This window comes from Verrucosispora sp. WMMD1129 (assembly GCF_029581255.1).
Taxonomy (GTDB): domain Bacteria; phylum Actinomycetota; class Actinomycetes; order Mycobacteriales; family Micromonosporaceae; genus Micromonospora; species Micromonospora sediminimaris.
Map to the genome: position 1 here is coordinate 3,317,771 of NZ_CP120741.1, position 114,944 is coordinate 3,432,714.

Sequence of the window (114,944 nt, forward strand, 5' to 3'; positions counted from 1 at the left end):
AAGGATTCGGGGGGCATGCCGCCGACATAGAATCGGTATGCCCACCCCGGCATGTTTCCACCCCGCGCCTCCCGGACCCCGAACATGGGATGGCCATGGTCAACTTGTCCGCGCGGGAGCCACGCCGGTCCCGCATCGCCCACACCTTCGGACTCCTGGCGCTTCTCGGTGCCGTCACCACCCTGGTGGTGCTGGGCCGGGATCCGGCACTGTCGTCCACCCGGCTGGCCGAGCCCGTACCGGCCCCGGAGATCACTGTCGTGGAGAGCGAGCCGGTCGAGCCGGACGTCACCACCGACGACGTCTGGGACGCCTTCGCCCGCGACGGCTTCTTCGACCAGACGGCCGACGACCCGGCGGAGTCCGACGGCGTCTCCGGTCAGCCCTCATACCCGGCTGACCAGAAAGCGCCAGCCAGGGCCACGGGTGGTCACACCCGGGAGGAACTCAGCCGCTCGCTGTTCTGGTCCGGGGTGTTCGGACTGGCGATCTCCCTCGCCGGTCTCGGACTGGTCGGCACCAGACGCCGGATGTGGTGACTCTGGCGGTCACTCCGTGGGGCTCGCCGTGACGGTTGGCTCGGTGGTCGGCTCGCCCGTGCTCGGTTCCGGACTCGGACTGGCCGCGGCGACCACCAGCCGAACCTCATCGCCCACCTCCACCGACTCACCGGCCTGCGGGTCGGTGGCGATGACGGTCCCCTCCGGCTGGTCCGACGGGCGGTACTCCACCCGATAGTCGAGGTCGAGCCCGTCCAGCGCGGCCCGTGCCGCGGCTTCCGGCAGACCCACCAGCGGCGGTACCGGTACCTCGGCCGGCGCGGCGCTCGTGGTCGGTGCCGGTGACGGGGACTCGGTGGTCGGCGACGCCGACGCCGTGGTCGGTGGGGCCTGGGTGGTCGGTGAGGGCGACTCCGGTGCCGGGCCGTCGTCGTTCAGCCCCTGGCCGGCCAGCCAGAACCCACCCCCGATCAGGCCGAGCAGGAGCAGCAGCAGGACGCCCCAGAGGATCGGCAGCCACCACGGTCGGCCCGGCTGCTCGTCGGCGTACCAGTCGCCGCCGGCCAGCTCGCGGTCCACACCCGGCCGAACCGACGGCACCTCCGCGCGCCCCGACCAGGCCACCGACCCGGAACGCTGGTTCGGCGGCAGCGGCGCGGTCGCGTCCGCCGGCTCGGCGACGGCCCGGTCCAGCGGCGCGGTCTCGTCCGGCGTACGCCCCATCGGCGCGGTCTCGTCCGGCGGTCCCGCCGGCTCTACGGTCGCGCGATCCATCGGTGCGGTCTCGTCGGTAGCGCGCCCCATCGGCGCCGTCTCGTCCGGCGCACGCGGCGCGGTCGCGTCCGCCGGCTCGGCGACGGCCCGGTCCAGCGGCGCGGTCTCGTCCGGGTTGTCTCCGGACGGCGGGATCGGACGGGTCCGGTCGTCCGGTTGCCCGTCGGTCAGCTCCTGGCGGTCGTCGCTCACGGCACGTCCTTTCCGCCGACCGGGCGGGCACCAGGCCCCTCGACGGTCAACCTAGCGGTTTCGCCGGTCATCGGTCGGCATCAGCGTGTCGGGTGCGCGTCACGGCGCCGGAGTGTTCGCATCCGCACTCGGCGGCGTGCCGCACCAGATCTGGACCACGTCGTTCCACCTGCCGACCGTGCCGCCCGGCGGTTGCTGCGACGTGACCGTGCCGGAGCGTCCGTTGGGATAGCGGGGAGAGAAGCCGTCGTCGACGAGTTCGTCCCTCGCCTCGTTGCACGTCTCACCGGTCAGGTCGGGCACCTCGTTCGGTGGGGCGGCCCCGGCCACATTGATCTTGACCGTGACACCACGCCGCACCGGTGTCCCCGGAGCCGGGTCGGTGCTTCGTACGCTGGAACTGTCGCCGCTGCCGAAGACGAGTTGCCAGCCCAGGCCCAGGTCCCGCAACTCCTCCCTGGCCTCCTCGAAGTCTGCGCCGACCAGGTCCGGGACGGTGAGTCCGGTTGGCCGCGACGGGCTGGGGCTGTTGCTCGGCGTGGTCGCGGTGTTCGGTGTCGGCCGCTCCCACGGCGGCGAGGTCCGCACCGTTGGGCTGGGGGTGGGAGTGCCGGTGGCGGCGGAGGACACCGGGCCGGGTCTTACCTGATCGCCGGCGAGCACCCAGCCACCGGCGGCACCGATGATCGCGAGCAGGATGGCGGCAGCCCCGCCACCGATGATCATCCTCGTCCGGTCCGGGCCGGTGTCACCGCGCCCCGGCCGCCCGCCCGTGGTCCCGTCCGTCATCCCGCCCACCGCCTCATCACCCACGACCGTAGCGACCGGGGCCAAGCACTGTCCGTAACCGTCGCCGGTAGATGCCACGCACGACTCGCCGCACCGACCACAGGACGTTACGCTGCCCGGCATGGCCAGACAGGGCTGGGGAGGATCGATCGCCACCGCCGCCGGCGTGGCAGCCGGTGCCGGTGCCGCCCAACTGGGCTTCGGATACGGCCTGGGCATTCTCAACTGGGCGCCCCCTGAGGCGACCGCCGGCACGGCGGCCTGGGTGGCGAGCCTGATCTGGGCGACCTGGATCGCGGCTACGTCGACAATCTTCGGTGCGGTCTGCGCCCAACGGCTGCACGACCGTCGCCGGGCCGCATCCCCGTCCGACCCGATGACGGTGGTAGGTGGGCCGCCCGCCGCCGATTCCCCGGCTCCGCCGTCCGGCACCGCAGCGTCGCCCATCTCCGCGACGGCGGGCAGCGGGCCGGCGACGTCCGGCAGCCCGGTTCCGCCCTCCGGTGAACTTCCGGCCGCCACCGTCAAGCAGGACGGTGGCGGACTGTGGGGAATCGCGCTGGCCGTGGCCGCCGGCCTGGGCGCGCTGATCACGGTGTTGCTGGTCGCCGTGCCGGCCCGGGTCGCGGTGGTGCCGGACACGCCGTCCCCCCGCGACATGGCCGCCGGGTACGCGGCGGTCGGCGTACTTATCGGAACGCTCGTGGCGGTCTGGGCGCTGCGTTGTCGCGCCGCCGCCACCAATGTCATCGCCACCGCCGGCTGGCTCTGGCTGCTCGCGGTCATCGCCGTGGTCGACTCGGTGCTCGCCGGTCGCGGGCTCACCACCGCGCAGCTCGGGATCTGGCAACTCAGCTCGGACAACGACCAGTTCTGGATCCGGGACTACTTCTACTGGCCCGGCGCGGTCCTGTCACTCGGTTCAGCACTGGTTATCGGTGCGCTGGCCGCCCGCCGCGGGGTCCGGGCGACCGGGCGGCGGGTCGGTGCCACCGCATCCGGTGCCGCCGGTCCGCTGTTGGTGGCCATCGCCTACTTCCTGGCCGTGCCGAGGCTCACCGCGATCAGCCCGGAACAGGTGTCCGCTCATCTCACCGCCCCGTACGCGGTGATCGTCGGCATCGGCGGGTCGGTCCTGGTGGCGGCGCTGGCCCAGCGATCGGCCCGGCTGGCGGCGCACCGGTCGAGCGGCCCCGACGCGGCCCCGCTGGTGCCCCGGCAGCGAGTCGGTGACTCCGACCGGCACAGGCCCGGGTCCGGGCCGGATGCCGCCACCCAGCCCGCGCCGGACGCCAAGCCGTCCGAGCCGTCCGCGCCGGACGTCGAGCGGTCCGGGGCGGGTGCCCCCCTGTCCCCGGCGGGTGCCACGCGGTCCTCGGCGGCCGCCGACCGGCTCGACCAGCCGGTGGCCGGCGAGGTTCCGGCGACCCGGAAGAAAGCCGCATCGGCGGGAACCCCACCGCGACCGGCAGCGGTCAAGCCAGCGGCGGTCAAGCCGGCAGCACCGCAACCGGCAGCACCGCCCTCGGCAGCGCAGCCGGAAAGGCCGGCGGAGGCGGGTGGGAAATCCGGGTCGTCGCCGTCCGAGGCGTCATTCGGCAGCGAAGAGACACCCGAGAGCGGCAACCGCCGCGGCCGTCCCCGGCAGCGCGGCCGCTAGTCTGGATCTTGGCGCAAAACGGCCCACCGGGAGGGCGATTCCGCACCAAGATCCGGTGAGGTTGCCGCTTCGCTCAGTCGAGCGGCCAGGTGTGCACCGGCTCGTTTGTGTACTGCAACTCCGCGTAGCGCTGGAGCATGTGGTGCAGCGCGGCCCGGCGCTCCAGACCCAGATGCCGCTCGGCGGCCCACACGGTTGCGGTCTGCCAGACCGCTCCGTTGCGTCCGGTACGACAGCGTTGCTCGATGATGCCGAGCAACCGGTCCCGGTCGGCGGCGGCGACGCCGAAGCCGTCGAGGCCGGCGGCGGCGAGCGGCAGCAGTGTGTCGAGCACCAGCGTGGTCACCGGCACATCGCCCAGCCGCGGCCAGTGCAGGACCGCGTCCATGCCGCGGCGGGCAGCCGCGTGGAAGTTCTCCTCGGCCGAGCTGAAGGTGAGCTGGCTCCAGATCGGCCGATCGGCCTCCGCCATGCCCCGGACCAGCCCGAAGTAGAAGGCGGCGTTGGCCAGCATGTCGACCACGGTCGGTCCGGCCGGTAGCACGCGGTTCTCCACCCGCAGGTGCGGACGGCCGTTCATGATGTCGTACACGGGCCGGTTCCACCGGTAGACGGTGCCGTTGTGCAGCCGCAACTCGGCCAGCTCGGGAACGCCGCCGGCATGCAGGACCTCCACCGGGTCCTCGCTCTCGCAGATCGGCAGCAGGGGCGGGAAGTAGCGGACGTTCTCCTCGAACAGGTCGAAGATCGAGGTGATCCACCGCTCGCCGAACCAGACCCGGGGCCGTACGCCCTGGGCCTTCAGCTCGTCCGGCCGGGTGTCGGTGGCCTGCTCGAACAGGGCGATGCGGGTCTCCGCCCAGAGCTGCCGATCGTAGAGGAACGGGGAGTTGGCACCCACCGCCACCTGGGCGGCGGCGATCGCCTGGGAGGCGTTCCAGTAGTCGGCGAAGCTGTCCGGCGCCACCTGGAGGTGGAACTGAAGGCTGGTGCAGGCCGCCTCCGGCGCGATGGAGTCGTTGTGCGTACGCAGTCGCTCGACGCCCCGGATGTCGAGCTCGATGTCCTCGCCCCGGGCTCCGACGATCTGGTCGTTCAGCACCCGGTAACGCTCGTTCGTGGAGAGGTTGTCCGCCACCAGGTGTCGCTCGTTCAACGTGGGCAGGATGCCGACCAGCACGATCCGGGTGTCCGACCGCGAGGCGCGTTCGTTGGCCCGGTCGAGGCTGGCGCAGAGGTCACGCTCGTAGTCGGCGAACCCGGTGCCGGAGATCAGCCTTGGGTTGGCGTTCAGTTCGAGGTTGAACTGTCCGAGCTCGGTCTGGAACAACGGGTCGGCTATCGCGGCGAGGATCTCTTCGTTGCGCATGGCCGGTTCGGCGGCCGGGTCGACCAGGTTGAGCTCGATCTCCAACCCGGTCATCGGCCGGTCGGCGTCGAAGCCGAAGTCGTCCAACATGAGCGCGAACACGTCCAGGCAGCGCCGGACCTTCTGCCGGTACCGGACTCGATCCTCACGGGAGAAGGCGGCTCGATCGACGTCCCTGCCCATGCTTCCTCCCGGCGCGCGACGCCACGGAACGGTGCCGCTCCGCAGCGCACTGTGAACCATACTCGCTGGGAGCGCTGCGCCCAGCCGCCCCGAAGATCGGTCCATTGCCGCAGTCCACCCGTTGTAGCGGCCGATGGCGTCACCCCCCGACCAGGTTGCTAGCTCCCGCTGAAGTAGGTACCCAGTCGCACCGTCGGACCCTTGCTGCACGCGAAGAACAAGTTGTGACAATTCGCACCGGCGTCCGGGTACGAGTGAAGGTCCCCGGACAGCCGACAGGCCCGCGCGGTGCGGGCGCGGGCCTGTCGGAGCGTACGGATCAGGACTGCCGGATGGCCTCGCCCTCGATCTCGATCTTGACCTTCTTGCCGACCAGGACGCCACCGGACTCCAGGGCGACGTTCCAGGTCAGGCCGAAGTCCTCACGGTCGATCTCGGTGGTCGCCGAGAAACCGAAGATGTCCTGGCCGAAGGGGCTGCGGCCGACACCCTCGAACTCGACCTTGAGGTCGACCGGACGGGTCACGTCCTTGATGGTCAACTCGCCGGTCAGGACGAACTCGTTGCCCTCGTGCGACTTCACGCCGGTGCTGCGGTACTCCAGCGTGGCGAACTTCTCCGCGTCGAGGAACTCGGGGCTGCGCAGGTGCGCGTCCCGATCCGCCTGGGCGGTGTTGATGCTGGCGGCCTGGATGGTGGCGGAGACCGTGGACTCCAGCGGATCCTCGGCGATGGTGATGGTGGCGCTCGCGTCAGCGAACTCGCCGCGAACCTTGCTCACCATCATGTGCCGGGCAACGAAGCCGACCCGCTTGTGCGCCACATCCAGCAGGTAGGTGCCGGCCGCCGGGATGGTGAGGCCGTTCCACTCGCGGGTAACCGGCTCGGTGCTGCTGGTCATGAGAGACTGCCCTCCGGGAGATATTGTTTAGTAGCCCAACGTCTGCGTCAGCAACTATAGCCGTGGCAATATTCCTGCTGTCAAGTATTGGTACGATGGTCTGGTGGAAGCGAACACGTTCGACGACCCTCGAATCACGGCCGTCGGCCTGCTCTTCGAGGTGCACGCCGGGCTGGCCGCCCGATTCGCCGCCCAGCTGGAGGAGCACGGCCTGTCATCGGTCGAGTTCGAGGTGCTGACCAGACTCACCCGGTCACCCGCCAACCAGCTGCGGATGACCGATCTCGCCGCCCAGACCTCACTGTCAACCAGCGGCGTGACCCGGGTGGTGGACCGGATGGAACGCGACGGTTTGATCACCCGCCGCGCCTGCCCCTCCGACCGACGAAGCTCGTACGCGGTGGTGACGCCGGCCGGCCTGCGCCGGCTCGACGAGAGCCTGCCCGGGCACCTTCAGCTCATCGAGGACTGGTTCACCGGGCAACTCGACCCGGCTGCGCTGGCCGCCCTGCTCGACGGCCTGCGCCGGGTACGCGACGCCGTACATCCCTGCGCGACCGCCGGCAGCCGTTCCGCCGCACCGGGCGAGCCTCCGGCCGAATGCGACGAGGAGGGCAGGTCACCCGCACCGGGCGGCCACCCGGGCCGCTGAGGGATTCCGCGCGTCGCCTGCGCCGGCGGTTGCCGCCGCCCTCAACCGCCTGGCGGACCCTGGGTGTGCGCGCGAGCAGCCGAGCGTGACGGGACCGGCAGAACCACCGGCAGAACCACCGGTTCAATAGGTGATAGCCCCCCAAACCCGACAGACGGGCCGACTGTGCCTCGCTAGTCTCGCAGCGGCGGGGGCAGCGGGGGGCACCGGCGCGGGCGATGAGCGAGGGGTGGCAACAGGGGGCTTCCTCGCCCGCGCCGACCCCGTCCCCGCCACCGGTGGGCCGGTCGCCGACCGCACCGCCGTCGCCGACCTCACCGCCCCGGTTTCGTCGGGCCGTTCCGGGCCACCGACAGCACGTAGAGCAGTTCCTCCTCGTGCTCCAGCAGCCGGATGCCGCCCTCCCGGCAGGCCACGTCCAGCCGATCGAGCACACTCGCGTCCGAGGTGCTCGCCGCCAAGCCCACCAGAGCCTCCACGACCGTCCGTCGGTCCCGACCGGTCTCGTCCGGCTCCGCTGCGGCCGCGAACCACTCCGCCGCGACCTCCCGGTCCCCACGATGCAGCGCCAGATGCCCCTCGATCAGTGCGCCGGTGCCGTCGAGCGGACGCAGCTCGGCGAGCACCTCGGCGGCCTCGGCCGCCCGACCGTCCTGGGCGAGCGCCAGACCCAGCGTCCCCAGCACCTGTCGCCGACCGCGCGGGGTGCCCAGGTCGCCGAGGGCCGTCAACACCCGGCGAGCCTCGTCGGCCGCGTCGGCGTACCGGCCCGCCAGGCGGAACACCTCCGCGACGGTGCCCCGAGCCAGCACCCGTAGCCGCTGCTCCGCGACCTGGCCACCGAGCCGGTCCACCACCGCCAGCCGGCGGCGAGCCGTGGTCAGGTCACCGAGCCTCATCTCATGCCACGCCAGCTGGTGCTGCGCTACCGCCATCTGGCGGGTCAGGCCGTGCTCGGTGGCCAGGGCCAGCACCGCCTCCGCCTGCTCCCGTGCCTGGCCCGGCCGTCCGGTCGCGGTCAGCAGGACACCGAGGACCGCCCGCGCCTCCAACTCGCCCGGCACGTCACCGAGCCGACGGAACTCCGCCAACGCCGCGCGGGCCGTCGACAGCTCCATTGCGGCGGCGCCGTGCTCGCCGGCGAGCATCGCCACACCGACCGAGGCCCACGCGCGCAGGGCCGGGTCGGCATCGGCGGTACGCGGATCGGCCAGCAGGCGCAGCAGCCACTGCCGGCCGACGACGTCCCGCCCACGTAACCGCCACCACCGGGGCAGGTTCACCGCGAGACGTAACGCGGTCAAGGGGTCGTCGACCGCCGCGTACGCCAACGCGGAGCTGATGTCGCCGGTGACCTCGTCGAGACGGTGCGCAGCGGCACCGGCCCCGGCACCCGTCAGCCCCGACGCGGTCCGCTCCACCAGCCGGGTCACCACCCGAGCGTGCCGACGGCGGATCACCGTCGACTCGCCGGCGCCGGACGCCTGCTCGACGGCGTAGTCCCGGACGGCGTCGACGAACCGGAACCGGAACGAGCCGCCACCTCGTACGCTCAGCAGCCCGAGATCGAGGAAGCGGTTGAGCAGCGGCACCGGATCGACGCCGGTGCCGGCGAGCATCTCCTCGGCCAACTCCACCGACCACCGGTTGCCGAAGGCGGCGAGCTGCCGCAACGCCGCCCGGTCCCCGACGGCGAGCAGCCGGTAACTGGTGGCCACCGCGTCGCGCAGGGTCTCCGCCACCGCCGTGCGGGCATCGTCACCCCGTGGCCGCGTCTCCCAACCGCTGTGCGTGGCGGCAGAGGTGTCCAGATCCAGCACCCGGTCGCCGTACCGGTCGAGCAGTTCGGTGAGATCGAGGAGCCGGCCGCGCGCCGCCATCAGTTCGATCGCCAGCGGCAGCCCGCCCAGCCGGCGTACCAGGGCAGCCAGCGCGGGCAACTCGGCGTCGGCCGGCGGTTCCCGGCGGACCTGAGCCAGTCGCGAGGTGAACAGGGTGACCGCCGGATATCCGACGAGGGTCGCCGGGTCGGTGTCGCCCGGTGGCGGCACCTCCAACGGCGAAACGGGGCGCACCCACTCGCTCGGTAGCCCGACCGGATGTCGGCCGGTGACCAGCACCCGCAGCGACGGCACCGCACCGACGAGCCGCCGCAGCGTGCCGGCCACCGGATCGGGCGCCCGCTCCACCGCGTCCACCAGCAGCAGCGCCCGCCGGTCACCGAGCCGCGCGGCCAACTCGGTGTCCCGGGCCACGCCGAAGACCGTCATGACGGCGGCGTGCACGTCGGCCGCGTCCGACCCGGCGCCGATCAGCACCCCGGCGACACCGCCGGGATGAGTGGGCGCGGCCGCGTGGACCGCCGCCAACGCCAGGGCGGTCTTGCCGACGCCGGCCAACCCCACCAGGCTCACCACCCGGGGACCACGTGGATCGTCCAACAGGGTGGCCAGCTCGGTGATGTCGCGCTCCCGGCCGATCAGTTCCGGTGGCGGCGGCAGGCCCAGCGGCGTACCGACCTCGGGCTGGACGGCCGCCGGGCTGGTGCCCCGGGCGGCGGCCAGAAACGCCGCGCGGGCGGAGCCGGTCAGCCCGAGCGCCCCGGCGAGCAGCTCGACGGTGGTGCGTTGTGGCCGGGTGGAGCGGCCCCGTTCCAGGTCACGGACCGTCCGTACCCCGACGCCGGCACGGGCCGCCAGCTCAGCCTGGGTCGCGCCAGCAGCCTGCCGGTGCGCCCGCAGCAGCTCCGGCAGACCGGCGTGCGGCGGACCGGATTGACGATCATGACCGGGAGCCATGGGCACGGACAATACGGCGCAGGCCCGACATCGGACACGGGATCGTCGGCCACCCGACGATGCCGTGCCGAAACCTGACAACCACCGATCGGCAGCCGACCTGCACCGAACCGGCATCGATGTGCGACGGCCGGCTGGCCGCCCGACGTGTCCGGCCGATCCGGCCGGTTCACATCCCCAGGTCGCGGGCGATGATCATGCGCTGCACCTCGGAGGTACCCTCGCCGATCTCCAGGATCTTGGAGTCCCGCCAAAACCGGGCCACCGGGTACTCGTTCATGAAGCCGTACCCGCCGTGGATCTGCGTCGCCTCCCGGGCGTTGTCCACCGCGATCGTGCTCGCGTGCAGCTTGGCGATCGCCGCCTGCCGCTTGAACGGCTCGCCGGCCAGCATTCGGGCGGCGGCGTCGTAGTAGGCGAGCCGGGCGGTGTACGCCTTCGCCTCCATGTCGGCGATCTTGAACTGGATCGCCTGGTAGTTGCCGATCGGTTGGCCAAAGGCGTGCCGCTCCTTCGCGTACTTGATCGACTCGTCGACACAGCCCTGGGCGAGACCGACGGCCAGCGCGGCAATGGCGATCCGGCCCTCGTCGAGGATGCGCAGGAACTGGGCGAAGCCACGACCCCGCTCGCCGAGCAGGTTCTCCGCCGGCACCCGGCAGTCGTCGAAGTTCAGCTCATGGGTGTCCGAGGCGGTCCAACCGACCTTGGAGTAGCCGGGCGCGACGGTGAAGCCGGGCGTCCCGCTGGGCACGATGATGGAGGACAACTCCTTCGTGCCGTCCGGCCGGGTGCCGGTGACCGCGGTGACGGTGACCAGGGCGGTGATGTCGGTGCCGGAGTTGGTGATGAACGCCTTCGAGCCGTTGATGACCCATTCGCCGGTCGCCTCGTCCAGCACCGCCCGGGTCTCGGTGCCCCCCGCGTCCGAGCCGAAGCCCGGCTCGGTCAGCCCGAACCCGGCCAGCGCCTCGCCGCTGAGCAGCCGGGGCAGCCACCGCGACTTCTGCTCGTCGGTGCCGAACCGGTAGATCGGCATCGCGCCCAACGAGACCGCCGCTTCCAGGGTGATGGCCACGCTGGAGTCGACCCGGGCCAGTTCCTCCAGAGCCAGGCAGAGGGCGAAGTAGTCGCCGCCCATACCACCGTGCTCCTCGGCGAAGGGCAGGCCGAACAGGCCCATCTTGCCCATCTGGCGAATGATCTCGTACGGGAAGGTGTGCTGCTCGTAGTGCTCGGCGATGACCGGCGCGACCACCTCGCGGGCGAAGTCCCGCACGCTGTCGCGAAGCGCCCCGTGCTCCTCGGTGAGCCGGAAGTCCATCGGGTTCCTCCTGTGTGGACGGCCCGCCGGGCGCTCGTGACGCCGGGACGGGATCGTGCTGGTGCCGGACGGCTCAGACCGGGGTGACGCCGTGCCGTCGCCGGGAGAAGTGCCGCTGCTTGCCCCGGGCGGCGGCGAACCGGCGCACCAGTTCGGCACGCAGTTCCTGCGGCTCCACGATCGCGTCGACCACCAGTTCGCTGGCGAGCCGGACGATGTCGATGTCCTGCTCGTACTCCTCGCGGCGGGCGGCGACGAAGGCCGCCCGCTCGGCCTCGTCCTCGATGGCCGCGATCTTGTTGGCGTACACGGCGTTGACCGCGGCCTCCGCACCCATCACCGCGATCTTGGCGGTGGGCAGCGCTATCGTGGCATCCGGCTCGAAGCCCGGCCCGGCCATGGCGTAGAGGCCGGCACCGTACGCCTTGCGCACCACCACACAGATCTTGGGTACGGTCGCCTCGGAGATCGCGGTGATCATCTTTGCGCCGTGCCGGATGATGCCCTGCTTCTCCACCGCACTGCCGACCATGAACCCGGGCACGTCGCTCAGGAACAGCAGCGGCACGTTGAACGCGTCGCAGAGCTGCACGAACCGGGTCGCCTTGTCGGCCGAGTCGACGAAGAGCACCCCGCCCTTGAACATCGAGTTGTTGCCGACCACGCCGACGACCTCGCCGTTCAGTCGGCCGAATCCGATGGTCAACTCCTTGGCCCACAGGGCCTGGATCTCGAAGAAGGAGTCCTCGTCGAGCAGGCCCTTGACGTACCGGCGCATGTCGAACGCCTGCCGCTCGCTCGCCGGCACCAGCGCGGCGAGGTCGGCCTTGGTCGGCGCCTCGACGGCGGGCGCGGTCGGTGGCTGCTGGGTCCAGTTCGCCGGAAGGTACGACAGGTAGCGCTTCACCACGTCGAGCGCATCGGCCTCGGTCTTGCAGAGGAAGTGCCCGACACCGGACTCGGCGCAGTGCACCCGCGCCCCACCCATCGCTTCGAGGGTGGTCTTCTCGCCGGTGACCATCTCGACCATCCGGTCCGATCCCAGGTACATGCTGGCGTTGCCGTCGACCATGGCGACCACGTCGCAGAACGCCGGAATGTACGCTCCGCCGGCCGCGCTGGGCCCGAACAGCGCGCAGACCTGGGGGATCGAGCCGGAGGCGCGGACCTGGTTCCAGAAGATCTTTCCGGCGCCACGACGCCCGGGAAACAGCTCGACCTGGTCGGTGATCCGGGCCCCGGCCGAGTCGACCAGGTAGACCATCGGGACACCGGTGTCGTACGCCCGCTCGATGATCCGGATGATCTTCTCGACGGTGCGGGCACCCCAGCTGCCGGCCTTGACCGTGGAGTCGTTTGCCATCAGGCAGACCTGACGACCGTCGATGGTGGCGGTGCCGGTGACCACGCCGTCGGCGGGCAGTCCCTCGGCGAGCGCGTTGGCGTAGAGGCCGTCCTCGACGAAGCTGCCCTCGTCGACCAGCAGCGCGACCCGCTCCCGGGCGAACAGCTTGCCCTTCGCGGCGTTGGCCGCGTGGTACTTCTCCGCGCCGCCGGCCCGAACCCGCTTGCGCAGCTGCTCCAGCGCCTCACCGTCAACCGTCACCACGGCCCCCAAACCAAGCAACCTGAACGATCGTTAGGCTACCCCACCCACACCCATCCCCGCACCACCCCGAGATCCCCAGCGTTGATCATGAGGTTAGCGGCAGTTCTAGAGATCAACTCTGCCGCTAACCTCATGATCAACCGCCGCTGGGCGGGGGTGGGTGGGTTAGTGCGGGGTCAGGTGGGCAGGGGGGTGAGGCGGGTGCGGGGGCCGGCGCGGAGGACGCCGGAGGGGAGAGTACGAGCGGTCAGGTGCTCGGCCAGCTCGGCGACCTCGATCAGGGCGTCCAGGTCGATCCCGGTGTCGATGCCCATGTCGTGCAGCATGTGCACCGCCTCCTCGGTGGCCAGGTTCCCGCTGGCCCCGGGCGCGTACGGACAGCCACCCAGCCCGCCGACACTGGCGTCGAACTCGGTGACGCCGAGCTCCAGGGCGGTCAGCAGATTGGCCAACGCGGTGCCCCGGGTGTTGTGGAAGTGCAGCAGCACCGGAACGTCGGCGTTGCGATCGCGTACGGCGGTGAGCAGGTCACGGACGCGTCGGGGCGTACCCATGCCGGTGGTGTCGCCGAACGCGACGCGGTCGGCGCCGTCGCGGACCACCCGGTCCACGATGGCGGCCACCCGCGCCGGATCGATGTCGCCCTCGTACGGGCAGCCGAAGCTGGTCGCCACGATCACCTCGGCGCGGGCACCGGCACCGTGCAGCAGGTCGATCAGCTCGGCGATGTCGTCAAGCGACTCGTCGGTGGAACGGTTGACGTTGCGCCGGTTGTGCGTGTCGCTTGCCGAGACGACCACCTCGATCTCGGTGAAGCCGGCGGCGAGGGCGCGCTGCGCGCCGCGCGTGTTCGGCACCAACGCGGAGTAACGCACCCCGTCGACCCGCTGCGCCCGTCGCCACACCTCGTCGGCGTCGGCCATCTGCGGGATCGCCCTGGGGTGCACGAACGAGACCGCCTCGATCCGCCGTACCCCCGTCTGCGAGAGCGCGTCGAGCAGCCGCACCTTGGCGTCGGTGGTGATCGGTGCCTCGTTCTGCAACCCGTCACGTGGCCCGACCTCACGAATGGACACGTAATCCGGCATCTCCACCACCCACCCACCTAGCTGTGACACTCACTGCCTCAACCCTCCCCAGCATGTCACACCCCACCCCGCGTGACCCCGCGTTGATCAAGAAGTTTTGGTCGGCTGCGGGCACGGATCCCGACCAAACTTCTTGATCAACCGGCCAGGGGCGGGGGCGGGGCGGGGCGGGGGGTTAGCGGCAACGCCGCTCAGTTAGGGCGGTGGGTTGGTTGTCAATGCTGCCGCGTCGAGGATGTTGATCTTGAATGTGGCGTGGTAGGTGGTGCGGTCGATGGTGCCTTTGGCGCGGTGTTTGGAGATCGCGCGTTTGACCACGCGGGGGCTGATTCGGGTGCGGCGTGGGGGGAGCAGGTCGGCCAGGACGGCGCGGCCGATGGCTCCGACGAGGTCGATGACGGTGTCGGCGATGACACCGGCGGCGTGGGTGATTTGGTCTCGGGCGGCGTGGACGGCGATGGTGAAGCTGGCCCGGTCGGGGTTGGTCGTGGGCCGGCTGGCGGTGGCGTCAGCCATCGCCAGCCGGACCGCTTGGTAGGTGGTGAGCAGGGCGTGGACCTCTTGACTGATCCCGTTCGGGGTTCGGGCTCGCAGGACCCGTCCGCCCAGCAGGGTGGACTTCAACTCCAGGTATGCCGTTTCGATCTCCCAGCGGTGGTGGTAGAGGGTGACCAGGTCCATGGCCGGGAAACGGCGCTGGTCGGTGAGGGTGGTGATCAGCCGGTACCGGCCGATGTGGCGTTTGCCGTTCATGCTCACGACGATCTCGGCGTCGACGACCCGGACGCTCATCGTGCCGATGACCGACAGCCAGGAACCGTCGTGATGGCGGCGGATGACGGGTAGCCGCCGGTCGTCCTTGTCACGGATGAGTAGGTCAGCGCCGGTGCCGGCGAACTGCTCGATCATCGTGCGGGCAGCGAAGCCCCGATCGGCCAGCAGCAGCATGCCCGGGTGCAGACAGCCCAGCAGACGAGCGGCGCAGCTCAACTCGCCGGTGCTGATGGAAGTGAACACCGCATCGATGAGGGTCCGCGTGCCGCACACGACGACCGCGACCAGCCGCAGCATCGGATAGCCCGAGCCGCCGTGAGTTCCGGCCTGACGAGGATAGACCGCGAGGTTCGCCGTGCTGTCGGGCACGAACATGCTGGTGCCGTCGATTGCACACACCAGCAGACCTCGCCATCGCCCAGCCCCGGCAGGCGGACCTGCCACCAGCCGGAACAACGCTGCCAAAGGTTTGTCCCCAACCCGACGGCGAGCCTGAGACAGGGCTGAGGAAGTCGGCATCGCCACCGGCAACCCGTCCAGACCAGCAACCAGCCGAGCCCACACTTGCCGATAACCCAACTCGGTGAACAACCCCGCCGCGAGCAGCAGATACACCACCACCCGCGACGGCAGATCCCGCACCCGAGCCTGCACCGCCCGCGTCTGCGCCAGGACGGCATCGACCATCTCGAAGGGCACCTGCTGCGTCAACTCACCCAGATGACCTGGCGCGAACCGGCCGGCTGCCACCGTGACGGTCCGAGCAATGGCACACTGTTCCAACGGCGGGGCTCCCGGTCCAGAGGCTGTCTTGGAGTGACAAACCTCTATACCGAGACCCCGCCGCCCTCGTCTATCGACACGCTCCTTGACAGACGCCCCGTCTCCCTAACTGAGCGGCATTGGGGTTAGCGGAGGTGGGAGACGATGCTGGTGTCGTAGTCGCCGGAGAGGAACTCCTGGTTTTCGAGCAGCTCGGCGAAGAAGGGGAGGTTGTGCTTGGGGCCGGACAGGTCGAAGGCGGCCACTGCCGCGCGGGCGCGGGCGATGGCCTCGGTCCGGTCCTGGCCGTGCACGATCAGCTTCGCCATCAGGCTGTCGTAGAACGGGGTGACGGTGTTCCCCTCGGCGTAGCCGGAGTCGACGCGTACGCCCTCGCCGGTCGGCTCGACCCAGGTCTTGATCGTCCCGGGGCCGGGCAGGAACCGCTTCGGATCCTCGGCGTTGACCCGCAGCTCGATGGCGTGCCCGCGCACGGTCAGCGCGTCCGGGTCGAAGGTCGGCGGCAGGCCGGCCGCCACCCGCAGCTGCTCCTCCACCAGGTCGATGCCGTGCACCAGCTCGGTCACCGGGTGCTCCACCTGAAGCCGGGTGTTCATCTCCAGGAAGAAGAACTCCCCGGTCGTCGGATCGAGCAGGCACTCGACGGTGCCGGCGTTGCGGTAGTCAACCGCCTCGCCCGCCCGCACCGCCGCTGCCAGCAGGCGGGACCGTAGCTCCGGCGAGACCGCCGGGGAGGGCGACTCCTCCACCAGCTTCTGGTTGCGCCGCTGCACCGAGCACTCCCGCTCGCCCAGCGCCAGCACCCGGCCGTCGGCCAGGCCGAGGATCTGCACCTCGACGTGCCGCACCCGGGGGAAGTACCGCTCCAGCAGCACCGAGCCGTCGCCGAACATCCGCTCCGCGAAGGCCCGCACCTTGTCGTACTCGGTGCGCAGCGCGGCCTCGTCGACCGCCACCCCCATGCCCATGCCGCCGCCACCGGCAGCGGCCTTCACCATCACCGGGTAGCCGATCTGTGCCGCCGCCGCGACCGCCGCCGCCACGTCGGCCGCCGGTTCGGTGGTCCCGGCCGCCACCGGCACGCCGGCCGCCGCCATCAGGTTCCGCGCATTGATCTTGTCGCCCATCGCGCTTATCGCGTCCGCGCCGGGTCCGACCCAGATCAGGCCGCTGGCCTCGACGGTACGGGCGAAGTCGGCGTTCTCCGACAGGAAGCCGTAGCCGGGGTGAATCGCCTGCGCCCCGGTCGACCGGGCGGCGGCGAGGATCGCCTCGGTGTTGCGGTAGCTCTGGGCCGGGTTGGCCGGCCCGACGCAGACGGCCTCGTCGGCCTCGGCGACGAACGGCAGGTCGGCGTCGGCCTCCGAGTGGACCGCGATCGCCCGCACCCCGAGCCGCCTGGCGGTACGGATGATCCGGCGGGCGATCTCGCCCCGGTTGGCGACCAGCAGCGACTCGATCATGCTTCCTCCGCGTCCAGATGGTGGGATCGCGTGCAAGGGAACCACGCCGCCCCGGGTGCGAGGAAGGGCCCCCTCTCAACGCCTGCGGCAGAGAGGGGCCCTGGTGCGGTGTCCGAGCGACGGCGACGCGGGCGTACCGGGATCGGCTCCTCGGTCGGTGGCGGCCAGCCGTGGATGTGACGAAGCACACCGATCCTGGCCGGTCAGCCCAGCACCGCCGGACGGCAACGGGTCAGGCGGGCTCGGTGGGGGCGAGCAGCGCGGCCAGCGTGGCGGCGCGCAGCAGCTCGGACCGACGCCGGTGGTCGACCTCGCCGCCGAGGAACGGGGTGGAGTTCATCAGGCCGAACGCGGCGTGTGCCAACACCCGCGCCTCACCGTCCGGCAGCCCCGGGTGCAGGGCGGTCAGCACGGTGACCCACTCCTCGACGTAGAGCCGTTGGAGACGGCGGATGTGCCGTCTGGGCTCCTCCGGCAGCCGATCCAGCTCGTGCAGGTGCAGCGCGATGACGGCCGGATTGGCGAGCGCGAAGTCGACGTGGAAGTCGATAAGCGACTCCAGCGAGGCGCGCGGGTCGCCGGGATGGGCGGCGGAGCGCTGCCGTCCGCCGTCGAGCAGCCCTTCGCTGACCGGCGTCAGCGCGGCGACCAGCATCGCCTCCTTGCCGGCGAAGTGGTGGTAGAGCGCCGGGCCGGTCACGCCGGCAGCCGCGCCGATGTCGTCCATCGACACACCGTGGTAGCCCCGCGAGGCGAACAGACCCACCGCGATCTCAAGAATCTCGTCCTTGCGGGATCGGCGTCGTCCCGCCCCCGTGGCCCCGCCGTTCGCCCCCCGGGCCTGCTGCTCCACCGTCACCGGGCCAGCGTAGACCCGACTGTCGACAGCGTGGGGCCGTGGTTACCCGCCAGTCCGATTGCCGGGAACGTCGACTCACGTCGGGCGTTGGTTGAGGCCGGAGAGCCGGAGCGCGATCCGGTGTCGCACCGGCGGCAGCACCGAGATCAGGCGTAGCAGCAGGTCCCGGGCCGGTCGGGCGGCGGGCGGCACGGTGGCGAGGCGGGTCAGTCGGTCGGCGAATCCGGCCACCTCGTGTGCGAGCGGCCGACGTCTGGCCGCGTACTCGTCCAGCCGGGCCTCGGCGGCTCCGGCGAGCACGTCGGCCAGGGTCTCGCCGAGGTCGACGGCATCGCTGATGCCGAGGTTCATGCCCTGCCCGCCGGCCGGGCTGTGCACGTGTCCGGCGTCGCCGGCCAGCAGCACCGGCCCGGAGCGGAACGTCCCGGCGACCCGTCGGTGCAGTCGGAAGCGCGAGGACCAGAGCACCTCGCGTACCTGGTCCGGCCGTTGTCGGAGACCACGCTCGTCGAGCAGGCGTTGCAGATAGGCCGCGTCCGGCTCGGCGGGCGGATCGGTGACGGTGGCGACCAGGCGTACCCGCCCGTCGGGCAGCGGCGCCCAGACCAGTGGCCCGCCCCGGGCAAGGAAGATCGACGCGCCGTCGCGGGGCAGGCCGCTGTCGACGCGCACGTCGGCAAGCACGAACGACTCCTCGGAGCCGGCCGGCCCGGTGAACGTGATGCCGGCCAGCTCACGGACAGTGCTGTTGATGCCGTCGGCCCCGATCACCCATCGGGCGCGCAGGCTCGTGCCGTCGAAGTCGGCAACCGCGCCGTCGCCGTCGCGGCGCAGGCCGGTGAGCCGGTACGGGCGCAGCACCCGTACACCGGCCTCGGCCAGTTGGTCGGTGAGCACCTCCTCGGTCACCGACTGGGACACCATCAGCGCGTACCGGTGCCGGCCGGGCAACCCGCCGAACGGCACGGTGACCAGCACCCGGTCCCGGTCGCGGACGCTGAACCGGGCCGACCGCAGCCCTCGGGCCACAAGCGTCTCGCCGGCGCCGATCCGGTCGAGCACCTCCAGGGTGTACGCGTGCACGACCGCGGCCCGCGAGGTCACCGCCGGCTTCTCCCGCTGGTCTACGACGGTCACCTCGACCCCTCGGCGGGCCAGGGTGAGTGCGGCGGTGAGCCCGGTGGGGCCCGCGCCGACGACCAGGACGTCCGTTCGTTCGGGCAGCATGGCGACCTCCTCGGCCGGATGCCAACAACTGTTGGCCAACACTTGTTGGCAACGTTAGGCCGCCCCGGAATGAGAAGTCAACAGCCGTTGGCATACCGTCGGTCACATGACGGAGGGCGTACCCGGAAGGGCTTCGAAACCTGTCGCGGAGTCGTCAGCCGACGGCGGACGCCGAAGCGCGGCGTGGGGCGGCAGCCGGCGCGACGCGGGGCCGGCGGCGTCGGGCGGCGGACGCCATGGCGGGGAGCCCGCGGCGGACGGCGAAGGCCGCAGCTCGGAAACGCCGTCCGGCGGCGTACGCCGCAGCTCGGAAACGCCGTCGGGCGGCGGACGCCGCAGCTCGGAGGTGACCCGGGCGGCCATCCTGCGGGCCGCCCGCGACCGCTTCGCCGCCGACGGGTACGACCGGGCGACGATCCGAGCCATCGCCGCGGACGCGCGGATCGACCCGTCGATGGTGATGCGGTACTTCGGCAGCAAGGAGAACCTGTTCGCCACGGCGGCCGAGTTCGACCTACGACTGCCCGACCTGAGCGGCGTGCCGGCCGATCGACTCGGCACGGCGCTGGTCAGCTACTTTTTCACCCGGTGGGAGGGCGACTCGACGCTGCCGGCGCTGCTGCGCACGGCGAGCACCAACCCGAGCGGGGCGGAGCGGGTACGCGCCATCTTCGCCACCCAGCTCGGCGTGGCGGTCGGCCGGGTGGTCGCCGACCCCGACGAGGCCCCACGGCGCGCCGGACTGGTCGCCAGCCAACTGCTCGGCGTCGCCCTGACCCGATACGTCCTGCGCCTACCCCCGATGGTCGACATCTCCCCGGCCGAGCTGATCACCTGGCTCGCCCCCACCGTCCAGCGTTACCTACGCGACCCGGATCCGCGCTGACCCCCTGCGCTACCGACCCGCCTCGTTGATCATGAGGTTGGCGGCATGGTTGATCCTGTTTCTGCCACCAACCTCATGATCAACAAGCGAATCACTTCGGGTTGGGGCCCTTGACGACGGGGGCGCGGACGAGGTTGCCCCACTCGGTCCAGGAGCCGTCGTAGTTGCGTACCTTCGGGTAGCCGAGCAGGTGCCGGAGTACGAACCAGGTGTGGCTGGACCGCTCGCCGATCCGGCAGTACGCGATCACGTCGTCATCCGGCGTCAGGCCGAGCTGGTCGGCGTAGATGCCACGCAGCTCGTCGGCCGACTTGAAGGTGCCGTCGTCGTTGGCGGCGGACTTCCATGGCTTGCTCACCGCGCCCGGGATGTGACCGCCGCGCAGTGCGCCCTCCTGCGGGTAGTCCGGCATGTGCAGCATCTCGCCGGTGTACTCGCCCGGCGAGCGCACGTCGACAAGCGGCCGGCCGGCGTCGACGTGCGCCGACACCTCCTCGCGGAACGCCCGCACCGGCGCGTCGTCGCGCTGCGGCACCGGATAGTTCGCCCGGGGCCGGGTCGGCTTGTCGCGGGTCAGCTCCCGTCCCTCGGCGATCCACTTCTGCCGGCCGCCGTCGAGCAGCCGCACGTCCCGGTGGCCGAAGAGAGTGAAGACCCAGAGGGCGTACGCGGCCCACCAGTTGAAGTTGTCGCCGTAGAAGACAACCGTGTCGTCACGGCCGATGCCCTTGGCGGCGCAGAGTTCGGCGAACCGTTCGGCGTCCAGGTAGTCCCGGGTCACCTGGTCGTTCAGCTCCAGATGCCAGTCGACCTTGACGGCACCCGGGATGTGACCGCTGTCATAGAGCAGTACGTCCTCGTCGGACTCGACGACCACGAGACCGTCGTCGCCCAGATGCTCGGCCAGCCAGTCGGTGGTGACCAGTCGCTGCGGGTCCGCGTACGACTGAAGTCGGGGATCGGGATCGTTCGGCACAGACATGGTCCCCAAAGTACGCCGCGCTTCGGCCGGCCAACGGAATTCGGGTGCAGCGGATGTGGTCCGCCAGGCGTGACACTCCTGACTGCCGCCGAACACGAGGACCGCCATGACCGCAGCGCCACCAGGTGCCGACCCACCGCCGGTGGACTTCACCGAGTTCTACCAGGCGCACTTCCAGCGGGTGGCGGTGCAGCTCTACGCGTACCTCGGCGATCACGCCGAGGCGCAGGACCTCACCCAGGAGGCGTTCTGCCGGACCCTTGAGCGTTGGGACCGGATCAGCGCGTACGACGACCCGTCGGCGTTCGTCCGCCGGGTGGCCTGGAACCTGGCCACCAGCCGGCTCCGTCGGGTCCGTACCGCCGTCCGGTACCTGGCTCGGCAGCGGGAGGAGCACGTACCGGGCCCGAACCCGGACCGGGTGGTGCTGTTGGAGGCGCTCACCATCCTGCCCGCCGCCCAACGCCGGGCGATCGTCCTGCACCACCTGGCCCAGCTCACCGTCGCGGAGATTTCCGACCAGCTCGGCGTACCCGAGGGGACCGTCAAGTCCTGGCTGTCGCGAGCCCGCACGGCCCTGGCCCGCCACCTCACCGAACGGCAGGAGGCCGGCCGTGCGTGAGATCAACCTGGACCAGTTGTTCGCCGAGTTCGAGGCGACCGCCGCGCCGACCTTCCGTCCGCCGGGCGTGGACGCCGCCCGACGCCGGGTGAACCGCCGTCGGCGTCGCCGCCGCGGCCTGCTGGCCGGGCTGGTCGCGCTGCTACTCACCGGGCCGGGCGTGTACGCCACCGCCGGTCGGGACGCCGACCGTGACCCACCCGATCCGACCCCGTCACCGGCGACCCCGTCACCGGCCCCGGACGGTCAGGTGATCGAGCGGAAGGTGAACCCGGTGGGGGTCGCCGGCAGGTTGGCCGGTTTACGCTTCGTCGACGCCCGGCACGGCTGGGCCCTCTTCGACACCTGCGGTCCCGACGACAGCGACCGGACCGGCTGCCGGCTCGACCTCGCGCGTACCGCCGATGGGGGCGCGACCTGGCAGCGGACGCCGCTGCCGAACACGGCGAACAACCCCCGGTGGGCCGGACCGTACTACCTGCTACCGCTGGACGGCCGGAACCTGACCGTGGGCGTACCCGACGGCTACCTGGTCACCACCGACGGCGGTGCCTCCTTCACCGAGCATCCTCGGGAGTCGCCGCCCGAGGTCACCCGGCTCGCTGCGGCCACCCGGCGCGGGTACCTGCTCCAATGCCCGGGAAGCGGCGCGCTGATCAAACTGAACTGTGCCGAATTGGAACTCGCCCGGATCGACGCGGCGAAAGTGCGGACCCAGCCCCCGATGTTCCTGAGCGGTGCGGCCAGCAACGATCTGATCGACGGCGGCGACGGTCGGATCTGGGTGACGACCCGAAACGGTGACTGGCTGACCGTCGCGGTAAGCGACGACGACGGCGGGACCTGGCAGGAGCTGCCGGACGTTGCCGGTGCCGCTCGACTGCTGGTCTCACCCGACGGCAGTGACGCGTGGCTGGTCAACATCAATGAGGGTTTCGACGCCCCGACCCATAAGCGGGTGTGGCGGTTGGCTGGCGACCGGTGGCAGGAGCGGACGCAACTGCCGCCCGACACGAACTCGGCCGCCGCGGTGAACGGTGGCCTGCTGGCGGTGACCAACCCGTGGGGCAACGTGGGCTACTGGACGGACGACCGCTATCTCGACGTCCCGGAACTCCGGCGTCGCCTCACCGGCGGCGAGCACCCTCCGACGGTGCAGGTGCTCCCGGACGACACCATCGTCATCACCACCCCGACCGACACCACCCTCGGCACCGGCCCCACCCGGACAAGAACCTGGACCCGCCACCTCCACTGACACCCCACCCCACCCAGCCCACCCACCCACCCACCCACGCCCGGCCGCGTTGATCAAGAAGTTTTGGTCTAGGCAGGCGGAAAACCAGACCAAAACTTCTTGATCAACGCGGTGGTTGGAGGGGGTGGAAGGGGGTGAGGGTGGGGCGCTTGGCGGTGCGGGTGTCGCCGGAGGAGCGGCCGGTCAGGCGGCGCTTGAGCCAGGGGGCCAGGTGTTGACCGGCCCAGCGGAGGTCGGCGGTGCGGGCGGACAGCCAGGGGGTGGGCTCCGGGTTCGGCGGGACCAGCAACCACTCCTCGTCACACCCGACACCGAGCGCCGTCAGCACCTGACCGGCCACGCGGCGGTGCCCGGCCGGAGACAGGTGCAGCCGGTCGGTGCTCCAGAGCATCGGGTTCAGGTACGTGTCGTCGGCGTACAGGTCGACCAGGATGGCGCCGTGCCGCTCGGCGGTCTCCCCGACCGCACGGTTGAGCAGAGCGACCCGGGGTGCGATCAGCCGTTGGCCGGGCAGCCGCGCCATCACGTCGGCGAACCGGAACAGCAGTACGTCGGCGCCGCGGCTGCGCAGCCGGCCGACCACCTCGTCAAAGCGGGAGACCAGGGTGTCCGGGTCGAAGCTGCGCCGCAGCACGTCGTTGCCGCCCGCCGCGAAGCTGATCAGGTCGGGCTTCATCGCCAGCGCCGCCGGCACCTGCTCGGCCACCACGCCCGGGAAGGTCCGCCCCCGGATGGCCAGGTTGGCGTACGCGAAGTCAGGGCCCGCCTCGGCGGCGAGCCGGGTGGCCACCAGATCCGCCCAGCCCCGGAAACTGCCGTCCGGGTAGGCGTCGTCCAGGCCCTCGGTGAAGCTGTCCCCGACCGCGACGTAACTGCGCCAGCGCACCTGCTCACTCCTCCGACGTGCGAGTAGGAAGGAACTCCTGCCTACCACCGGAAGTTTTGCATCGGCCACCCTCGTGGTGGTGCCCCGTGCGGGGGAACGTGGCGGACGTCATCGACACTTCACGGGTGATGGTCTCCATCTCCGCCGGGCGGGTGCAGCTGACCGATCGACGGACCGAGCGCCGGTGGTCGGTTGAGGTCGAGGCGTACCGACTCGCCGCCTTTCCGGTCACCCAGGCCGAGTACGCCCAGGTCACCGGCGAGCGTCCGAGCGCCTCCACCGGTGACCGTCGGCCGGTCGAGAGCGTCTCCTGGTGGGACGCGATCCGGTTCTGCAACGCGCGCTCGGCGCGGGAAGGGTTGCGGCCGGCGTACCGGGTCGACGGCGAGCACGTCGACTGGGACGTCGCCGCCGACGGCTACCGGCTGCCGACCGAGGCCGAGTGGGAGTACGCCTGCCGGGCCGGCACGACCGGCCCCCGGTACGGGCCACTCGACGACATCGCCTGGTACCGCGACAACTCCGGCGGACACGTCCACGAGGTCGGCGGCCGACAACCCAACGCCTGGGGCCTGTACGACATGCTGGGCAACGTGTGGGACTGGTGCTGGGACGTCTACGACGCGCAGGTCTACGGCAGCTACCGGGTGCTCCGTGGCGGCGGATGGTTCGACGAGCACTGGAGCTGTCGCGCCTCGGTACGCCGCCGCAGCCACCCGACCTTCACCGTCGACGACGTGGGCTTCCGGCTGGCGCGCTCGGGCTGAACAGGGTCTGCGGTCACCGGGCCGCCGGCCGGTCCCCGGGCCCGCCGACCTCATTCGGTCGGCCCTGAACCCAGTCGGTGTCAGGCCATGCGGCAGCGGCCGGTGCAGGCCGGGGGCAGGGCGACGGCCGGGCGACGGTACGGGCCCCAGGCGACGAACCGCTGGAACAGCTCGCGCGGGGTCGGGCCACCCTCCGGGTCCAGCCGGAACAGGTCGTGGGTCGCCTCGTAGTAGAGCCCGGACAGGTAGACGGCCAGGTCCAGCCAACGGTTGTCGTACTCGATGCGGAGCAGCAGCCGGGCCTCGGCGCACGGCCAGGACAGCCCGCAGGCGCGGCACAACCAGAGCGGGCGTAGCGGCAGATGCTGCGGTCCGTCCAGCGGGTGCCGCCGGGGATGCTTGGCCGCCGGCCCGCGACGCGGCACCGGCATCCCGGCAGCCCGACCGCGAGACGGTACGACCGGCGGCAGCCTTCCGGCACCGGTGTCGGCCGGGCCCTCGACGTCGTCGGGACGTGGTGGCTGGTTCGCGTCGGGCATCTGCACCTCCTGCTGCGGCGAACGGGAAGGGGCCGCCCCGACACGGGGGATAGCGGGGCGGCCCCGGCGCAGCCCCACCCCGTCCCCGATGGATGGGAGCAGGACCGCCGAGTGACATTCTGGTGACCACGCGACTACTGTCGGAAGGCACCGACGCCAGCCGTGGCGCGACCGGCATCCGGCCGGGAAGCCCGTTTGAGCAGGCCATTGATCGTGGAGGCACTGTGGAATCCGAGCCGACCGCCGAACTGATCCGGGCACAGTTGCGCCGGCTACGGCTGGCCGCCGATCTGACCCAGGAGGATTTCGGCAAGCAGGTGCACTTTTCCGGCTCACAGATCTCCGCGATCGAGCTGGGGCAGCGTCCGTTCGACAGGCTCTTCCTCAAGCGGGCCGACGAGGTGCTGAACAGCGACGGTCTGCTGCTGGGGCTGCTGCGCATCGCCGAGCTGCACGGCCAGCCACACTTTCTGCGCCCCTGGCTGGACGCCGAGCGCGTCGCCCAGCAGTTGCGGTGCTACCACCCCACGCTGATCCCCGGGCTGCTCCAGACCGAGCACTACGCCCGCGCGATGATCCGCGCCGACGACATGTTCAGCGACGACGAGGTGGAGCGGCGGCTGGCAGTGCGGATGGACCGGCAGGCGATCCTCACCCGGCCGGAGCCACCAATCCTGGTCGCGGTGATCGAGGAGGCGACGCTGCGCCGGGCCGATGAAAGCTTCCGGGGCATCATGGCGCAGCAGATCGCCCACCTGGTCGACTGCGTGCAGCGCGGCGGCGTGCTGATCCACATCATCCCGGCCGAACTAAGCGTTCACGTAGGACTGGATGGTCCGCTCACTCTGGCCCGGGGAGCCGAGGGTGACTGGGTCGGCTACCTGGAGAACCAGGTCGGCGGCGCAACCATCGACAGGGCCGAGGAAATCGCTACGCTGCTGGCGAGGTGGGAGGGAATCCGCAGCGTCGCTCTCCCCAAGGGACAGTCCGAGCTGCTGATGAAGGAAGTGATGGAGTCGTGGTCCACGATCTGACCGGCGCGACCTGGCGCAAGTCCACCCGTAGCGGCACCAGCGAGTGCGTCGAGGTGGCCGACAACCTGCCCGGCGTGGTCGGCGTACGCGACAGCAAGGACGCCACCGGCCCGGTCCTCACCTTCGCCCCGACCGCCTGGCGTCGCTTCGTCGCCCACGCCAAGCTCGGCTGACCGCACCACGCCCACCCGCCGAGCGTCGACATAGCCGCCGGTTCAGCGGGAGGCGACCGCCAGCACCGCGTCGGCGAAAGCCTGCGGCGCCTCCTGCGGCAGGTTGTGCCCCACGCCACCGCCGATCGTGCGGTGCTCGTACGGCCCGGTGAACTGCTTCGCATACGCCTCGGGTGGTAGGTGGGGCGCACCGTTGGCGTCCCCTTCGAGGCTGATCGTCGGCACGGTGATCGGCGGTTTGCCGGCCAGCCGTTCCTCCAGGTCTGCGTACTGCGGCTCGCCGTCGGCGAGGCCCAGCCGCCACCTGTAGTTGTGGATGACGACGTCGACGTGGTCCGGGTTGTCGAGCGCCGCCGCGCTGCGGTCGAAGGTGGCGTCGTCAAAGTCCCACCTCGGCGAGGCGGTCTGCCAGATCAGCTTGGCGAAGTCGCGGGTGTTCCGCGCGTACCCCTCCCGGCCGCGTTCGGTGGCGAAGTAGTACTGGTACCACCAGGCGTGCTCGGCCGCCGGGGGCAGCGGCACCCGACCCGACGCCTGACCGTCGATCAGGTAACCGCTCACCGCGACCAGGCCCCGACAGCGCTCCGGCCAGAGCGCGGCCACGATGCCGGCGGTGCGGGCACCCCAGTCGAACCCGGCCAGGGTCGCCCGCTCGATCTCCAGCGCGTCGAGGAAAGCGACGGTGTCGACCGCGAGGGCGGCCGGCTGGCCGCTTCGTACCGCATCGGCGGACCGGAACTGGGTGGTGCCGTGGCCACGCGCGTAGGGCAGGAGCACCCGGTGGCCGGCGCTGGTCAGCAGGGGCACCACCTCGGCGAAGCTGTGGATGTCGTACGGCCAGCCGTGCAGCAGGAGCACCACCGGCCCGTCCGGCGGGCCGGCATCGACGAAACCGACATCGAGTACGCCGGCCTCGACCTTCCGCACGTCAGTGAACAACGCCCCCACCCCCGCCCGCTCAACGGCACCCACCCCGTCACCGAACCTAGGACGTCGCGTCGGTCACCAAGCCCGCTTCCGCAGATCTTGGTCCGGGAACGCCCCTGGAAGGGCGCTGCTGGACCAAGATCCGCCTCAGGGACGCTGGCGGGAGAGGGCCCAGGCGATCACGCCCGCGACGACGCCGACGATGACGCCGGTGAAGAGGCTGCTGATCGCAGCGAAGAACCGCACGATGACGGCCTGCGCTCCCGGCGCGAGATCGGTCAGGTTGCCGCCGAGGGTCGGTTGCTCGTCGAAGGCCACGTGCCAGAGCAACTGATGGGTCAGCGCCAGCAGGACGCCGTACAGCAGACCGACTACGAGCAGGGTCAGGAACGGGTTGGGCACCCGCCGCACCAGCGCCACGGTGATCCACACGATCGGCGGTACGACCACCAGCAGCAGGTTGACGAAGGTGCGCTCGTGCACCAGACCCAGGTCGTGCAACACCACCCGGGGAAGGCCGAGCAGCGCCAACCCGAGCAGGACGGGCAACGGAAGCCCGAGAGCCGGGCGAGGTGACATGGTCATGCCGGCAACGCTAGGAACGATCGGTGGCCGCGCCATCCGCCTGCGGACCCGCCCGGAGTACGTCGGCGGGCGACCCCGGATGTCGCCTTCCGACGACTCCGAGCGCCCCGACCTCGCCGTACGCTGAGATCGTGGCCGGCCAGTCGACGCAGCGGAGGGTACGTCCCTGGGTCGCCGACGTGCTTCTCGGCGCGGGCGTCGCCGTGACCGTGTCGATCGTCATCACCGCGAACGAGGGTGGCCGGCACGGGCCGGACCAGGTCGCGTACCTCTGGGCGGTCGGCCTGGGCGCGCTGATGCTGGTCCGGCGGCGCTACCCGGTGGTGGTGCTGGCCGTCAGCGTGCTCGGCCTGTTCGCCTACTACGCCGCCGGTTACCCGGCCATCGGGCTGGCCGTGCCGGTGGCCGCCGCCCTGTTCTCCGCGGCCGAACACGGCCGGATCGCCGCCTCCGTCGCCGCCGCCGTGCTGGTGATCGTGGTCTCGGTGGTCTTCCGGCTCGCCGAGGGGCAGGATTTCTCCTTCGTCGTCGGCTACGAGCTGGCCGGGCACGTACTGCTGATGGGTGCGGCGATCGCCCTCGGCGACAGCCTGCGGTCCCGGCGCGCCGCGCAGGCGGACGCCCGCCGGATCGCCGAACTGACCGAGGCCCGGTACCGGCATGAGGCGCAGGCCCGCCTGCGGGACGAGCGGATGGCCATCGCCCGCGACCTGCACGACTCCCTCGGCCACACCACCTCGGTGATCGCGCTGCACGCCGACGTCGCCCGGGAGGCGCTGGGCCGGGACGAGACCGCCGCCCGATCGGCGTTGGAGCTGATCCGGTCCACCGCCCGCCGCAGCATGGACGACCTACGACGGACGGTGACGCTGCTGCGGTCACCCGGCGACCCGCCGCGCACGGTCGTCTCGCTGACCAACCTCGACGCGGTCACCCGGGCCGCCTCGGCCGCCGGGTTCGACGTCGACGTGCGGGTGGCCGTCGACACGCCGCTGCCGGCGCCGGTGGAGGCGGCGGCGTTCCGGATCGTGCAGGAGGCGGTCACCAACGTGGTCCGGCACTCCGCCGGCAGCCGCGTCCAGATCCGCGCCGAGCAGCACGACGATCAGCTCACCGTCACCGTCAGCGACACCGGCTCCGATCCGGCCCCCGGTACAGAGCCGACGCGCGACGCAGGGTCAACCAGGCCGCCGACCTACCCCGAAGCCGCGAACGGCCGGGTCGAGCCGCCAGCGGTCGTCCGGTCCGGGCACGGCATCGCCGGGATGCGGGAACGGGCCGAGAGTCTCGGCGGCACACTCACCGCCGGGCACCGGCAGACGGGATTCGAGGTACGCGCGATGCTGCCCCTGCGGGAGCCGACGTGACCAGCGTGCTGGTGGTCGACGACCAGGATCTCGTGCGCGCGGGGATACGCACCCTGCTGGCGGCCGACCCGCAGCTCACCGTGGTCGGGGAGGCCGCCGACGGCCGCTCCGGTCTGCGCCTGGCCCGCCAGTTGCGGCCGGACGTCGTACTCATGGACATCCGGATGCCGGTGATGGACGGCCTGGCCGCCACCGCGGCGATCCGCGCCGACGACACGCTGGCGGCCACCCGGGTGCTGATCCTCACCACCTTCGACGACGACGAGGACATCATCGAGGCGGTCGGCCTCGGTGCCGCCGGCTACCTGCTGAAGGACACGCCCTCGGACGATCTGCGGCGGGCGGTGCACACGGCCGCGGCCGGCGGGAACCTGCTCTCGCCCACGGTCGCCCGCCGGGTCATGGAACGGCTCGCCGCCACGCCGAGACAGCCGCCGCCCGACCCTCGGCTGTCCGTGCTCACCGACCGGGAGCGTGCCGTGCTGGCCCGGGTCGGGCTCGGCGAGACGAACGACGAGATCGGCCGCGCCCTGTTCATCAGCCCGGCGACCGCCCGCACCTACGTCAGCCGCCTGCTGGCCAAGCTGAACGCCCGCGACCGCACCGCCCTCGCCGTAATCGCCCACCGAGCCGGCCTAACCACCCCCAACCCCACCTAACCCCCCACCCACCCCACCCACCCCACCCACCCCCGCCCCCGCCTGGTTGATCAAGAGGTTTTGGTCGCGGATCCACCCGAATCCCCGACGCCTTCTTCTTGGTCAACTCCGCGTGCCGCTGATCAAGAGGTTTTGGTCGCCGATCCGCTGGCGCTGGGGCGAAAACCTCTTGGTCAACTCCGCGGAGGGCGAGGGGCGCGGGGGTGGGGGGAAATGGGTGGGTGGGGTGGGGGGTGGGGTTTTAGGGTGCGGTGGTGATGCTGCGGATGTCGACGTCGCTGATTCGGACCCTGCGGGAAGATCCGGCGGACGCGGAGGTGCCGAGCCATCGGCTGCTGCTGCGGGCCGGATACATCCGGCGGGCGGCACCGGGCGGCTACACCTGGCTGCCGCTGGGCAGGCTGGTGCTGGAGCGGGTCACCGAGATCGTGCGGGCCGAGATGACCGCGATCGGCGACCAGGAGGTGCACTTTCCGGCCCTGCTGCCCGCCGAGCCGTACCGCACCAGCGGGCGGTGGACGGAGTACGGCGACGACATCTTCACCCTGGCCGATCGGCGCGGTGCCGAGCACCTGCTGGCACCGACCCACGAGGAGTTGGCCGCGCTGCTGGTCAAGGAGCTGTTCACCTCGTACCGCGATCTGCCGGTGACGCTGTTCCAGATCCAGACCAAGTATCGCGACGAGGCCCGCCCCCGCGCCGGTCTGCTGCGCGGGCGCGAGTTCCTGATGAAGGACGCGTACTCCTTCGACCTGGACGACGCGGGTCTGCGGGCCGCGTACGGCCGGCACCGCGCGGCGTACCAGCGGATCTTCGACCGGCTCGGCCTCGACTACACGGTGGTGCACGCGATGTCGGGCGCGATGGGTGGCTCCGCGTCCGAGGAGTTCCTCGCCGCCACGCCGGCCGGCGAAGACACCTATGTGGGCTGCACCGACTGTCACTTCGCGGCCAACACCGAGGCGGTGACCACACCCGCCCCGGTGGCCGGCGACCCGCAGGCGCAGCCGGCGATCGAGGTGCACGACACCCCCGAGACGCCGACAATCGCCAGCCTGGTCGCGCTCGCCAACGACCGCAGGCTGGCCGGCCGGGACAACTGGTCGGCCGCCGACACCCTGAAGAACGTGGTGCTGACGGTACGCCCGCCGGGTGCCGAAGCGCCGGAGTTGCTGGTGGTCGGGTTGCCCGGCGACCGCGAGGTCGACCTGAAACGGCTGGCCGCCGCGCTGTCACCCGCCACCGTGGACGTCTTCGACGCCTGGGACGAGCATCCCGAACTGGTGCGGGGGTACCTCGGGCCGCAGGTCTTCGACAAGCTCGGCGTCCGCTACCTGGTCGACCCCCGGGTGGTGCCGGGTACCGCCTGGCTGACCGGGGCCAACGAGCCGGGCCGGCACGCCACAAACGTGGTGTGCGGTCGGGACTTCACCCCCGAGGGCACGGTCGAGGCCGCCGAGGTACGCCCCGGTGACCCCTGTCCGGCCTGTGCCACCGGCCGGTTGACCATGCGCCGGGGCATCGAGGTCGGGCACATCTTCCAACTGGGTCGCCGCTACACCGACGCCTTCGCGGTGGACGTGCTCGGTCCACAGGGCAAGCCGGTCCGGCCCACCATGGGCTGTTACGGCATCGGGGTGTCCCGCGCGGTGGCAGCCATCGCCGAGCAGCACCACGACGATCGGGGACTGGTGTGGCCGACGTCTGTCGCGCCGTGCGACGTACACCTGGTGGCGGCCGGCAAGGGCCCGCAGCTCGACGCGGCGCTCGACCTCGGCGCCCGACTCGCCGACGCGGGCCTGCGGGTGCTTGTCGACGACCGGACCGCCGTCTCCGCCGGGGTGAAGTTCACCGACGCCGAGCTGATCGGCATTCCGCGCACCGTCGTGGTCGGACGCCGCCTGACCGACGGGTACGTCGAGCTGCGCGACCGGGCGACCGGGGAGCGCACCGAGCTACCCGTGGCGGACCTGCTGGAGAAACTGTTGAACGGGTAGACGGAAACCTGGTGTAGCCGTCAGGTGACGGGGTACCGCATCCTGATCGGCTCAACTTGCTCTGGAGGGGCTCTCATGACCGGTTACCGGGTCGCTGACGTGATGACCAAGCAGGTCATCTACCTGCCGGCGGAGACCACCCTCGATGAGGCGGCCAGGGTGATGAAGGAGGCCGACATCGGCGACGTCGTCGTCACCGACGGCGCGAACCTGGCCGGCATCCTGACCGACCGTGACATCGTGGTGCGCGCGGTGGCGGAGAACGCCAACGCCAACACCACCACCATCGGTTCGATAGTCACCCGCGAGGTCGTGATGATCGAGCAGTTCTGCACCGCGGGTGAGGCCGCGTCGCTGATGCGTGAGCGCGGCATCCGGCGCGTTCTCGTCTGCGACAACGAGCGCAAGCTGGTAGGCATCGTCTCCCTCGGCGACCTCGCCATGCAGCTCGACCCCACCTCGGCGCTCAGCGAGATCAGCGAGCAGTCGCCCACGGTGTGAGCGAGGACGGCCGGCCGGCGGCGGTAGCCTGGCGGGATGCCCGAGATGCCGAGCAAGCTGGCCGAGATCGTCGACGAGTTCGCCGGGGCACCGCGTGACCTGGTGCTGGAGATGCTGCTGGAGTACTCCGACGCCGTGCCGCCGCTGCCCGCCGGGCACCCCGGCCACGAGGGCATGGAGCAGGTCGTGGAGTGCCAGACCCCGTTCTTCCTGCGCGCCGAGGTGACGCCCGAGGGCACCGTCGACACCCTGTTCGACTGCCCGCCGGAGTCACCCACCACCCGGGCGTTCGCCGGCATTCTCGCCGAAGGGCTGGCCGGTGCCACCCCGGAACAGGTTCTCGCCGTCCCGGACGACCTTTACCAGCGGATGGGCCTGGCGCAGGCGATCAGCCCGCTGCGGGTACGCGGCGGCACCGCCATCCTCGCCCGGCTCAAGCGGCAGGTCCGCGAACGGACGGCGTGACCTGGGCGCGGTCCCGCTGCCGCCGACACCGGCGGCCGAGCCACCCGGGCTCACCGTGACCTGGGCGGCAGTCGGGAACAGACCTGCCGGCCAGCGAGTTGTCTCCGGTCATGGAGATCGACATCTACGCCGACGTGGTCTGCCCCTGGTGCTGGATCGGCCGCCGCCGACTGGCGCAGGCGCTCGCGTCGTACGACGGCAAGGTGACCGTCCGGCACCGGCCCTTCCAGCTGGACCCGTCACCGGTTCCGTCCCCGCGCCCGATTCTCGACGCGCTGGCTGAGAAGTTCGGTGGCCACGAGCAGGCCCGGCAGATGGTCGCCCGGGTCGTCGAGGTGGGCGCGAGCGTCGGCTTGGAGCTGCGCTACGACCGGGCGATCGCGGCCAACACCTTCGACGCGCACCGGCTGACCAACTGGGCCGGCCGACAGGACCGCGACGGGGAGATGGTCGAGGCCCTGCACCGGGCCCACTTCGTCGACGGCGTCGACCTCGGCTCCCGGGAGGCGCTGGCCGGGGTGGCCGCCACCGTCGGGCTGGACGGCGACGACGCCCGCTACTTCCTCGACTCCGAGGAGGGCGTGGCCGAGCTGAGGGCCGAGCTGGCCGCCGCTCGGCAGCTCGGGGTGACAAGCGTGCCCACCTTCGTGCTCGCCGGCAGGTACGGGGTCACCGGGGCGCAGGAACCAGCCACCCTGCTCGCCGCCCTCGCCGAGGTGGAGCAGCGCGAGGCCGCCGCGCACTGACGGCATCGACGTCGTTGATGTTTCACGTGCAACGACATCGACACCAGTCGACGGTCAGATGGGCCTGGCCAGGTCTTCCACCACCCGCGCACCGGGCAACGCGGCCAGCGCCGCGCCGGGCAGCGCAATCTTGCTGTGCCGTACGCCCGACCCGATCACCACGTACGGCATGGCCACCACCCGCGTGTCGACCAGGATCGGCCACTGCAACGGCAACCCGATCGGCGTGATCCCGCCGTACTCCATCCCGGTCAACTCCACCGCGTCGTCCATCGGCGCGAAACTCGCCTTCCGTACGTCCAGCGCCCGGCGGGCCACCCCGTTCACGTCCGCGCGGGTGGTGGCGAGCACCAGGCAGGCGGCGTACCGGGTCACCCCCTCGCGCTTTCCGGCCACGACCACGCAGTTGGCCGACTCATCGAGCCCGACGTCGTACGCCGCGCAGAACGCCGCGGTGTCGGCGAGCCCGGCATCGATCGGCGCGACCTGCACCGCGTCGACGTCCACCGGCGAGTCGGCCGGCCACTGCGCGAGCGCGGCGGCGACCGGCGCGGCCAACAGGTCGGTACGGTTGCGAGCGGGCTCGGTCTTCAGCGTTCCCATCACGTGTTCGATGGTCGCATCCGGAGCCGGCGACGCGGACCGGGACCAGCTTCCGGACCGGTGCGCGGGCCGACACCACGCTGAAGCCGGGACCGGCGTCCCACGGTCAGCCCTCGTTGGTCAGGAAGCCGTGCCGTTCCAGCATCGCCCGGTCCCGGGAGGCGGCCATCTCCTCTGCCCGCGCGGCCTGTACGCGGCGCACCTCGATGTCCTCCATCGCGTGCCGCACCGCGAGTCGGATCACTCCGTAGAGGAAGACGAACCCGCAGACGTACAGGAGGCTGGTGATGACGAACGTGAGCATGGCTCGACGGTAGGGCGAACGTGAACCCGAGCAGGTGTCATCGCGTCGCTGTTCGCCCGTACGTGTCCGACAGGTAGTCGGCCCAGGTCCGCCGCCCCGTCGGTTGGGCGTCGGTGACCAGGCCACCGCCGCGCAGCTCCCGGCCGAGGCGACCGGGAAAACGGATCGGCAGCAGCGGGCGACGGGAGCCGCGCGCCTGCCGCCAGGCCCGCACCGCCTCGTCGAAGCGCTGCACCTCGGGGCCGCCGTACTCCACGATGCCGCCGCGCGCTCCGGCCCGGAGCAGCTCGACCAGCTTGTCGGCAACCTCGCCCGGGTCGACCGGCTGGGCCAGCACCGCCCGATCGCCGATGACCGGACCGAGCTTGCTCGACAGGCGCAGCAGCTCGTCGATGAACGGGAAGAACTGGGTGGCCCGCAGCACCGTCCACGGCACCTTCCCGTCGGCGATGACCTGCTCGGCAGCCAGCTTGTGCCGGTAGTACGAGTAGGGCACCCGGTCCACGCCCACGATCGAGACGTACACCAGGTGCTGCACCCCGGCACCGGCGGCAGCGTCGACCAGCCGGCGGGTGCCGAGCACGTCGATCTGGTGGGTCTGCCGGGTCGGCGACGACGCCAGGTGCAGCACCGCGTCCACGTCGGTCACCGCTGCGGCGATCCCTTCGCCGGTGGTCAGGTCCGCCACCACCCACCGGACCCCCGATCCGGTACGCGGCCGGCGGCTGGTGGCCCGCACCTCGAACCACGCGTCGACCAGCCGGGGCAGCGCCTCCCGGCCCAGCCTGCCGCCCGCACCAGTGACCAGAACCCGCATGTCAACCTCCCTCGTCGCCTGCCCGCTCGACGGATCGGACCGTCACCGGCGTGACCAGCTGTGAGCGGCCTCACTTCATCAAATCGAGGGCGGTGATCACCACGAAGAGCACGATGACCGCCTCACTGACCAGCCAGGAGTGGCTGTTAGCCCAGTCCCGGATGCGCGGCAGCACCACCGCCGCCCGGCGGCCGAGCAGCAGCAAAGCGAACAGCGGGAGGGCGAGCAGGGTCAGGGTGAGCAGCACGAAGGGCAGCAGATGCCACCACGGCAGGTCGTGCCGTGCCGCGCTGGCCCCGACCGTGGCCATGGTCAGGTCATCGGACGGCATACCCAGGAACAGCAGCAGACCCACCTTCGCCGCGTACCCGGGGCCGGCGTGCTGGAGTTCACCCATCCATCGCGGCGGCCCCGAGTGCCGGCGCAGGAACACGACCACCGCCAGCACCGCGAGCAGCGCCAGCACGAACCAGTCGATCCACCGTTCGACAGTGCCCCGACCCGCACCGGTGAAGTTGATTTTGAACAGGTGAACCACCAGCCAGGCCAGTGTCGTACCACCGAGGACGACGAGCGCCGCACCCGCCAGATAGCCAAGCGAGGCGGCCCGTGGCCGGTCGGACGAGGCGAAGAAGACCGCCGCCACCAGTTGCGTGCCGGCGACCATCACCACGGCCAACGGCAGCAGCGTCAGGAAGGTCATCGCCAGCTCATCCTGCCGGCTGCCACGACCGCACACGGCCGCTTTCGGGCCAATCCACCCGCCACCCGACTCCGCGCAGCGGGCCGCCGGGCCGGTCAGGCCGACGCCACTCGCGGCGAAGCCACGACCCGACCGGCGAGCAGGGCCCCGAGCAGCGCCAGCCCGGCCGCCACGGCGAGGGTGACGCCGTAGTCGAACCGCCCAGGTGCCGCCCCGGCGGCGAGCACCGCACCGGTAAGCGCCAACACCGTCGCCGACGCGAGCGAGTCGCACAGTTGCAGGGACGAGCTGTTGCGGCCCTGCTCGCCGGGGGCCGACAGCTCCAGGGTGAGCGCCGACAGCGACGGATAGAGCAGACCCATGCCGAGCCCGGCGACCGCCCAACCGAGAATCCCCACCCACACCGGCACCGCCGGGACCACGCAGCTGCCCACCACCGCGGTACCGACCGTGATGCAGGTGAGGCCGGCCCTCGGCAGGGTGCCCCGGGACCGGGGCGACCGGATCCGCGCCTGCAACCACGAGCCGAGCGACCAGGAGAGCGCGCCGGTGGTCAGCACCAGCCCCGCCGCCGTCGGCGTGAACCCCCGCTCCCGCGACAGCATCAACGGGATCACCACCTCGGCGCCGACGAACGCGGCCGAGGCCAGCCCCCGCAGGCCCACCACGGTGGGCAGGCCGCGACCGGCCCGCAGGAATCCGGCCGGCAACAGTCGCGGAACGCAACTCAGCAGGCCGGCCAGGGCGATCCCGACCAGCGGCACGGCGGCGGCGCCACGCTGCTGACCCCCGATGTGCAACAGTGCGGCGCTCACCCCCGCCCCGCAGGCCCAACCGATCCGCGCCAGCGCCCCGGCGGAGCGGCGGACCGGACCGGCCACGCCGATCGACCGCAGCCCCGGGTGGATCAAGAGCACCGCCGGCACCGCCACCGCCGGCACCGCCAGGAACACCCACCGCCAGCCGACGTGCTCCACGACCAACCCCGCCACCACGGGCCCGACCAGCGACGGCACCACCCAGGCCGCAGCGAACGCGGCGAAGATGCGCCGGTGCAACTGCTCCGGGTACGCCTGCGCGACGATCACGTACAGCGCCACCGACAGCAGACCCGAGCCGAAGCCCTGCACGATCCGGCCCACCACAAGCGTCGCCATGTTGGTGGCGGCACCGGCGAGCAGCAGCCCGGCGACGAACCCGGCGAGACCGGACCACATCGGCGCACGTGGACCCCGCGCGTCACACCAGATGCCGGAGAGCACCATCGCCACCACGCCGGCCGCGAACGGGCCGCCGAAGGCGATCCCGTACAGCGCCAGCCCGTCCAGGGCCCGGGCGACAGTGGGCATGGCGGTGCCGACCGCCAACGCCTCGAACGCCAGCAACGAGACAAGCGCCACGCTGCCCACCGTCATGGCGCGCAGTCGAGGGGCGAAAAGCGACTCGGCGCGTACCGGAGACGGGGCGATCAGCATGCGGCAAGCCTCGGACCTCAACCTGCCTTCAGGTCAAGGGTGACGCGGCTTACCCTCAGGCAGCCTCCAGCGCCTCACCCTCAGGCGGACTCCAGCGCCTCGCCTAGCCCTTTGGCCAGCCCGGACAGGTGCTGGTCGGCAAGCAGGTGCCCGGCGGTGATCACGAGCGCCAAGGGCCACTCGATCACCTGGAACACGGTCAGCACCCCGATGCCGGCGTAGTAGGTCAGCTTGTCCGGCGGCGGCACCGCCACCTCCCCCAGCCACGGCACGTTCACCCGGCGGGTGAACATCTGCAACGACTCCCGGGTCCCACTGAGCTGTCGTGTCAGCGCACTCATCTCGCCTCCCCGTAGCGATGACGCCCACCTCGGATTCCTCCGCCACGGCCGTCCATGCCCGGCCGAGCAGGAAACTTTTCCCAGCTCGGCTGGGCATAAGGGACGTCCGGCCGGGAAGCCAGGCCGCCGGGCACGAACGGTGGGAGGCAAAATGCGGTTTGGCGCCGTCGGAGTACCTCCGGTGGTGGAAGCCGCCTCCCGTCGCGTCGGTGCCACCGCGACCCGGCTCGCCCGGGCGGCCGGGCTGACCAGCCGACGGGTGTGGTCCCGCCCCGGCCGGCACCACATCGAGGTTCACGGCGTCTGCCAGGACGGCGGCGACACCCTCGCCCGCCAGGTCGAGACGGCGCTGGAACGAATGCCGGGGGTCAACTGGGCACGGGTCAACGCGCCCTCCGGACGGGTGGTCGTCGCGGTCGACACACCGGGACCCAAGGTACGCGAACTTGTCGCCACCATCGCCCGGGTCGAACGCACCTGCCCGCACGAACCGGATCCGGAGATCCCGCCGCCGCACCCACCCGAGGAAGGACCACGCACCCCGCGTACCCTCGGCGCGCTCGCCTCCGACGCGCTCGGCCTGACCATCTCCGCCGCCACCCGGATCCTGCCCGTGACCCCGGTTCCCGGTGAGGTCTCCGGACTGCTCAGCGCCATCGACCTGCACCCGAAGCTGCACGCCCTCGCCGGGCTGGGACTACGCCGCGACCCACGCGCCGAGGTTCTCTTCCCACTCGCCGAGGCGGTGGTGCAGGGCCTCACCGGCGGCTGGACGGGGATAGTGCTCGACGGCGCTCAGCGGATAGTCCAGTGGGGCGAAGGGTTGGCCCAGCTGCGAGCCTGGGAGAAGGCCGAACCCCGGCTCACCGGCGACCCGGATCGCGCCGTCGCCCGTACTCCCGCCTTCGAGCGGCCCTGCCCGAAACCCGACGGCTCCGTCGAGCGGTACCTGAACCGGATGCTCGCCGGTGGCGCTGCGGCCTTCGCCGCGGCGACGCCCGTGGTCGGCCCGAAACGGGCCGCCGCCCTGGGCCTGTCCGCGCTGCCCAAGGCGCCGGGCAGCGGGCGCGAGGGGTACGCGGCCCAACTCGGCCGGATCCTGGCCCGACGCGGCGTCATCGCCATGGACCGCAGCGTGCTCCGCGAACTCGACCGCATCGACACGCTTGTGCTGGATGCCCGGATCCTCGGCTCCGACCGGGGTGTCCTGGCCGACCTGGCCCCGCTGCCCGGCGTCGACACGTCACGGGTGGCCGCCCAGGCGTTCACCCTCTTCGAACCGACCGCACCCAACGACGTACGCCACCTCGACGGATGGCGGCTCGGCCCGCTTGACCGCCTCGACGTGCGGGACCCTGGCGACACCGACGACAGCCGGCGGCTGCGCGAACGCGGCGGCACCCTGCTCGGTCTGGCCCAGGCCAACGCGCTCGCGGCCGTACTGCGGGTCGAACCCGAGCCGGCCCCCGGCGTCGAAGCCCTACCTGCCGTCGCCCGGCAAGCCGGCCTGCGGCTCGTCGTGGCCGGCGGCGACCCGCAGCGGCACGCCTCCGCCGACGCGCTGATGCCCGGCGACGACCAGCTCACCGAGTCGGTACGCACCCTGCAACGGGAGGGTGCGGTGGTGATGCTCGTCTCCGGCGACCGCACCGCCCTCGCCGCCTCGGACTGCGGACTGGGCCTCGCCGACCCCGACGATCCGCCGCCGTGGGGGGCACACCTGCTGGTCGGCACCGATCTGCGGGTCGTCGCCCTGATCATCGAGGCGGCCGGGGTGGCCCGGCGGATGACCGCGCAGAACCTGCGCATCGGACTGGCCGGCACCGGCCTCGGCGCGCTAGGTGCCTTCACCGCCGACCCGGCCCTGCTACCGGGCCGTACGCTCGCCTCGGTCAACGGCGCGGCGGCGCTGGCCTTCGCCCACGGCGTCTGGCGGGCCGGCCGGCTGACCGAAGCGAACACTGCACCCGCGCCCGCGATCACCGCCTGGCATCTGATGCCGGTGCCCACCGTCATCGACCAGCTCGGCACGAACCACAGTGGGCTGACCGAGGTCGAGGCCCAGCGACGACAGGCCAACCGCCCAGGTGAGACAGCCGGCCCGGGCGGGCTGCTCCGCGCCTTCGTCGACGAACTCGCCAACCCGCTCACCCCGGTGCTCGCCGCCGGGGCGGTGCTCTCCGCCAGCTTCGGTTCGCTCGTCGACGCCGCCCTGGTCGGCGGCGTCGTCGGAGCTTCCGCGCTGGTCGGCGCGGTACACCAGCGCAACACCGAGAAGTCGCTGGCCCAGCTGCTGTCCCGCTCGGCGGTGACCGCCCGGGTCCGCCGCGACGGCGTCGAACGGGTGGTACCCGCCGACGACCTCGTCCCCGGAGACGTGATCGTGCTCGAATCCGGCGACGCGGTACCTGCCGACTGCCGGGTCCTGACCTCCGTCGGCCTGGAAGCCGACGAGTCCTCCCTGACCGGCGAGTCGCTGCCGGTCAGCAAGACCGACCAGCCGGTGGTCGCCGCCGCCGTGGCCGAACGCTGCTCCATGGTCTACGAGGGCACCAGCATCGCCGCCGGCCGTGGCGACGCCGTGGTCGTGGCCACCGGCGCCGACACCGAGGCCGGACGCAGTCTCGCCCTTGCCCGGCAGGCACCGCCGGTCAGCGGGGTCGAGGCCCGGCTGGGCAAGCTGACCCGCACCGCGGTCCCGATGGCCGCCGGGTCGGCGGTCGCGGTGGCCGGTGCCGGGCTGCTGCGAGGCGTACCGCTGGCCCAGACGGCCGCGACCGCCGCGAACCTGGCCGTCGCCTCGGTGCCCGAGGGACTGCCGTTCCTGGTCAGCGCCGCCCAACTGGCCGCCGCCCGACGACTCGCCGAGCACGGTGCACTGGTCCGTAACCCGCGCACCATCGAGGCCCTGGGCCGGGTCGACGTGCTCTGCTTCGACAAGACCGGCACCCTCACCGAGGGGCATCTGATGCTGGCCGGGGTCGGCGACGCCGACGCGTACGCCCCCGTGGAGCACCTCGACGACCGACTGCGACGCACCCTGGCGGCGGCGCTGCGGGCCACCCCGGCCGCCGACGACCCCGAGGAACTCTCCATGCAGACCGACCGGGCGGTGCTGCGAGGTGCCCGCGCCGCCGGTGTCACCGAGCCGGACGGCGCGCCCGGCTGGCAGGCCGCAGGTGGTCTGCCGTTCGAGCCGTCGCGCGGGTACCACGCCAGCGTCGGCGAGACCGACAGCGGGTTGCTGCTCAGCGTGAAGGGCGCACCGGAGGCGGTCCTACCCCGCTGCACGGCGAACCGGGTCGCCGGACGCGACGAACCGCTCGACGACGCGGGCCGGGCCGAACTGCACCGGCTGCTCGGCGAACGGGCCGGCGCGGGACACCGCATCCTCGCCGTCGCCGAGTGCACAGTCGCCGACCCAGACATCACCGACGAGGGTGTACGCGGCCTGGTCTTCACCGGCTTCCTGGCGATCGCCGACGGGGTACGCGCCAGCGCCGCGCCGGCCGTCCGCCGGATCCGCCAGGCGGGCGTGCACACCATCATGATCACTGGCGACCATCCGGCGACCGCCGAGGCGATCGCCGCCACCATCAGCGCCGGAGACGCCCAGCGGGTGGTCACCGCCACCGAACTCGACCAACTCGACGACACCGCCCTCGCCGAACGGCTGGCCGTCACCGACGTGGTGGCCCGCTGCACCCCGGCCCACAAGGTCCGCATCATCCAGGCCCTGCAAAAATGCGGGCGTACCGTCGCGATGACCGGTGACGGTGCCAACGACGCCCCCGCCATCCGGCTGGCCGACGTGGGCATCGCCCTCGGTCAACGGGGCACCCCGGCGGCGCGCGCCGCCGCCGACCTGGTGGTCACCGACGACCGGCTGGAAACCATAATCGCCACCCTGGTCGAAGGTCGGGCGATGTGGTCCTCGGTCCGTCACGCGCTGAGCATCCTCGTCGGCGGCAACCTCGGCGAGATCGCCTTCAGCGTGCTTACCGCCGCCGCAACCGGCCGCGCCGCGCTCAACGGACGCCAACTGCTGCTGGTCAACCTGCTCACCGACATGGCACCCGCGCTGGCCATCGCCGTGCGGCCACCCGGCGGCGACCACGCCGACGGGCTGCTCCGCGAGGGCCCGGACAGCTCACTCGGCCAGACCATGACCCGGGAGATCGGCCTGCGCGCCGCCGCCACCACCCTAGGTGCGACCACCGGCTGGACACTTGCCCGCTACACCGGCACCCAGCGGCGCGCCGGCACCGTCGCGCTGGTCTCCCTGGTCGGTACCCAGCTCGGCCAGACCGTGCTGGCCGGCGGCACCAGCCCGACCGTACTCGCCTCCACCGCCGCGTCCTTCGGCGTGCTGGCCGCGGTCGTACAGACCCCCGGGCTCAGTCAGTTCTTCGGCTGCACCCCGCTGGGCCCGGTCGGCTGGACCATCGCCACCGGATCCGCGCTCGGCGCCACCCTCGCCAACGGTGCCCTCACCCGGCTCGTCGCACGATTCCCGCAGGTCGAAGGCGAGCAGGCGACCGAGCAGGCCGACGGTGATCAGGCGACCGGGCAGCGGGTCGACGGCGGCCGAGCGGTCGAACACGCCGACAGCGAGCAGGAACCAACTGGCCTGGGCATACCCGCCCCAGCCGCACCCGGCCGACCGCCGCGGTGAGTGCCATCATCGGCGTCAGGGGGCGGGACGCCAGGTCGCGGCGGCGCGGCGCAGCCGGTCGTTGACCGCCCGCCCCACCCCGGTGTCCGGCACCGGCTCCGCGACGATCTCGGTAACCCCGACGGCGTCAAGTCGATGCAGCGTGTCGAAGAGGCGAGCTGCCGCCTCGGTCAGATCACCGGAGGCGGAGAGCACCTCCACCGCCGCCCAGCCGCCCGCCGGCCGGTCCCGGAACGCCAGATACCCACATCCCGCACCGCCGGCCCCCGCCGACTCCGCGCCGGACACCAACCGCAACGGCGTACGCGGCGCGTAGTGCGCGGCCAACGTCCCCGGCGCGACCGGCTGCCCCGAGCTACCCGGCCGCACCGTCACCGGCCCGGCGATCTTCTCCAACTCCTCGACCGGCAACGCACCGAGCCGCAGCACCACCGGCAGGTCCCCACGGGCGTCCACGATCGTCGACTCGATCCCACACCGGGTCGGCCCGCCGTCGAGCACCACGTCCACAGCTGCCCCCAGCCCGCGCACCACGTGCTCGGCACGGGTCGGACTGAGCTGGCCGAACCGGTTCGCGCTCGGCGCGGCCACCGGAACCCCGGCAGCGGCGATCAACCGCCGAGCGTGCTCGTGGTCCGGCACCCGCACCGCCATGCTGTCCAACCCGGAGGTCACGATCGGTGGGATTTCCTCCGGCCGGTCCACAATCAGCGTCAACGGCCCCGGCCAGAACCGGGCCGCAAGCGCCGCCACGGCCGGCGAAACCGACCCCACAAGCGGTTCCAGGTCCGCCACGTCGGCGAGATGGGTGATCAGCGGATCGAAACTCGGCCGCTGCTTCGCCTCGAAGATCCGGGCCGCCGCCCGCGCGTCCAACGCGTTCGCCCCCAGCCCGTAGACGGTCTCCGTCGGAAAGGCCACCAACCCACCCGTACGCAGCACGGCGGCCGCCTCGCCGAGGTCACCGTCGGCAGGCAGGACGCGGGGAGATCCGTTGCTCACCCCTCCGACGCTAGCCTGCCGCCGACCACCTGCCCTGCGTCACCCCGGACCACCGCTCGCTGATTTCAGCGCTGACAACGTCGGCTCCTCCGGCGGAGAGGTGAAACCCTCATCGCAGCGGTTGTTGGTCATCAGCTCGCGGGATCCGGAAGCAGGAGCAGGTCGAACCACAGTCCCTGACCGTCGAGTTCCAACGGCTGGCTGCTGCCCGAGAGGCTGGGCGGGCCGGCATAGGTGCCGGTGAGGGTGTAGAGGCCCGGGTCGACGGCGACTTGGAAGATGCCGTCCGGGCCGGTGACAACCTCTACCCCAGCCGGCTCCAGTCGGATCGTCGCCCCCTCCACCGGCAACCAGGTGTTCGCGTCAATGGCTCGGCCCTGGAGACTCCAGACGGCGTAGACCGTGAAGGCGCCCTGCGTCATGGAGCTGATCCGACCTCTGCGGTCGACCGACACCGCGTACACCGGACGCTCACCGGTCACGGTGCCTACGTCGATCGTCACAGTGGCCGTTCCGTCCTGCGCAGCCGGCACCTCGCTGCCCAGGGTGGTGTTGCCGACGCTGTACCGAAACCGGGTCACCGTGGTGTCACCGCTCGCGCCGAACCGGATGGCAAGCTGTCCACCTGCAGAAACGCTGTTCCCGTTTGGGAAGTCGATTACTGGCGGACCGGACACCTTCGCCTCAACAGCCGCCGACGCCGGCGACGCCATCAGAGTCGAGCCAGTGGCGAGCAGGAGCAGTGAGGCGGCCATCTCAACGAGCCTGCGGCGAGTTGAACGGGTGCGTGCACCCAACGTTGAATCGACAGACATCCGAGCCCCCGCGTCAGTACGTCATGGAAAGATCAACTTAGCCAAGGGAATGCCATCCGTCAATGCTTTTGGAAGGCGCCGCCGCTCGAACCGCACCTCGCCCGAGCTACTGGCGGCGGAGGGCTCAGCGGCCGAGGCGCGACGGGCGCGAATGGTCTCTGCTACCCAGCGGACACCTCTACACCTCGGGCCAGGTCCTCCACCGAAACCAGGCGGACGGAGGCCGTGGCCGTCACCCGCTCGTGGTCGTGTACCCGCCCCACCAGCTCGGAAAGCCCGATGGTTCACATGAGACCAAATATCGCAACAAACAGCAGGTCAGAAAGATGCGTGGAGCCCAGGGGACTCGAACCCCTAACCCCTGCCTTGCAAAGATCAAGACTCCTGTCGGCCAGCGTCGGTGACCGCCGCTGGCCTGCTTGCCGTGTCGCTAGCCGTCGGCCTCGGGCAGTGTTCGTCGGTCGGCTTGGCTGTACGAATGGCTGTACAGCCAGCGGGAGATCCCTTCCCATGCTCGTTTAGGCTGTCGGCCATTCGACACCTCCGGTCACCGTCGGACATCCACCGCCGGCCGCTCTAGACCTGCATCATCAGCCAATGCGCATCCGACACATCCTTGCCGTAGCAGCCGTGCTGACGCTCGCGCTTACTGGTTGTGGCACTGATAGCACCGGCCCTAGAGACCCGATCGGTACCGTCGCTGCCCCGTCCCCGATCAAAGATCCTGAGCCCAACAAGGCACTCGACGCGAAGACCGTCCTTGCCAAGCTCGTTAGGGCCGACCTTGGCCTGACTCGTGGGGCGGTGCAGGACGAGGACACCGACCCGAACGACCTTCTCGGTCGCCCTAGGGGATACACCTCCCGCGCCTCAGCCGAACTGCCTGGCGGAGACAAAGCCTCCGACCCGTACACGATCAATCGCGGGCTGGTGATTGAGGTGTTCGCAACTGTCGAAGACGCCGACCGACGGGCGGAGTACATCAAGGGCCTTCTAGATGCGGCACCAATCCTCGGTTCTGAATATCAGTATCGAACCGATGAGGGGCGAGTGCTGGTACGGGTGTCGGGAAAAGTGAAGCCGTCGCTGGCTGAGAAGATCGCGGCGACTGTGGCTGAGCTCTAGTTCTGGCTCCGAGTAGCGGCCGATGGCAAGAATCATCCTGAACGTCCTGACCAGGAGTGACCCCGCTGTCATCCCGTCTGCCGCCGACCCACACATCGTGGAGCGGGCCAGGGCCAGGGTGACAAGGTGGAGCGCCCTACCGGACGAACGACCTTGTCACCCTGGCCCTGGTCTGCTCGGCTTGCCTGGGTCGGCGGTGGACGGGATGGCATCCCTCAACCACTACCACCCGCGGCCGGAACCGTTCGGCAACTCCATCCTGGAGTCGTCTGGCCCCCGCCGGAGGCACAATCTCTGACCCCAACCCCCCGCCCCACCCTCTGACCCTTCCTCACCCCTACCCTTCCCCACCTCGGATCGATGAGCGGTCGGCGTGATTCCGTTCGGCAACTCGCCCGGCCCGGCCGTCGACCGGTCCGCGGTTCCCCGTCGTGAGGCTGGATGTGACGTGAGGTAGGACGTTGTCGTCTTGGTCCCGGTCGACCTCCGGGACTCGTCACCCGTTCCCTTCACGGAACCAGTGGGTGACGCGCGGGGCGGGCGTGGCTTTCGGGCCGGCTGACTTTCCGCCCCGCCGCCGAAGGCGGGCGGGGCGGCGGCTCCGTCAGGAGCCGGTTACCGCGCCCGGCCCGCGCCGCGCGGAGCGCGCTTGATCTAGTACAGGCCAATTCGGCAACAGATCACAGAAAGCTCCGAGCAGACCAAGACCCACCACGACACCACCCAACCGACCGGCACCCATACACCCGCAACGACCGAGCAACCCGCGACCCGCAGCGGCGTCCGTCGGGAACAAGGTGCCTGCCTTGATCGCGCACTGCCGTCTCCTGGGATCACCCTCCGCTGAGCTGAGTGCTCCGCCGGCTATCTGCCTGACCGCCCTACCGCCTCTTTCGCCACCCGGTACCCATCCCCGTCTCCTGTCCGGAGTCAGCTTCTGGATATCGCCGGACGCGCGTCGCCCAGGACGTGACGGTGAATGACCTCGGCCGCAGCAGGCGGGGACATCTCGGCCGTATTCAGGAAGAGATCGCGCTCGGCCAAGGGTTCGGTGTCGTCCCATGCCCGCAGACGTGCGGCCGTGTCGCCTGTGTTCCGCGAGACGATCCGCTGCTCGGCAACCTCGCGCGGGCACCAGAGGTAGACGACCAACCAGCAGGCACCGACAACGGCTGCGGTGACCGCAGCAACGGCGGCACGCTGGCCCAGGTGCACGACCGGCACACCGGTCGACAACTGCTGTGCCAGTGACGGACGGTCCACCACGTAACGAGCGTCGTACCGGTGGTTCTCCCAGACGACTTCGCCACGCTCGCGCAGCTGGTCGAGCGTCGCCGCGTCGGTCATCCGGTAGCCGGTGGTACGGCCTGGTCCTACCTTCAGGCGCTGGTACAGCGTGAATCGGGCGTCGAGGTCATGCAGGGCGGTGGTGACGGTGTCCTTGCCTGATGCTGGTGGGCCGTAGAGGATCACGCCGCGCATCAGGGTGCCTCGTCCGCGAGGATTCCCTTCACCAGTTCCTTGGCCTGTTCCTGCAAGGGCCGGCTCGATGCGCAGTTGTCCACCACGAAGTGCTCACCTGGCGGCCGGAAGTCGAGATTGATGACGTCCAGGTATCGGTTCCAGTCGGCCAGTTTGAACGCGTCGCGGGCCGCTCCCCGGCGGCGTACGTAGGTCAGCATCGTGTCGCCGTCGCAGTACACCCAGACCACCACCGGGACCGCTTTCGCGGCTTCGTAGTAGGCGCGGGTCCGAGCCATCCACGCGGGATCGTTGAACTCGCGGATGAACGGCGCGGTCACGATCACGCTGTTGCCGCACTGCACGTTCTCGCTGGCTGCGTCCTGGAGGGCTTCGTACTCCCTCGGACGGATCGTGTTCAGGTATGTCTGCGACTCCCGATCGTGGGGCGACAGACCCAGCGTCTCTAGCGCTGCCTCGACCACCGGCCGAGTGAGGGTGTCCTTGTCGAGCATCGGCCAACCCGTCTCGCGCGCCAGGATGCGCCCCAACTCGGTCTTGCCGCTGCCGGCGTATCCGCCGATCAGGATCACGCGGGGACGCTGGGGACGAACTTCGCTGCGGCGCAGCTGGTCGGGAGCGTTTACCACACGCTTGGACCGGGACTCGTTGATGACCAGTCCTTCGTCAGCCAAGACCTTCATCGCCTCCGAGATGGTGAAGACGCTGACGCCCCACTCCTCGGCGAGCTTTCTGGTCGAGGGCAGGGCAGTGCCGTGGACGAGCCGACCGGCCTCGATCTCGTTGCGGATGTTGCGCGCCACCTGCTGATGCCGGGCCTCCGGCCGCTCGGTACGGCCCTGCGGAGAGGTCATCGCGGTGCTCCCTGCTGGTCGGCGATCGTGCACGCGTTGCGCTGGTTGCAGGTTACCAGCGACCTAACAGATGAAAGGGATTCCGCCTGCTCAGTGACGCAGTGCAAGAACTTCGTACCTAACAGTTGACTGATATGCCTATCAGTTGTTAGGTTGCTTGCATCACAGAGACCGGGTTGCCGGTCAAGTCGCAGCAGCGAAGGAGCAGGACATGGCCCTCAGGGGTGGTACGCGGTTCTCGGTTCCGTTTGAGGCGGTGTTTCCGCACGGTGCGGTGTTCGTGCCGGACTCGATTGCGGAGGCGCAGGACTTCAACGAGGCGACTCGGCAGCGGACGCCGGCCAAGGACAAGGTGACGGGTCAGCGGGTGTGGCAGTGCCGGGTGATGGACATGGACCCGGAGCTTGGTGCCCGGTCGCGTGAGGTGTCGATCAAGGTGTTGGCGGATGTGCAGCCTGTTCCGCCGGTGGGTCCGTTCCAGCCGGTGGAGTTCGAGGGCCTGACCGTGACGCCGTACGTCGGGTCGAACGGCCGGTTGGCGTTCTCGTACCGGGCGACCGCGTTGGTCGCGCCGAAGACCCTGGCCGAGACGCGCGGTAAGGCTGCCTGATGGCCCACGTCTCGGCGGATGTTCACATTCACCCCGACACCGAGCTGTGGTTCCGGTCCCACCCCGACGAGGACCGGGTGGTGCTGAAGCTGGGCGAAATCGGCAACAACGTGGCGGTGTTCCTGCCCCGGGCCGAAATCGACCGGTTGGCCGGGGTGCTGGCCGAAGCTCGTGAGTCCCTGTCGACGCCGGCCGTGAAGGCGGCTGCCTGACTGGTGGTGGCGCGGGGCGGCCCATGCCCTAGGAAAGCCGGCCGCCCCGCTGCCCTGTCCGAAACCTCTGTCGGCCTGGAAGGGCGGTTTCATCATGCCAACTTCTCTGGACTGGACGCGTGGCGCGGGTGCCGGCGAGCCGGTCCCGTGTGTGATCTGCGGTCAGCCGGCGATCTGCCGGAGCCCGAAGGGCACTGCGGTGCACAAGGTCTGCGCCGAGTTGTGGACCGCGCAGCAGGAGCAGAACCGCAAGGCGGTGGCCTGATGCGTGCGCCGTTGGTGAACTTCCGCCGGTTCCAGATCACGGCCCCGTGGCCGATCGTCTGGACGCTCACGGTTCTGTTCCTGCTGTCTCGCCTGGTCCTGGCGGTGGTGCGCCTTGTCGTGTTCGCGGTGCGGCACCGGCGTTCCTGGCCTGCCGTCGCGCTGGTCCTGGTCGCCGTCGCCGTCTACCGGTCGCATGGCTGGTGGCCTCACCTGCTGGTCGTGGGCGTCCTCTCGGCTGGTGCTGGCGTGTGGTGGTGGCGCGGCCGGGACTCGTTTCACCGCCTGGTCGTGCTCCGGCTGGTGACGGTGTGGCGGCGGCTGTGGGTGTACCGGCGTCAGTGGCACGAGGTCATGTCCCTGTGCGGGCTGGTCAAGAAGTACGACGGCGGCGAAGTGCTGCCGCGGCTGCTGTCGGTGCGCTGCTCGTACGCCACCGATGAGCTGGTGGTGCGGATGCCGAAGGGCCAAAACCCGGAGGTCTACCAGAAGGCCGCGCGGGATCTGGCGTACTCGTTCGGCACCCGGCACTGCCGGGTCTTCTCCGGCCGTCGTCAGGCACCCCCGGCCCGGTCGGGTCGCCTCGCCTGGCTGCTCCGACTCGTAGATCGGGTGCGGTTTCGTGACCGGCCTCGGCAGGTGTGGTTGGTGCTGATCCGCCGTGACCCGCTGACCCGCGTTGTTGCGCCGCTGCCCGTGCCGGTCCGTCCGGACTTCACCGCCCTGCCGCTGGGCGTGCGGGAGGACCTCGCGACGTACTGCTTGCGGCTGCTGGCCACGCATGTGCTGATCGGTGGCGCGACGCGGATGGGCAAGGGCTCGGTCATCTGGTCCCTGCTGCGCTCCCTCGCTGCCGGTATCCGCTCCGGCCTCGTCAGGGTGTGGGCGATCGACCCGAAGGGTGGCATGGAGCTGTCCATCGGCCGGGCGCTGTTCTCTCGGTACGTCGATGACGACTGGACCCGCATGGCTGACCTCCTCGACGACGCCGTGGCCCGGATGCGCGCACGGCAGCAGCAGTTGCGGGGCAAGGTGCGGGTGCATACGCCGACGGGGGATGAGCCGCTGATCGTCGTGGTGATTGACGAGATCGCCGCCCTGCTGGCGTTCCTGCCCGACAGCGACATCCGCCAGCGCATCACCCAAGCCCTGGGCCTGCTGCTCACCCAAGGTGCCGGGCTCGGTGTGCTGGTCGTCGCCGCGACCCAGGACCCGCGCAAGGAAGTCGTCTCGGTCCGGGACTTCTTCCCCACCCGCATCGCCCTCGGCCTCACCGAACGCGCCCACGTCGACCTACTGCTCGGGGACGGTGCCCGCGACCGGGGAGCGCTCGCGGACCAGATCCCGCAGTCCGCTAAGGGCGTCGCCTACGTGCTGCTCGACGGTCAGCCGGAACCGGCGCGGGTGCGGTTCTCCTACCTGCCCGATGACGTGATCCGCGAGATGGCCGCGACCTTCCCCGCCCCACCAGAGGTCCAGCCCGAACCCGACCCGGCTCCGGCCCCGGTGGTCGTCAAGCCACGCACCAACGGCAACGGCAATGGGCGGCACACCTACCGGCCGAGCACGCCGAAGCAGGACGCGCCGCTGCTGCCGCCGTCACTGCTCAACGCCCTGGACCTCAACACCACGAACGGGAGTGACCCGCGATGACCTCCGACGAGCTGCCCGAGGGCACCCCCGTCCGGATTCCCTACGCCGACGAACCCGACCAGCAGGAGCCGCGCCGCTTCTACCGGCTGCGCGCCCCGCACGTCGAGAAGGCGTCCGTCCCGGTCACCGTCCGGGTCACCCCCGACGCCGACCTCTACCTCGCGGTCGGCTCCGGTCGCCGCCGCATGTACCTGACCCCCAACGAGGCGTGGGCGCTGTGGCGCTGCCTCTCCGAAGCCGTCGCCAGCACCGGCGAACCGCCGGAGTGGATCCGCGTGCACGTCACCCCCACCCACCGCTGACCTTCCGGGAGTTCTCCGATGCGTACCCGTCGACTCACCCGCCGGCCCATCCGCCGCACCTGCCTCGACCTCACCCACACCGACCCCGACCAGCAGTGCCCCTACTGCACCCCCGACCCGCACGCCGCCGACATCATCGCCGCCGCCCTGCGCCAGCACGCCGAAATCGCCGCCGAAGACGCCGAAGCGTGGGGGTGGGCGGCATGAGCCACCAACTGTGGTCCTGGCTGCTGATGGCGGTCGGTGTCACCGGCCTCTACCTCGCGGGCAAGCGCTCGTGGACGGGCTGGGCTGTCGGCCTCGCCGCCCAAGGGCTGTGGCTGGCGTACTCGATCGCCACCGGGCAGTGGGGCTTCCTCGTCTCCTGCTTCGTCTACGGCGCGATCTACCTGCGCAACCTGCGTGCCTGGCTCCGCCCCACCCCGACCACCCAGACCAACGCGACTGACCGGGAGGTGACCTCGTGCGCCGGTTCCTGAACGCCGAACGCCTCGAAGGCGTCGCCCTGGTCGTCATCCTCCTGGCCGTGGGCGGGATGGCCGGTGCTGCGTCGTTCACCCACGTCAAGGACTGGACCATGGCCCACGCCCCGGCGGGCACCGGTGAGTGGTTCGGCTGGTCCAACGCCGTCATCTCCGAACTGATGCCGGCCGCCGCCCTGCTGGTCATCCGTCGTCGCCGTCGCCGCGACCCGGACGCCTCGGTGGCTTACCCGCTGGTTCTGCTCGTCGCCGCGGTCGCGCTGTCCTTGGCCGCGCAGATCGCGGTAGCCAACGACAGCTTCTCCTCCCGCCTGCTGTCCTCGGTGCCGGCGCTGGCGTTCCTCGCCCTGTCCAAGCTCGTCCTCACCGGCACCACCAAAACGGCACCCGTCCCGGTGCGCAGTGAGGAACCTGTCGACGAGCCGGATGACATGACTCCGGCTGACCTGCCGACCGACCCGGCCCCGGTCGTGATCCCGGAACCCGTCGCCTCGGCCCCGACCGCAGTGCGCTCGGCGCTGGTGTCGTCCGTCGTCCAGACCCCTCGCAACGGCCACGTCTTCACTTCGGAGGTCACCCGATGACACGCACCCAACTCGCCCGCGTGCAGCGTCGGCCCGTCGCACTTGCCCGTCGCGTGGTCGGCACCCCGGCCGAGGTCGCCGCCACCGTTGCCCTGGTCCGGGACTCCGGTCGGCTGCTGTCCATGACCGCCCCGGAGCAGCTTCCCGGCAGCGATCGGGTGACGGTCACGGTGCGGTTCCTCGATACCCCGACTGCCGCCCCGCCGGTGGTGCGTCGACTGCGCCGCGGCCACGTCATCGCCGCCGCCGCCACCGTCCCCGGCATCGCCGCCGTGGCCGGTGTCGGCTACGCCGCCGTCCAGATCACCAACGCTGTTCGTGCGGCGGCACCGCTGATCGCGGGTGTGGTCCTGGTCCTGGTCGTCCTCGCCGTCCTACTCCGCTCCCGCACGTCCAGCTGCGTCGGGCTGCACTGCTCCGGCTGCCGGCACTGATCGCTATGACCGCCCGGTGGCCTACCTACTGCGCCCGCTGCGGCAGGTGGGCCACCGCCCTGATCGAAGCCGGCCGGCCCGGCAGCGGCCACTACCGCGCCGAAGTCGCCTGCCCACGGCACCACGCTGCGGCCACCCGCTGGGCCTCGCACGTCGGCCCGGCACGCCGCACGTCGCTTGCCACGACCCAACCCGCGCTGTTCGAGATCCCGGAGGTGACCTGTTGACCGCCCCGACCCTGCCCGGCCTCACCCCCGACACCCCACCGGCCGACCTGCCCGCCGTCGTGCCGCCGGCGGCTGGATCGCGTGCTGCTCGCCTGGCCATGCCCATGTCCCGCCGGGTGCTCACCGAGATGGCCGCGGAGTACGGCGTGTGCCTGCGCCCGGTGACCCTGCGCCGCACCGACCTGCACTCCGGTCTGACTGAGGTCATCGACCTGCCCTGCGGGTCGACCCGGGAAGACAAGTGCTCGCCGTGCGCGAAGCGTGCCCGGCGGCTGCGGCAGACCCAGATCCGGGAAGGCTGGCACCGCGCCGACGAACCGAACCCGTTCGGCCCCTATCCGGCCAGTGATGCGCAACGGGAGCTGGTCATGCTCCGCGCTCACCTGGAATTCGCCCGCGACGAAGCCCAACGCTCCGCACAGTTCGACCAAATCCCGGCCATCGATCAGGCGATCGCGGAGGTCGAGGAAGCCACTGCCGCCGAAGGGCTGCGCGGGCAGATCGCCCCCGGCCACGACGGAGAGGAACTCGGCCTCGGTGGGCGCCGCAAACGCTCCACCCGCCGCCGACAGGACGCCCCCGACCTGCCACGGAAGAAGGTCGAACCGCGCACGGTCGGCCGGGTCTACGTCGCGCCGGACGGCACGCAACATCGGCCGTCGATGTGGCTGTCGCTGACGCTCGGCTCCTACGGCCGTGTCCTGCCCGACGGCACCCCGTTCGACCCCGACTCGTACGACTACCGGCGGGCGGCGTGGGATGCGGTGCACTTCGCCCGGCTACTGGACCGGTTCTGGCAAAACCTCAGGCGGTGCGTGGGCTGGAACGTCCAGTACGCCGGATGCGTCGAGCCCCAACGCCGACTGGCTCCGCACGCGCACTTTGCCATCCGCGGCACCATCTCCCGGGCGGTGCTAAGGCAGGTCGCCGCCGCCACCTACCACCAAGTCTGGTGGCCCTCAGCCGACGCACCCCGGTACACCCTCGACCGGCCTCCCGTGTGGGATGGCGATCACGGTTGCTGGGTGGACCCCGACAGCGGGGAGGAGTTGCCCCCGTGGGCTGACGCCCTGGACGACATCGACACCGACCCCGACGCCGAACCCGCGCACGTCGTGCGCTTCGGCACCCAGGTTCACGCCGAAGGCGTCACCCCCGGCACCGTCCACGCTGACCGCACGATCGGCTACATCACGAAGTACATCACCAAGAGCGCCGCGGACTGCCACAAGGCCGAGACGGACCGGCAACGGGACCACCTCGACCGGCTCTGGCACGAACTACGGATCACGCCGTGCAACGAGCGGTGCGCGAACTGGCTGCTCTACGGCATCCAACCCAAGAAAGCCCACGGACGGCTGCAACCGGGCCGCTGTAAGGGCAAGGTCCACCAACGGGCCACCCTCGGCATCGGCGGTCGACGCATCCTCGTCTCCCGCGACTGGTCGGGAAAGACACTCGCCGACCACCGCGCTGACGCCCGCGCCTGGGTCCGCAACCTTCTCGGCGTCACCACCGGCGCGGCCGACGCCGACCCCGTCGAACAGGACGCCCCACCCGCCTACGCGTGGGAACTCGCCCGACCCGACGACCCCGACGTCGCCCCCCTGCAACACCGACTCCTACGTGCCCTGTCCCAACGCGCCCAATGGAAGGCCGCACTCCTGACAGCACGCGACAAGGCAGCGCAGGGCACGTCGCCGCTGACCGGTTCCGGCTCCCTCGATCAGGAAGGACGTGCGTGATGACCACCCTCAGCCACTCCCGCGTGGTCGCGCCCAGGAGCGTCCGACCGGCCGAAGCCGCCGCCCTGCTCGGCGTCTGCCGCGACACCGTCTACGTTCTGATGCGCTCCGGCCGGCTCCGCTCGATCAAGGCGGGTCGTGCTCGGCTGATTCCGCTGGCGGCCATCGATGAGTTCCTGTCGGCAGATGAGGAGTTCGCGGCATGACCGGGAAGCGGCGTCGATCTCACGGGGAAGGCTCGGTCTACGAGCAGCGGCCGGGCGTGTGGGCTGCGGTGATCGATCTCGGCTGGATCGATGGCAAGCGGAAGCGGAAGTACGTCTACGCCAAGAGCGAAGCTGAGGCGGTCCGGAAGCGCGACGAGCTGCGGCGGCAACTACAGCTCGGCGTCGACCTCACCGCGCCGCCCCGGACCGTGGAAGCATGGTTGACCGAGTGGCTGCGCGATGTGAAGGCGCACGACGGTACCCGTCCCTCGACCCTGGTCCGCTACCGCCTGGCCGTCACGAAGCACCTTGTTCCGGGGCTGGGTCGGGTGAAGCTCGATCGGCTGACGCCTCGCGAGGTGCAGCGGTTCCTGACCGGACTTCGGGGCAAGCTGGCACCGGCCAGCATCATCAAGGTTCACGCGGTGCTACGCGTCGCCCTGGCCGACGCTGAGCGGATGGATCTAGTGCCGCGCAACGTCGCCAAAGCGGCCAAGCCGCCGGCTCTCGGTCGCATCGAGCGACGTGCACTGACGCCGGAGGAAGCCAAGACGCTGTTGTCGGTGCTGGCTGGTGACCGGTTGGAATCGCTGTTCGTGCTGGCGTTGGTAACCGGACTCCGGCGGGCTGAGCTGCTGGGCCTGCGCTGGTCGGATGTCGACCTTCCGGGTAAGGCGCTGTTCGTGCGGCAGACGCTCCAGCGCACCGACCGTGGCTTGGAGTTCGTCCCGCCGAAGACGCACCGGTCGAGCCGTCCGCTGCCGCTGTCGAAACTGGCGGTGCGGGCGTTGGAGTCGCAGCGGGTACGTCAGGCCAAGGAGCGGCTTGCGGCCGGCGAGGTGTGGTCGGATCACGGCCTAGTCTTCGCGAGCACGATCGGTACGCCGACGGAGCCGCGGAACGTTAACCGGCGCTTCGAGCAGCTCCGCGCGGCGGCCGGACTGAACTGGTTGCACCTGCACGACCTTCGGCACGCCTTCGCCACGTTCCTGCTCGACCAGGGCGAGGAGTTGCGCACGGTGATGGAGCTGCTCGGGCACTCCACAATCCGGATGACGGCTGACACCTACGGCCACGTCCTGCCGGCGCGTGCTCGTCAGGCAACCTCCGCTATCGATCGCATACTCGGTGGGGAAGGCAAGTGAGAAACCGGCCCGCCAACCCCAAGGATCAGCGGACCGGTTTCTTGCTCACGCCACTCTGTCAACGGCGATCACGGGGCGGGTTCGGGTCGTTACCGGGGTGCACGGTATCCGAGTCACGGATCTGCCCCTGGCGATTGTGGATCACAATCTCGCCTCCGCCGGAGTTCCCGACGATCTGGCGGGCGCGGTCGATCGCATCCGCCTGGGTACGTTCGTGACCGCTGCGTCGTGCCGAACCCGGCTTGGTGATGTCCCACCCGCCTTCGGGATTACGCGTTACGTGTCGCTCGTTACGGCTCATCAGTTTCACCCCCTGTCGTGAGCTGGACACAACCAGCCCTGCCCACCGGTGGCAGTCGCCCCGGATGCTCCGGAGCGTGTAGGGTTCCGGTCTGCGCGACCAACGCTGATGGACCCCGGCTGAAGTGTCGACCTCGGTCAACTTCAACCGGGGTTCTTCGTGCTCACTGCATAGCGTAGCCGCGACGTGCGACAAACTCCAGCGATGTAGTTCATCCACAGGTAGTGGTGTGTCGTCCACCGGAACCCCACAGATTGGGGTCGTTCGTACACAAGTTCGTCCACAGGCTAACGCCTAACATCTACTGACGAACACTCAAAGTGACGATCATTCAGATTGCGAAGGGCTGGGTTGCCCACACTCGGAGTACGCCGACCAGCGGAGGGCTAGGCGACTCGTTTCAGGGGGTTTGGCTGTACGCATGGCTGTACTCGGCCCGAGATCAACCAAGGGAAGTGCTGGTGGAGCCCAGGGGACTCGAACCCCTAACCCCTGCCTTGCAAAGGCAGTGCTCTGCCAGTTGAGCTAGGGCCCCGTCACCGCGCTACGGCCGCAGGTCGGAGCGGACGCGTCAACGCAGGTCTGGCGAGGTGGTCGCCTCGTGCCAGAGAGCGCGCTCGTCGTTGGCTTCCTTGACCTTCTTGGCCACCACCGCGGCCACGCCGACGACACCGACCAGGATCAACAGCTTCTTGAACATCGGGGCTGCCCCTCACGCTCGACGTGCCGTCGGACCATGTGCGGTGGGGCTAGCTGGAATCGAACCAGCGACCTCAGAGTTATCAGCTCTGCGCTCTAACCGACTGAGCTATAGCCCCGCGTAGCGACGAGCAAGGTTAACCCATCCGCCCAGCGCCCCCCAAATCGGGGCCAGGCTCGCCAGCCATCCCCACGTCGCCCTCTGAACCTACCCGAGTACCGGAGGCGGGTACACCGGGTTACCGCCCCGACGGACCTCCCGCATGATGCGGCATCCCGGGCCGACCCAGCCGCCGGAGGCCCCCAAATGCGGCATCCCGCGCAGACCTGACCGCCGACCCGTGCGGACCTGGCCGCTCGCCCCCCACGTGCGGCATCCCGGGGTAACTGAGCCGCCGAAAACGCCGGCATGCGGCATCCCGCGCGGGCCTGGCCGCAGAGACGCCAGCATGCGGCATCCCGCGCGGACCGAACCGCCGCCCCGCGCGAAACCGGCCGCTGACCCCGCGCCGGCAGGGCAGGAGCTACGGGTACGGAAACGCCGGCCCGCACCACCGCGAAGGGCGGCACGGACCGGCGTCGAAGAACTGTCAGTCCCGCTCGGCGAGGGTCAGCTCGATGCCGCCGACCAGGTCGGCGCAGACGTTGTAGACGAACGCCCCGAGGGTGGCCAGCGCGGTGAACAGCACGACGTTGACCAGGCCGATCAACGCCGAGCTGAAGATCACCCCGCGTGCGGTGATCTGGAAGCCCTCCGTGCTCTGACCACCACCCGCGTTCACCAGGTCGCCGAGGCTGTCGTTCACGCTGCTGAACACGCCCATCGCGTCCAACGCCAGGTACAGCACCGAGGTCGCCACGACGATGACGATGAACAGCACCACCGACACCGCGAAGGCGAACTTCATCACCGACCACGGGTCGATCCGCTTGAGGTTCAGCCGGGCCCGGCGCGGCCCGCGTGAGGCAGCCGAGCTGACCGAGGTACGCGCGGCGCGTACCGCCTCACCGACCCGTGCGGCACCCACCGCCGTGCTCACCCCCGGGGGCAGGCCACCACCGTTCGCCGGGCGGCCGAGCCCGAACGACCGGGTCGCGTCCGGCTTCGGACCGACCCCGGTCACCCGGGGCTGGGTACCGGTAGTGCTGGTGCTGGCCGCCGGCAGGACCCCGGTCGTCCCCGGAGAGGGCTTGCCCGCTGAGGCGACCGTCGGCTGGACAGGGGACGGCTTGCCGACCGAGGTCGCGGTGGCCTCCGTGGTGCCGCCGCTCTCGGCCGACTTCTCCTCGGCGGCGTCGCCCTCCGGTGCGTCTGTCGGCTTGTCCGGGGGTGGGGCCATACCGGGAGCCCGGGTGAATTTCGGGGCAGGCGCGTCGGCAGGGACGGTGGCCCGGCCCACGGCCGCGCGGCCGGTCGCTGGCGTGCCGCTCTTCGCGGCCTCCTCGTCGACCGGGTTGGCCGAGGTCCCCGCGTTCCCCGACTTCGCCTGTGTCTCCGTCATTCAACTAGTCCTGTTCGTCAGGCTCGTCGGCATTGCGAGCAATCGCCACGATAGTCACGCCGTCCGGAAGGTCCATCAGCTTGACCCCCATTGTGTTCCGGTCACGCGTACGGCGTACAGGCTTCACCGGAGTCCGGATGACGCCACCGTTGCTGGTGATAGCGAACAGCTCATCGTCCGGGTCGATCACGACAGCGCCGACCAGACCACCGCGTCGCTCGGTGATCTTCGCAGTCAGCACACCCTTACCTCCCCGGCCCTGCACCGGGTATTCCTCGATCGGGGTACGTTTCGCGTATCCGCCGTTCGTGGCCACCAGAACGTCCAGACCCTCCCGGACGACCTCCATGGCCAACAGTTCATCTTCCTCGCTGAAGCGCATGCCGATCACACCGGAGGTCGCCCGACCCATCGGGCGCAGTGCCTCGTCCGTGGCGTTGAACCGGATCGCCTGGGCGTTCTTCGAGACCAGCAGCAGGTCGTCGCTGGGAGCGACGAGCGCAGCACCGACCAGCTCGTCCTCATCGCGCAGGTTGATCGCGATGATGCCGCCGGACCGGTTGGAGTCGAACTCCTCAAGCCGCGTCTTCTTCACCAGGCCGTTCTTCGTCGCCAGGACCAGGTAGGGCGCCACCTGGTAATTCGGGATTTCGATGATCTGTGCGATCTGCTCGTCCGGTTGGAAGGCGAGCAGGTTGGCCACGTGCTGGCCCTTGGCCACCCTACTGGCCTCCGGAAGCTCGTACGCCTTGGCCCGGTACACCCGCCCCTTGTTCGTGAAGAACAGCATCCAGTCGTGCGTCGAGCAGACGAAGAAGTGGCTGACGATGTCGTCCTGCCGCAGCGTGGCGCCACTGACGCCCTTGCCGCCCCGCCGCTGCGATCGGTAGAGATCAACCTTGGTCCGCTTGGCGTACCCGGTCCGGGTGATCGTCACGACTACGTCCTCGCGCGCGATGAGGTCCTCCATCGAGACCTCACCGTCGAACGGAATGATTTTGGTGCGTCGGTCGTCGCCCCACTTGGCGACGATCTCCCCCAGCTCCTCCGAGACGATCCGACGCTGCCGCTCCGGCTTGGCCAGGATGTCCTTGAGGTCGGCGATCTCCACCTCCAGCTTGGCCAGGTCGTCGAGGATCCGCTGCCGCTCCAACGCGGCGAGCCGGCGCAGCTGCATGTCCAGGATCGCGGTGGCCTGGATCTCGTCGATCTCCAGCAGCCGGATCAGACCCTGCCGGGCGTCCTCCACCGTCGGCGAGCGCCGGATCAGCGCGATCACCTCGTCGAGCGCGTCCAGCGCCTTGGCCAGACCGCGCAGGATGTGCGCCCGCTCCTCCGCCTTACGCAGCCGGAACGCCGTCCGCCGTCGGATCACCTCGATCTGGTGCTCGACGTAGTAGCGGATGAACTGCGCCAGGTTCAGCGTGCGCGGCACCCCGTCGACAAGCGCCAGCATGTTCGCGCCGAAGGTCTCCTGAAGCTGCGTGTGCTTGTAGAGGTTGTTCAGCACCACCTTCGCGACCGCGTCACGCTTGAGCACCAGCACGATCCGCATACCGGTACGCCCGGAGGACTCGTCGCGGATGTCGGCGATCCCGCCGAGCTTGCCCTCCTTGATCAGCTCGGCGATCCGCTCGGCCAGGTTGTCCGGGTTCACCTGGTACGGCAGCTCACTGACCACCAGCGCCGGCCGGCCCCGCTTGTCCTCCTCCACCTCCACCACGGCCCGCATCCGGATCGAGCCACGACCCGTGCGGTACGCGTCCTGGATGCCGGACTGACCGACGATCAGACCGTGGGTGGGGAAGTCCGGGCCCTTGACGATCTCCAACAGCGCTTCGAGGGTGTCGGCCTCGTCGGCCTCGGGGTGCTCCAGGCACCACTGCACCGCCGCGCCGATCTCGCGCAGGTTGTGCGGCGGGATCTTGGTGGCCATGCCGACCGCGATGCCCTCGGAGCCGTTGATCAGCAGGTTCGGAATCCGCGACGGCAGGATGGTGGGCTCCTTGGCCCGACCGTCGTAGTTGTCCTGCAGGTCGACGGTGTCCTCGTCGATGTCCCGCAGCATCTCCATGGCCAGCGGGTCGAGCTTGCACTCGGTGTTGTGACTGACGAACCCGTCGGAGACGAACGAGTGATCGTCGGTGTCGACCCGAATGCTGTAGACCGGCTGCACCCCGGCGTCCGCGACCTCGGCCACCTCGGCGTAGTAGAAGCGCCCGTCGACAAGCGGCTCGACCACGTCGAGCACCTCGGTGTTGGTGATCCGGGCGGCGATCTCGTCGCGGTCCCGCTCCCACCGCTCGACCCGGTCCACGTTGTGCCGGCGAAGCCAGTCCCGCTCGGTCCAGCGGCTGGCGCCGTGCTCCCGGATGAAGTCACCGACCAGCGGCACGTGGTCGCTGGAGAGCGCGGTGCTGCTCGCCGGCACCGACGCCAGCTCCGACTCCAGCTTGGCCTGCTTGCGGCCGAGGAAACCGACGTGAGCGGCGAAGATCCGGGCGTCGCGACGATTGGTGACGACGACCTTGATCTCGCCGCTGTCGTACCGGCACTGCTTGCTGATCACGCCGAACTCCAGCAGCAGTTGCTGCACCTCGCGGGCCAGGCGCTCGCTGCGGGTGGAGTAGCTGATCTGGATGGTGTGGCGCGGCAGCAGCGAGGAAGATCCGTCGCCCTCGAAGATTGCCTGGAGGAAGGCCCGCTTGATCGCGGCCGGCCCCTGCCAGACGAACTCCGGCACGAACTTGTCCGCGCTCCGCGCGCCGATCATCTCGCCGAGAACGCTGGCCCGCAGTGCGGTGAGGTCTTGGACGTCCAACTCGTGCAGCCTGCTACCGGAGGCAATCGTCCGCTCGCTGACGTAGCGGGGCCCACCGACCGCCAGGTCGTATGCGGCGAGCACCCGGACGAAGAACTCGCGATCGATGTTGTTGAAGCCAGCGCGACTTTCGGACACCCAGCCCTCGCTGACGAAGGCACCGGCGAGGACTGCGGCCTCGACGTGCTCCAGCATCGGGTAGCCGATCTCGTCCGGCACGCTGCGCTGGAGGACCACCCGGTCACCGGGGGAGATCTCGGCGAGCAGCTTCCAGAGCAGGGTCGGCACGCCTGCCACGTCCACCAGGCAGAGCACGGGGTGGTTGTGGGTGCCGGTCAGTTCGTACCCCTCGCGGGTGCGCAGCCGCAGCGTCGGGTGCTCACCTGAGTGGAAGAACTTCGAGGCGTGGACCAGGTCGCCGTTGCGGTCGCGGACCTTGAGGTCGATGTCGGTCTCGCTGCTCGACACGGCGCCGGGCACCACGTCGCCGATCCGCACGCTTCCGACAGCGGTGCGAATACGGGCATTTGCCGTAACGCAATATCTCATGGCCGCAGCCGGATCATTTCCGGGCGAACCGAAGTTGCCGTTGCCGTCGACCAGGGGGTAGCGCAGCGACCAGGGCTGGGCCATCCGGACCAGGGCGTCGTAGATGGCCGAGTCGCCGTGCGGGTGGAACTGGCCCATCACGTCGCCGACGACCCGGGAGCACTTCACGTAGCCGCGGTCCGGGCGGTAGCCGGAGTCGAACATGGCGTACAGGATCTTGCGGTGGACCGGCTTGAGCCCGTCCCGGACGTCCGGCAGCGCCCGCCCGACGATGACGCTCATCGCGTAGTCGAGGTAGGAGCGCTGCATCTCCACCTCGAGCCCGACCGGCTCGATCCGGTCGTGCGAGACGACGGCGGCCAGCGCCTCGGGGACCTCGGGCTCGTTAGGTGTGGACTCGGGGGAATCGGTCACTGTTAACCCTTATCAGACTTGGTGTCGCTTTTGCGCTGTGGATAACGGCTGTGGATACCGGCCAAGCTGTGGATAACTCTGTGGACCCGTACCGGGTCGGTGCGCTCCGACCCGGTACGGCGATCCGTCAGATGTCCAGGAAGCGAACGTCCTTGGCGTTGCGCTGGATGAACGAGCGGCGCGCCTCCACGTCCTCGCCCATCAACACGCTGAACAGCTCGTCGGCGGTTGCCGCGTCGTCCAGGGTCACCTGGCGCAGCGTACGGGTGGCCGGGTTCATCGTGGTCTCCCACAGCTCCGGGTAGTTCATCTCGCCGAGACCCTTGAACCGCTGGATGTCGTCCGGCTTGGCGTTCGGCTTCTTCTGCTGACGCAGGGCGATCAGCCCGTCGCGCTCCCGGTCGGAGTACGCGTACTGCGCGTCGTCACCCTTCCGGTTCCACTTGATCTTGTAGAGCGGTGGGGCGGCCAGGTAGACGTGACCCAGTTCCACGAGCGGGCGCATGAAGCGGAACAGCAGGGTGAGCAGCAGCGTCTGGATGTGCTGGCCGTCGACGTCGGCGTCGGCCATCAGCACGATCTTGTGGTACCGCAGCTTCTCGATGTCGAAGTCGTCGTGGATGCCGGTGCCGAGCGCGGTGATCAGCGCCTGCACCTCGTTGTTCTTCAGCACCCGGTCGATCCGGGCCTTCTCCACGTTGAGGATCTTGCCGCGAATCGGCAGGATCGCCTGGGTACGCGGATCCCGTCCCTGCTTGGCCGAACCGCCGGCCGAGTCACCCTCGACGATGAACACCTCGGACTCGCGCGGGTCGGTGGACTGGCAGTCGGCCAGCTTGCCCGGCATCGAGCCGGACTCCAGCAGCGACTTGCGCCGGGCCAGCTTGCGGGCCTGCTGGGCGGCGATCCGGGCGCGGGCCGCCTGGGAAGCCTTGGTAATGATGATCTTTGCCTCGGCGGGGTTGCGGTCCAGCCAGTCGACCAGCCGGTCGTTGCAGACCCGCTGCACGAAGCTCTTGACCGGCGTGTTGCCGAGCTTGGTCTTGGTCTGACCCTCGAACTGCGGGTTTGTCAGCTTGACCGAGATGATCGCGGCCAGGCCCTCGCGGATGTCCTCACCGGAGAGCTTCTCGTCACCCTTGAGCAGCTTCTTGTCCGTGCCGTACCGGTTGACGACGCTTGTCAACGCGGCCCGGAAGCCCTCCTCGTGGGTGCCGCCCTCGTGCGTGTTGATGTTGTTGGCGAAGGTGTAGACCGACTCGCCGTACGACTCGTTCCACTGCATGGCGATCTCGAGCGACATGCCCTCTTCTTCGGCGCCGTACTCGATCACCGTCTTGTGGATCGGGGTCTTCGAGGCGTTGAGGTGGCGGACGAAGTCGGCGATACCGCCGTCGTACTTGAAGGTGACCTCGCGGAGCTTGCCCTCCTCACCCTCCGCGACCCGCTCGTCGAGCAGGTGGATGGTGAGGCCACGGGTCAGGAACGCCATCTCCTGGAGCCGGCGGTAGATCGTCTGGAGGTCGAAGTCGACGGTCTCGAAGACGTCCGGGTCCGGCCAGAAGGAGACCGCCGAGCCGGTGCGGTCGGTCGGCTCGCCCTTCTCCAGGGCGGTCGGCTTGGAGTGGTGGTACTGCTGCCGCCAGACGAAGCCGTCCTTGTGGATCTCCACGGCCATCCTGGTGGAGAGGGCGTTTACCACGCTGACGCCGACGCCGTGCAGGCCGCCGGAGACCGCGTACGCCTTGCCGTCGAACTTGCCGCCCGCGTGCAGCACGGTCAGTGCCACCTCGACGCCCGGCTTCTTGAGCTTGGGATGCAGGTCGACCGGGAAGCCCCGGCCGTTGTCGGTGACCCGGACGCCGCCGTCGGCAAGCAGCACCACGTCGATGGTGTCGCAGTAGCCGGCCAGCGCCTCGTCCACCGCGTTGTCGACGACCTCCCACACGAGGTGGTGCAGACCGCGTTCGCCGGTGGACCCGATGTACATGCCGGGCCGCTTGCGGACCGCCTCCAGCCCTTCGAGAACGGTGATCGACTCGGCGCCGTACTGCTGATTTTCCTGCGCTGCCACCCTCGGCCACTTTCTCGCGCCCGGCGCGCCACAGGGCACGTCGAACGCGGGTTCGGCGGACAGGCGCGACGTCGGCACGCGGACCGGCACCGGGGACAATTCCGGGGTACGGGTCGAACGCGCCGGTCGCCGCGGTTGCCCGCGGATCGCGATCGGCTCGACCCGAGTCGGACGGATGATCGCGGGCCCGCACCGGACCCGTGACCCGTCACTCCGCACCGGGTCTTCGTCTCACGCCAATCTTACTGTGCGCGGGCGACAGAACCACCACTCGGCACCCCTTCGCAGCGGCTCAGATCTCCGTAGCGGGCCGAATCGCGCTGTCCGCGACTCCCCCTACACGCCATGGCATGATCAACGGATCTGTCGCGTGACGGCGCTGCCGGGTCCGGCGGTGAGAGGTGGGCGGTACCGGTTGGTACGACCCGGGACGGGCGATCCGTGACCCTCGGGTTGCCGCAGCGGCCTTGATCTTTCAACGTTGGAACCGGACGATCGACCCGATCCACTCGCCCGTGCCTTGAGAGGTGACACCAGATGGGGCTGGACAACGTCGCGGTTCAGTGGCCGCGGACCGGCCGCTTCTACGACCCGGTCGCACCGGCCGAGTTCGTCGATTTCGGCGACATCGTGGACGTGCCGGGGATTTCGGCGCCGACCGCCGCGCTCGCTGAGCTGATCGCGAAGACAGGCACGGTCCGGGCCACCGCGTACACCGAAGTGGTGGATCTGATCCTCGGACTCGATGGTGTGCTCTACGCCACAGACGCCGCCGCCGAGGACGAGGATCCGGTGATCGACCCGGACGGGTGCGGCTGGATCGCGGGCGGCATCGAACGCTTCGTGGCCACGCACCGCCCGCACGGTGAGGCGGTCACCTTCGAGTCGGTGGGTACGGTGCTGCGCTCGCTGCTGGCCGACGGCCGCCTGGCCGAGCAGCAGCTACGGTGGCTGGACAGCCGGCTGGACGCGCTGCGTGACGACAGCGGTGCCGCGCCGCAGTGGACCTTCACCTGCGCTGAGCTGAGCGTGCTCGCCGCCTTCTACCGACGCTGCGCCGACAACGGCTTCGCCGTCTACGCCGAGTCGGCGGCACCTCGCCGGGCGGCCCAGACGTAGCCACGGTCCCCGGACGCCGCCGCGACGGTCAGCCGTAGGTGTCGCGGGGGCCCCGGCCGCGCACCCGTCGTGGGCCGCGTGACCAGGATGGGGCGGCCGGGCCGTGGATGTGCAGTTTGCGGACCACGTTGTGGCCGACCTCGCGAGCTATCTGCTGCAACAGCGAGCCGGCAAGCAGCCGCAGCTGCGTCGCCCAGGCCGTGGAGCGGGCCTCCACGGTCAGTTCTCCGTTCTCCAGCTTCACCGGGCGGCTGTGCTGGGCGACCTCCGCGCCGACCACCCGTTCCCAGGCGCCGAAAACGGTGGCCTCGGCGGCCGGCTGTTGCCAACCACGGGCCTTCACCAGCCGGTTGAGCACCGCGCCGAGCGGCTGCGGGTCACGCGGGTCCGGTCCGGGCCCGGAGTAGCCGCGCAGCCGGCGCTCGCCCTCGCCGCTCCCGGTCGTGGTGCGACGGCGGGGACGGCCGGCGGCTTCCCGCCGCGCCTTCGCCGCATCCAGGACCGCACGTGCCAGCTGCGGACCGGAGACGCCCTCGCCGTCGCCGGTCACCGGCAGGGTGCCGCCGGCCTCCGCCGTGGGCGTTGCGGCTGGCGGCTCCGCCGGGCGGCTGGCGGGCTTGTCGGTTCGGCCGCCGTCACCGGTGCCGCCCTTCCTGGCGGTACGCGCACCGCGTCCCGCAGCCGAGCCACCCGGCTGCCCCGGGGGCGCGCTGTCCGGCGGCTGTGGCTCAGTCGGCACGACGCACCGCCCCCTCTGTCACCTCGTACCGGGCGCCCCGCAGGGCGGCTGGCACGTCGTCGGCGACCGCGCAGGTCACCAGCAGTTGACTGGCCCCGCCGACCAGTTCGGCGAGTCGGTCCCGCCGGCCCGCGTCCAGTTCGGCGAAGACGTCGTCGAGCACCAGCACCGGTTCGATGCCGTCGTTGCGCAGCAGGTCGTAGCCGGCCAGCCGCAACGCGAGCGCGTACGACCATGATTCGCCGTGGCTGGCGTAGCCCTTGGCCGGCAGGGGGCCGAGGGTGAGGGTGAGTTCGTCTCGGTGCGGGCCGACCAGGGTGGTGCCGCGTTCGATCTCGGCGGAGCGGGACTCCTCAAGTGCGGTGGTGAGTGCCGCCGCGAGGACCTCCCGGTCGGTGGTGGGTTCGGCGAGGTCGACCGAGGGTCGGTAGCTGATTCCCGCCGCGCCGCGGCCGGCGGCCACCGCGTCGTACGCCTTGGTGACGTGCGGGGCCAGGGCGGCGACCAGTTCCAGCCGCCCGGCGAGCAGTTCGGCGCCGTGCCGGGCCAGGTGCGTGTCCCAGACGGCGAGGGTGGACAGGTCACCGCCGCGCGACCCGCCGGTCTTGCGGGCGAGGTACGCGGTGCGCAGCAGCGCGTTGCGTTGCTTGACCACCCGCTCGTAGTCGGCGCGTACGCCGGCGTAGCGGGGTTGGCGCAGCACCAACAGGTCGTCGAGGTAGCGGCGGCGTTCAGCCGGGTCGCCCCGGACCAGTTCGAGGTCTTCCGGGGCGAAGAGCACCAGCCGCAGCGCGCCCAGCACGTCGCGGGCCCGGCGGGCCGGGGAGCGGCCGAGGCGGGCCCGGTTGGCCTTGCCCGGGACGATCTCCAACTCCACCAGGAGTTCACGGCCGTCGTGCACCACCGCGCAGCGGATCACCGCGGCGGTGGCGCCCATCCGCACCAGCGGGGCATCGGTGGCGACCCGGTGTGAGTCGAGGGTCGCGACGTAGCCCAACGCCTCGACCAGGTTCGTCTTGCCGACGCCGTTGGCGCCGATCAGGACGTTCGGGCCCGGTTCGAGGTCGACGCCGATCCGCTCGTACGAGCGGAAGTCGACAAGTTCGAGCCGGCGGACGTACACGGGGTCGCGGTGCCGGTCAGGGCTTGCGTACGGCGTGCCCGCCGAACTGCTGCCGCAGTGCGGAGACGGCCTTCAGCGCCGGTGAGTCGTCCTGACGGGAGGAGAACCGGGCGAACAACGAGGCGGTGATGACGTTGAGCGGTACCGCGAGCCGGACCGCCTCGTCCACCGTCCAGCGACCCTCGCCGGTGTCCTCGGTGTAGTCGCTGAGCTGGGTCAGCTCGGGGTCTTCGTCGAGGGCCCGGTCGAGCAGGTCCAGCAGCCAGGAACGGACCACGGTGCCCTCGCGCCAGGACTTGATCACGCCGGGCACGTTCGTCACCAGTTCGGAGGCGGCCATCAGCTCGTAGCCCTCGGCGTAGGCGTGCATCAGGCCGTACTCGATGCCGTTGTGCACCATCTTGGCGTAGTGGCCGGCACCGACCGGCCCGGCGTGCACGAAACCGTACTCGCCGTCGGGCTTGAGCGCGTCGAAGATCGGCATGAGCCGGTCGACGTGTTCCTGCGCGCCGCCGACCATCAGGCCGTAGCCGTTCTGCCGGCCCCACACCCCGCCGGAGACGCCCACGTCGACGTAGCCGATGCCACGTTCGTGCAGCCGCTCCGCGCGGGGGGCGTCCTCGCTGAACCGCGAGTTGCCGCCGTCGATGATGAGGTCGCCCTCGTCGAGCACGGCGGCCACCTCGTCGATGGTGGCGTCGGTGACGGCGGCGGGCACCATCACCCATACCGCGCGCGGCGCGTCCAGCTTCTCGGCCAGTTCAGCCATGCTGGCTACATCGCTGCGCTCCAGGTTGTGGTCGAGACCGACCACCTCGTGACCGGCGGTGCGCAGCCGTTCGCGCATGTTGCCGCCCATCCGGCCGAGTCCTACCAGGCCGAGCTGCATCTCTGGTGACCTTTCGTGGGTGCGGTTGGCTCTGCCGGTCAGCGGGACACGCGGATCGGCATGATGAGGTACCGGTACCCACCGATGAGCTCGCCATCCTCGCCAGCGGGGGAAATGACCGCGGGCTTGAAGGCGTCCACGAAGTGCAGCACGGCGAACTGGGTGCCGAGGTTGGACAACCCGTCGATGAGGTACTGCGGGTTGAAACCGATGGTCAGCGGTTCGCCGGTGAAGTTGGCCTCCATGGCCTCGCTGGCCCGGGCCTCCTCGGTGCCGCCGGCCTCCACCACCAGCCCGTCGGCGCTGAAGCTGAGCAGCACGGGGGTGGCGCGCTCGGCCACCAGGGCGACCCGCTTGACCACCTCGATGAGGGCGCTGACCGGCACCTGTGCCTCGGCGTTGTGGCTGGCGGGGAAGAGCGAGCGGACCGGCGGGTAGTTGGCGCCGTCGAGCAGTCGGCTGGTGGTGCGACGGGTGCCACCGGAGAAACCGATCATGCCTTCGCCGGCGGCGCCCTGGGACAGGGCCAGCACCACCTGGCCGCCGAGGGGGCCGAGGGTCTTGGCGGTGTCGTTGAGCGTCCGGGCAGGTACCAGCGCGTTGAGGCTGATCTCCGGGTCGTCCGGGTTCCACTCCATCTCGCGCAGGGCCAGCCGGTACCGGTCGGTGGCAAGCATGGCCAGATTGCCGCCGGAGAGCTCGATGCGTACCCCGGTCATCATCGGCAGCGTCTCGTCCCGGCTGGCGGCGATCGCCACCTGTGCCACCGCTGCGGCGAACGCGGCGGCATCGACCGTGCCGGCGCTGGCCGGCATCTCGGGCAGGGTGGGGTAGTCCTCCACCGGCATGGTGGGCAGGGTGAACCGGGCGCTGCCGCAGACCAGTTCGAGGTGCGCCCCGACGGCGGCGATGTCTACGGGCTTGGCCGGCAACGCCTTGGTGATCTCGGCGAGCAGCCGCCCGGAGACCAGCGCAGCGCCGTCGGCGTCGCCCTGCACCTCCACGGTGACCTGGCTGCTGACCTCGTAGTCGAAGCCGGAGACCTGCAAGCTGCCATCGGTGACGCGCAGCAGCACCCCGGCCAGTACCGGTACGGATGGCCGGTTGGGCAGGCTCTTCGCGGTCCAGGCCACGGCCTCGGCGAGCGCGTCGCGCTCCACTCGGAACTTCATTAATGCCTCCGCGTCGACGTCGACGTCGTCAACTCTCTCATGCCGGACGCTGCCCACCGACCCGCCTGGCGTGCGGGTACCCCTCGCACCTTAGGGCGCGAGGGTATCGGCTGTGTGCCCGACCCCGTGGATCGTGTCGCTGCTGACGGGTCTGGCCCGGCGGCTGTCGACCGATCCACAGGAAGTCCAACGGTGATGATTGGTTTTTGTTCTTTTAGAAGAGATAACTCATCGTCTTCATCGCACCTGTGCAAACTGTGGAGAACCCGAGTATGGGCAGGTCAGACAGGTTATACACAGGTGGTTTCGCTGTGGATGGGCGGGGGAAAAACCCGGTCGGCGATCCACAGGCGCTCTCCGTGCACACGGTTGTCCACCGTCGTCCACCGGTTGTCCACCGGTAATCCACCGACTTTCTCCCCAGACCTGTGGATCGTCGCGGGCGTCTCGTCCACCGTCATCCCCAGAACCTTCAACAGCTTTCCCACAGGCAGCCGTCCGTCGGTGGACAGCGCCGTTGGTTGTCCCCAGGCGTCCACAGCGGTCCACAGCGTTGTCCCCAGGGTTTCTCCACAGGCTGTGGGTAACTGGGCGCTGACGGCGCGTGTTCATCCACTGCCCGTGGATAACGAGCTGTGGACAACGAGTGGCAGGCGGTGTGGACACGCCTTCGATGGTGTGGCCTGAACCTCGTTGAGGGTCAACCGATGAGCGCGAAAAAGGGTCCGACCGGAACCGGCCAGACCCTTCGCCGTGAACGTACGACGGGCGTACCCCTCAGGTGTTCTGCTTGATCCGGTTGGTCAGCTCGGCGATCTGGTTGTAGAGCGAACGCCGCTCGGCCATCTGCTGACGGATCTTGCGGTCGGCGTGCATGACGGTGGTGTGGTCCCGCCCGCCGAACGCCTGGCCGATCCGGGGCAGTGACAGGTCGGTGAGCTCGCGACACAGGTACATGGCGACCTGACGGGCGTTCACCAGTACCCGCGAGCGGGAGTGCCCACGCAGGTCCTCCAGGCTGACCCCGAAGTAGTCAGCGGTGGAGACCATGATCTGGTCAGCGGTGATCTCCGGCCCGGCGCCGTCCGGGATGAAGTCCCGCAGCACCTCCTCGGCCAGCGACAGCTCCACGTTCGACCGGGTGAGACTGGCGAACGCGGTGACCCGGATCAGTGCCCCCTCCAGTTCCCGGATCGAGTTGGACACCCGGGAGGCGATGAACTCCAGCACGTCCGGCGGGGCGTAGAGCCGCTCCTGGGCTGCCTTCTTCTGCAGGATCGCGATCCGGGTTTCCAGGTCCGGCGGCTGGATGTCGGCGAGCAGGCCCCATTCGAAGCGGGTACGCAGCCGGTCCTCCAGCGTCGCCAGCTGCTTGGGCGAGCGGTCGGAGGTGATCACGATCTGCTTGTTCGCGTTGTGCAGCGTGTTGAAGGTGTGGAAGAACTCCTCCTGGGTCCGCTCGCGGTTCTCCAGGAACTGGATGTCGTCGATCAGCAGGATGTCGACGTCGCGGTAGCGGCGTTGGAAGGCGCTGGTCTTGTCGTCCCGCAGCGAGTTGATGAAGTCGTTTGTGAACTCCTCGGTCGAGACGTACCGGACCGAGCGGGCGTTGCCCAACGTCGTGGCGTAGTGGCCGATGGCATGCAGCAGGTGGGTCTTGCCCAACCCGGAGCTGCCGTAGATGAACAGCGGGTTGTACGCCTTCGCCGGTGACTCGGCCACCGCTACCGACGCGGCATGCGCGAACCGGTTGGACGAGCCGATGACGAACGTCTCGAACATGTACTTCGGGTTGAGCCGGTTACCGCCGCTGTCCGCGCCGGTGGGTAGCCGTCGGTCGTCCCGGCCGACCGGCCGCTGATCCGGGCCACTGCGGCCCGGCCCGCTGTCGGTGCCTCCGTCGGCGGGTATCGCCCGGATCACGTGCTGGTCGCGGGGCGAGACGCCGGCCCCGTCGCCGTACCGGGGCGCGAAGCCGCCCGCGCCGGTGGGCGCTCGGTCCAGATGCCCATCCTGCTCGGTGAAGCTCAACCGCTCCGGTGCCCGCCGTCCGGTGTTCTCCGCCGGCCGGACGGGCTCGCCGAACCCGGCACCGAAGAGAGTTTCCTGACCGTCGGGGGCTGAGGTGTGGGGATCGTCCTCGACGCGCGTGGCGTCCGGCAGCGGCGGCCGGTCGAAACGGCCGGGGTGCGGCTGCTCGGGAATCAGCGGCAGTTGCCGCCCGCCGTCGAGACCTGTCGACCGGTCGTCGGCCTCGCCGGGACCGTGGTCCACCGGCTCCGATTCGGGGGTGCTGCGGTAGACGGTGCCGATGGCCCGCCCGTCCTCCGGTACCCGGACGGTGACGGCGACCTGGATCGGCCGGCCCAGCCGGCGGGTGAGCGCCTCGGTGATGGCCGGGCGCAGCCGGGACTCGATCACGTCCCGGGTGAAGGCATCCGGGACGGAGAGCAGGACGGTGTCCTCGACGATCGCCCGCAGCCGGGTCAGCCGCAGGTAGGCCCGCTGCTGCGCGGAAATGATCTCGTCAGCGAGTTCGTCGGTCGTCGCCGTCCACACCGCGGCAAGGTCGGTCGTACCGGCCACCGTCGTGCCACCCCCTCGCCTCTGCTCCCGGACGCCGCCGTCTCCCGGTGGCCCGTACCGGCGGGCGAGATCACGCCACCCACCCGGTCGCCGCACCCGGTCGTTCTCCACAAGTTATCCACAGCCTGTGTACCGACCGATTGTGGCCGCCCGCCGGGCTCGGGTCGGACCTGCCCCCTGCCGTGGCCGGGCACTGAAGCGGGGTTCACCGTGCCGAACGATTCACTACCGTGTCCGGTCTTGCCTGCCGGCGACATCGGCGCAACTCCGACGCTGACCGCAATCGGGCACGGTAACAGCGTTGTCGCTGCGTCTTCAACCGCCGACGCGGCTCACCCCTGTCGGCATTCGTGAAAACCACCGCTTCGGTCGTCTTCCGTCGCAGCTCACCGTCGGAGTGGCCAGGTTTGACGCTGATTATCCCCCGACCTAGGCTGGAGGGGCTGCTCTCACGCCCTCTGCTAGGGTGATGGGTGCTCGCTGCCTGCGGTCGCTCACCGCGCAACCGGGGTCACGCACCGACGGGCAGCACCGATCGGGGCCACCACAGCGGCGGCCCGGACCACCACGACCCGGCGATCCACTCGTCCGGGGCGTCCGACAACGGAGAGCCTGACGTGAGCAAGCGCACCTACCAGCCGAACAACCGCCGGCGCGCGAAGACCCACGGCTTCCGGCTGCGCATGCGCACCCGGGCCGGCCGCGCCATCATCTCGACCCGTCGCGCCAAGGGTCGCGCCCGCCTGTCGGCCTGAGGCCGGTCAGGTCCGCTCCGGAGGACGTGGCAGTCGTGCTGGCGGCCGCCCAACGACTGCGGCGCAGCAGCGACTTCGCCGCAGCGGTTCGCGGTGGCCGGCGAGCCGGCCGCGGCGCTCTGGTCGTTCATCTGACCGTGCCGAACGCAGCCGGATCCGACAATGCAGCGCCGAAGCCGGCGCGGGACAACGCGGAGACAGACTCCCCGCCGGTGTCCCGCGCCGGCTTCGTGGTTTCCAAGGCGGTCGGGCCGGCAGTGGTCCGTAATCGGGTGCGCCGCCGGTTGCGGCAGCTGACCCGGGAACGCCTTATCGACCTGCCGGCCGGAAGCACCCTCGTGGTACGCGCCCTGCCGGCCGCGGCGGACGCCACGTATCAACGGCTCGGCGCCGACCTGGATGCGGCGCTCGTCGCCGCTCGGTCCGGCCGGGGGCGGCGGCCTCGATGAGCGCCGAGCAGACGACGTCGCGCCCGGGTACCCCGGGTGCCCGGGTGCTGACCCTGCCCATCATCGCGTACCGTCGGTGGATAAGTCCGGCGTTGCCGGCCCGCTGTCGGTTCTACCCGTCGTGCAGCGCCTACGCCCTGGAGGCGGTGGCCCGGCACGGCGCGCTCCGGGGAGCCGGCCTGACGGTCCGGCGACTGTCGCGCTGCCACCCATTCCATCCTGGTGGATACGACCCGGTTCCGGAGCCGGGCGGCCGCCGACCTGCCGACGTGACTGGAGCCTGAGAATTGAGTCTCGACTGGATCTACTACGCGATCTCGTGGATCCTGCTGGCCTGGCACTCGGCCTGGGACGCCATCGGCATTCCGGACACTGCGGTCCTCGGCACGAACTGGGCGTGGATCCTCGCCATCGTCTTCCTGGTGGTCACCGTCCGGGTCATCCTGTTCCCGGTTTTCGTCAAGCAGATCAAGTCGCAGCGGGCGATGCAGGCGCTTCAGCCGCAGGTGAAGGCCCTCCAGGAGAAGCACAAGGGTGACCGGGAGACGCTCCAGAAGGAGATGATGGAGCTCTACCGGAAGGAAAAGGCCAACCCGCTCATGGGCTGCCTTCCGATGTTCCTCCAGATCCCGGTCTTCCTCGGCCTCTTCCACGTCCTGCGCCGCCTCAACCCGGACCCGGCGAAGAACAACAAGGACATCTACGGCTGGACCGTCGACCAGTTCAACAGCGCCTCTGACGCGACTCTGTTCACCGCCCCGATCGCCAGCAAGTTCGGCTCGACCGCGGCGGAACTGGCGCAGCTCGGCGCCAACGGCACCGTCGTGAAGATCATGGCCGGCGTTCTGGTGCTGGTGATGATGGGTACCACCTACCTCACCAGCCGCCAGATGATCCTCAAGACGGGCTGGGCGGAGGACCCGCAGCAGCGCATGATCCAGCGCCTGATGCTCTACGGCATCCCGCTGTCCCTGCTTGTCTCCGGCGCCATCTTCCCGATCGGTGTGATCATCTACTGGGTCACCAACAACCTGTTCACCCTCGGGCAGCAGCAGTGGGTGCTGCGCAAGTTCCCGCCGCCGGTGACCGCGACCAGCGGCAAGCCGGGCACCTCGGCGCGTAACGGGGCGCAGCCCGCGAAGACCGGTGGGCTGTTCGGCCGGAGCAAGCCGGCTGCCGTGCCGCCGCCCCCCGCCGCGCCGAAGATCGCCGGGCCGAAGCCGGGCGCCAAGCCGGCCAACCCGAAGAAGGGCCGCCCCGCCAAGCGGCAGGGCTGAATCGTCCGGGCCGCTGCCGGGAGACCGGCGGCGGCCCGTTGCGCGCCGTGCCGCCGCCGTCAGGCCGGCGCCGGAACGCGAAGCGCCACGCGCGCCGTGGCGGACGGGCGAGACTGCCCCTACAGACGTGCCCGTGGGCACCGGCGACGTCCCGCCGGCCGCGGGGAACCAGCGGACCCGAGGTCCGGCCGAGCGAGTACGGAGATGACACCGTGACCGACACCAGCATCCCCCGCGCCGAACAGCCCCTGGACGACGAGGAGCCGACCGCGGCGGCTCCGGTCGAGGGCGAGCCGGAGGAGACCGACGCCGAAGCGGCGCCGAGCAAGGCCCCCGGCGAGAGCGACCTGTTCCGGCAGAGCGAGATCGCGGCCGACTACGTGGAGGGGCTGCTCGACATCCTCGATTACGACGGCGACATCGACGAGCTGGTGTCGGGTGGCCGCCCGGTGGTCGAGGTCGTCGGTGGCCGCCTGCAGAACCTCGTCGGCCAGCGCGGCGCGACCCTCGAAGCGCTGCAGGAGCTGGCCCGGCTCGCGGTGTTCCGGCAGACCGGCTCGCCGAGCCGCCTGCTGCTCGACGTCGGCGGGTACCGGGCCAACCGGCGTAAGGAACTGGCTGCGGTCGCCCGCAACGCCGTCGAGAAGGTCAAGGAGCACGGCGAGCCGGTGCGGCTGGAGCCGATGTCCGCCTTCGAGCGCAAGTGCGTCCACGACGTGGTCAACGCCATCGACGGGGTGGAGAGCGAGTCCGAGGGCGTCGAGCCCAGCCGGCGCATCGTCGTCCGTCCCGCGGACTGACAGGTGCGGCAAGACGACGCCAGCGGCGTAGCCGCGTCCGGCCCGGGTGGTACGCCGCCCGGGCCGGCGGCTGTCCCACCTCAGCCCGCCACCGCTGCCCTGCCGCCCGAACTGGCCGGAGCGGCGAGCAGGCTCTTCGGCGTACGCCTCGACGTCGCTGCGGCCTACGCCGAACTGCTTGCCACCGACGGGGTGGTACGGGGGCTGATCGGTCCACGCGAGGCCCCCCGGATCTGGGATCGTCACCTGCTGAACTGCGCGGCGGTGGCCGAGCTGATCCCACCGGGTGCCTCCGTGCTGGACGTGGGATCGGGTGCCGGCCTTCCCGGCCTGGTGCTCGCCATCGCCCGGCCCGACCTGGCGATGACGCTCATCGAGCCGCTGGCCCGCCGTACCGCCTTCCTCAACGAGACGGTGGAGGCGCTCGGCCTGACCAACTCCGTACGGGTGTTCCGCGGTCGAGCCGAGGAAGCAGTCGCGGTGTCGGAGGTTGGGCCTGGGGACGTGGTCACCGCTCGGGCGGTGGCACCACTGGACCGGCTGGCGGGCTGGTGTTTACCCCTCACCGGAGTCGGCGGCCGACTACTCGCCCTGAAGGGTGCCTCGGCGGCGGAGGAGATCTCCGAGCATGCCGAGGCGGTGCACCGCCTTGGTGGCGGTCAACCTGCACTGCATCGGTGTGGTGAAGGCGTCGTGGAGCCGCCGACCACGGTGGTTGAGATCGTCCGGGAGAGACTTGTCGGTCCGGCGGCCCGGACGTCGTCCAGAAAGTCGCGGTCGCGTCGACGGTAGTCGGAGCGCTCCGCTCTTGGGGTCTTCGCACGGATGACCTGGGACCGTACGCCGCAGGCAGCCGCGAATTGCAGCGTTCCGAGGCGGGTTACCCGCGCCGCTGCGCGCGGCGCGACCGGCGGGTTACGAACCCGACGTGGACCGGCCGCGCCCGTGCGCCGTAGGCTGGCCGCGCGTCGATAGTGTGGAGCGGGCGGCGATGGATCTCCCTCCGGGGCCCGGCCGCTCCCGCCGGGCGGTACCTCTGCGGAGAGCACGCGAGTGGCCCGGTTGACGGGTGCGGACCGACCATCCGAAGCGGGCAGGGATGACAGGTGCATGACGACGGCAGGTACGACGATCCGCGCGTGACCGGGTCAGCGGGTGACCCTGTTTCACGTGAAACCGAATATCCGAACTGGCGGCCCTCCGAGGTGCCGCAGAGCCCACCGGAACCCGGTCGGAACGCGCCGACGTCGGGTGTTCCGTGGTCGGGGGCCGGCGACGGACGCGACGGTACGGATGCGAGTGGCCGCCCGGTCAACGCGTCTCCCGACGCGCGGGTGATCCCGATCCGCCGGAACACCTCCGCCTCTGCTCGGTTCGAGGTGGCGGCAGCACACCCCCCGACAGCCGCGGTGGTGCCGGATCCTCGACCGGCTTCCGACACGCCCGCACCTGCGGACGGGTCCTACCCGTCCGCCGCGCCCGAGGCCGCGTACGTTTCACGTGAAACCCCGACGCGCGAAGAGGATGACCCACCGTTGGCAATGGAGGCGATGCGCGCCGTGCAGATCCTGAATCCCAGTGGCGAGGTGACCATGCCTCGGCCCGACCGGACCCGGGTCATGTGCGTCGCGAACCAGAAGGGCGGTGTGGGTAAGACCACGACCACGGTCAACCTCGCGGTGGCGCTGGCCCTGCACGGCAACCGGGTGCTCGTGGTTGACCTCGATCCGCAGGGCAACGCCTCCACCGGCCTCAACGTGCCACACCACACCGGCGTGCCGGACGTCTACGACTGTCTGATCAACAGTGTGCCGCTGGAGGACGTGACCCAGGCGGTGGAGGGCATCCCCAACCTCTGGTGTGTGCCGGCCACCATCGATCTCGCCGGTGCCGAGATCGAGCTGGTGTCAGTGGTGGCCCGCGAGTCGCGTCTCGACCGCGCCATCACCGCCTACCCGGGGCACTTCGACTACGTGTTCATCGACTGCCCGCCCTCGCTCGGTCTGTTGACGGTCAACGCGTTGGTCGCCGCGCAGGAGGTGCTCATCCCCATCCAGTGTGAGTACTACGCGCTTGAGGGGCTGAACCAGCTGATCAACAACATCAACCTGGTTCGTCAGCACCTCAACCCGCAGCTTGAGGTCTCCACGATTCTGCTCACCATGTACGACCGTCGTACCCGGCTCGCCGACGCGGTCGAGCAGGACGTCCGGAACCACTTCGGCGACAAGGTGCTCCAGGCGGTGATTCCGCGTAACGTGCGGGTCTCCGAGGCGCCCAGCTACGGCCAGTCGGTGATGACCTACGATCCCGGTTCGCGGGGCGCGACGAGCTACTTCGAGGCCGCGCAGGAGATCGCCGAGCGGGGTGTCAAGGAGCCGGTGAGCCGGAATGCGTAGTGCGGACGAGGCGCTGGGAGGCGTGGCATGAAGAACCGTCCACGGGGCGGTCTGGGGCGGGGCCTGGGGGCGCTGATTCCGACCGGGCCGGCACCCAACGCCGGTGCTGCCGTCGGCGCGCCGACAGCGGGAGTGAGCGGCTCGACGGCCGTGGCGACACCGGCCCCGATGCCGGTGCCGTCCCCGACCATCGAGCCTGACGAGACGCTGAGCCCGGTGCCGGGTGCGCGCTTCGCGGAGATCCCGGTCGACTCGATCGTGCCCAACCCGAAACAGCCTCGCCAGGTCTTCGACGAGGAGGCCCTGGAGGAGCTGAAGACCTCCATCCAGGAGGTCGGCTTTCTCCAGCCGATCGTAGTGCGGCAACTCGACGGCGAGAAGTTCGAGCTCGTCATGGGCGAGCGTCGGTGGCGTGCCGCGCAGGCGGTCGGTCGGGAGAACATTCCGGCGATCGTCCGAGACACCCGGGACGACGCCATGCTGCGGGACGCGCTGCTGGAGAACATCCACCGGGCGAACCTCAACCCGCTGGAAGAGGCGGCCGCCTATCAGCAGTTGCTGGAGGAGTTCGGCGCCACCCACGAGGAACTCGCCAGGCGCATCGGTCGCAGCCGGCCGCAGATCTCGAACACCATTCGGCTGATGAACCTGCCGGCACCGGTGCAGCGGCGGGTGGCGGCCGGTGTCCTCTCCGCCGGGCACGCCCGGGCGCTGCTCAGCCTGGAGGATCCGGAGACCCAGGAGCAACTGGCTCTGCGAATCGTCGCCGAAGGACTGTCGGTCCGTGCGACCGAGGAGATCGTCGCGCTCGCCCTCACAGACGGACCGGGCAAGAAGGAGTCGGCGAAGCGTCGGCCGAAGCCGCACGCACCGGCGCTGACCGACCTCGCCGACCGCCTCTCCGACCGGTTCGACACCCGGGTGAAGGTCGACATCGGGCGGAGCAAGGGCAAGATCACGATTGAGTTCGCGACGGTCGACGACCTTGAGCGGATCGTCGGCATCATCGGAGTAGAGCCCGAAGAACCGGAGAACTGAACAACCGGCACCACTAGGCCGCCTCGTCCCAATGCGACGAGGCGGCCTTGTCGTCTTCCGGGTAGCCCGCAGCGGGCCGCAAAGACCGGGCCCAGCCGCCACGAGCGGCCTCCGCGGCAGACGACCATGGCACTCGGGGGCGTTCCGCTGCATGGCCACGCAGACGCCGAGGGCAGCCAACTCGACTCCCGACTTGCGGCATGTCGGGCCCTCGGGCCAGAGCTATGGCGCGACATACCGCAACCCGTGACCCGACCGTCGAATCCGGCACCGAACGGAGATGGTCTCGGCGGGGCCTGGGGTCGCGGCTGTCGTGGGGCAGTTGCCAGGGCGTCGGTGACGACACCGAGGGACGCACAGGGCGGCCGACCGACGGAAGCTCGCCCAGACAGCTCACCCAGCCGGAGGCCGCCAGAGACGGACCTCGGTCCTAGGTTGGACCGACAGGGCAGCAGCCCGCCGGCGAGTGGGACCGAACGCAGCCCTGTCGGAGCGATCCATCAGAGAGCCGCCGAGAAGGAGGCGACCCAGTAGGGAGCGGGCTAATGGCCGCACGGCTCGTAGCTGCGCGGCTCAGAAAGGTCGGCTCAGAAGGTCCGCGCAGAGGAACTAGAGCGCACGTTCAGAGGGTGGGCCTAGCAGCGTCCGGTCCGAAGGCGTCGGCGCAAAGGAACCCAGAGCGCACGGCCCAGGCGAGCGGACGGGGTGGCCGTTTCACGTGAAACACGGGTGTGGGTAGAGCGACCGCTGGGCCTCCGCTCCTGGCGCGGCGGGACTGGTCGGGTTCGCCGGTGATGTGTAGCGCAGTGCCGGGCGCGGGACAGACGCCGGGTTGCCTTCCTCAAGTGGTGGCGGGCGGGGTGGCGCAGGGCCAAGGTTCGACCGGTCAAGCGATGACAGCTTCCACAGCCAGACTCGAAAGGTGGCGTTCCATCCACCCGAGCACTTCGGACCCTCCGGTCGGACCGCGCGGTGGTGCGGGGTCTGGATGAGGACCGGGCCGACCGATGTTCGAACAGCGCCTCTCGGGGATCACACCGGTCGAAGAGGCGACAAGCTGAGTCCATCGGCCAGCAGGCCGGTGGCGCTCGGCCCCAGCTCTGGTCGCCATGCGCCGGGTCGTGGTTTCACGTGAAACGACGGTGTTGGGTGCGGGCGTTGAGCGGAGTGCCCAGTACTCGCCGGAGCGCGCCTCGCTCCGTTACGCCCGCGTCGGCACGTCTGCCGGGCGAGGCCGCTGGTGCGCTGACGTTATCCACATCAGTTGTCCACAGGCTCACGCCGTTTCACGTGAAACATGACCCGAAACCCCTTGTCGAAGCGCGACAGCGGTGAGAATTCGGCGACCGGCTGGCCTGTGGATAACCCTGGGGAGAACTATCTGGCGCCCCCTGTCCCGACATTCGAGCGCTGCGGAAAGTCGAAGACGTTTCGAGTAGGGACAGTGGTCGCGGACTCGGTTAGGGTCAGCGTCGTGCACGACACCCCTCCCTCAATCCCGGACTTCACCCAGTGGCCGTCCTTCCCCTTCGAGGGCGACCTCCGAGTCAAGCCACTCGCCGATCCGGTCCCTGTCGAGCCGCCCCGCAAGGGTGAGGCTCACCGAGAATGCACCGCCTGCCTGGCGCCCGACGAGGCCTACATCTGGGTCGGCGAACGCTGGCGCGTACGAGCCATGGACCGGCCGACCGGCCTGCCGATGGTCCTCATCCTGGAGTCGCGGTCGCACCTCGATCTCGGGGATCTGCCGAATCTTCTCGCCGCCGAGTTGGGCGTGATGACGGTACGGCTGGAACGCGCCATCCGCTCGCTCGACGGGGTGGCCCGGGTACACGTCAACCGCTGGGGCGACGGGTCCGCCCATCTCCACATGTGGTTCCTCGCCCGGCCGTACGGTCGGCTCCAACTCCGCGGCACCTTCCTGTCGCTCTGGGATTCGATCCTGCCGCCGATCTCGGAGGAACAGTGGCGGGAGAACCTCGCCCTCGTTGCGGCCTGGCTGGCCGAGTTCGGTGGGCGGCCGCTCGCCGAACCACCCCGCATCCAGTGGCAGGCGCCGTCCAGCCTGGCTGCGCAGTCAGCCGCTCCCGAGACGAAGCCGGTTGAGGGAGGGTCGCTCCTGGACGCTATCGGCGAGACAGCTGAACCACCTGACACCCCGGGCGCCGGTATCGATTCGGGGGCGTCGAACGCCGCGGCTTCGGGGCCGACTGAGGACCCGGCAGCGGGGCGAGCAAGGGACGTAGCTCAGCCTCAAGAGGAAGCAGCGGTCGTGGCCGCCAGCGAGGCGGCTGGTGCTGTGCCGACGCGACAGCCGTCCGCCGATACGGACGGCCCGCCGCAGGCCGAGGGCGGCCCACCGGCCCATAGCGATCCACCGGCCCAAAGCGATCCGCAGGGCGAGGGCGGCCCGCAGGGCGAGGGCGGCCCGCAGGGCGAGGCCTCCGCCAGTACGCGGGGAGCGGTGACGGCCGAGTCGGAGAGAGAGCCAGCGGAGACGCCAACTGCGGGTCGAGTGACGCCGGCCGGCGAATCGGGCCCTGAGAGCGACCGGCAATAGGACCGCCCAGACGGGCAGCCCTGCCGAGACGGCTGGCGGAGCTACGGCGTGCCCGGCGCTTCGGCTGGCGGTGTTGTCGCGGTCGGCCGCGCGGCGAACTCATCGCGCACCGCGTGCGGTCGGGGCGCTGGTGACGGTGGTGGCGGCGGACCTGTCTCCATGCCACCGGAGCGCGCTCCGCCGCGCACCATTCTCGGCCATGCTCCGCCTCATCTCCACCGCCCCAGTTTCGGTCGTGCTGAGGCGCTGGACCGAGCACGCCCACCGATCGCTCCGTTCCAGGGTCGGTGGGCCGAGTGCGGTGCGCGTGTGGCCGGCAGCAAGAGTCCGAGCAACGGGTACCGCCGAATTCAGTGCCGGGTGGAGGAAGGTCAGCGGCCTGCGGCGCGGGCGACCAGATTTCCGATCACGCGTCCGAAATCGAGACCGGCAGCCTGTACGGCGAGCGGCAACAGCGACGTCTCGGTCATCCCCGGCGAGACGTTGACTTCGAGTACGTGTGGCTGACCGGTCGAGTCGACGATCAGATCGACCCGGCTGAGGTCACGCAGGCCGAGGGCGGCGTGGGCGGCCAGGGCGACCTGGGCCACCGATTCGGCGACGGCGGGTTCCAGGCGGGCCGGGGTGTGCCAGGTGGTGCGTCCGGCGGTGTAGCGGGCCGCGTAGTCGTACACCCCGTTGCGAGGCACGATCTCCACCGCCGGTAGCGCCTGCGGACCGTCGCCCAGGTCGACCACGGAGACCGCCACGTCCATGCCGGGAACGTACCGTTCGACGAGCGCCGTCGAGTCGTACGCGAAACAACCCACCATGGCAGCCGGCAGCGACGCCGCGTCCCGGACCACGGCGGCACCCAGGCCGGAACCGCCCTGGGCGGGCTTCACCATGAGCGGCAGCCCCAACCGGTCGACGATGCGGTCCAGCACGGCCACCGCGCCGAGTTCGCTGAACCTGTCGTGTGGCAGGGCGACCCAGTCGGGGGTGGCGATGCCGGCCTCGCGCAGCACGGCCTTCGCCGACGGTTTGTCCCAGGCGAGGCGGGAAGCCCGAGCGTCACATCCGACGTACGGCACGCCACACAGGTCCAGGACGCCGCGCAGCGAACCGTCCTCGCCGGTCGCGCCGTGCAGGGCGATCACCACGGCGTCGGGTGGGTCCGCGGTCAGGGCGGGCAGCAGGGCTACGTCGGCGTCGCGCAGCTCGGCCTGCATTCCGACGGCACGCAGCGCGTCGAGCACCCGGCGGCCGGAGCGCAGCGACACGTCACGCTCGTACGACAGACCGCCGGCGAGCACGAGCACGTGGAGATCGGTGGTCTCGGGGCCCGACACGGCGGGTTCTTCGGCAGCGGTGACACCCATGCCGGGCATCATGCCAAGTCTGGTCCTGGCGCGTCCCAGCCGGTCCGGCCTCGCCGGGCACCGGGCTCGCCGACCGCACCGAACACCCGCCGCATGGCGATGTCCTGTTCCATCACGCTGGCCAACCGGCGCACGCCCTCCCTGATCCGCTCCGGCGGCGGGAACGAGAAGTTGAGCCGCATGTGACCGTTGCCGCTGCCGTCGGCGTAGAAACCGGTGCCGGGCACGTACGCCACCCGTGCGGCGATGGCCCGGGGCATCATCGCCTTCGAGTCCAGCCCGTCGGGCAGCGTGGCCCAGACGAAGAGCCCGCCACCGGGCACCGTCCAGCGGGTGTCGGCCGGCATCAGATCCTCCAGCGCGGTGAGCATCGTGTCCCGCCGCTCCCGGTAGACCTCCCGGTAGACCTTTAGCTGCTGACGCCAGGGCATGGTGCCGAGGTAGGTGCTGACGGCGGCCTGCGCGTACGCGCTGGGGCAGAGGATCTGTGCCTCGCTGGCGATCACCAGCTTGTCGCGTACCGCGTGTGGCGCGAGGATCCAGCCGACCCGCAGCCCCGGCGCGAACGTCTTGGAGAAGGTGCTGAGGTAGAAGACGCCGTCCCGCCGCCGCGCCCGCAGCGGCGCGGGTGCCTCGCTCTCGAAGCCCAACTGGCCGTACGGGTCGTCCTCGACCACCAGCAGTCCGGCGCGCTCGCAGATGTCGAGAACCTGTTCCCGTCGCTGCTCGGTCAGCGTTACGCCGGTCGGGTTCTGGAAGGTGGGGATGGTGTAGAGGAACTTGACCCGGCGTCCGGCCCGGGCCTGCTCCGCGATGGCGAGCTCCAGCGCCGCCGGGATGAGACCCTCGTCGTCCATGGGCACGTGTACGACCTGGGCCTGGGCGGCCTGGAACACGCCGAGTGCACCGACGTAGGTCGGCCCTTCGGCGAGCACCACGTCACCCGGGTCCAGGAAGAGGCGGGCCACCAGGTCGAGCGCCTGCTGCCCGCCCACCGTCACCACCACGTCCTCCGGGGAGGCCCCACAGGCGGCGTCGATGCCGGAGAGCGCCATCACCTCGCAGATCCGCTCCCGCAGCTCCAGGGTGCCCTGACCGATGCCGTACTGCAGGGTTGTGCTGCCGTGCTCGGCACCGAGCCGACCGAGCATCTCGCCGACGGCGTCCAGCGGCAGCGCGGCGATGTACGGCGCGCCACCGGCGAGGGAGACGACCTCCGGTCGACTGGCCACCGCGAACAGCGCCCTGATCTCCGAGGCGGTCATTCCCCGGACCCGCCGGGCGTACCGGTCGGTGTAGTCGTCGAGTGTCGTGCCGGTCATCACATCACCCCGATGGCTGCTCGGACGGCTCCGGTCCCGGATACCCAGGACACCGGCGACCATGGCGGTACGGCGCGCCGGATGTCGATCCTAGCCGCCCTGCACCGCCCGATGCGTCTTCGATTATTCGTGCGTCCACATGCCGGACCGGCGGCAGACACCCCTGAGGTGGACGTTCATGCATGGTCTCCCCTGCCGCCGATCGGCGGCGTACGATCGCTCGTCGGGGGCAGGAACACGGCGGTGCCGTCTGGGCCGCTGCGGCGGCGGTGCCGCTCGGGCCGGTCCCACCTCCGAGCCTAGTGTGGGGAAGCGCCAATGTCGCGACGTCTGGTCAGCCTGACCCTGGACACCCTGGAGGACCTGCCCCTTCCCTGCCGGCAGTGTGTCTACTGGGAGCTTGATCCGGTTTCCGCGGACCGCGCCTGCGCTGCCGGCGACCCTGGGCTGGAGAAAGAGGCGTGGGTGTCGCAGACCCTGCTCGAATGGGGTTCCTGCGGCAAGCTGGTGTACGTCGACGGCATGCCGGCCGGCTTCGTGATGTACGCCCCGCCGGCGTACGTGCCCCGGTCGATGGCCTTCCCGACCTCTCCGGTCTCCGCCGACGCGGCGTTGCTGATGACCGCGAACGTGGTGCCCGCGTTCTCCGGCGGTGGCCTCGGCCGGATGTTGGTGCAGGGGGTGGCCCGCGATCTGACCAAGCGCGGGATCAAGGCGATCGAGGCGTTCGGCGACGCGAAGTTCGGTGACTCCGCCGATCCGGGCGGGGCGTGCGTGGCACCCGCCGATTTCTTCCTCTCGGTGGGCTTCAAGACGGTTCGCCCGCATCCGCGGTTTCCCCGGCTGCGACTGGAACTGCGGACGGCGTTGAGTTGGAAGTCCGACGTCGAGTACGCGCTGGAGAAGCTGCTCGGCTCGATGAGCCCGGAGTCGCTGCTACGCCCGGTCCGACCGACGCCGGCCACCCGTTCGACGGCCGGCTGACCACCACCCGACGTCGCGACGGGCTGACGGCCACCCAGGGTTGGGCCGACTCAGTCCACCACGGTGCCGGCGGCGACCGCCGCCCGCAGCTCGCTGACGTCGATCGAGCCGGTCGGGACGTCGCGTTCGATCGGCAGGTACATCCGCTGCACCGCAGCCACCATCGCCTCGACCAGCTTGTCGCGGAACCGGGGAGCGATCAGCCGTTCCCGGTCGGTCGGCGAGGTGAGGTAGCCGACCTCGACGCGGACCGCCGGCATCCGGGTGATCCGGAGCAGGTCCCACGCCTTGGCATGGGTGTGACAGTCCCGCAGCCCGGTACGGGCCACGATCTCCCGCTGGACCAGCCCGGCCAGCCGTTCGCCGGTCGCCGAGCTCACCCCGTTGTCGGTGCCGTAGTGGTACGTGGCGACACCCTCGGCCATCGGGTTGGCGTGGCCGTCGGTGTGCAACGAGATGAACACGTCGGCGCCGAGCGAGTTGGCCAGTTGTGCCCGGTCGATGTCGGGCAGGCAGGTCTCCGGCGACGGTCCTCGGGTGAGCTGCACCCGTACCCCGGACGCGGCGAGGCGCCCCTCCAGCCGGCTGGCCAGGTCATGCATCAGATCCGCTTCGGTCCAGCGCAGCGGGCCGTCCGCCACCACCACGCCCGGGTCGGTTCCGCCGTGCCCCGGGTCGATCACCACGGTCCGGCCGACCAGGGTCGGGCCGGACTGTCGGATGGCGTCGGACTCACGCAACCACTGCGGCCGGCCACCGACCACCTTGCGGCCCAGTCGGCGCAGGGCACCCATGGTGTGTGGGCCGCAGGTGCCGTCGGGGACGAGCCCCACCTCACGCTGGAACTGCGCCACCGCCCGGGACGTGCGGATGCCGTAGATGGCGTCGGCCCGTCCGGTGTCGTAGCCCATCTCCAGCAGCCGCTCCTGGAGCGACCGGACATCCTCGCCGGTGAGGGGGACCGGCACCGCGTGGTAGAGGGTGCGGGCGCCCAGCCGCCAGCGGGCGGCGTCCAGGGCCCGCCAGGTCTCGGCACCGACCCGACCGTCGACGCTGAGACCCCGCGACTGCTGGAACGCGCGAACCGCCCGTTCGGTCGCCGGGTCGAACTCGTCGCTGTGTGGGCCGGTCGCCTTCGACAGCAGGTCGAGGCCGGTCAACACCGCACGGATCTCGGTCACTGCGGGTCCCCGGTCACCGGGACGGATCGGACGCACGCACGACCCCCTCTGCACGGTCGGTGGCTGCCAGGCCCCGCCACCGACGAGCGGGTGCCGTTGGCGGGGACCAGGTGCTCACCGGCGTCCGGCGGCCCCGGTTCGAGGTTATGCGCTAGGCGATCCGCTGGGGTGGTGGGCGGCGAAAAACGCGTCGACCCCGTGCCGGGCTCACCGGCACGGGGTCGACGGCGACGTCGTCGTTGGGGGTCAGAGCGCCGATTCGATCAGCTTGACCAGTTCGCCCTTGGGCTTGGCGCCGGCGATCGACTGCACCGGCTCACCGTTCTTGAAAACGGTGAGGGTCGGCACCGACATCACGCGGTATGTCCGGGCGGTTTCCGGGTTCTCGTCGATGTTGAGCTTGACGATGCTGACCTGGTCGCCCATCTCGCCGGCGATCTCCTCCAGCAGCGGCGACACCTTGCGGCACGGCCCGCACCACTCGGCCCAGAAATCCACCAGGACCGGCTTGTCGGACTTCAGCACGTCTGCGGTGAAACTCGCGTCGGTGACCGACTTGGTTGCTCCCACTGTTGACCCTCCTCCTGCGTTGTGTCTGGTTCAGCTCTTGGGCAGCGTGGCGATGAAGCGTTCGGCGTCCAGGGCGGCCGCGCAGCCGGTCCCGGCTGCGGTGATCGCCTGCCGGTACGTGTGGTCGACCAGGTCACCGGCGGCAAAGACGCCGGGGATGCTGGTCCGGGTGCTGGGGGCCTGCACCTTCACGTACCCCTCGTCGTCCATCTCCACCTGCCCGCGGAACAGCTCGCTGCGTGGGTCGTGGCCGATCGCCACGAACACGCCGGTGACGTCGAGCACCTTGGCCTCGCCGGTGTGGACGTTGCGCACCCGTACGCCGGAGACCTTGCCGTCCGCGCCGAGCACCTCCTCCACAACGGTGTTCCACTCGACCTTGATCTTGTCGTTGCCGAGCGCCCGCTCGGCCATGATCTTGCTTGCCCGGAACGAGTCGCGGCGGTGCAGGATCGTCACCGATTCGGCGAAGCGGGTCAGGAAGCTGGCCTCCTCCATCGCCGAGTCGCCACCACCGACGACCACGATGTGCTGGTTGCGGAAGAAGAAGCCGTCACAGGTGGCGCAGGAGGAGACACCGTGGCCGAGGTACTCCTGCTCGCCGGGTACGCCGAGCGGGCGCCAGGCGGAACCCGTGGCGAGGATCACGGCGCGGGCGCGGTACGCGGTCTCCCCGACCCAGACGGTGCTCACCGCGCCGGGGTGACCGGTGTCGGTCAGCTCGACCCGGGTGACGTCGTCGGTCAGGAACTCGGCACCGAACCGCTCGGCCTGCTTACGCATGTTGTCCATCAGCTCGGGGCCGAGGATGCCGTCGGCGAAACCGGGGAAGTTCTCCACCTCGGTGGTGGTCATCAGCGCGCCGCCGGACTGCACGCCCTCGATCACCAGCGGCTTGAGGTTGGCGCGCGCCGCGTAGACCGCCGCCGTGTAGCCGGCCGGCCCGGAGCCGATGATGACCAGGTTGCGGACCTCGTCCACTGCCGTCTCCCAATCGTGTTGACTGTCGTCACCGGCGTACGGGCCGATGCCGATCCGAGTGCCGACGCGGCGGCAACTGATGTGCAGAACGTCATCGTACGAAGCGGGAATTCCCGAGCCGGTCACCCGGTGGGTCAGGTCACGTGGACGGTCAAAAGTCCGGCGACCGCTGGCTCACCCTACCCGCGTACGGTAACGGGCGTCCGAGCCGGACCCGGGTACACCGCACTCCGGGCCGCTGACCCACGCCCAGTTCGTGCCGGAGGCGTCGGTGAACCGAAGGACCAGCGCCGGCAGCCCCTGGAAGCGGGCGTAGTCGATGACCTCGAAGGTCAGCGGTCCCCCGCGGTGCTCAGCACCGATCTCGGCGAGGCAGGCGCTCAATGCGGTCTGGTCGCCGAGCCGGGTCAGATCGCCCGGGGCGGGGAGGCGCTCCTGGTTCTCCGCGCCGAGCCCCGGATCACCGTCGGTGGAGAACTGCCTGACGCTCGGGGTCAGGCCGGCCAGTGCCTCCGGCGTGTAGTCGGTGTCGCTGCGCTGGGGAGGGCCGACGACGCGGTACGGAGCGCCGGATGCGACCGCGGCACGCTCGGGCGCCGATTTGGTGCCGGGCTGCCCCGCGGAATCCTGCGGGTAGGCGTGCGGCACCGCCGGGCTGACGGCCCGCTCGTTCAGGGCGGTGTCGGTGGCGACGTCGTCCCCCCCGCCCGGCTGGAACAGCTGGAGCGCACCCAACCCGACCACCGCGGCGGCGGCGAGGGCAACCGGCCCGGCCACGCGGGCCCAGCGGCGACGTCGCCGACCCGGCCGCGACGACGAGGACCGGTCCTGGCCCGGCCGCAGCGGGCCGCCGGGCCGACGGGGACCGCCCAGCGGCTGGGTCGGTACGATCGTCAGCTTTCCGCCGGTCGGCTCCGAGCCGGGGCCCTCGACGGCCGCAATCCCGTCCCCGGTGGTCAATTCCTGCTCGGAAGCCGCGGTCGTCGGCGCGGCCTCGGTGGTGGGCGCGGTGAGCGGATCAGCCGCAGCGAGAGCGGCGCTGATCCGCTCGCTGATCTCCGGCGGAAGCTCCAGCGTCGGCTCGCCCCACCCGGCCAGCTCGGTGCGGACATTGTCGACGGCCGGGCCCAGGAGAGCATGAGCATCGGCCCAGGCCGGGTCCTGTGTCACCAGCCGGGTGATCTCAGCGTGCTCGGGGGTGCCGTCCAGCGCGCCACCGAGGTAGTCGGCGAGCAGGTCGTGGTCGACCTCGCTGAACTCCCCGGTGCTCACGCTTCCTCCTGCTGGTTGGCGGCCGGTCGGGACCGCCCCGACCCCGATCGGACGCCCGATGGTTCCTTCGGGTTCCCGTCGGTGACCTCCGGCACGCCCGGGCGGGCAGTGGTCGCCGGCCGGGTGCCGGGTCGCAGGTGGCCGAGGGTGACCGCGAGCCGGGCTCGGCCCCGGGCGCAGCGACTCTTCACCGTCCCCTCGGCGACGCCGAGGATCCGCGCGACCTCGGCCACCGGGTAGCCCTGCACGTCCACCAGCACGAGGGCGGCCCGCTGTTCCAGCGGCAGCGCGGCCAGGGCGTCCCGGACGACCATGGCGGTGTCGTGGTCGGGTACCGGTGCGGCCGGCTCCACGCCGCCGGTGCCCGGCCCGTCCTCCGGGCCGTGCGTTCCGTCGGGCAACGGCACCGTCGGGTGGGCCCGCCGACGGCGGATCCGGTCGAGACAGGCGTTGACCACGATCCGGTGCAACCAGGTGGTGACCGCCGAGTCACCCCGGAACCGGCCGGCCGCGCGATGGGCGGACAGCAGCGCGTCCTGAAGGGCGTCCGCGGCCTCCTCACGGTCGCCGAGCGTACGCAGGGCGACCGCCCAGAGCCGGTCTCGGTGCCGGCGGAACAACTCACCGAAGGCGTCCCGGTCACCGGCGACGTGAGCGTGCAGCAGATCGATGTCGCTCACCGTGTCGTCCACGGAAGCGGCGCCCGTGTGGTTGCCTCCGGTGTCGCGTACTTCCATCACCCGACCCGGTGGTTGCCGCCGTGCCGACCTCTCATGACCCCTGGACCGTGATCTCCTGCACCCCGATCTTGAAACCGCCTCCGTTCGGCGGCAGCTCGGTGATCCAGAACAGCAGGTAGCGGTACTTCTTGTCGGCGTCGAATCCGTCAAAGGTCATCGTGGTGCCGTCGTGTTCCTCGAAGGGCTGCCCGATCTTGTTCTTCAGGTACGCCGTGAGGACCTCGTCATCGCCGGAGCTGGACGACGGAGCGTTGGTCGTGCCGGTGAGCAGTTCCGCCGAAGCACCCCGGTCGGAGAGGTTGACCTGTACCGACTTGACGGTCCGCTCGGCACCGAGGTCGATCCAGACGCCCATGCCCCGCTTGAGGTTGCCGAAGTTGCTGCGGTTGTAGGTCTCGGTGGACCAGCCCTCGTCCTGGTCGCCGTCGAAGACCTTCTCGGCGTCGCGCACCTCGGTCCGGTCGTTGCTGTCCGGGTCGATGATCCGAGCGTCGCTGATCTTGAGGTTCCGGACTACGGGTGTTGCTGGCTCCTCGCTCACCGGCGCGCTCGATGTCGGCGCCGCGACGGGGTTGGTCTGCGGGTCATCGTCATCGCCGAGGGTGCTGATCCCGATCAGCAGCCCGATCAGGGCAACCGCCAGCAACCCGGCGATGCCCAGGGCGACCTTCCGCCCGCCGGCCGCGGCCAACGGAGACGGCTCCTCGCCGGTCTCACCGGCGAACCGCAGCGGGCCGTTGTTGTCGAGGTAGTCGTCGTCCGGCACGTCGAGCCGGGCCAACTCCGCCGTCAGCACGTCCGACGGTGGCGGGGCGATCTCAGCGTCGAGCAGATCCATGGTCAGGTCGTCCAGGTAGGCCGGCACGCCGGCGCGGACCTGACGGGGTGCCGCGACGGCCCCGTTCGCATCGCGTACCGCGTCGGGAATGGCCGCCCGACCATGCCCGGCGGTGGCACCGCGCAGCGGCGCCTCGGCGTGCGGCCAGTAGCCGGTCATCGCGAAGTAGAGGATGCCTCCGACGGCCCGGACGTCGCTCTCCTGGCTGTCGTCACCGTCGGTGCGGGCGTCCGCGAGCACCACCCGGCCGTCATCGCTGATCATCACCGTGCCGGGGTGCACGTTTCCGTGCACCATGCCGGTGGCGTGGACGGCCGCCAGGGCGCTGGCGACGGAGTTACCGACGGCGGTCGCGCGGGCGGCGTCCAACGGCCCGCTCGCGACCAGGTCCCGCAGGGACTGACCGTCGACCCACTCGCGTACCACGTAGGCCCGCTCGGCTTCGTCGATGGCGTCGTACACGCCGACGAGGTTGGGGTGGACGACCCGGCTGGCGGCAACGGCGGCCTGGAGCATCTCGGTGGCGGAGTCGCCACCCGGGTAGCGCATGACGACCGCGACGGGTCGGCGCAGCACGACGTCGACCCCGCGCCAGACCAGACGGCCCGCGCTGTCGTTGTTGATGTGCTCGACCAGTTCGTAACGTTCGGCGAGGATCTCACCGGCCGTCGGAGCACCGAAGGTCATGACCGGCGGAGTGGTCTCGTCCGCGTCCTGACCCTCGCCGACCTGGGTCACCCGTCCTCCCTCGGTGATCGTGTCGATCGATGGACCCGCGCTGCTGGGCATCTGCTTCCCGCTCCGCCTTCGTCTGGTACCGGCCGGCCGGTCGCAGCACGGTGCCGCGCGCCGGTGTCTGCCGTACCCGTCGAGTGCGACCTTACCCGGGATGGCCCGGTCCTCGACATGTCATCTTCCCGCCGTCCGGTGACGACAGCGTCAGCAGTCGGTGGACTTGTCCCGTTACCACCGTTGTCGGCCGCGTTGCTGGTACATGTACCAGCCAATCTAGAGGTTGACCTCAACCAGTTCCGGCCGGGGCGGAGCCGGTCGCATCGGCGGGTTCGGCAGCCCCGGATTCCCGTCAATCGGCCGGGCATACTCGGCCGTACGGTTGGTTATCCACAGGCTGATCCGTCAGGTGAGCGGCGGCGCGCGGAGTTATCCACAGGGACATCCCCAGCCTGGTGATCCGCGGTCACGCTGGGTGCACGCCGAGCCGGTCGAGGTTCAGCGGCCGAGCCGGCGGCGGACCATGCCGACCACCTCGGTGATCTCGGAGATCCGCAGCACGGTCGCCAGGCCGAGGTAGGTACCGCCGATGACCGCACCACCGACCAGCAGCTGCGCGATCGCCTCCAACCGCGTCGGCGTGTCGCCGCCGGGCAACAGGGCCACCACCAGCAGACCGGCAAGTGCCGCACCCAGCGCCGCGACGGCCACCCGGCCGAGAGTACGCAGGATCGCGCCCAACCCGATCCGGCCCACCCGGGGACGCAGCAGCCAGGCGGAGGCGATCGCCGCGGCCAGATACGAGACCGCGTTACCGATCATCATTCCCGCCCCGACGAAGCTCGCCGAGAAGATCGCGAAGAGGGCGATCTGCACCCCGATCCGGAGTGCCACGACCGGAATGTTGATCAATGCGGGGGTGCGGGTGTCCGGCAGTGCGTAGAAGGCGAAGGTGAACAGCTGGCTGATCGCGAACGGCACCAGTGCGAGTGCGGCGGCCAGCAGCACCAGGGACGTCGCGGTGGCGTTGTCGGCGGTGAAGGCTCCCCACCGGAACAACGTGAACGCTATCGGGGTGGCCAGCACGGCGTAGCAGACCGCGATCGGGGCAAGTACGGCCGACACGGTCCGGGTGCCCCGGGACAGGTCGGCGGCGAGGTCGGCGTACCGGCCGTCGGCGGCGGCGGCGCTCATCCGAGGCATGAGCGCGGTAATGATCGACACGGCGATGATGCCGTGCGCGGTCATCAGCAGCAGGAAGACGTTGTTGTAGATCAGTGGGCCGGCGGCGTTCTCCTTGCCGGCGCGGTTCAGCAGGTTGAACAGCACGATGAGGCCGACCTGGCTGACCGCGACGTAGCAGATCATCCAGGCGCCGAGCCGCCCCAGCTCGGCCAGGCCGAGCTTGCGGAAGTCGAAGCGGAGCTTCCACCGGAAGCCGACCTTGCGCAGTGCCGGCAACAGACCGGCGACCTGGATGGCCACGCCGATCAGGGTGCCGCCGCCGATGAGCAGGACCCGCCCGGTCGTCATGTCATCGGGCTCGACGATGTCGGCGCCGAAGATTGCGATGTAGAGAGCGGCGGTACCGATGACGACCAGGTTGTTCAGGATCGGTGCCCACATCGGCGCGGCGAAGTGGCCCCGGGTGTTGAGCACCGCGCTGATCAGCGCGCTCAGGCCGGAGAAGAAGATCATCGGCAGCATTAGCTGGGCCAGGGCGGTGACCAGTCCGGAGTAGCCGTCAGCGGACTCGTCCGCGCCGTAGAGCCAGGTCAGCGGCGTGGCGAGGGCGACCGCGAGCACGGCGGCGGCGCCGAGCGCGAGCACCGCCAGGGTCAGCAACCGCTGGGCGTACGCCTGACCGCCGTCGGCATCCGCCTTTCGCCGACGCACCAGCACCGGGATCAGCACGCTGGTGAGGATGCCGCCGAGCAGGAACTCGTAGACCATCCCCGGCAGGATCTGGGCGGTGGTGTAGGCGTCGCCGACCAACGCGCCACCGAGGGCGGCGCCGATGACCAGATTGCGGAGGAAGCCGGTACCCCGGCTGACCAGGCTGCCCAGGGCCATGATCGCGCTGTTGGTGGCGGCGCTGCCCTCCGCCACCTGCTCCTGTGGGGGCGCGGTCGACTCCATCGCGGGCTGGTTGAGCGGCTCGGCGGAGATGAACGTGGCTCCGTCACCGGGCCAGCCGCCGGGCGCGCCGCCCTGCTGGGCGTTCGCGCTGCGGTAGAGCCCGCCGCTCATCTGTGCCTCCAAGGGGTACGCCGGAGCCGGCACCGGCCCACACGTCACAGACCTTAGTCAACCCCGGCCCGTTACCCGCGCCCGGCGGAGGCGATGCCGGTCAGGACCGATAGGCTGCGGATCCGATGTCCGAAACCGCCGCATCCCACGCCACCGACCGCCGCGATCTCACCGCCGCGCAGCGCAACGCCGTCGCCGAACTGCTCCGGGTCTCCCCGGTGGCCGACGAGTTGGGTCGCCGGTTCGCCGCCGCCGGTCACGAACTGCACCTCGTGGGCGGTTCGGTACGCGACGCCCTGCTCGGCCGGCTCGGTGAGGATCTCGACTTCTGCACCGACGCGCACCCCGACCAGACGCTGGACGTCGTGCGGGGCTGGGCCGAGGCGATCTGGGAGACCGGCCGCGAGTTCGGCACCATCGGCTGCCAGCGCGGCGGTCTGCGACTGGAGATCACCACGTTCCGCGCCGAATCGTACGACCAGGTCAGTCGCAACCCGGTTGTCGCCTACGGCACCAGTCTCGTCGAGGACCTGCGACGGCGGGACTTCACAGTGAACGCGATGGCGGTAAGCGTCCCCGAACATCGGTTCACCGACCCGTACGGCGGCCTGACCGACCTGGCCGCGAAGATCGTGCGTACCCCGGGCACGCCCGCCGAGTCGTTCGGCGACGACCCGCTGCGGATGCTGCGGGCCGCCCGCTTCGCCGCGCAGCTGCGCTTCGCGGTCCACCCGGACGTGCGGGCGGCGATGACCAGGATGGCGACCGACCTGGACCGGATCACCGCCGAGCGGATCCGCGACGAGTTCACCAAGCTGCTCTGCGGCGCAGACCCGATCTCCGGCCTGCGGCTGCTGGTCGACACCGGGTTGGCCGAGCGGTTCCTGCCCGAGTTGACCGGGCTCAAGCTGGAGATCGACGAGCACGCCCAGCACAAGGACGTCTACGAGCACACGCTGACCGTGGTCAGCAACGCAGTCTCGTACGAGGAGGACGGACCGGACTTCATCCTCCGGATGGCCGCGCTGATGCACGACGTGGGCAAGCCGGCGACGAAGGCGATCGGCCCGGACGGGCGGGTCAGCTTCCACCACCACGAGGTGGTCGGTGCCCGGCTGACCAAGGTGCGGATGAAGGCGCTGCGCTACCCCAAGGACGTCACGACGAAGGTGACCGCGTTGGTCGCGCTGCACCTGCGCTTCTACGGGTACGGCCGGGGCGAGTGGACGGATTCGGCGGTACGCCGCTACGTCACCGACGCCGGTGACCTGCTGCCCCGGCTGCACAAACTGACCCGCTCGGACTGCACCACCCGCAACCGGCGGAAGGCGGCCCAACTGGCGGCGGACTACGACGCGCTGGAGGAGCGGATCGCCCGGATCGCCGCCGAGGAAGATCTGGCCCGGGTCCGGCCCGACCTCGACGGAAACGCGATCATGGAGCTGCTGGGCGTGCCGCCCGGGCCGGTGGTGGGACGGGCCTGGAAGCACCTGAAGGACCTGCGGCTGGAGCGTGGGCCGTTGGATCGCGACACGGCCGAGGCGGAGTTGCTGCGCTGGGCCCGCGACGAGGGCATCCGCGACTGACCAGCGACGCGAGTTGATCGCGCCGACCGCGCCCGCCGTCCACTGTGGCCCGTTCCGGGACGCCAGCCGCACGTCGAAACGCTCACGTCTCGACCGAACGGTGGACGCGGTGCCAGCGAGGTTCGTCCATGATGTGTTCACGTCCATCAGCCCGCTGCTTCGCAGCTGGAGGCGGGACGATCCAGTATCGATCCGACCGCCCATCGGGCCTGGTCGACGACCGACGGGGGCACATCCAGTGAAACGCCGTGGCGCACTGCGCCGCTCGGCGGCGGCGGGGCTTGCCCTCGCCACCGCTTCGTCCATTCTCACCGTCGTGACCGGCGGTGCCGCGATGGCTGCTCCGGCCGACCAGCCCCGCGTCGAGGTGCTCGGCAGCAAGGGCGTCGGCGCCGTGCCGGACCGCTACATCGTCGTCCTCAAGGACCGGGGGACGACAAACAGATCCGTCCGGGCCGCCGCCTCGGCGCTCACCGGCGCGAACGGTGGCACGGTCCGCCGGGTGTTCGGCCACGCCCTCAACGGTTACTCGGCCACCATGAGCCAGCGGCAGGCGGACAAGTTGGCCAGCCACCCCGACGTGGCCTACGTGGAGCAGGTCCGGCGGCTGTCGGCGAACAGCGGCACGCAGAGCAGCCCGCCGTCCTGGGGCCTCGACCGCATCGATCAGGCCTCGCCGAAACTGAACGGCAGCTACAAGTACCCGAACACCGGCAGCTCGGTCACCGCGTACATCCTGGACACCGGAATCAACATCGCCCACCAGGACTTCGGCGGTCGGGCGAGTCACGGTTACGACGCCATCGACTCCGACGAGGTCGCCCAGGACTGCAACGGCCACGGCACGCACGTCGCCGGGACCGTCGGCGGCACGAAGTACGGCGTGGCCAAGGGCGTGAAGCTCGTGGGCGTACGGGTGCTCGACTGCGACGGTCTCGGCACCACCGAACAGGTCATCGCCGGTGTCGACTGGGTGACCGAGCACGCCCAGAAGCCGGCCGTGGCCAACATGAGCCTCGGTGACGTCGTCGCAGTCCCGTCCCTCGACGAGGCGGTGAACCGATCCATCGCGTCCGGAGTCACCTACTCGATCGCGGCCGGTAACAGCTGGATGGACGCCTGCAAGGCGTCTCCGGCCCGGGTACCGGAGGCGATCACCGTGGGCGCGACGGACCGGATCAACATGCGGGCGTGGTTCTCGAACTACGGCAAATGCCTCGACGTCTTCGCGCCGGGAGCGAGCATCGTCTCGGCGCGGCACAACAGCAACACCAGCAGCGCGGTGTTCAGCGGCACCTCGATGGCCGCTCCCCACGTGGCGGGTGCCGCAGCGCTGCTGCTGAGCACCAATCCGGGCTGGTCGCCGAGGCAGGTCCGGGACCGGATCGTCACCACCGGACTCGCCGGCGGGGTGTACGACACGAAGGGTTCGATCGACCGGCTGCTGACCGTCGGCTCGGTCACGCCGACCCGCTACTCGCACGGCTTCAAGGCCCGTTCCAACGGCAAGTTCGTCACCGCCGCCAGCAGCACCAAGCCGCTGGTGAACAACGGGACGAGCATGGGCACGGCGCAGCGGTTCGACTTCGTCGACGCCGGTAGCGGCCTGGTCGCGCTGCGCTCCAGGGCCACTGGGCGGTACGTGGTGGCGCCGAGCAACGGCACCAAGCCGCTGATCGCGAGTCACAAGACGATCGTCACGTCGGCCAAGTACACAATCGTCAACCACACCGACGGCACGGTCAGCCTCAAGTCCAAGATCAATGGTAAGTACGTCACGGCGTCGACGTCCGGCAGCTCGTCGATGATGGCGAGCAAGACCTCCATCGGCACCAACGAGAAGTTCACAATCGACGCAGCGCCGCCGATCGTCAGCCTCAGGTCGAAGGCCAGCGGCAAGTACGTGGTGGCCGCCAGCAGCACCAAGCCGCTGGTCCCCAGCAGCACGACCGTCACCAAGGCGGCGAGGTTCGACGTCATCAACGTGGGTGACGGCTTCTTCAGTCTGCGGGCCCACGCCAACGGCAGGTACGTGACCGCGGCGAGCAAGGGCACCAAGCCGCTGGTCGCCAGCAGCACGGGGCGGGGCCTCTACGAGACGTTCGACTTCGCCAACTACAACATCGACGGAACGATCTTCCTCAGGGCGGGCGACGGCCAGGCGGTCTCCGCCGGGTCGTCCGGCACCAGCCAGCTGATCTCGAACAAGACCATCAAGTGGTCGTCCTCCGGTCTGGGGTTGGGCAACGGCGAGAGATTCACCGTCTCCACCGCCTGACCAGTCGCGGCACGGCCGGCGCCCGCCGGAGCTCCCGAACACCCGGGACGCTCTGGCGGGCGCTCGCCCGTTGCGGACCCTGCTCACGAGTGGACAATGGCGGGATGCGTTGGACCGTGCTCGACTCACCGATCGGGGAGTTCTCCGTGGCCACCGACGGGGACAGCGTCTGCGGGGCGCATTTCGGTCCGGTCGGTGACGGGACGACCGAGCCGGCTGACGAGACCTCCCGACGGGCGGTGGCGCAGCTGCGCGCGTACTTCGCCGGCGAGCTGACCGACTTCGTGGTGCCGGTGACCGTGCCGCGTGGCTCCGATTTCGAGCGGGCGGTGTGGCGGGAGATGACCCGCATCCCGTACGGCGAGACACTTACCTACGGCGAGGTGGCCCGGCGGGTCGGTGACCCGGGAGCGGCCCGAGCGGTCGGTGTGGCCTGCAACCGCAACCCCATCCCGGTGATCGTGCCGTGTCACCGCATCATCGGTGCGGGCGGGAAACTGGTCGGCTTCGGTGGTGGCCTGGACCGCAAGGTCAAACTGCTGGAGCTGGAGGCCCGGGTGGCCCTGCAACGCGCCTGGTCCTGATCAGTCCGGCGCGGGAAGGCAGCCACCGTCGGCGATCCGGGTGCCGATCTCCACCGTGATGTCGTCCTGGCGGACGCTGCCGAAGACACACGCCCGGCCGGTCCACCCCGCGAAGATCAGTCCGTCGCCGGGGCCCAGATCGAGCCGCCCGGGCGGCCTGACGACCACGTCGGTGAGGCCGGTGGCGGTCACCGCCCGCCGAACTGCCTTCTCGTCGGGCTCGTCCCGGCCACCGGCGGTCAGCAGATTCAGGCCCTTGAGCACCTCGGCGGCACAAGCCCGAGCGCCGGCAGCCGTGTCGGGTTCGAGCGTGCCGCGCTGCCGGAAGGCGTCGTTGGCAGCCTGCTGACGGCGGAGCATCTCCTCACGTACCCGTTCATCGGCCATCGGATGTCCGGTGCCCAGCGGTACCGGTGCGGTCGACACGCCGGACGGGGCGGGCGCTTTCGTCGCGGTCTCCGGCAGTGTGGCCGCAGCGGCGACACAGCGGGCCTCGGCCACCGACGGCCGGGGGTTGGGCGGCACGACCTCCTGGTCCGACTCGGCCGTCGGACGGCTGCCGGGGACGGCGCAGGCGAACAGGCTGGTGGTCAGCAAAGCGCCCGCGAGTGCGGTGGCGACCCGGCGCACCGACCTGGCGGCGTGCGTAGCGTCGGTGAACGGCACGGCGGTCAGCGTAACGTTCCGCCATCGACGACGCCGCCCCGCGCGGCGCTCCACATGCCGCACGCCGCGACTTCCCCGTTACCCGGGTGCGGCGGCCTGAGCGCAGACGGCGAGGGCCGGGTCCGCACGGACCCGGCCCTCGCCGGTGCTGCTGGTGGTCGGCGCGTCAGCGCTCGACCTCGCCGGCGATGAACGCCTCGACGGCGGCGTGCGCGTCGTGGTCGGCGTACTGCACGGGCGGGGACTTCATGAAGTACGACGAGGCCGACAGGATCGGGCCGCCGATCTTCCGGTCCAGCGCGATCTTCGCGGCCCGGACGGCGTCGATGATGACACCGGCCGAGTTGGGCGAGTCCCACACCTCGAGCTTCAGCTCCGCGTTGAGCGGCGTGTCACCGAACGAGCGGCCCTCCAGGCGGATGTACGCCCACTTGCGGTCGTCCAGCCACGGCACGTGGTCGGACGGGCCGATGTGCACGTCGCTCTTGGCCATCTCGTGCGGCACCTGGGAGGTCACCGACTGGGTCTTCGAGATCTTCTTCGAGACCAGGCGGTTGCGCTCCAGCATGTTCATGAAGTCCATGTTGCCGCCGAAGTTGAGCTGGTACGTACGCAGCAGCTCGACGCCCCGGTCCTCGAAGAGCTTCGCCAAGGCGCGGTGCACGATGGTGGCGCCGACCTGGCTCTTGATGTCGTCGCCGACGATCGGCAAGCCCGCGTCGGTGAACTTCTGCGCCCACTCGGGGTCGGAGGCGATGAAGACCGGCAGAGCGTTGACGAACGCGCAGCCGGCGTCGATCGCGGCCTGGGCGTAGAACTTGTCGGCCTGCTCCGAGCCGACCGGCAGGTACGAGACGACCACGTCGACCTGCGCGTCGCGCAGCGCCTTGGCCACGTCGACCGGCGTGGCGTCCGACTCCTCGACGATCTCGCGGTAGTACTGGCCGAGGCCGTCGAAGGTCGGGCCGCGCTGCACGGTGACGCCGGTCGGCGGCACGTCGCAGAGCTTGATGGTGTTGTTCTCGCTGGCGACGATCGCCTCCGCGAGGTCCATGCCCACCTTCTTGGCGTCGACATCGAACGCCGCGACGAACTGCACGTCAGAGACGTGGTAGTCGCCGAAGGTGACGTGCATGAGACCCGGGACGCGGTCGTTGGGGTCGGCATTCCGGTAGTACTCGACGCCCTGTACCAGGGACGAGGCGCAGTTACCCACACCGACGATGGCGACGCGGACGGAGCCCATCGCGTGTGCCTCCTTCTTCATTGTCACGGCCGCTCTGTCCTGGTCTCACCAGGCGGAGGCGGGCTGTTGTCTTGTCGTGGGCCGCCGGCCGTCCCGTCGTGCGGGACCGTCGGGGCACGGCCGGAGCGCTCGTTGGCGATGAGCTCCTCCAGCCAGCGGACCTCACGCTCACAGGCCTCCAGGCCGTGGCGCTGCAGCTCCAGGGTGTACGCGTCGAGGCGCTCGGCCGCCCGGCCCAGCATGTCGCGAAGGCCCTCGCGACGTTCCTCGATCGTGCGGCGGCGACCTTCCAGGATGCGAAGTCGGGTCGCCTGGTCGGTTCGGGAAAAGAACGCGAAGTGCACACCGAAACCGGTGTCGCCGTACGTCTCCGGCCCGGTCTGTGCGATGAGCTGGGCGAAGCGTTCCTTTCCTTCCGCGGTGATTTCGTAGACCACCCGACCTCGTCGGCTGGTCAGCGCGGGAACCTCCTCGGCGGTGGCGGGTGTCTCGTCGGCCTCGGTGATCCATCCCGCCGCCTGCAGCCGGCGCAGGGTCGGATAGAGCGAGCCGTAACTTATGGCGGCGCGGATCGCCCCGAGCTTGGCGGTGAGCTCCTTGCGCAGCTCGTAGCCGTGCATCGGGGCCTCCTGCAACAGGCCGAGGATGGCGAGTTCGAGCACCGGCCACCCTCCCTTTACCCTGTGCGTGAAGCGCTAACCGCCACGATGTATCGGACCGATACATCGCACCGTAGCCTCTCGTTCCGGTCTGGGCAAACCCCCGTTCTGATGTCCTCCGGTCACGGATCGTCACGGTGGTCGCCTCGTCAGAAGAGACCGCGTACCCTTTCCCGCATGCGTACGCAGCGCCAGGTCGTCGACTACTCGCTCCGAAAGCGAGCGGCGCTGCGTGAGCTCCTCGCCGGCCGCGTCGGCACCTATGACCTGTGCGACGCGTCGCCCTACCTGAAGAACGCGGCTCGGTTCCACGGCGAGTCCACCGACGAGCGGTGCCCGATCTGCCGCAGCGAGAACCTGACCCTGGTCCACTACATTTACGGGGACGAACTCAAGCAATCGGCCGGCCAAGCCCGTAATGTGGCTGAGCTGACCGTGCTGGCGATGACGCTGCGTGAGTTCCAGGTCTTCGTGGTGGAGGTGTGCCTCGGCTGTGACTGGAACCATCTCGTCGAGCAGTACCTGCTCGGGCGGGACGGTCTGACCGGCGTCGCCGACGGCGACCCGGAGCGCGGCGAGGCGAGCGGCATGACCGCTGACGGAACGGGTGTCCGGCGAAGGCGAGAGGCGCAACGGTGATTCGAGCTCGATCGGCTGACCCCGGTCGCGTGCGACGCGGCTGGGCTGACCGACGGCTTGTAGGTCTGAATGGTCCGATTGATGCGGATCTGACGCCGGTACCACGGCACCCCCGTGCCGGGCTCGCAGGTGTCACAACTCACGGCAAACCGGTGGCGGTGCGACTGCGCCCCACCGCGACGGCAGGGTGTGAGGAATGAACTCGTACGGCGATCCCAGCTCCTCGCGCGGCCGGGCCTGGATTCCGGGCCAGGACGACTCGGGGCAGGCGGACGACGCGTACCGCCGCCCGGGTGGTGAACCGCGCGGAGTCAACTGGTCGACCGGGCCGGAGACATCCGGCCCGTCGGCCCGTGCCTCGGTCGGCGGACGCGCCTCGGTCGGCGGCTCGGCGAGCGTTCCCCCGCGGGGCGGTTCCGCCGGCGCGGCGTCGGTCGGCCGAGCCGGCCCCGGCCGCGCCTCCGTGCCGGTCTCGCCAGCAGTCCCCGGCCGTGCCTCGGTGCCCGTGTCGCCGGCTGGTCCCGGTCGGGCCTCGGTGCCGGTCTCGCCCGCGCCGGGCCGCGCCGGCCGTGCCTCGGTGCCGGTGTCCCCGGCCGGTCCTGGTCGTGCCTCGGTCGGCGCCGCCGCTGTCGGTGCGGCATCGGCCGGTCGGGCGAGCGTCGGGTCGGCGTCCGTGGGTGGCGTCGGCGGTCGGGCCGCGGTGGCCCGGGCCAGCGTCGGTGGCCCCGGTGGGCCGGGCGGGCCGGGTGGACCGACCCGGCCCGGTCGCGGTGGCCGTGATCCGGGTGCGGTGGCCCGCGCCCGCAAGCGCAAGCGGATGAACATGCTGATCGCCGGCTTCGCGGTCTTCATCATGCTGGCCGGCATCGGCGTGGTCGGGTTCACCTACTACTCGACGAACGTGGTGCTGCCCAAGGAGATCCCGCTGCCGCTCTCCACCACCGTCTACGCCAAGGACGGCAAGACGCTTGTCGCCAAGCTCGGCAACGAGAACCGCACCTTCGTCACCATCGACCAAATCCCCCAGCATGTGCGGGACGCCGTGGCCGCCGCCGAGGACCGGAACTTCTACCGGCACTCGGGCGTCGACTACAAGGGCATCGCCCGGGCCGCGTGGAACAACCTCTCCGGCGGCGACAAGCAGGGCGCCTCGACCATCACCCAGCAGTACGCCCGCAACGCCTACGAGAACCTCCAGGACGACAGCTACGCGCGGAAGGTGAAGGAGGCGATCCTCGCCTCCAAGCTGAACGACAACTACACCAAAGACCAGATCATGGAGAACTACCTCAACGTGATCTACTTCGGTCGTGGTGCGTACGGCATCGAGGCGGCGGCCCAGACGTACTTCGACACCAGCGCGAAGAAGCTGACGGTGGCGCAGGGCGCGGTGCTCGCCGCGCTGATCAAGCAGCCGGTCGCCAGCGCCACCCACAAGGGCTTCGACCCGGAGACCAACGAGGTCGACGCGAAGTCCCGGTGGGAGTACGTCGTCAACGGGATGGTCGAGGAGGGCTGGCTCAACGCCCCGGGCAAGCCGGAGCGGCCCACCGAGTACCCGAAGGTCGAGAAGTCGAAGAAGGACAACGGCTTCGGGGTCGCCACTCCGCGCGGCAACGTCATCAACTACGTCCGCAAGGAGATGGAGGAGTGGGGCCTCTGCTCCAACTCCGGTGCCGAGGGCATGCCCAGCTGCGTGGACGAGCTGCGCGAGGGCGGTTACCGGATCACCACCACCATCGACCCGAAGATGCAGAAGGCGCTGGAGGCGGCGGCCCAGCCGGATCGTAAGGGCTCGGTGCTCAAGGGGCAGCCGAAGAACCTGATGGCGGCGGTGGTCTCCGTCGACCCGAAGACCGGCCGCGTGCTCGCCTACTACGGTGGTGACAGTGGTGCCGACTTCGACTACGCCGGCCTCAACACGGATCAGAACGGCAACCTTGTCGGTGGTCACCCGCCGGGCTCGTCGTTCAAGGTCTACACCCTGGCTGCGGCAATTGACGCGGAAATCTCGGTCAAGTCGCACTGGGACGCCACCCCGTTCAAGCCAGAGGGCTTTGACGATCCGATCGTGAACGCTGGCCGGAACGCCGGCTGCAAGAAGTGGTGCACCCTGCAGGAGTCGACGGTGCAGTCGTACAACGTGCCGTTCTTCCACGTGACCGAGGACATCGGCCCCGACAAGGTCCTCGACATGGCCCGCCGCGCCGGCATCCGCACCATGTGGGACGACAAGCAGAAGGTCTACGACCTGACGAAGGAGAAGCCCGAAGAACTCGCACCGAGCAAGTTCGACCGGGTAATTGGCTACGGCCAGTATCCGGTCACGGTTCTGGACCACGCCAACGGCCTGGCCACCCTCGCGAACAAGGGCAAGTACAACAAGGCGCACTTCGTCCGGATGGTGGAGAAGCAGAACAAGGCCACCGGCAAGTGGGACAAGGTGCGCGGCGCCGGCGAGAAGCTCAAGCCGCAGCAGGTGATCCGGCCGGAGGTCGCCGACGAGGTGACCGCGGTGCTCAAGGAGATCCCCGGTAAGAACAATGCCAGCCTGGTGAACCGCGAAGCCGCCGGCAAGACCGGCACCTGGCAGCACGGCAAGACCGACAAGAACGCGCACGCCTGGATGGTCGGTTACGACGAGAACGTGGCCACCGCGGTGTGGATCGGCAGCCGCGACCCGAAGAAGCCGGCGATCGTCGACCGCAACGGCAGCAACGTCGGCGGTGGCAACATCCCCGCCGCGCTGTGGAAGCGGTACATGGACGACGCGCTGAAGGGCTACGACCCGTCCGACCTGCCCGACGTGACCGGGGTGGGCGATCAGGACGCCGGAAACGGCGAGGAGCCCGCCCCACCACCGCCCCCGCCGGGCGGCAACCAGCAGAACTGCAATCCCATTGACTTCCTCTGCCAGCTCAATGGTGGGAACAATGGCGGCCCCGGCGGTGGGGACAACGGTGGCAACAACCCCGGCGGCCCGCCCGATCGTGATCAAGAGCAGGGCGGCGGCGGTGGCGGTCTGCTACCACCCAGGACGACGAGCCGGGAGTAGCTCCCGCTGACGCCACGGGCGGCCGGAGAACCATTCCGGCCGCCCGCAGCGCTGTACTGGCTCGTCAGATGCGGCATGTCGGGGTTTCCGGTGTCCGGGATACCGCGACATGCCGCAGACCGCGAGCGCCGAGGGTCGATTGCCGAGCGTCGGTCGCCGGTGCCCAGGTGACTGAAGTGCCCATCCCCGGCAGGCGGCAGTGCCTCGGGGATTCGCTGTGGTTTCGGCTTCAACGCGGTCGCCTGATACGGCAGGATGCACGGTCATGAGCACGAAGTCGACGCCAGGCATCGATGAATCGGATGCCTCCGATCACCCGTCCCGCTCCGACGGCTTCGTCCGGGGGCTCTCCGGGCTGATCGGCGGCCCGCTCGGTGACCACGCGGTCGCCCGCGACCGGCCCGTCGGCGCGGAGAATCGGTTCTGGACGGCGGTACGGATCGTCCTGGCGCTGACCTGCCTGACGCTGGCCCTGCACTGGGTGCAGAAGTCGCCCTGTCAGGATGGCGCCTGGGTGAACAACGAGCAGTACACCCGCTTCTGCTACACCGACGTGCTGGCGCTCTACTACGCCGAACGGCTCAACGAGGGTGCGGTGCCCTACCGGGACCACCCGGTCGAGTACCCGGTGCTCACCGGGTACTTCATGGGGGCGCTCGGGTTGCCGGTCCACTCGGCCGGCGACGGCAACCCCGACATGAACCAGGGTCAATGGTTCTACAACCTGAACGCCCTGGTGCTCGGTGCGCTCGCGGTGGTCACCGTGGCGGTGATCCTGGCGCTGCGCCGTCGCCGCCCCTGGGATGCCGCGCTCTTCGCGCTCGCCCCGGCGCTGCTGCTCACCGCCACCGTCAACTGGGACTTTCTCGCCATCGGGCTCGCCGCGTTGGGCCTGCTGGCCTGGGCGCGCTCCGGGCCGGGCCCGAAGGGGACGATGCTTGTGGCACTCTCCGGAGTGCTGCTCGGGCTCGGTGGCGCGGCGAAGATGTGGCCGTTGTTCATTCTCGGGCCGATCCTGGTGCTCGCGTTACGCGCCAACCGGATCCGGGCCGCGCTGCTGTCCATCGCCACCGCCGCGGTGACGGTGGTGCTGGTGAACCTACCGGCGGCGATCCCGTACCGGGACAACTGGGACCGCTTCTTCGAGCTGAACACCACGCGTCCGATCGACTGGGGCACCTTCTGGTACATCGGTCGCTACCTGGACGGGAAGTTCGGCGACCCCGCCAGCATCGGGCCCTTCCAGTGGCTGGACGCCAACATCCCCACGCTCAACTACCTGTCGTACGCCCTGTTCGGGCTGGCCTGCCTCGGCATCGGCGCGCTGGCGTTGCTGGCACCGCGACGTCCCCGACTCGCCCAGCTCGCCTTCCTGGTGGTCGCCGCCTTCCTGATCTTCAGCAAGGTCTGGTCGCAGCAGTTCGTGCTCTGGCTGCTGCCGCTGGTGGTGCTCGCCCGGCCCAGGTGGGGAGCGTTCCTCGTCTGGCAGGCCGCCGAGGTCTGCTACTTCATCGCCTTCTACGGCCAGCTGCTCGGCGCGTCGACCGGCACACCGGTCTTCCCGGAGGGCGTCTTCGTGCTGGCCGCGAGCCTGCGCCTCGCCGCCGTGGTGGCCCTGGTCTTCCTGGTCGTACGCGAGATCCTGCACCCGGAGCAGGACGCGGTACGTCGCACCTACGCCGACGACCCGGACGGCGGGCTGCTCGACGGCACCCCCGACGCCCCCTGGCTCGACCGATGGCGAAGCCGCCGGGCCGCCGACCCGACGCCGACGCCCGTGGCCGCCACCACGTGACCCGGTGACGCTTGACGTTCAGAGGCGGAAGACGACGACGTCGTCGATCTCCTCGCGGGTGATGCCCAGCCCGTCGACGGGTGCGTCGACGCTGACCTCCCACGGGGTGCCGGCGATCTCGTCGCGCAGCACCAGCACGTTGTGCACGCCCAGCGTGCGCAGGTAGTCGACGCTGGTCTGGTCGGGAAAGGTCATGGTGACCCGGCGTACGTCATCGAGCTGACGTGGGGTGAAACCACTGCCGCCATTGACGATGTCCTGGAATCGCGTGGTCGACCACAGCATCACCGGTTGGTCGTGGTTCTGCCCGCTGGGCAGCACGAGTAGCGGGCCGTCGACCGAACGCATCGCCGCTGGCTGCGCCGGCACCACCGGATGAGGTGTGGTGTTGGTGCCCTCGGCGATCACCAACAGCAGCGGCACCAGGGTCGCCAGGCGCAGCCAGGGGCTCGGCCATGAGGGGATCCGTTCGGCGGAAATCTCCCGGACCCGCTCGGCGAACGCGCTGACCGCCCCCGCCGCGAGCAGCCCGAGCAGCAACGTTGCCCAGAGCATCAACCGGCCCGGCGTCCGGATGCCGCTCCAGCCGGGCAGATGGTCGAAGAGCGGTACGTAGGTGAAGCGACCGCCGAACAGTTCGGTACCCATCGACAGAGCCATCGCGACAAGCACCCCGGCGAGCAGCAGGAGCCGTTGGCGGACCTTCCAGATGGAGAAGAACAGCCCGCCGAGGGCCAGCGCGTACAGCACGAAGCCGGGCAGCAATGTCATCTCCGGGTGCCACGGCAGTAGCGACCGGGCACCTTCGTGCAGCCCACCCCAGAGGCGGGACTCGGCCGGGGCGGTGACGAAACCGGAGGCGGGGGGCGAGAAGATGGCGATGTCGCCGATCGTCCGTTCCGCGTTGGGGTGCAGCTGCGTGACGGTGAAGTACGGGATGGCCATCAGGACGCCCACCCCTGCGAAGATCAGCCCGCCGATCAGGTCGGCAACGAACAACCGCTGGCCGAAGGGGCGCTTGAGCCGCCAGAAGATTCGTTTCGCGTACCAGATGACGGCGGCCACCAGCACGGTGCCGGCGAGGACGTACGCGAACGGCAGGCCGATCCCGAACCCGAGGCTCAGCTGCCAGGCGGCCACCAGCCAGCCGGCGTACACCCAGCCCTCGTGCCGACGCTCCGGTCGGTAGCCGTGCCGCAGCGACCAGCCGTGGCCCCGGGCCAGCATGGCCAGCGCCAGCGGAATGCCGCCGTTGGAGACCACGTGCAGGTGGCCGGCCTGGGCCAGCAGCCACGGCGCGTAGGTGTAGGCGGCACCGACCACCGCGGAGCCCGTCCGGCTCGCACCGAGCTGCCGGGCCAGCACGTACGCGCCGAAGGTGGCGAGGGCGTGCGCCAGCACGAACATGATGTTGTAGCGAACGAGGGCGGCCTCGGGGCCGCTGCCGATCATGCCGGCCGGCGCGTACCCGAGCAGGGTGTCCGAGAAGGCGAAACTCCACCGTTCCGGGAAGAACGCGTTTGCGTGCCAGAGCTGGGCCGGTTCGGTCAGCAGGATGTGCCCGGACCAGGCCATCTGCCAGGCCTGGAGGCTCGGGTCCCAGTAGTCCTGCGGCAGCGTGTGTGCCGGGTAACGCAGCGTCGGCCAGGTCATCAGCACGGCCAGCGCCAGCGACGCGATGGCGGCCAGCGTCCACTCGTGGATCAGCAGCCGGCCGGCCCACCGGCCCAGCCGCCCGTACCAGGTGGGCACCGGCTCGGGTGCGGGCCCGAAAGCGGCCCACGGGTCCGGCTTGCTTTCACCCTCCGCCGGAGTGCCGTCGGGCTTGCTTCCGTCCGTTGCCGGTTTGCCATCGGGCGTGCCGCTGTCGCCCGCGCCGGCCCCACCACCGCTCGCCTTCTTCCTGCCCCTGTCCTTCTTTCCAGCCTCGTCCTGCTGCCCTGTCCCGTCCTCGTCGCCGACCTTGCTCCTGGCTTCGGCCTCGCTCCCGGCCTCGGCCTTGTCCTGGTCGGTGGTCTTCCCCAGGGCGACCTCGTCCTGGTCGGCAACCTTGCCTGTGGCGGCGGCCTTGCCCGCGGCAACCCCACCCTGGTCGGCGGCCTTGCCAGCGGGGGCCTTCTCGGCAGCATTCTTGCCCGGAGCATCGTCGGCGCTGGTGCGCTTCCGTGTCGTGCGATCCGCGTCGGCCGGGCCGCTCCCGGTGGCCTTGCCCTGGCCAGCCTCGTCGGAGGCGTTCGCCCGGATCTCGTCGCCCGGGTCGCGCCGGTACCGCTGGTCGGTGCCGCCGGGCGTCGGACCACCTGTGGCCCGAGCGTTGCGCGAGGTCGGGCTGGGGCCGCCGGGGGCGGACTGGTCCGTGGTCATCGTGCTCCGGTCTCCCCGTCGAGTTGCCGACGCAGGAAGGCGATGTCGTTGCCCTGCCCCTCGACGCCTCCCGGCGTCTCCACGATGACCGGCGCGTCCGCCGCGCGGATCACCGCAACCAGGAGCTCCGGGTCGATCGTGCCGCCCGACAGGTTGTCGTGGCGATCCCGACCCGACCCGAACCCGTCCTTGGAATTGTTGGCGTGTACCAGGTCGATCCGGCCGGTGATCGCCTTCACCCGATCGACCAGGCCGAGCAGTTCCTCCCCGCCGGCGTGGGCGTGGCAGGTGTCGAGGCAGAAACCGACCTCCTGGTCACCGACGGCGTCCCAGAGCCGGGCGAGCGCATCGAGCCGCCGGGCGCAGGCGTTCTCGCCACCGGCGGTGTTCTCGATCAGCACCGGAAGCCCGAAGCCGCCCGACTCGGCCGCGTACGACAGCGCCTTGCGCCAGTTGTCGAACCCGGTCGCCGGGTCGTCACCGGCGTTCACGTGCCCGCCATGCACCACCAGGCCCTTGGCGCCGATCGCTGCGGCCGCTTTCGCGTGCGCGAGCAGCAGCTTGCGGCTGGGGATGCGGATGCGGTTGTTGCCGGTGGCGACATTGATGACGTACGGCGCGTGCACGTAGACGTCGACATCGGCATCGATCAGCGCTGCCGCGTCGGAGCGGGGCTGCGGCGACTTCCAGCCCTGAGGGTCGGAGAGAAAGAACTGTACGGCGTCCGCTGCTCGGGCGGTCGCCTCCGCCAGCGGGTCGGTCGGATCGACGTGGGCTCCGATACGCATGCAGGCGAGCCTACGTCCCGCCACCGACGGGCGGGCCGACCGCCCGCTACCTGGCCGCGTCACCGGCACCCGGTGGCAGTCGTTGATGCCAATGGATCCTCAGGTCAAGACGACACAACAGCGCTCGGGACAAAAATGTCGGCAATTCTGGTATTTGCCCCATGAAGCACCGGCTGCCACGATAACGTCAGGTAACAACGTGATAAAGCTCCGCGGGGCGTCTCCGGTCCAACCTCATCGGTGTGGTCGTTCCTCCCCAGGTCCCACCCAAGGAATGCGGACCAGGCGCCCCGCGGCCCCGTGGCCGGGGGTCCGTGCCGACAGCGACGTCGGCACGGACCCCCGGTTCGCTCTGCCCGTCACCTCGGTGATGGTGATCGTCAGGGCCGGGTATCCTGGTCCGGTTGTCCGTCCCCGGTCGGGTTCCCCCGATACCGGAACGGGCCACGACGCACGACCTCCTGCCACGGAAGGACCGTGGCCGCCTAGCCCACAGGAGGTGAGCACGTCTTGCGTCATTACGAAATCATGGTGATCCTCGACCCCAGCCTCGAGGAGCGCACCGTCGCCCCGTCGCTCGACACGTACCTGAACGTGATCAGGACCGCGGGTGGCTCGGTGGAGAAGACCGATGTGTGGGGCCGCCGGCGCCTCGCCTACGAGATCAACAAGAAGGCCGAGGGCATCTACGCCGTCATCGACCTCCAGGCGACGCCGGAGGCGGTGGCCGAGCTGGACCGCCAGCTGCGGCTCAACGAGTCCGTGCTGCGTACGAAGGTCCTCCGGCCGGAAATGCGCTAGCAAACCCACCCCGGCCCCATCCGGAACAGCCTCACCGTCACTGTCGGAGGGTTCTGAGAACCTGTACGGCGGAACGGATGAGCGCGCGAGGAGTTGGTCATGGCAGGAGACACCACCATCACGGTCATCGGCAACCTGACCGATGACCCCGAGTTGCGGTTCACCCCCTCCGGTGCCGCGGTCGCCAAGTTCCGGGTCGCCTCGACGCCCCGGTTCATGGACAAGGCCTCCGGTGAGTGGAAGGACGGCGAGCCGTTGTTCCTCTCGTGCACCGTCTGGCGGCAGGCCGCCGAGCACGTGGCGGAGTCGCTACAGCGCGGTGCCCGCGTGATCGTCTCGGGTCGGCTGCGTCAGCGGTCCTACGAGACCCGCGAGGGTGAGAAGCGCACCGTCATCGAGCTGGAGGTCGACGAGATCGGCCCGTCACTGCGCTACGCCACGGCGAAGGTGCAGAAGATGTCCCGGTCCGGCGGCGGTGGCGGCGGCTTCGGTAGTGGTGGCGGTGGTGGCCAGGGCGGCGGAGGCAACTTCGACGACCCCTGGGCTTCGGCCGCACCGGCCCCCTCACGTTCGGGTGGCGGCAACTTCGACGAGGAGCCTCCGTTCTAATGGCGCCGAGCGCCCGTGATCGTAAACCAGGAGCAAGAGCAATGGCGAAGGCTGCGGCACTGCGCAAGCCGAAGAAGAAGGTGAACCCGCTCGACAAGGACGGGATCACGTACATCGACTACAAGGACACCGCGCTGCTGCGCAAGTTCATCTCCGACCGCGGCAAGATCCGCGCTCGGCGGGTGACCGGCGTCACCTCGCAGCAGCAGCGGCAGATCGCCCGTGCGGTCAAGAACGCCCGTGAGATGGCGCTCCTGCCGTACACCGCGACGGCCCGCTGAGAGAGGCACCGACATGAAGATCATCCTGACTCAGGAGGTGTCCGGGCTCGGTGCCCCGGGCGACATCGTGGAGGTCAAGAACGGCTACGGCCGTAACTACCTGCTCCCGCAGGGCTTCGCGATCGCCTGGACCAAGGGCGCGGAAAAGCAGGTCACCCTCATCAAGCGGGCCCGTTCGGCCCGCGAGATCCGCGACCTGGATCACGCCAACGAGGTGAAGGCACAGCTCGAGGCCCTCAAGGTGACCCTGAAGGCCCGCGCCGGTGAAGGTGGCCGACTCTTCGGCTCGGTCACCCCGGCCGAGATCGTCGATGCCGTCAAGGCGGCCGGTGGTCCGGCCCTCGACCGGCGGCGGCTGGAGGTTTCCGGCCACGTCAAGTCGATCGGGTCGCACCCGGTGCGGATCAAGCTGCACCCCGAGGTGACCGCCACGTTCAACCTCAACGTCGTGCAGGGCTGAGTCCCGGCCGGCGAATGACGCAGGGCCCGCACCGTCCACCGGTGCGGGCCCTGCGTCGTCGTTCGTCCAGATGAGCGATCAACCGATGGGTTGACCGGTCACCGCGCTGATCATCACCGTCGAGAGACCGCCACCCACCACGGCGGCAGCGAGCGCCACAGTGGTCGGACGCCAGGTCGTACCCACCCGACGCAGCAGCGTCGCGATCGCCAGGCTGCTGGCCAGGGCCAGGCCGAAGCGCGGCAGCCCGCCCACCATCGCCCCGAACGCCCGCGCCCGGGGCGACTCGCAGCCACCGCCGCTGATGTCGGTCACACAGCCCACGGGTGGGGCACCGTCCAGGGTCAGCAGCCAGACGAAGACCACGACCGCCGGAAGGACGTAGCAGGCCGCGGTGTAGAGCAGCGGCAGCCAGGGGCCACCCGGATCGGGATCAAGCAGGTCGTCTTCCAGCCGGCGGTTCCAACTGGCGTTGCCCACCGACTCGATCCGACGCCGTACCGCCGCCATACCCACCGGCCGAGCCGGCGGGACCGCAGCGGTACGCCGCCGTGACACCGGGCGGGGACGCGGTGCGGTGTAGCCCACCACCGGCGACCGGGGGGCCGAAGCGGGCGCGTCCACCCAACGCGGATCGTCACCGGCCAACCTGGTACCCGGCCAGAAGGTCTCCTGCGGCGGCTCCGGCTCGGGTCGACTGCTCCAAGACCACTGGTGCGCACCGGGTGCACCATCCGACCGGGGACGCTCCGTACGATCCCAACGGTCCGGCTCGGAGTAGTCCTCCCACCTGTTGCGGTCCCGCTGCCGTTCCCGTCGATCAAGCGCGGGATCGCGGTCCCACTGACCCGTGCTGTCCGGCTCCAGCCACTGCTCCGACGGCGACGACTGAAGCCACTGGCTCGTACTGTCGGCGTCCCAGGGATCGACCGGGCCGGAATCGGCACGACGATCCCGGCCGGCGGGCTGCTCCCAGGCATGCAGACCTGAGGCATCCCACGGATCCACCGCAGGTCGGGGCGGTGCTGGCTCCGCCGTCCGCTCCCACGGTTCCGCCGCCCGCTCCCACGGGTCCACTGCGGGACCGGGCGCCGGCTCCACCGCCCGCCGCCGACGTCGAGGCGTCGGGTCGGCGGCCGGCTCCGAGTCGGAGGTCTGCTGACCCTCGTCCTCCAGGCCGGACCAGGTCACCTGGCGTTGGCGGGACTGTGCGCGGCGAGGCCGACTCTGTGGCGCCACACCCGAGACCGGATCGTCCTCCTCGGCTCGGCGGCTGCCGACGTACCCCTCCTCCTGTGGACGGTCGAAGGTCCACTCACGGGTGTGGTCGGACTGCGGCGCCACCGCTGGCGACGAGGCGATGGCGCGGGGTGGCGGATCACGCCAGTCAGCTTCAGGGGAGCGCCGGCTCCGGCTGGCCCGGGAAGCGGAAGCCCCCGATGCTCGCCAGCCGCCATCGCCGTAGCGCGGCCGGTCGTCATCGTCATCGTCGTCCGGCGCGGCATGCCGACCGCCACCGTCGACGCTGCTGACTCCCGACTCCAGCGCCCAGCGCGGCAGATACGGCTCGGCTGGCTCCTCCTGGCCGCGCTCGACGGCTCGCCGACGGCTCGGGGTGCGGTAGCGCTCGACCGCCGAGCCGTAACGGTCGGCCCGTGAATCCTCGACGGGCTCGGCCCACGAAGCGGTCGGTCGCCGCTCGCGCGGACCGTCCTCCCCGCGTGCCCAGTCCCGGTAACTCACGGCCGGAGCGTGACCCTTCTCAACCGAAGATGCAATCCGCTGTCCAGGTGTAGCCGTAGGGCACCGATCTTACGGGAGGTTCAGGACAAAGCCCTACCCGGAAAATCCCTCCACAGGCTGGGGAAAATGTTTCCGCAGGTCACTGGCTTGGCGGGGAGAATTCCCCATCCGTTATCCACACCCTGTGCACACGCTGCGCACATGGTTGTCCACCTGAGTCCACAGGTTGTCCCGAGGCTCGTCCACCGCCACGGTTGAGTGGCTGACCTCGGAGTCCGTATGGTTGCCACCGACCTGCCGACCCGATGGCCCCCGATCGAAGCGGCCGGTCGACGATGTCGCACCCGGGCGGTAAGCCTGGAACCGATCCGACGCAGTGGAGGGGGGCCCGGTGTCGGTCACCGACGACAGGCGGACGGAGTCGTTCCCGGGCGGCGGGCAGCAGTCCGGTGACGGGCCGCGCGCCGGTCAGTTCGACAAGACGCCGCCGCAGGATGTCGCTGCGGAGCAGTGCGTCCTGGGCGGCATGCTGCTCTCCAAGGACGCCATCGCCGACGTCGTCGAGATCCTCAAGACCAACGACTTCTACCGGCCGGTGCACGCCACCATCTTCGACACCATCCTGGAGATCTACGGCAGGGGCGAGCCGGCCGACGCCATCACCGTCGCGGCGGCGCTGTCCGACTCCGGCGACCTGGCCCGCGTGGGTGGCGCCCCGTACCTGCACACGTTGATCGCGAGCGTGCCGACCGCCGCGAACGCCGCCTACTACGCGCGCATCGTCAGCGAGCGCGCGGTTCTCCGGCGTCTGGTCGAGGCCGGCACCCGGATCGTCCAACTCGGCTACGGCACCGCGAGCGGTGGTAGCCGGGACGTCGACGACATCGTCGACCTGGCTCAGCAGGCCGTCTACGACGTCACGGAACGCCGGGTCAGCGAGGACTTTGCGGTCCTGGCCGACATGCTGCAACCGACACTCGACGAGATCGAGGCGGTCGGTGCCCAGGGCGGCGTGATGACCGGTGTGCCGACCGGCTTCACCGACCTGGACCGCCTGCTCAACGGCCTGCACGCCGGTCAGTTGATCATTGTGGCGGGGCGACCTGGCCTCGGAAAATCCACTGCCAGTATGGACTTCGCCAGAAACGCGGCTATCCGGGCAAATCAGGCGTCGGCAATCTTCTCGCTGGAAATGAGCAAGGTCGAGATCGTGATGCGGCTGCTCTCGGCCGAGGCCCGAGTGCCGCTGCACGTGCTGCGGAGCGGGCAACTGTCCGATGACGACTGGACGAAGCTGGCCCGATGCATGGGTGAGATCAGCGAGGCGCCGCTGTTCGTCGACGACACGCCCAGCATGAACCTGATGGAGATCCGGGCGAAGGCCCGTCGGCTCAAGCAGCGGCATGACCTCAAGTTGATTGTGGTCGACTATCTCCAGCTGATGACCTCGCCTAAGCGTACCGAGAGCCGGCAGCAGGAGGTCGCGGACCTGTCGCGTGGCCTGAAGCTGCTGGCCAAGGAGGTCGAGTGTCCGGTCATCGCGGTCAGCCAGCTGAATCGTGGCCCGGAGCAGCGCACCGACAAGCGTCCTCAACTCTCTGATCTGCGGGAATCTGGGTCTATTGAACAAGATGCGGACGTTGTCATACTTCTGCATCGCGACGACTACTACGACAAGGAGTCACCCCGCGCCGGAGAGGCGGACTTCATCGTTGCCAAGCACCGGAATGGTCCGACCGACACGGTGACCGTCGCCGCCCAGCTGCACCTGTCGCGCTTCGTCGACATGGCGATCGTCTGACCGGTCACCCGAGCACCGGGAAGCGGGCGGCCGATGCACCGAGATCGCCTCGCTCCGGTTCGGTGAGCGGCAGCCGCCCGGTCGCCTTGAGCAGGTAGTCGTGGTCGTTCCAGCCGTCCGGTCGGGTAACGGTGCCGCCGAGCAGGGCGTCCACGGTGGCCACCGCGACCCGGGTCGCGGCCGGTCCGGGTACGGGCGCATCCGGTAGGTCCAGCACCAGGTCAAGGTGGTGGATCACGGCTTCGGTGGTGAGGGTGTCCAGCAGGTCGGCCACCCGCAACACGTGCCCCTGGGTGGTGACGAAGCCAGCCGGATCCGCGTTGCCGGCGGCGCGTACGGCGGCCGGCGCGGTGTCGGCCCAGAGCCGGACCACTCCGGACGGGCTGTCGAACGCGGCAGCGGAGCGGCGGGCCCACCAGGCGTGCCGGACGTTCCCGTCGCCGCCCGGAAACGAGTGCCAGTAGCTGACGGAGTCGACGGTGGCCGGTGGTTCGGCGGGGCTGGCCAGTGCGACGAGTGCCCGCTGGGCGTCGCAGAGCACGTGAAAGAGGAGGTCAGCGACCAGCCACCCCCGACACCGGGTGGGTCGTTGCAGATCGACGTCGTCCAGGTCGGCGACGGCCGAGGTGATTCCGTCGTACGCATTGGCCAGTGCGATGTGCGCAGCTCGCGACCCCATGTGGGCAGCTTCCC

The 114,944-nt window shown here is 70.3% G+C and carries 106 protein-coding genes and 2 tRNA genes; 53 read left to right on the forward strand and 55 right to left on the reverse strand.

Annotated features, from left to right (window positions below; all coding sequences use genetic code 11):
• Positions 1 to 95 precede the first annotated feature (95 nt).
• Positions 96 to 539 (forward strand): hypothetical protein, encoded by a 444-nt coding sequence (locus tag O7624_RS15440; protein WP_093409443.1) that lies wholly within the window; start codon positions 96 to 98, stop codon positions 537 to 539.
• A gap of 9 nt (positions 540 to 548) precedes the next feature.
• Here O7624_RS15440 and O7624_RS15445 read toward each other — a convergent pair whose 3' ends face one another.
• Both O7624_RS15445 and O7624_RS15450 read right to left on the reverse strand, forming a co-directional pair.
• Entirely contained in the window at positions 549 to 1,466 is a 918-nt protein-coding gene (locus tag O7624_RS15445) for a PASTA domain-containing protein (RefSeq protein WP_282236280.1), read from the reverse strand.
• 99 nt (positions 1,467 to 1,565) lie between these two features.
• Positions 1,566 to 2,255: a PASTA domain-containing protein gene (locus O7624_RS15450; protein ID WP_282236281.1), complete on the reverse strand. Its 690-nt coding sequence runs from the start codon at positions 2,253 to 2,255 to the stop codon at positions 1,566 to 1,568.
• 121 nt (positions 2,256 to 2,376) lie between these two features.
• On the opposite strand from O7624_RS15450, the gene O7624_RS15455 reads away from it, so the two are divergent.
• Positions 2,377 to 3,915 (forward strand): hypothetical protein, encoded by a 1,539-nt coding sequence (locus O7624_RS15455; RefSeq protein WP_282236282.1) that lies wholly within the window; start codon positions 2,377 to 2,379, stop codon positions 3,913 to 3,915.
• 73 nt (positions 3,916 to 3,988) lie between these two features.
• On the opposite strand, the gene O7624_RS15460 is transcribed toward O7624_RS15455, so the two are convergent.
• Positions 3,989 to 5,467, reverse strand: a complete 1,479-nt coding sequence (locus O7624_RS15460) for a glutamate--cysteine ligase (RefSeq protein ID WP_282236283.1) — start codon at positions 5,465 to 5,467, stop codon at positions 3,989 to 3,991.
• A 319-nt stretch (positions 5,468 to 5,786) separates the two neighbouring features.
• Positions 5,787 to 6,368: a YceI family protein gene (locus O7624_RS15465; RefSeq protein ID WP_282236284.1), complete on the reverse strand. Its 582-nt coding sequence runs from the start codon at positions 6,366 to 6,368 to the stop codon at positions 5,787 to 5,789.
• A gap of 103 nt (positions 6,369 to 6,471) precedes the next feature.
• Here O7624_RS15465 and O7624_RS15470 point away from each other — a divergent pair, with 103 nt between their 5' ends.
• Positions 6,472 to 7,020, forward strand: a complete 549-nt coding sequence (locus tag O7624_RS15470; protein ID WP_282236285.1) for a MarR family transcriptional regulator — start codon at positions 6,472 to 6,474, stop codon at positions 7,018 to 7,020.
• A 314-nt stretch (positions 7,021 to 7,334) separates the two neighbouring features.
• Here O7624_RS15470 and O7624_RS15475 read toward each other — a convergent pair whose 3' ends face one another.
• From O7624_RS15475 to O7624_RS15510, 8 genes are all read right to left on the reverse strand, one after another.
• Entirely contained in the window at positions 7,335 to 9,818 is a 2,484-nt protein-coding gene (locus tag O7624_RS15475) for a helix-turn-helix domain-containing protein (protein ID WP_282236286.1), read from the reverse strand.
• A 169-nt stretch (positions 9,819 to 9,987) separates the two neighbouring features.
• A complete protein-coding gene (locus O7624_RS15480) occupies positions 9,988 to 11,142 on the reverse strand; it encodes an acyl-CoA dehydrogenase family protein (RefSeq protein WP_282236287.1) in 1,155 nt (384 codons plus the stop codon).
• 73 nt (positions 11,143 to 11,215) lie between these two features.
• Positions 11,216 to 12,748, reverse strand: a complete 1,533-nt coding sequence (locus tag O7624_RS15485; protein ID WP_282236288.1) for an acyl-CoA carboxylase subunit beta — start codon at positions 12,746 to 12,748, stop codon at positions 11,216 to 11,218.
• Positions 12,749 to 12,927: 179 nt separating this feature from the next.
• The gene (locus O7624_RS15490; protein ID WP_282236289.1) at positions 12,928 to 13,839 is read right to left on the reverse strand and encodes a hydroxymethylglutaryl-CoA lyase; all 912 of its coding nucleotides are present in this window, start codon (positions 13,837 to 13,839) and stop codon (positions 12,928 to 12,930) included.
• Between the two features lie 195 nt (positions 13,840 to 14,034).
• Positions 14,035 to 15,324: an IS4 family transposase gene (locus O7624_RS15495; RefSeq protein ID WP_282236290.1), complete on the reverse strand. Its 1,290-nt coding sequence runs from the start codon at positions 15,322 to 15,324 to the stop codon at positions 14,035 to 14,037.
• Between the two features lie 197 nt (positions 15,325 to 15,521).
• The gene (locus tag O7624_RS15500; RefSeq protein WP_282236291.1) at positions 15,522 to 16,859 is read right to left on the reverse strand and encodes a biotin carboxylase N-terminal domain-containing protein; all 1,338 of its coding nucleotides are present in this window, start codon (positions 16,857 to 16,859) and stop codon (positions 15,522 to 15,524) included.
• Positions 16,860 to 17,091: 232 nt separating this feature from the next.
• A complete protein-coding gene (locus O7624_RS15505) occupies positions 17,092 to 17,718 on the reverse strand; it encodes a TetR/AcrR family transcriptional regulator (protein WP_093409235.1) in 627 nt (208 codons plus the stop codon).
• A 75-nt stretch (positions 17,719 to 17,793) separates the two neighbouring features.
• The gene (locus O7624_RS15510; RefSeq protein ID WP_282236292.1) at positions 17,794 to 18,945 is read right to left on the reverse strand and encodes an FAD-dependent oxidoreductase; all 1,152 of its coding nucleotides are present in this window, start codon (positions 18,943 to 18,945) and stop codon (positions 17,794 to 17,796) included.
• A 106-nt stretch (positions 18,946 to 19,051) separates the two neighbouring features.
• Here O7624_RS15510 and O7624_RS15515 point away from each other — a divergent pair, with 106 nt between their 5' ends.
• The gene (locus tag O7624_RS15515) at positions 19,052 to 19,831 is read left to right on the forward strand and encodes a TetR family transcriptional regulator (RefSeq protein ID WP_282236293.1); all 780 of its coding nucleotides are present in this window, start codon (positions 19,052 to 19,054) and stop codon (positions 19,829 to 19,831) included.
• Positions 19,832 to 19,922: 91 nt separating this feature from the next.
• On the opposite strand, the gene O7624_RS15520 is transcribed toward O7624_RS15515, so the two are convergent.
• Positions 19,923 to 20,813: a sulfurtransferase gene (locus O7624_RS15520; protein WP_282236294.1), complete on the reverse strand. Its 891-nt coding sequence runs from the start codon at positions 20,811 to 20,813 to the stop codon at positions 19,923 to 19,925.
• A 106-nt stretch (positions 20,814 to 20,919) separates the two neighbouring features.
• On the opposite strand from O7624_RS15520, the gene O7624_RS15525 reads away from it, so the two are divergent.
• Both O7624_RS15525 and O7624_RS15530 read left to right on the forward strand, forming a co-directional pair.
• Positions 20,920 to 21,435: a SigE family RNA polymerase sigma factor gene (locus tag O7624_RS15525; RefSeq protein WP_093409244.1), complete on the forward strand. Its 516-nt coding sequence runs from the start codon at positions 20,920 to 20,922 to the stop codon at positions 21,433 to 21,435.
• Positions 21,428 to 22,693, forward strand: coding sequence for a hypothetical protein (locus O7624_RS15530; protein WP_282236295.1), 1,266 nt, complete (start codon positions 21,428 to 21,430; stop codon positions 22,691 to 22,693). Before O7624_RS15525 ends, O7624_RS15530 begins: the two co-directional genes overlap by 8 nt.
• 103 nt (positions 22,694 to 22,796) lie before the next feature.
• Here O7624_RS15530 and O7624_RS15535 read toward each other — a convergent pair whose 3' ends face one another.
• A complete protein-coding gene (locus tag O7624_RS15535) occupies positions 22,797 to 23,579 on the reverse strand; it encodes an SGNH/GDSL hydrolase family protein (RefSeq protein ID WP_282236296.1) in 783 nt (260 codons plus the stop codon).
• 110 nt (positions 23,580 to 23,689) lie between these two features.
• Here O7624_RS15535 and O7624_RS15540 point away from each other — a divergent pair, with 110 nt between their 5' ends.
• On the forward strand, positions 23,690 to 24,346 hold the full coding sequence (locus tag O7624_RS15540; RefSeq protein WP_282240641.1) for an SUMF1/EgtB/PvdO family nonheme iron enzyme: 657 nt from the start codon (positions 23,690 to 23,692) through the stop codon (positions 24,344 to 24,346).
• Positions 24,347 to 24,426: 80 nt separating this feature from the next.
• On the opposite strand, the gene O7624_RS15545 is transcribed toward O7624_RS15540, so the two are convergent.
• Positions 24,427 to 24,777: a hypothetical protein gene (locus O7624_RS15545; protein ID WP_282240642.1), complete on the reverse strand. Its 351-nt coding sequence runs from the start codon at positions 24,775 to 24,777 to the stop codon at positions 24,427 to 24,429.
• A gap of 332 nt (positions 24,778 to 25,109) precedes the next feature.
• On the opposite strand from O7624_RS15545, the gene O7624_RS15550 reads away from it, so the two are divergent.
• Positions 25,110 to 25,919, forward strand: a complete 810-nt coding sequence (locus O7624_RS15550; RefSeq protein ID WP_282236297.1) for a helix-turn-helix transcriptional regulator — start codon at positions 25,110 to 25,112, stop codon at positions 25,917 to 25,919.
• Positions 25,904 to 26,092 (forward strand): DUF397 domain-containing protein, encoded by a 189-nt coding sequence (locus tag O7624_RS15555; RefSeq protein WP_282236298.1) that lies wholly within the window; start codon positions 25,904 to 25,906, stop codon positions 26,090 to 26,092. The genes O7624_RS15550 and O7624_RS15555 overlap by 16 nt, the downstream gene beginning before the upstream one ends.
• Positions 26,093 to 26,134: 42 nt before the next feature.
• Here the strand turns inward: O7624_RS15555 and O7624_RS15560 are convergent, their stop codons facing one another.
• Together O7624_RS15560 and O7624_RS15565 are read right to left on the reverse strand one after the other, a co-directional pair.
• Positions 26,135 to 27,064: an alpha/beta hydrolase gene (locus O7624_RS15560; RefSeq protein WP_282236299.1), complete on the reverse strand. Its 930-nt coding sequence runs from the start codon at positions 27,062 to 27,064 to the stop codon at positions 26,135 to 26,137.
• Between the two features lie 102 nt (positions 27,065 to 27,166).
• Positions 27,167 to 27,604 (reverse strand): hypothetical protein, encoded by a 438-nt coding sequence (locus O7624_RS15565; RefSeq protein WP_282236300.1) that lies wholly within the window; start codon positions 27,602 to 27,604, stop codon positions 27,167 to 27,169.
• On the opposite strand from O7624_RS15565, the gene O7624_RS15570 reads away from it, so the two are divergent.
• The 7 genes from O7624_RS15570 to O7624_RS15600 all read left to right on the forward strand — a co-directional run bounded on the left by O7624_RS15570 (position 27,603) and on the right by O7624_RS15600 (position 33,339).
• Entirely contained in the window at positions 27,603 to 27,731 is a 129-nt protein-coding gene (locus O7624_RS15570) for a hypothetical protein (RefSeq protein ID WP_282236301.1), read from the forward strand. The two genes, O7624_RS15565 and O7624_RS15570, sit on opposite strands and share 2 nt — an antisense overlap.
• A 4-nt stretch (positions 27,732 to 27,735) precedes the next feature.
• Positions 27,736 to 28,971, forward strand: coding sequence for a sensor histidine kinase (locus tag O7624_RS15575; protein WP_282236302.1), 1,236 nt, complete (start codon positions 27,736 to 27,738; stop codon positions 28,969 to 28,971).
• Complete coding sequence (locus O7624_RS15580) at positions 28,968 to 29,630, forward strand: response regulator transcription factor (RefSeq protein WP_093409263.1); 663 nt, start codon at positions 28,968 to 28,970, stop codon at positions 29,628 to 29,630. Before O7624_RS15575 ends, O7624_RS15580 begins: the two co-directional genes overlap by 4 nt.
• Positions 29,631 to 29,884: 254 nt before the next feature.
• Positions 29,885 to 31,627 carry a proline--tRNA ligase gene (locus O7624_RS15585; protein WP_282236303.1) on the forward strand — a complete coding sequence of 581 codons (1,743 nt, stop codon included), beginning with the start codon at positions 29,885 to 29,887 and terminating at the stop codon, positions 31,625 to 31,627.
• A 75-nt stretch (positions 31,628 to 31,702) separates the two neighbouring features.
• The gene (locus O7624_RS15590; protein WP_093409265.1) at positions 31,703 to 32,128 is read left to right on the forward strand and encodes a CBS domain-containing protein; all 426 of its coding nucleotides are present in this window, start codon (positions 31,703 to 31,705) and stop codon (positions 32,126 to 32,128) included.
• A 36-nt stretch (positions 32,129 to 32,164) separates the two neighbouring features.
• Positions 32,165 to 32,593, forward strand: coding sequence for a SufE family protein (locus O7624_RS15595; protein ID WP_093409268.1), 429 nt, complete (start codon positions 32,165 to 32,167; stop codon positions 32,591 to 32,593).
• Between the two features lie 110 nt (positions 32,594 to 32,703).
• The gene (locus tag O7624_RS15600; RefSeq protein WP_282236304.1) at positions 32,704 to 33,339 is read left to right on the forward strand and encodes a DsbA family oxidoreductase; all 636 of its coding nucleotides are present in this window, start codon (positions 32,704 to 32,706) and stop codon (positions 33,337 to 33,339) included.
• Between the two features lie 54 nt (positions 33,340 to 33,393).
• Here the strand turns inward: O7624_RS15600 and O7624_RS15605 are convergent, their stop codons facing one another.
• The 6 genes from O7624_RS15605 to O7624_RS15630 all read right to left on the reverse strand — a co-directional run bounded on the left by O7624_RS15605 (position 33,394) and on the right by O7624_RS15630 (position 37,582).
• A complete protein-coding gene (locus O7624_RS15605) occupies positions 33,394 to 33,942 on the reverse strand; it encodes a YbaK/EbsC family protein (protein ID WP_282240643.1) in 549 nt (182 codons plus the stop codon).
• 106 nt (positions 33,943 to 34,048) lie between these two features.
• Positions 34,049 to 34,246, reverse strand: coding sequence for a hypothetical protein (locus O7624_RS15610; protein WP_093409275.1), 198 nt, complete (start codon positions 34,244 to 34,246; stop codon positions 34,049 to 34,051).
• A 37-nt stretch (positions 34,247 to 34,283) separates the two neighbouring features.
• Positions 34,284 to 35,063, reverse strand: a complete 780-nt coding sequence (locus O7624_RS15615) for an NAD(P)H-binding protein (RefSeq protein ID WP_282236305.1) — start codon at positions 35,061 to 35,063, stop codon at positions 34,284 to 34,286.
• A 70-nt stretch (positions 35,064 to 35,133) separates the two neighbouring features.
• A complete protein-coding gene (locus tag O7624_RS15620) occupies positions 35,134 to 35,766 on the reverse strand; it encodes a GAP family protein (protein ID WP_282236306.1) in 633 nt (210 codons plus the stop codon).
• A gap of 95 nt (positions 35,767 to 35,861) precedes the next feature.
• The gene (locus tag O7624_RS15625; protein WP_282236307.1) at positions 35,862 to 37,241 is read right to left on the reverse strand and encodes an MFS transporter; all 1,380 of its coding nucleotides are present in this window, start codon (positions 37,239 to 37,241) and stop codon (positions 35,862 to 35,864) included.
• A gap of 80 nt (positions 37,242 to 37,321) precedes the next feature.
• On the reverse strand, positions 37,322 to 37,582 hold the full coding sequence (locus O7624_RS15630; RefSeq protein ID WP_210936332.1) for a hypothetical protein: 261 nt from the start codon (positions 37,580 to 37,582) through the stop codon (positions 37,322 to 37,324).
• Between the two features lie 151 nt (positions 37,583 to 37,733).
• Between O7624_RS15630 and O7624_RS15635 the strand changes: the two genes are divergently transcribed.
• Positions 37,734 to 42,257, forward strand: a complete 4,524-nt coding sequence (locus O7624_RS15635) for an HAD-IC family P-type ATPase (protein ID WP_282236308.1) — start codon at positions 37,734 to 37,736, stop codon at positions 42,255 to 42,257.
• A gap of 15 nt (positions 42,258 to 42,272) precedes the next feature.
• On the opposite strand, the gene O7624_RS15640 is transcribed toward O7624_RS15635, so the two are convergent.
• On the reverse strand, positions 42,273 to 43,235 hold the full coding sequence (locus O7624_RS15640; protein ID WP_282240644.1) for an L-threonylcarbamoyladenylate synthase: 963 nt from the start codon (positions 43,233 to 43,235) through the stop codon (positions 42,273 to 42,275).
• 155 nt (positions 43,236 to 43,390) lie between these two features.
• A complete protein-coding gene (locus O7624_RS15645; protein ID WP_282236309.1) occupies positions 43,391 to 43,840 on the reverse strand; it encodes a hypothetical protein in 450 nt (149 codons plus the stop codon).
• Positions 43,841 to 44,671: 831 nt separating this feature from the next.
• Between O7624_RS15645 and O7624_RS15650 the strand changes: the two genes are divergently transcribed.
• Positions 44,672 to 45,199 (forward strand): hypothetical protein, encoded by a 528-nt coding sequence (locus O7624_RS15650; RefSeq protein ID WP_282236310.1) that lies wholly within the window; start codon positions 44,672 to 44,674, stop codon positions 45,197 to 45,199.
• Positions 45,200 to 46,129: 930 nt separating this feature from the next.
• Here O7624_RS15650 and O7624_RS15655 read toward each other — a convergent pair.
• Both O7624_RS15655 and O7624_RS15660 read right to left on the reverse strand, forming a co-directional pair.
• Positions 46,130 to 46,681, reverse strand: coding sequence for a kinase (locus tag O7624_RS15655; protein WP_282236311.1), 552 nt, complete (start codon positions 46,679 to 46,681; stop codon positions 46,130 to 46,132).
• A complete protein-coding gene (locus O7624_RS15660; RefSeq protein WP_282236312.1) occupies positions 46,681 to 47,535 on the reverse strand; it encodes a GntR family transcriptional regulator in 855 nt (284 codons plus the stop codon). The genes O7624_RS15655 and O7624_RS15660 overlap by 1 nt, the downstream gene beginning before the upstream one ends.
• Positions 47,536 to 47,746: 211 nt before the next feature.
• Here O7624_RS15660 and O7624_RS15665 point away from each other — a divergent pair, with 211 nt between their 5' ends.
• The 13 genes from O7624_RS15665 to O7624_RS15725 all read left to right on the forward strand — a co-directional run bounded on the left by O7624_RS15665 (position 47,747) and on the right by O7624_RS15725 (position 55,399).
• The gene (locus O7624_RS15665; RefSeq protein ID WP_282236313.1) at positions 47,747 to 48,145 is read left to right on the forward strand and encodes a transcriptional regulator; all 399 of its coding nucleotides are present in this window, start codon (positions 47,747 to 47,749) and stop codon (positions 48,143 to 48,145) included.
• Positions 48,145 to 48,357: a hypothetical protein gene (locus tag O7624_RS15670; RefSeq protein WP_282236314.1), complete on the forward strand. Its 213-nt coding sequence runs from the start codon at positions 48,145 to 48,147 to the stop codon at positions 48,355 to 48,357. The genes O7624_RS15665 and O7624_RS15670 overlap by 1 nt, the downstream gene beginning before the upstream one ends.
• 94 nt (positions 48,358 to 48,451) lie before the next feature.
• Positions 48,452 to 48,622: a hypothetical protein gene (locus O7624_RS15675; RefSeq protein ID WP_282236315.1), complete on the forward strand. Its 171-nt coding sequence runs from the start codon at positions 48,452 to 48,454 to the stop codon at positions 48,620 to 48,622.
• Positions 48,622 to 50,274, forward strand: a complete 1,653-nt coding sequence (locus O7624_RS15680; RefSeq protein WP_282236316.1) for an FtsK/SpoIIIE domain-containing protein — start codon at positions 48,622 to 48,624, stop codon at positions 50,272 to 50,274. The genes O7624_RS15675 and O7624_RS15680 overlap by 1 nt, the downstream gene beginning before the upstream one ends.
• Entirely contained in the window at positions 50,271 to 50,576 is a 306-nt protein-coding gene (locus O7624_RS15685) for a spread protein (protein WP_282236317.1), read from the forward strand. The genes O7624_RS15680 and O7624_RS15685 overlap by 4 nt, the downstream gene beginning before the upstream one ends.
• Positions 50,577 to 50,594: 18 nt before the next feature.
• A complete protein-coding gene (locus tag O7624_RS15690; protein WP_282236318.1) occupies positions 50,595 to 50,783 on the forward strand; it encodes a hypothetical protein in 189 nt (62 codons plus the stop codon).
• Complete coding sequence (locus O7624_RS15695; protein ID WP_282236319.1) at positions 50,780 to 51,055, forward strand: hypothetical protein; 276 nt, start codon at positions 50,780 to 50,782, stop codon at positions 51,053 to 51,055. Before O7624_RS15690 ends, O7624_RS15695 begins: the two co-directional genes overlap by 4 nt.
• Complete coding sequence (locus tag O7624_RS15700; protein WP_282236320.1) at positions 51,040 to 51,642, forward strand: hypothetical protein; 603 nt, start codon at positions 51,040 to 51,042, stop codon at positions 51,640 to 51,642. Before O7624_RS15695 ends, O7624_RS15700 begins: the two co-directional genes overlap by 16 nt.
• Positions 51,639 to 52,076, forward strand: a complete 438-nt coding sequence (locus O7624_RS15705; protein ID WP_282236321.1) for a hypothetical protein — start codon at positions 51,639 to 51,641, stop codon at positions 52,074 to 52,076. Before O7624_RS15700 ends, O7624_RS15705 begins: the two co-directional genes overlap by 4 nt.
• Positions 52,077 to 52,081: 5 nt before the next feature.
• The gene (locus tag O7624_RS15710; RefSeq protein WP_282236322.1) at positions 52,082 to 52,303 is read left to right on the forward strand and encodes a hypothetical protein; all 222 of its coding nucleotides are present in this window, start codon (positions 52,082 to 52,084) and stop codon (positions 52,301 to 52,303) included.
• Entirely contained in the window at positions 52,300 to 54,048 is a 1,749-nt protein-coding gene (locus tag O7624_RS15715) for a replication initiator (protein WP_282236323.1), read from the forward strand. Before O7624_RS15710 ends, O7624_RS15715 begins: the two co-directional genes overlap by 4 nt.
• Complete coding sequence (locus O7624_RS15720; RefSeq protein WP_282236324.1) at positions 54,048 to 54,254, forward strand: helix-turn-helix domain-containing protein; 207 nt, start codon at positions 54,048 to 54,050, stop codon at positions 54,252 to 54,254. Before O7624_RS15715 ends, O7624_RS15720 begins: the two co-directional genes overlap by 1 nt.
• Positions 54,251 to 55,399 (forward strand): tyrosine-type recombinase/integrase, encoded by a 1,149-nt coding sequence (locus O7624_RS15725; protein ID WP_282236325.1) that lies wholly within the window; start codon positions 54,251 to 54,253, stop codon positions 55,397 to 55,399. Before O7624_RS15720 ends, O7624_RS15725 begins: the two co-directional genes overlap by 4 nt.
• A 58-nt stretch (positions 55,400 to 55,457) precedes the next feature.
• On the opposite strand, the gene O7624_RS15730 is transcribed toward O7624_RS15725, so the two are convergent.
• The 7 genes from O7624_RS15730 to gyrB all read right to left on the reverse strand — a co-directional run bounded on the left by O7624_RS15730 (position 55,458) and on the right by gyrB (position 63,759).
• Positions 55,458 to 55,700, reverse strand: coding sequence for a DUF2188 domain-containing protein (locus O7624_RS15730; protein WP_282236326.1), 243 nt, complete (start codon positions 55,698 to 55,700; stop codon positions 55,458 to 55,460).
• A gap of 459 nt (positions 55,701 to 56,159) precedes the next feature.
• Positions 56,160 to 56,235, reverse strand: a tRNA-Ala gene (locus O7624_RS15735).
• Between the two features lie 36 nt (positions 56,236 to 56,271).
• Positions 56,272 to 56,400, reverse strand: a complete 129-nt coding sequence (locus O7624_RS15740; RefSeq protein ID WP_210936323.1) for a DLW-39 family protein — start codon at positions 56,398 to 56,400, stop codon at positions 56,272 to 56,274.
• A gap of 44 nt (positions 56,401 to 56,444) precedes the next feature.
• Positions 56,445 to 56,518 (reverse strand) — tRNA-Ile (locus O7624_RS15745).
• Between the two features lie 471 nt (positions 56,519 to 56,989).
• Complete coding sequence (locus O7624_RS15750) at positions 56,990 to 57,901, reverse strand: DUF3566 domain-containing protein (RefSeq protein ID WP_093409289.1); 912 nt, start codon at positions 57,899 to 57,901, stop codon at positions 56,990 to 56,992.
• Between the two features lie 4 nt (positions 57,902 to 57,905).
• Positions 57,906 to 61,685 carry an intein-containing DNA gyrase subunit A gene (gyrA, locus tag O7624_RS15755; RefSeq protein WP_282236327.1) on the reverse strand — a complete coding sequence of 1,260 codons (3,780 nt, stop codon included), beginning with the start codon at positions 61,683 to 61,685 and terminating at the stop codon, positions 57,906 to 57,908.
• Positions 61,686 to 61,812: 127 nt separating this feature from the next.
• Positions 61,813 to 63,759 (reverse strand): DNA topoisomerase (ATP-hydrolyzing) subunit B, encoded by a 1,947-nt coding sequence (gene gyrB, locus O7624_RS15760; protein WP_282236328.1) that lies wholly within the window; start codon positions 63,757 to 63,759, stop codon positions 61,813 to 61,815.
• Positions 63,760 to 64,296: 537 nt separating this feature from the next.
• Here gyrB and O7624_RS15765 point away from each other — a divergent pair.
• On the forward strand, positions 64,297 to 64,878 hold the full coding sequence (locus O7624_RS15765) for a hypothetical protein (RefSeq protein WP_210936319.1): 582 nt from the start codon (positions 64,297 to 64,299) through the stop codon (positions 64,876 to 64,878).
• Between the two features lie 28 nt (positions 64,879 to 64,906).
• On the opposite strand, the gene O7624_RS15770 is transcribed toward O7624_RS15765, so the two are convergent.
• From O7624_RS15770 to dnaA, 5 genes are all read right to left on the reverse strand, one after another.
• The gene (locus tag O7624_RS15770; protein WP_282240645.1) at positions 64,907 to 65,434 is read right to left on the reverse strand and encodes a DciA family protein; all 528 of its coding nucleotides are present in this window, start codon (positions 65,432 to 65,434) and stop codon (positions 64,907 to 64,909) included.
• A 172-nt stretch (positions 65,435 to 65,606) separates the two neighbouring features.
• Positions 65,607 to 66,740: a DNA replication/repair protein RecF gene (gene recF, locus O7624_RS15775; protein ID WP_282236329.1), complete on the reverse strand. Its 1,134-nt coding sequence runs from the start codon at positions 66,738 to 66,740 to the stop codon at positions 65,607 to 65,609.
• Positions 66,741 to 66,756: 16 nt separating this feature from the next.
• The gene (gene gnd, locus O7624_RS15780; protein WP_282236330.1) at positions 66,757 to 67,629 is read right to left on the reverse strand and encodes a phosphogluconate dehydrogenase (NAD(+)-dependent, decarboxylating); all 873 of its coding nucleotides are present in this window, start codon (positions 67,627 to 67,629) and stop codon (positions 66,757 to 66,759) included.
• A 38-nt stretch (positions 67,630 to 67,667) separates the two neighbouring features.
• Positions 67,668 to 68,801, reverse strand: a complete 1,134-nt coding sequence (dnaN, locus tag O7624_RS15785) for a DNA polymerase III subunit beta (protein WP_282240646.1) — start codon at positions 68,799 to 68,801, stop codon at positions 67,668 to 67,670.
• A 777-nt stretch (positions 68,802 to 69,578) separates the two neighbouring features.
• Positions 69,579 to 71,387 carry a chromosomal replication initiator protein DnaA gene (gene dnaA / locus O7624_RS15790; RefSeq protein WP_282236331.1) on the reverse strand — a complete coding sequence of 603 codons (1,809 nt, stop codon included), beginning with the start codon at positions 71,385 to 71,387 and terminating at the stop codon, positions 69,579 to 69,581.
• A 617-nt stretch (positions 71,388 to 72,004) separates the two neighbouring features.
• On the opposite strand from dnaA, the gene rpmH reads away from it, so the two are divergent.
• From rpmH to O7624_RS15835, 9 genes are all read left to right on the forward strand, one after another.
• A complete protein-coding gene (gene rpmH / locus O7624_RS15795) occupies positions 72,005 to 72,142 on the forward strand; it encodes a 50S ribosomal protein L34 (RefSeq protein WP_013736606.1) in 138 nt (45 codons plus the stop codon).
• A gap of 35 nt (positions 72,143 to 72,177) precedes the next feature.
• On the forward strand, positions 72,178 to 72,591 hold the full coding sequence (gene rnpA, locus O7624_RS15800; RefSeq protein ID WP_282240647.1) for a ribonuclease P protein component: 414 nt from the start codon (positions 72,178 to 72,180) through the stop codon (positions 72,589 to 72,591).
• Positions 72,588 to 72,875: a membrane protein insertion efficiency factor YidD gene (gene yidD, locus O7624_RS15805; protein WP_282236332.1), complete on the forward strand. Its 288-nt coding sequence runs from the start codon at positions 72,588 to 72,590 to the stop codon at positions 72,873 to 72,875. Before rnpA ends, yidD begins: the two co-directional genes overlap by 4 nt.
• A gap of 3 nt (positions 72,876 to 72,878) precedes the next feature.
• Positions 72,879 to 73,868, forward strand: a complete 990-nt coding sequence (gene yidC / locus O7624_RS15810; protein ID WP_093409316.1) for a membrane protein insertase YidC — start codon at positions 72,879 to 72,881, stop codon at positions 73,866 to 73,868.
• 212 nt (positions 73,869 to 74,080) lie between these two features.
• Positions 74,081 to 74,668, forward strand: a complete 588-nt coding sequence (locus tag O7624_RS15815; protein WP_093409318.1) for a R3H domain-containing nucleic acid-binding protein — start codon at positions 74,081 to 74,083, stop codon at positions 74,666 to 74,668.
• Positions 74,669 to 74,767: 99 nt separating this feature from the next.
• On the forward strand, positions 74,768 to 75,460 hold the full coding sequence (gene rsmG, locus O7624_RS15820) for a 16S rRNA (guanine(527)-N(7))-methyltransferase RsmG (protein WP_282240648.1): 693 nt from the start codon (positions 74,768 to 74,770) through the stop codon (positions 75,458 to 75,460).
• A 314-nt stretch (positions 75,461 to 75,774) separates the two neighbouring features.
• Positions 75,775 to 77,067 carry a ParA family protein gene (locus tag O7624_RS15825; protein WP_093409323.1) on the forward strand — a complete coding sequence of 431 codons (1,293 nt, stop codon included), beginning with the start codon at positions 75,775 to 75,777 and terminating at the stop codon, positions 77,065 to 77,067.
• A 27-nt stretch (positions 77,068 to 77,094) separates the two neighbouring features.
• Positions 77,095 to 78,105 carry a ParB/RepB/Spo0J family partition protein gene (locus tag O7624_RS15830; RefSeq protein ID WP_282236333.1) on the forward strand — a complete coding sequence of 337 codons (1,011 nt, stop codon included), beginning with the start codon at positions 77,095 to 77,097 and terminating at the stop codon, positions 78,103 to 78,105.
• Between the two features lie 1,495 nt (positions 78,106 to 79,600).
• Positions 79,601 to 80,665, forward strand: coding sequence for a hypothetical protein (locus O7624_RS15835; RefSeq protein WP_282240649.1), 1,065 nt, complete (start codon positions 79,601 to 79,603; stop codon positions 80,663 to 80,665).
• Between the two features lie 371 nt (positions 80,666 to 81,036).
• Here the strand turns inward: O7624_RS15835 and O7624_RS15840 are convergent, their stop codons facing one another.
• Entirely contained in the window at positions 81,037 to 82,026 is a 990-nt protein-coding gene (locus tag O7624_RS15840) for a D-alanine--D-alanine ligase (RefSeq protein ID WP_282236334.1), read from the reverse strand.
• Between the two features lie 8 nt (positions 82,027 to 82,034).
• Complete coding sequence (locus O7624_RS15845; RefSeq protein WP_282236335.1) at positions 82,035 to 83,348, reverse strand: PLP-dependent aminotransferase family protein; 1,314 nt, start codon at positions 83,346 to 83,348, stop codon at positions 82,035 to 82,037.
• Positions 83,349 to 83,666: 318 nt separating this feature from the next.
• Between O7624_RS15845 and O7624_RS15850 the strand changes: the two genes are divergently transcribed.
• Positions 83,667 to 84,332: a GNAT family N-acetyltransferase gene (locus tag O7624_RS15850; RefSeq protein WP_093409328.1), complete on the forward strand. Its 666-nt coding sequence runs from the start codon at positions 83,667 to 83,669 to the stop codon at positions 84,330 to 84,332.
• 50 nt (positions 84,333 to 84,382) lie between these two features.
• On the opposite strand, the gene O7624_RS15855 is transcribed toward O7624_RS15850, so the two are convergent.
• From O7624_RS15855 to murJ, 7 genes are all read right to left on the reverse strand, one after another.
• Entirely contained in the window at positions 84,383 to 85,549 is a 1,167-nt protein-coding gene (locus O7624_RS15855) for an N-acetylmuramoyl-L-alanine amidase (RefSeq protein WP_093409330.1), read from the reverse strand.
• Between the two features lie 210 nt (positions 85,550 to 85,759).
• On the reverse strand, positions 85,760 to 86,083 hold the full coding sequence (gene trxA, locus O7624_RS15860) for a thioredoxin (RefSeq protein ID WP_093409332.1): 324 nt from the start codon (positions 86,081 to 86,083) through the stop codon (positions 85,760 to 85,762).
• A gap of 30 nt (positions 86,084 to 86,113) precedes the next feature.
• Complete coding sequence (trxB, locus tag O7624_RS15865; protein ID WP_093409470.1) at positions 86,114 to 87,064, reverse strand: thioredoxin-disulfide reductase; 951 nt, start codon at positions 87,062 to 87,064, stop codon at positions 86,114 to 86,116.
• Between the two features lie 174 nt (positions 87,065 to 87,238).
• Positions 87,239 to 88,336, reverse strand: a complete 1,098-nt coding sequence (locus O7624_RS15870; RefSeq protein WP_282236336.1) for a hypothetical protein — start codon at positions 88,334 to 88,336, stop codon at positions 87,239 to 87,241.
• Positions 88,333 to 89,073, reverse strand: a complete 741-nt coding sequence (gene sigM, locus O7624_RS15875) for an RNA polymerase sigma factor SigM (RefSeq protein WP_282236337.1) — start codon at positions 89,071 to 89,073, stop codon at positions 88,333 to 88,335. Before sigM ends, O7624_RS15870 begins: the two co-directional genes overlap by 4 nt.
• Before the next feature lie 34 nt (positions 89,074 to 89,107).
• Positions 89,108 to 90,703, reverse strand: coding sequence for a protein kinase family protein (locus tag O7624_RS15880; protein ID WP_282236338.1), 1,596 nt, complete (start codon positions 90,701 to 90,703; stop codon positions 89,108 to 89,110).
• A gap of 441 nt (positions 90,704 to 91,144) precedes the next feature.
• Positions 91,145 to 92,896: a murein biosynthesis integral membrane protein MurJ gene (gene murJ / locus O7624_RS15885; RefSeq protein ID WP_282236339.1), complete on the reverse strand. Its 1,752-nt coding sequence runs from the start codon at positions 92,894 to 92,896 to the stop codon at positions 91,145 to 91,147.
• Between the two features lie 125 nt (positions 92,897 to 93,021).
• Between murJ and O7624_RS15890 the strand changes: the two genes are divergently transcribed.
• The 3 genes from O7624_RS15890 (at position 93,022) to O7624_RS15900 (ending at position 97,344) form a co-directional block, all read left to right on the forward strand.
• A complete protein-coding gene (locus O7624_RS15890) occupies positions 93,022 to 94,482 on the forward strand; it encodes a CCA tRNA nucleotidyltransferase (protein WP_282236340.1) in 1,461 nt (486 codons plus the stop codon).
• A 238-nt stretch (positions 94,483 to 94,720) separates the two neighbouring features.
• Positions 94,721 to 96,760 (forward strand): S8 family serine peptidase, encoded by a 2,040-nt coding sequence (locus O7624_RS15895; protein WP_282236341.1) that lies wholly within the window; start codon positions 94,721 to 94,723, stop codon positions 96,758 to 96,760.
• Positions 96,761 to 96,864: 104 nt separating this feature from the next.
• Positions 96,865 to 97,344, forward strand: a complete 480-nt coding sequence (locus O7624_RS15900; protein WP_282236342.1) for a methylated-DNA--[protein]-cysteine S-methyltransferase — start codon at positions 96,865 to 96,867, stop codon at positions 97,342 to 97,344.
• Here O7624_RS15900 and O7624_RS15905 read toward each other — a convergent pair whose 3' ends face one another.
• From O7624_RS15905 to O7624_RS15915, 3 genes are all read right to left on the reverse strand, one after another.
• A complete protein-coding gene (locus tag O7624_RS15905) occupies positions 97,345 to 98,010 on the reverse strand; it encodes a hypothetical protein (RefSeq protein WP_282236343.1) in 666 nt (221 codons plus the stop codon).
• A 166-nt stretch (positions 98,011 to 98,176) separates the two neighbouring features.
• Positions 98,177 to 99,256, reverse strand: a complete 1,080-nt coding sequence (locus O7624_RS15910; protein WP_093409473.1) for an inositol-3-phosphate synthase — start codon at positions 99,254 to 99,256, stop codon at positions 98,177 to 98,179.
• Between the two features lie 23 nt (positions 99,257 to 99,279).
• On the reverse strand, positions 99,280 to 99,918 hold the full coding sequence (locus O7624_RS15915) for a PadR family transcriptional regulator (protein WP_093409356.1): 639 nt from the start codon (positions 99,916 to 99,918) through the stop codon (positions 99,280 to 99,282).
• Between the two features lie 174 nt (positions 99,919 to 100,092).
• On the opposite strand from O7624_RS15915, the gene O7624_RS15920 reads away from it, so the two are divergent.
• The 3 genes from O7624_RS15920 to O7624_RS15930 all read left to right on the forward strand — a co-directional run bounded on the left by O7624_RS15920 (position 100,093) and on the right by O7624_RS15930 (position 105,404).
• On the forward strand, positions 100,093 to 100,554 hold the full coding sequence (locus tag O7624_RS15920; RefSeq protein ID WP_282236344.1) for a DUF5318 domain-containing protein: 462 nt from the start codon (positions 100,093 to 100,095) through the stop codon (positions 100,552 to 100,554).
• Positions 100,555 to 100,750: 196 nt separating this feature from the next.
• On the forward strand, positions 100,751 to 103,609 hold the full coding sequence (locus O7624_RS15925) for a transglycosylase domain-containing protein (protein WP_282236345.1): 2,859 nt from the start codon (positions 100,751 to 100,753) through the stop codon (positions 103,607 to 103,609).
• Positions 103,610 to 103,874: 265 nt separating this feature from the next.
• The gene (locus O7624_RS15930) at positions 103,875 to 105,404 is read left to right on the forward strand and encodes a glycosyltransferase 87 family protein (RefSeq protein WP_282236346.1); all 1,530 of its coding nucleotides are present in this window, start codon (positions 103,875 to 103,877) and stop codon (positions 105,402 to 105,404) included.
• An 18-nt stretch (positions 105,405 to 105,422) separates the two neighbouring features.
• Here the strand turns inward: O7624_RS15930 and O7624_RS15935 are convergent, their stop codons facing one another.
• Complete coding sequence (locus O7624_RS15935) at positions 105,423 to 107,768, reverse strand: hypothetical protein (protein ID WP_282236347.1); 2,346 nt, start codon at positions 107,766 to 107,768, stop codon at positions 105,423 to 105,425.
• Complete coding sequence (locus tag O7624_RS15940; protein WP_282236348.1) at positions 107,765 to 108,556, reverse strand: deoxyribonuclease IV; 792 nt, start codon at positions 108,554 to 108,556, stop codon at positions 107,765 to 107,767. The genes O7624_RS15935 and O7624_RS15940 overlap by 4 nt, the downstream gene beginning before the upstream one ends.
• A 510-nt stretch (positions 108,557 to 109,066) precedes the next feature.
• Between O7624_RS15940 and rpsF the strand changes: the two genes are divergently transcribed.
• The 4 genes from rpsF (at position 109,067) to rplI (ending at position 110,707) form a co-directional block, all read left to right on the forward strand.
• Entirely contained in the window at positions 109,067 to 109,357 is a 291-nt protein-coding gene (rpsF, locus tag O7624_RS15945) for a 30S ribosomal protein S6 (RefSeq protein WP_093409369.1), read from the forward strand.
• Positions 109,358 to 109,456: 99 nt separating this feature from the next.
• Entirely contained in the window at positions 109,457 to 109,966 is a 510-nt protein-coding gene (locus O7624_RS15950; protein WP_093409371.1) for a single-stranded DNA-binding protein, read from the forward strand.
• A gap of 41 nt (positions 109,967 to 110,007) precedes the next feature.
• Positions 110,008 to 110,247: a 30S ribosomal protein S18 gene (gene rpsR, locus O7624_RS15955; protein ID WP_007073789.1), complete on the forward strand. Its 240-nt coding sequence runs from the start codon at positions 110,008 to 110,010 to the stop codon at positions 110,245 to 110,247.
• A 13-nt stretch (positions 110,248 to 110,260) separates the two neighbouring features.
• A complete protein-coding gene (gene rplI / locus O7624_RS15960; protein ID WP_093409374.1) occupies positions 110,261 to 110,707 on the forward strand; it encodes a 50S ribosomal protein L9 in 447 nt (148 codons plus the stop codon).
• A 78-nt stretch (positions 110,708 to 110,785) separates the two neighbouring features.
• Here the strand turns inward: rplI and O7624_RS15965 are convergent, their stop codons facing one another.
• Positions 110,786 to 112,450, reverse strand: a complete 1,665-nt coding sequence (locus O7624_RS15965; protein WP_282236349.1) for a hypothetical protein — start codon at positions 112,448 to 112,450, stop codon at positions 110,786 to 110,788.
• 391 nt (positions 112,451 to 112,841) lie between these two features.
• Between O7624_RS15965 and dnaB the strand changes: the two genes are divergently transcribed.
• The gene (dnaB, locus tag O7624_RS15970; RefSeq protein WP_282236350.1) at positions 112,842 to 114,251 is read left to right on the forward strand and encodes a replicative DNA helicase; all 1,410 of its coding nucleotides are present in this window, start codon (positions 112,842 to 112,844) and stop codon (positions 114,249 to 114,251) included.
• A 4-nt stretch (positions 114,252 to 114,255) separates the two neighbouring features.
• Here dnaB and O7624_RS15975 read toward each other — a convergent pair whose 3' ends face one another.
• Positions 114,256 to 114,930 (reverse strand): maleylpyruvate isomerase N-terminal domain-containing protein, encoded by a 675-nt coding sequence (locus O7624_RS15975; protein WP_282236351.1) that lies wholly within the window; start codon positions 114,928 to 114,930, stop codon positions 114,256 to 114,258.
• Positions 114,931 to 114,944: the final 14 nt, after the last annotated feature.

Coding starts and splice junctions, on each gene's coding strand:
- O7624_RS15840 (WP_282236334.1), bottom strand. CDS start 82,026: ATGGGTGTCACCGCTGCCGAAGAACCCGCCGTGTCGGGCCCCGAGACC.
- rplI (WP_093409374.1), top strand. CDS start 110,261: ATGAAGATCATCCTGACTCAGGAGGTGTCCGGGCTCGGTGCCCCGGGC.
- O7624_RS15925 (WP_282236345.1), top strand. CDS start 100,751: ATGAACTCGTACGGCGATCCCAGCTCCTCGCGCGGCCGGGCCTGGATT.
- O7624_RS15845 (WP_282236335.1), bottom strand. CDS start 83,348: ATGACCGGCACGACACTCGACGACTACACCGACCGGTACGCCCGGCGG.
- O7624_RS15590 (WP_093409265.1), top strand. CDS start 31,703: ATGACCGGTTACCGGGTCGCTGACGTGATGACCAAGCAGGTCATCTAC.
- O7624_RS15740 (WP_210936323.1), bottom strand. CDS start 56,400: ATGTTCAAGAAGCTGTTGATCCTGGTCGGTGTCGTCGGCGTGGCCGCG.
- O7624_RS15765 (WP_210936319.1), top strand. CDS start 64,297: ATGGGGCTGGACAACGTCGCGGTTCAGTGGCCGCGGACCGGCCGCTTC.
- gnd (WP_282236330.1), bottom strand. CDS start 67,629: ATGCAGCTCGGCCTGGTAGGACTCGGCCGGATGGGCGGCAACATGCGC.
- O7624_RS15655 (WP_282236311.1), bottom strand. CDS start 46,681: ATGCGCGGCGTGATCCTCTACGGCCCACCAGCATCAGGCAAGGACACC.
- O7624_RS15900 (WP_282236342.1), top strand. CDS start 96,865: ATGCGTTGGACCGTGCTCGACTCACCGATCGGGGAGTTCTCCGTGGCC.
- O7624_RS15520 (WP_282236294.1), bottom strand. CDS start 20,813: ATGTCTGTGCCGAACGATCCCGATCCCCGACTTCAGTCGTACGCGGAC.
- O7624_RS15705 (WP_282236321.1), top strand. CDS start 51,639: ATGACACGCACCCAACTCGCCCGCGTGCAGCGTCGGCCCGTCGCACTT.
- O7624_RS15880 (WP_282236338.1), bottom strand. CDS start 90,703: ATGCCCAGCAGCGCGGGTCCATCGATCGACACGATCACCGAGGGAGGA.
- O7624_RS15610 (WP_093409275.1), bottom strand. CDS start 34,246: ATGCTCACGTTCGTCATCACCAGCCTCCTGTACGTCTGCGGGTTCGTC.
- O7624_RS15650 (WP_282236310.1), top strand. CDS start 44,672: ATGCGCATCCGACACATCCTTGCCGTAGCAGCCGTGCTGACGCTCGCG.
- O7624_RS15660 (WP_282236312.1), bottom strand. CDS start 47,535: ATGACCTCTCCGCAGGGCCGTACCGAGCGGCCGGAGGCCCGGCATCAG.
- rpsR (WP_007073789.1), top strand. CDS start 110,008: ATGGCGAAGGCTGCGGCACTGCGCAAGCCGAAGAAGAAGGTGAACCCG.
- O7624_RS15465 (WP_282236284.1), bottom strand. CDS start 6,368: ATGACCAGCAGCACCGAGCCGGTTACCCGCGAGTGGAACGGCCTCACC.
- O7624_RS15685 (WP_282236317.1), top strand. CDS start 50,271: ATGACCTCCGACGAGCTGCCCGAGGGCACCCCCGTCCGGATTCCCTAC.
- O7624_RS15830 (WP_282236333.1), top strand. CDS start 77,095: ATGAAGAACCGTCCACGGGGCGGTCTGGGGCGGGGCCTGGGGGCGCTG.
- O7624_RS15620 (WP_282236306.1), bottom strand. CDS start 35,766: ATGACCTTCCTGACGCTGCTGCCGTTGGCCGTGGTGATGGTCGCCGGC.
- O7624_RS15455 (WP_282236282.1), top strand. CDS start 2,377: ATGGCCAGACAGGGCTGGGGAGGATCGATCGCCACCGCCGCCGGCGTG.
- O7624_RS15570 (WP_282236301.1), top strand. CDS start 27,603: ATGCCGGCAACGCTAGGAACGATCGGTGGCCGCGCCATCCGCCTGCGG.
- O7624_RS15480 (WP_282236287.1), bottom strand. CDS start 11,142: ATGGACTTCCGGCTCACCGAGGAGCACGGGGCGCTTCGCGACAGCGTG.
- O7624_RS15460 (WP_282236283.1), bottom strand. CDS start 5,467: ATGGGCAGGGACGTCGATCGAGCCGCCTTCTCCCGTGAGGATCGAGTC.
- O7624_RS15605 (WP_282240643.1), bottom strand. CDS start 33,942: ATGGGAACGCTGAAGACCGAGCCCGCTCGCAACCGTACCGACCTGTTG.
- O7624_RS15630 (WP_210936332.1), bottom strand. CDS start 37,582: ATGAGTGCGCTGACACGACAGCTCAGTGGGACCCGGGAGTCGTTGCAG.
- O7624_RS15710 (WP_282236322.1), top strand. CDS start 52,082: ATGACCGCCCGGTGGCCTACCTACTGCGCCCGCTGCGGCAGGTGGGCC.
- O7624_RS15920 (WP_282236344.1), top strand. CDS start 100,093: ATGCGTACGCAGCGCCAGGTCGTCGACTACTCGCTCCGAAAGCGAGCG.
- O7624_RS15940 (WP_282236348.1), bottom strand. CDS start 108,556: ATGCGTATCGGAGCCCACGTCGATCCGACCGACCCGCTGGCGGAGGCG.
- O7624_RS15665 (WP_282236313.1), top strand. CDS start 47,747: ATGGCCCTCAGGGGTGGTACGCGGTTCTCGGTTCCGTTTGAGGCGGTG.
- O7624_RS15890 (WP_282236340.1), top strand. CDS start 93,022: ATGTCCGAAACCGCCGCATCCCACGCCACCGACCGCCGCGATCTCACC.
- O7624_RS15615 (WP_282236305.1), bottom strand. CDS start 35,063: ATGCGGGTTCTGGTCACTGGTGCGGGCGGCAGGCTGGGCCGGGAGGCG.
- O7624_RS15490 (WP_282236289.1), bottom strand. CDS start 13,839: ATGCCGGATTACGTGTCCATTCGTGAGGTCGGGCCACGTGACGGGTTG.
- O7624_RS15690 (WP_282236318.1), top strand. CDS start 50,595: ATGCGTACCCGTCGACTCACCCGCCGGCCCATCCGCCGCACCTGCCTC.
- O7624_RS15515 (WP_282236293.1), top strand. CDS start 19,052: ATGACGGAGGGCGTACCCGGAAGGGCTTCGAAACCTGTCGCGGAGTCG.
- O7624_RS15975 (WP_282236351.1), bottom strand. CDS start 114,930: ATGGGGTCGCGAGCTGCGCACATCGCACTGGCCAATGCGTACGACGGA.
- murJ (WP_282236339.1), bottom strand. CDS start 92,896: ATGAGCGGCGGGCTCTACCGCAGCGCGAACGCCCAGCAGGGCGGCGCG.
- O7624_RS15500 (WP_282236291.1), bottom strand. CDS start 16,859: ATGATCGAGTCGCTGCTGGTCGCCAACCGGGGCGAGATCGCCCGCCGG.
- O7624_RS15950 (WP_093409371.1), top strand. CDS start 109,457: ATGGCAGGAGACACCACCATCACGGTCATCGGCAACCTGACCGATGAC.
- O7624_RS15680 (WP_282236316.1), top strand. CDS start 48,622: ATGCGTGCGCCGTTGGTGAACTTCCGCCGGTTCCAGATCACGGCCCCG.
- yidD (WP_282236332.1), top strand. CDS start 72,588: ATGAGCGCCGAGCAGACGACGTCGCGCCCGGGTACCCCGGGTGCCCGG.
- O7624_RS15510 (WP_282236292.1), bottom strand. CDS start 18,945: ATGCTGCCCGAACGAACGGACGTCCTGGTCGTCGGCGCGGGCCCCACC.
- O7624_RS15935 (WP_282236347.1), bottom strand. CDS start 107,768: ATGACCACGGACCAGTCCGCCCCCGGCGGCCCCAGCCCGACCTCGCGC.
- O7624_RS15600 (WP_282236304.1), top strand. CDS start 32,704: ATGGAGATCGACATCTACGCCGACGTGGTCTGCCCCTGGTGCTGGATC.
- O7624_RS15565 (WP_282236300.1), bottom strand. CDS start 27,604: ATGACCATGTCACCTCGCCCGGCTCTCGGGCTTCCGTTGCCCGTCCTG.
- O7624_RS15475 (WP_282236286.1), bottom strand. CDS start 9,818: ATGGCTCCCGGTCATGATCGTCAATCCGGTCCGCCGCACGCCGGTCTG.
- O7624_RS15695 (WP_282236319.1), top strand. CDS start 50,780: ATGAGCCACCAACTGTGGTCCTGGCTGCTGATGGCGGTCGGTGTCACC.
- dnaN (WP_282240646.1), bottom strand. CDS start 68,801: ATGAAGTTCCGAGTGGAGCGCGACGCGCTCGCCGAGGCCGTGGCCTGG.
- O7624_RS15440 (WP_093409443.1), top strand. CDS start 96: ATGGTCAACTTGTCCGCGCGGGAGCCACGCCGGTCCCGCATCGCCCAC.
- O7624_RS15850 (WP_093409328.1), top strand. CDS start 83,667: ATGTCGCGACGTCTGGTCAGCCTGACCCTGGACACCCTGGAGGACCTG.
- O7624_RS15635 (WP_282236308.1), top strand. CDS start 37,734: ATGCGGTTTGGCGCCGTCGGAGTACCTCCGGTGGTGGAAGCCGCCTCC.
- O7624_RS15730 (WP_282236326.1), bottom strand. CDS start 55,700: ATGAGCCGTAACGAGCGACACGTAACGCGTAATCCCGAAGGCGGGTGG.
- O7624_RS15595 (WP_093409268.1), top strand. CDS start 32,165: ATGCCCGAGATGCCGAGCAAGCTGGCCGAGATCGTCGACGAGTTCGCC.
- O7624_RS15750 (WP_093409289.1), bottom strand. CDS start 57,901: ATGACGGAGACACAGGCGAAGTCGGGGAACGCGGGGACCTCGGCCAAC.
- O7624_RS15525 (WP_093409244.1), top strand. CDS start 20,920: ATGACCGCAGCGCCACCAGGTGCCGACCCACCGCCGGTGGACTTCACC.
- O7624_RS15720 (WP_282236324.1), top strand. CDS start 54,048: ATGACCACCCTCAGCCACTCCCGCGTGGTCGCGCCCAGGAGCGTCCGA.
- O7624_RS15545 (WP_282240642.1), bottom strand. CDS start 24,777: ATGCCGGTGCCGCGTCGCGGGCCGGCGGCCAAGCATCCCCGGCGGCAC.
- O7624_RS15910 (WP_093409473.1), bottom strand. CDS start 99,256: ATGGGCTCCGTCCGCGTCGCCATCGTCGGTGTGGGTAACTGCGCCTCG.
- O7624_RS15725 (WP_282236325.1), top strand. CDS start 54,251: ATGACCGGGAAGCGGCGTCGATCTCACGGGGAAGGCTCGGTCTACGAG.
- O7624_RS15450 (WP_282236281.1), bottom strand. CDS start 2,255: ATGACGGACGGGACCACGGGCGGGCGGCCGGGGCGCGGTGACACCGGC.
- O7624_RS15670 (WP_282236314.1), top strand. CDS start 48,145: ATGGCCCACGTCTCGGCGGATGTTCACATTCACCCCGACACCGAGCTG.
- sigM (WP_282236337.1), bottom strand. CDS start 89,073: ATGGAAGTACGCGACACCGGAGGCAACCACACGGGCGCCGCTTCCGTG.
- O7624_RS15625 (WP_282236307.1), bottom strand. CDS start 37,241: ATGCTGATCGCCCCGTCTCCGGTACGCGCCGAGTCGCTTTTCGCCCCT.
- O7624_RS15930 (WP_282236346.1), top strand. CDS start 103,875: ATGAGCACGAAGTCGACGCCAGGCATCGATGAATCGGATGCCTCCGAT.
- O7624_RS15675 (WP_282236315.1), top strand. CDS start 48,452: ATGCCAACTTCTCTGGACTGGACGCGTGGCGCGGGTGCCGGCGAGCCG.